Origin of the sequence: Marivivens niveibacter, assembly GCF_002150005.2 — a bacterium.
GTDB classification, from domain to species: domain Bacteria; phylum Pseudomonadota; class Alphaproteobacteria; order Rhodobacterales; family Rhodobacteraceae; genus Marivivens; species Marivivens niveibacter.
Genome location: NZ_MSPP01000002.1, coordinates 283928 through 399270 on the forward strand (window position 1 = coordinate 283928; position 115343 = coordinate 399270).

116 protein-coding genes and 1 tRNA gene (2 of these 117 running past the window's edge) are annotated in these 115343 nt (G+C 54.2%); 45 read left to right on the top strand and 72 right to left on the bottom strand.

Features of this window, described 5'->3' with window-relative positions; all coding sequences use genetic code 11:
- The 9 genes from BVC71_RS07280 to cysQ form a co-directional block, all read right to left on the bottom strand.
- Positions 1-511 carry the 5' portion of a sulfotransferase family 2 domain-containing protein gene (locus tag BVC71_RS07280; protein WP_086450975.1) on the bottom strand. Its footprint begins 908 nt before the window's first position, so the window shows 511 of its 1419 coding nt (coding positions 1-511); its start codon is at positions 509-511; its stop codon lies beyond the left edge, outside the window.
- 3 nt (positions 512-514) lie between these two features.
- Positions 515-2212, bottom strand: a complete 1698-nt coding sequence (locus BVC71_RS07285) for a DUF5927 domain-containing protein (RefSeq protein WP_240516805.1) — start codon at positions 2210-2212, stop codon at positions 515-517.
- A complete protein-coding gene (locus BVC71_RS07290) occupies positions 2209-3219 on the bottom strand; it encodes a glycosyltransferase family 2 protein (RefSeq protein ID WP_086450976.1) in 1011 nt (336 codons plus the stop codon). Before BVC71_RS07290 ends, BVC71_RS07285 begins: the two co-directional genes overlap by 4 nt.
- A gap of 34 nt (positions 3220-3253) precedes the next feature.
- Positions 3254-4384, bottom strand: a complete 1131-nt coding sequence (locus tag BVC71_RS07295) for a glycosyltransferase family 4 protein (protein ID WP_086450977.1) — start codon at positions 4382-4384, stop codon at positions 3254-3256.
- A 52-nt stretch (positions 4385-4436) separates the two neighbouring features.
- Positions 4437-5420 (bottom strand): UDP-glucose 4-epimerase GalE, encoded by a 984-nt coding sequence (galE, locus tag BVC71_RS07300; RefSeq protein ID WP_086450978.1) that lies wholly within the window; start codon positions 5418-5420, stop codon positions 4437-4439.
- A 10-nt stretch (positions 5421-5430) separates the two neighbouring features.
- Positions 5431-6324 carry a UTP--glucose-1-phosphate uridylyltransferase GalU gene (galU, locus tag BVC71_RS07305; protein WP_086450979.1) on the bottom strand — a complete coding sequence of 298 codons (894 nt, stop codon included), beginning with the start codon at positions 6322-6324 and terminating at the stop codon, positions 5431-5433.
- Positions 6325-6446: 122 nt separating this feature from the next.
- Complete coding sequence (locus BVC71_RS07310) at positions 6447-7691, bottom strand: glycosyltransferase family 2 protein (protein WP_165767743.1); 1245 nt, start codon at positions 7689-7691, stop codon at positions 6447-6449.
- Complete coding sequence (locus tag BVC71_RS07315) at positions 7688-8488, bottom strand: 3-deoxy-manno-octulosonate cytidylyltransferase (RefSeq protein ID WP_086450981.1); 801 nt, start codon at positions 8486-8488, stop codon at positions 7688-7690. The genes BVC71_RS07310 and BVC71_RS07315 overlap by 4 nt, the downstream gene beginning before the upstream one ends.
- Positions 8488-9285: a 3'(2'),5'-bisphosphate nucleotidase CysQ gene (gene cysQ / locus BVC71_RS07320; protein WP_086450982.1), complete on the bottom strand. Its 798-nt coding sequence runs from the start codon at positions 9283-9285 to the stop codon at positions 8488-8490. Before cysQ ends, BVC71_RS07315 begins: the two co-directional genes overlap by 1 nt.
- 140 nt (positions 9286-9425) lie before the next feature.
- Here cysQ and BVC71_RS07325 point away from each other — a divergent pair, with 140 nt between their 5' ends.
- A complete protein-coding gene (locus tag BVC71_RS07325) occupies positions 9426-10247 on the top strand; it encodes an ABC transporter permease (RefSeq protein WP_086450983.1) in 822 nt (273 codons plus the stop codon).
- Here the strand turns inward: BVC71_RS07325 and BVC71_RS07330 are convergent, their stop codons facing one another.
- Positions 10248-10871 carry an alpha-ketoglutarate-dependent dioxygenase AlkB family protein gene (locus BVC71_RS07330; protein WP_240516806.1) on the bottom strand — a complete coding sequence of 208 codons (624 nt, stop codon included), beginning with the start codon at positions 10869-10871 and terminating at the stop codon, positions 10248-10250.
- 180 nt (positions 10872-11051) lie between these two features.
- Here BVC71_RS07330 and dnaK point away from each other — a divergent pair, with 180 nt between their 5' ends.
- The 3 genes from dnaK to radC all read left to right on the top strand — a co-directional run bounded on the left by dnaK (position 11052) and on the right by radC (position 15057).
- Positions 11052-12965, top strand: a complete 1914-nt coding sequence (gene dnaK, locus BVC71_RS07335) for a molecular chaperone DnaK (RefSeq protein WP_086450984.1) — start codon at positions 11052-11054, stop codon at positions 12963-12965.
- An 81-nt stretch (positions 12966-13046) separates the two neighbouring features.
- Positions 13047-14195, top strand: coding sequence for a molecular chaperone DnaJ (gene dnaJ / locus BVC71_RS07340; RefSeq protein ID WP_086450985.1), 1149 nt, complete (start codon positions 13047-13049; stop codon positions 14193-14195).
- Positions 14196-14286: 91 nt separating this feature from the next.
- Positions 14287-15057, top strand: coding sequence for a RadC family protein (radC, locus tag BVC71_RS07345; protein WP_086450986.1), 771 nt, complete (start codon positions 14287-14289; stop codon positions 15055-15057).
- On the opposite strand, the gene BVC71_RS07350 is transcribed toward radC, so the two are convergent.
- The 3 genes from BVC71_RS07350 to secA form a co-directional block, all read right to left on the bottom strand.
- A complete protein-coding gene (locus BVC71_RS07350) occupies positions 15054-16622 on the bottom strand; it encodes a phosphate ABC transporter substrate-binding/OmpA family protein (protein WP_086450987.1) in 1569 nt (522 codons plus the stop codon). The genes radC and BVC71_RS07350 overlap by 4 nt on opposite strands.
- The gene (locus BVC71_RS07355) at positions 16619-17599 is read right to left on the bottom strand and encodes a hypothetical protein (protein ID WP_086450988.1); all 981 of its coding nucleotides are present in this window, start codon (positions 17597-17599) and stop codon (positions 16619-16621) included. The genes BVC71_RS07350 and BVC71_RS07355 overlap by 4 nt, the downstream gene beginning before the upstream one ends.
- A gap of 102 nt (positions 17600-17701) precedes the next feature.
- A complete protein-coding gene (secA, locus tag BVC71_RS07360) occupies positions 17702-20395 on the bottom strand; it encodes a preprotein translocase subunit SecA (RefSeq protein ID WP_086450989.1) in 2694 nt (897 codons plus the stop codon).
- 182 nt (positions 20396-20577) lie between these two features.
- Here secA and BVC71_RS07365 point away from each other — a divergent pair, with 182 nt between their 5' ends.
- From BVC71_RS07365 to BVC71_RS15600, 5 genes are all read left to right on the top strand, one after another.
- A complete protein-coding gene (locus BVC71_RS07365; RefSeq protein ID WP_086450990.1) occupies positions 20578-21420 on the top strand; it encodes a peptidylprolyl isomerase in 843 nt (280 codons plus the stop codon).
- Positions 21421-21426: 6 nt separating this feature from the next.
- On the top strand, positions 21427-22641 hold the full coding sequence (argJ, locus tag BVC71_RS07370; protein WP_086450991.1) for a bifunctional glutamate N-acetyltransferase/amino-acid acetyltransferase ArgJ: 1215 nt from the start codon (positions 21427-21429) through the stop codon (positions 22639-22641).
- A complete protein-coding gene (gene mutT / locus BVC71_RS07375; protein ID WP_086450992.1) occupies positions 22638-23042 on the top strand; it encodes an 8-oxo-dGTP diphosphatase MutT in 405 nt (134 codons plus the stop codon). The genes argJ and mutT overlap by 4 nt, the downstream gene beginning before the upstream one ends.
- Before the next feature lie 80 nt (positions 23043-23122).
- Positions 23123-23245: a hypothetical protein gene (locus BVC71_RS15595; RefSeq protein WP_086450993.1), complete on the top strand. Its 123-nt coding sequence runs from the start codon at positions 23123-23125 to the stop codon at positions 23243-23245.
- A 149-nt stretch (positions 23246-23394) separates the two neighbouring features.
- Positions 23395-23529, top strand: a complete 135-nt coding sequence (locus tag BVC71_RS15600; RefSeq protein ID WP_276267801.1) for a hypothetical protein — start codon at positions 23395-23397, stop codon at positions 23527-23529.
- A gap of 89 nt (positions 23530-23618) precedes the next feature.
- Here the strand turns inward: BVC71_RS15600 and infB are convergent, their stop codons facing one another.
- The 5 genes from infB to BVC71_RS07405 form a co-directional block, all read right to left on the bottom strand.
- Positions 23619-26147, bottom strand: coding sequence for a translation initiation factor IF-2 (gene infB, locus BVC71_RS07385; RefSeq protein ID WP_086450994.1), 2529 nt, complete (start codon positions 26145-26147; stop codon positions 23619-23621).
- A complete protein-coding gene (locus BVC71_RS07390; protein ID WP_086450995.1) occupies positions 26144-26779 on the bottom strand; it encodes an RNA-binding protein in 636 nt (211 codons plus the stop codon). The genes infB and BVC71_RS07390 overlap by 4 nt, the downstream gene beginning before the upstream one ends.
- 19 nt (positions 26780-26798) lie before the next feature.
- Positions 26799-28397, bottom strand: coding sequence for a transcription termination factor NusA (gene nusA / locus BVC71_RS07395; protein ID WP_086450996.1), 1599 nt, complete (start codon positions 28395-28397; stop codon positions 26799-26801).
- Between the two features lie 5 nt (positions 28398-28402).
- On the bottom strand, positions 28403-28990 hold the full coding sequence (gene rimP, locus BVC71_RS07400) for a ribosome maturation factor RimP (protein ID WP_086451275.1): 588 nt from the start codon (positions 28988-28990) through the stop codon (positions 28403-28405).
- A gap of 131 nt (positions 28991-29121) precedes the next feature.
- A complete protein-coding gene (locus BVC71_RS07405; protein WP_338036463.1) occupies positions 29122-30621 on the bottom strand; it encodes an ABC transporter substrate-binding protein in 1500 nt (499 codons plus the stop codon).
- A gap of 277 nt (positions 30622-30898) precedes the next feature.
- Between BVC71_RS07405 and BVC71_RS07410 the strand changes: the two genes are divergently transcribed.
- The 3 genes from BVC71_RS07410 to BVC71_RS07420 all read left to right on the top strand — a co-directional run bounded on the left by BVC71_RS07410 (position 30899) and on the right by BVC71_RS07420 (position 33899).
- A complete protein-coding gene (locus BVC71_RS07410) occupies positions 30899-31912 on the top strand; it encodes a glycine betaine ABC transporter substrate-binding protein (protein WP_338036464.1) in 1014 nt (337 codons plus the stop codon).
- A 92-nt stretch (positions 31913-32004) separates the two neighbouring features.
- On the top strand, positions 32005-32889 hold the full coding sequence (locus BVC71_RS07415; protein ID WP_086450998.1) for an ABC transporter permease: 885 nt from the start codon (positions 32005-32007) through the stop codon (positions 32887-32889).
- A complete protein-coding gene (locus BVC71_RS07420) occupies positions 32886-33899 on the top strand; it encodes a quaternary amine ABC transporter ATP-binding protein (RefSeq protein WP_086450999.1) in 1014 nt (337 codons plus the stop codon). Before BVC71_RS07415 ends, BVC71_RS07420 begins: the two co-directional genes overlap by 4 nt.
- 29 nt (positions 33900-33928) lie before the next feature.
- Here the strand turns inward: BVC71_RS07420 and pip are convergent, their stop codons facing one another.
- Positions 33929-34903 (bottom strand): prolyl aminopeptidase, encoded by a 975-nt coding sequence (gene pip / locus BVC71_RS07425; RefSeq protein ID WP_086451000.1) that lies wholly within the window; start codon positions 34901-34903, stop codon positions 33929-33931.
- A gap of 54 nt (positions 34904-34957) precedes the next feature.
- On the opposite strand from pip, the gene ubiG reads away from it, so the two are divergent.
- Complete coding sequence (gene ubiG, locus BVC71_RS07430) at positions 34958-35695, top strand: bifunctional 2-polyprenyl-6-hydroxyphenol methylase/3-demethylubiquinol 3-O-methyltransferase UbiG (RefSeq protein ID WP_086451001.1); 738 nt, start codon at positions 34958-34960, stop codon at positions 35693-35695.
- Here the strand turns inward: ubiG and BVC71_RS07435 are convergent.
- From BVC71_RS07435 to BVC71_RS07455, 5 genes are read right to left on the bottom strand one after another with little or no spacing between them, the layout of a single operon-like run.
- Positions 35692-36477, bottom strand: a complete 786-nt coding sequence (locus BVC71_RS07435) for a GNAT family N-acetyltransferase (protein WP_086451002.1) — start codon at positions 36475-36477, stop codon at positions 35692-35694. The genes ubiG and BVC71_RS07435 overlap by 4 nt on opposite strands.
- Positions 36474-36917 (bottom strand): MarR family winged helix-turn-helix transcriptional regulator, encoded by a 444-nt coding sequence (locus BVC71_RS07440; protein WP_086451003.1) that lies wholly within the window; start codon positions 36915-36917, stop codon positions 36474-36476. Before BVC71_RS07440 ends, BVC71_RS07435 begins: the two co-directional genes overlap by 4 nt.
- The gene (locus BVC71_RS07445) at positions 36898-37746 is read right to left on the bottom strand and encodes a carbon-nitrogen hydrolase family protein (RefSeq protein ID WP_086451004.1); all 849 of its coding nucleotides are present in this window, start codon (positions 37744-37746) and stop codon (positions 36898-36900) included. Before BVC71_RS07445 ends, BVC71_RS07440 begins: the two co-directional genes overlap by 20 nt.
- Complete coding sequence (gene grxC, locus BVC71_RS07450; RefSeq protein WP_086451005.1) at positions 37743-37997, bottom strand: glutaredoxin 3; 255 nt, start codon at positions 37995-37997, stop codon at positions 37743-37745. Before grxC ends, BVC71_RS07445 begins: the two co-directional genes overlap by 4 nt.
- 27 nt (positions 37998-38024) lie before the next feature.
- Positions 38025-38735, bottom strand: a complete 711-nt coding sequence (locus BVC71_RS07455; RefSeq protein ID WP_240516808.1) for a ComF family protein — start codon at positions 38733-38735, stop codon at positions 38025-38027.
- 82 nt (positions 38736-38817) lie between these two features.
- Here BVC71_RS07455 and BVC71_RS07460 point away from each other — a divergent pair, with 82 nt between their 5' ends.
- Together BVC71_RS07460 and hemH are read left to right on the top strand one after the other, a co-directional pair.
- The gene (locus BVC71_RS07460) at positions 38818-39582 is read left to right on the top strand and encodes a methyltransferase domain-containing protein (RefSeq protein WP_240516809.1); all 765 of its coding nucleotides are present in this window, start codon (positions 38818-38820) and stop codon (positions 39580-39582) included.
- 50 nt (positions 39583-39632) lie between these two features.
- Complete coding sequence (gene hemH, locus BVC71_RS07465; RefSeq protein ID WP_086451007.1) at positions 39633-40706, top strand: ferrochelatase; 1074 nt, start codon at positions 39633-39635, stop codon at positions 40704-40706.
- A 59-nt stretch (positions 40707-40765) separates the two neighbouring features.
- Here the strand turns inward: hemH and BVC71_RS07470 are convergent, their stop codons facing one another.
- Both BVC71_RS07470 and BVC71_RS07475 read right to left on the bottom strand, forming a co-directional pair.
- Positions 40766-40951, bottom strand: a complete 186-nt coding sequence (locus BVC71_RS07470; RefSeq protein WP_086451008.1) for a hypothetical protein — start codon at positions 40949-40951, stop codon at positions 40766-40768.
- A gap of 146 nt (positions 40952-41097) precedes the next feature.
- Entirely contained in the window at positions 41098-41682 is a 585-nt protein-coding gene (locus BVC71_RS07475) for a L,D-transpeptidase (RefSeq protein ID WP_086451009.1), read from the bottom strand.
- A gap of 161 nt (positions 41683-41843) precedes the next feature.
- Here BVC71_RS07475 and dalA point away from each other — a divergent pair, with 161 nt between their 5' ends.
- Positions 41844-42350, top strand: a complete 507-nt coding sequence (dalA, locus tag BVC71_RS07480) for a divisome-associated lipoprotein DalA (RefSeq protein WP_086451278.1) — start codon at positions 41844-41846, stop codon at positions 42348-42350.
- On the opposite strand, the gene BVC71_RS07485 is transcribed toward dalA, so the two are convergent.
- From BVC71_RS07485 to hslO, 6 genes are all read right to left on the bottom strand, one after another.
- Positions 42347-42838 (bottom strand): L,D-transpeptidase family protein, encoded by a 492-nt coding sequence (locus tag BVC71_RS07485; protein WP_086451010.1) that lies wholly within the window; start codon positions 42836-42838, stop codon positions 42347-42349. The two genes, dalA and BVC71_RS07485, sit on opposite strands and share 4 nt — an antisense overlap.
- Before the next feature lie 77 nt (positions 42839-42915).
- The gene (locus tag BVC71_RS07490) at positions 42916-44115 is read right to left on the bottom strand and encodes a class I SAM-dependent RNA methyltransferase (RefSeq protein ID WP_086451011.1); all 1200 of its coding nucleotides are present in this window, start codon (positions 44113-44115) and stop codon (positions 42916-42918) included.
- A 44-nt stretch (positions 44116-44159) separates the two neighbouring features.
- A complete protein-coding gene (locus BVC71_RS07495) occupies positions 44160-45995 on the bottom strand; it encodes an ABC transporter ATP-binding protein (protein ID WP_086451012.1) in 1836 nt (611 codons plus the stop codon).
- Between the two features lie 131 nt (positions 45996-46126).
- The gene (locus BVC71_RS07500) at positions 46127-47263 is read right to left on the bottom strand and encodes a CCA tRNA nucleotidyltransferase (protein ID WP_086451013.1); all 1137 of its coding nucleotides are present in this window, start codon (positions 47261-47263) and stop codon (positions 46127-46129) included.
- Positions 47254-47847, bottom strand: a complete 594-nt coding sequence (locus BVC71_RS07505; protein ID WP_086451014.1) for a CoA pyrophosphatase — start codon at positions 47845-47847, stop codon at positions 47254-47256. Before BVC71_RS07505 ends, BVC71_RS07500 begins: the two co-directional genes overlap by 10 nt.
- Positions 47834-48835, bottom strand: coding sequence for an Hsp33 family molecular chaperone HslO (gene hslO / locus BVC71_RS07510; RefSeq protein WP_086451015.1), 1002 nt, complete (start codon positions 48833-48835; stop codon positions 47834-47836). Before hslO ends, BVC71_RS07505 begins: the two co-directional genes overlap by 14 nt.
- Before the next feature lie 78 nt (positions 48836-48913).
- Between hslO and BVC71_RS07515 the strand changes: the two genes are divergently transcribed.
- Positions 48914-49345, top strand: a complete 432-nt coding sequence (locus tag BVC71_RS07515; protein WP_086451016.1) for an NUDIX hydrolase — start codon at positions 48914-48916, stop codon at positions 49343-49345.
- Here the strand turns inward: BVC71_RS07515 and BVC71_RS07520 are convergent.
- Positions 49342-50103: a hypothetical protein gene (locus BVC71_RS07520; RefSeq protein ID WP_133064504.1), complete on the bottom strand. Its 762-nt coding sequence runs from the start codon at positions 50101-50103 to the stop codon at positions 49342-49344. The two genes, BVC71_RS07515 and BVC71_RS07520, sit on opposite strands and share 4 nt — an antisense overlap.
- Positions 50104-50228: 125 nt before the next feature.
- Here BVC71_RS07520 and BVC71_RS07525 point away from each other — a divergent pair, with 125 nt between their 5' ends.
- Together BVC71_RS07525 and BVC71_RS07530 are read left to right on the top strand one after the other, a co-directional pair.
- On the top strand, positions 50229-51455 hold the full coding sequence (locus BVC71_RS07525; protein ID WP_086451279.1) for an argininosuccinate synthase: 1227 nt from the start codon (positions 50229-50231) through the stop codon (positions 51453-51455).
- A 65-nt stretch (positions 51456-51520) separates the two neighbouring features.
- Entirely contained in the window at positions 51521-51802 is a 282-nt protein-coding gene (locus BVC71_RS07530; protein ID WP_086451018.1) for an SCP2 sterol-binding domain-containing protein, read from the top strand.
- 138 nt (positions 51803-51940) lie between these two features.
- On the opposite strand, the gene BVC71_RS07535 is transcribed toward BVC71_RS07530, so the two are convergent.
- From BVC71_RS07535 to BVC71_RS07545, 3 genes are all read right to left on the bottom strand, one after another.
- On the bottom strand, positions 51941-52354 hold the full coding sequence (locus tag BVC71_RS07535) for a DUF7282 domain-containing protein (RefSeq protein ID WP_420845601.1): 414 nt from the start codon (positions 52352-52354) through the stop codon (positions 51941-51943).
- A gap of 103 nt (positions 52355-52457) precedes the next feature.
- Complete coding sequence (locus tag BVC71_RS07540; protein WP_086451020.1) at positions 52458-53324, bottom strand: ribokinase; 867 nt, start codon at positions 53322-53324, stop codon at positions 52458-52460.
- A 4-nt stretch (positions 53325-53328) separates the two neighbouring features.
- Positions 53329-55584 carry an NADP-dependent malic enzyme gene (locus BVC71_RS07545; protein WP_086451021.1) on the bottom strand — a complete coding sequence of 752 codons (2256 nt, stop codon included), beginning with the start codon at positions 55582-55584 and terminating at the stop codon, positions 53329-53331.
- A gap of 126 nt (positions 55585-55710) precedes the next feature.
- On the opposite strand from BVC71_RS07545, the gene mutS reads away from it, so the two are divergent.
- Entirely contained in the window at positions 55711-58329 is a 2619-nt protein-coding gene (gene mutS / locus BVC71_RS07550; protein ID WP_240516810.1) for a DNA mismatch repair protein MutS, read from the top strand.
- A gap of 40 nt (positions 58330-58369) precedes the next feature.
- On the opposite strand, the gene BVC71_RS07555 is transcribed toward mutS, so the two are convergent.
- Positions 58370-58930 (bottom strand): nucleotide exchange factor GrpE, encoded by a 561-nt coding sequence (locus BVC71_RS07555; RefSeq protein ID WP_086451022.1) that lies wholly within the window; start codon positions 58928-58930, stop codon positions 58370-58372.
- 10 nt (positions 58931-58940) lie between these two features.
- Positions 58941-59999 (bottom strand): heat-inducible transcriptional repressor HrcA, encoded by a 1059-nt coding sequence (gene hrcA / locus BVC71_RS07560; RefSeq protein ID WP_086451023.1) that lies wholly within the window; start codon positions 59997-59999, stop codon positions 58941-58943.
- A gap of 113 nt (positions 60000-60112) precedes the next feature.
- On the opposite strand from hrcA, the gene rph reads away from it, so the two are divergent.
- The 3 genes from rph to hemW are packed head-to-tail and all read left to right on the top strand — an operon-like array spanning position 60113 to position 62581.
- Positions 60113-60823, top strand: coding sequence for a ribonuclease PH (gene rph, locus BVC71_RS07565; RefSeq protein ID WP_086451024.1), 711 nt, complete (start codon positions 60113-60115; stop codon positions 60821-60823).
- Positions 60820-61431: an RdgB/HAM1 family non-canonical purine NTP pyrophosphatase gene (rdgB, locus tag BVC71_RS07570; protein WP_086451025.1), complete on the top strand. Its 612-nt coding sequence runs from the start codon at positions 60820-60822 to the stop codon at positions 61429-61431. The genes rph and rdgB overlap by 4 nt, the downstream gene beginning before the upstream one ends.
- The gene (hemW, locus tag BVC71_RS07575) at positions 61394-62581 is read left to right on the top strand and encodes a radical SAM family heme chaperone HemW (protein ID WP_086451026.1); all 1188 of its coding nucleotides are present in this window, start codon (positions 61394-61396) and stop codon (positions 62579-62581) included. Before rdgB ends, hemW begins: the two co-directional genes overlap by 38 nt.
- Here the strand turns inward: hemW and BVC71_RS07580 are convergent.
- The 7 genes from BVC71_RS07580 to BVC71_RS07610 all read right to left on the bottom strand — a co-directional run bounded on the left by BVC71_RS07580 (position 62578) and on the right by BVC71_RS07610 (position 69916).
- Complete coding sequence (locus BVC71_RS07580; RefSeq protein WP_086451027.1) at positions 62578-63477, bottom strand: ParB/RepB/Spo0J family partition protein; 900 nt, start codon at positions 63475-63477, stop codon at positions 62578-62580. The two genes, hemW and BVC71_RS07580, sit on opposite strands and share 4 nt — an antisense overlap.
- 12 nt (positions 63478-63489) lie before the next feature.
- Positions 63490-64290 (bottom strand): ParA family protein, encoded by an 801-nt coding sequence (locus BVC71_RS07585; protein WP_086451028.1) that lies wholly within the window; start codon positions 64288-64290, stop codon positions 63490-63492.
- Positions 64283-64888: a 16S rRNA (guanine(527)-N(7))-methyltransferase RsmG gene (rsmG, locus tag BVC71_RS07590; RefSeq protein WP_086451029.1), complete on the bottom strand. Its 606-nt coding sequence runs from the start codon at positions 64886-64888 to the stop codon at positions 64283-64285. Before rsmG ends, BVC71_RS07585 begins: the two co-directional genes overlap by 8 nt.
- On the bottom strand, positions 64885-66753 hold the full coding sequence (gene mnmG, locus BVC71_RS07595) for a tRNA uridine-5-carboxymethylaminomethyl(34) synthesis enzyme MnmG (protein WP_086451281.1): 1869 nt from the start codon (positions 66751-66753) through the stop codon (positions 64885-64887). Before mnmG ends, rsmG begins: the two co-directional genes overlap by 4 nt.
- A gap of 11 nt (positions 66754-66764) precedes the next feature.
- Positions 66765-68045, bottom strand: a complete 1281-nt coding sequence (mnmE, locus tag BVC71_RS07600; protein WP_086451030.1) for a tRNA uridine-5-carboxymethylaminomethyl(34) synthesis GTPase MnmE — start codon at positions 68043-68045, stop codon at positions 66765-66767.
- Between the two features lie 15 nt (positions 68046-68060).
- On the bottom strand, positions 68061-69332 hold the full coding sequence (gene rho, locus BVC71_RS07605) for a transcription termination factor Rho (RefSeq protein ID WP_086451031.1): 1272 nt from the start codon (positions 69330-69332) through the stop codon (positions 68061-68063).
- A gap of 116 nt (positions 69333-69448) precedes the next feature.
- Positions 69449-69916 (bottom strand): CopD family protein, encoded by a 468-nt coding sequence (locus BVC71_RS07610; RefSeq protein ID WP_086451032.1) that lies wholly within the window; start codon positions 69914-69916, stop codon positions 69449-69451.
- A 399-nt stretch (positions 69917-70315) separates the two neighbouring features.
- Between BVC71_RS07610 and BVC71_RS07615 the strand changes: the two genes are divergently transcribed.
- Genes BVC71_RS07615 through dnaQ form a run of 4 tightly spaced genes read left to right on the top strand, consistent with a single transcriptional unit; the run spans position 70316 to position 73065 of the window.
- Complete coding sequence (locus BVC71_RS07615; RefSeq protein WP_086451033.1) at positions 70316-70915, top strand: Maf family protein; 600 nt, start codon at positions 70316-70318, stop codon at positions 70913-70915.
- Positions 70912-71745 (top strand): shikimate dehydrogenase, encoded by an 834-nt coding sequence (locus tag BVC71_RS07620; protein WP_086451034.1) that lies wholly within the window; start codon positions 70912-70914, stop codon positions 71743-71745. The genes BVC71_RS07615 and BVC71_RS07620 overlap by 4 nt, the downstream gene beginning before the upstream one ends.
- Positions 71745-72338 carry a dephospho-CoA kinase gene (gene coaE, locus BVC71_RS07625; RefSeq protein WP_420845600.1) on the top strand — a complete coding sequence of 198 codons (594 nt, stop codon included), beginning with the start codon at positions 71745-71747 and terminating at the stop codon, positions 72336-72338. Before BVC71_RS07620 ends, coaE begins: the two co-directional genes overlap by 1 nt.
- On the top strand, positions 72331-73065 hold the full coding sequence (dnaQ, locus tag BVC71_RS07630; protein WP_086451036.1) for a DNA polymerase III subunit epsilon: 735 nt from the start codon (positions 72331-72333) through the stop codon (positions 73063-73065). Before coaE ends, dnaQ begins: the two co-directional genes overlap by 8 nt.
- On the opposite strand, the gene secB is transcribed toward dnaQ, so the two are convergent.
- On the bottom strand, positions 73058-73555 hold the full coding sequence (gene secB / locus BVC71_RS07635) for a protein-export chaperone SecB (protein ID WP_086451037.1): 498 nt from the start codon (positions 73553-73555) through the stop codon (positions 73058-73060). The genes dnaQ and secB overlap by 8 nt on opposite strands.
- A gap of 60 nt (positions 73556-73615) precedes the next feature.
- Positions 73616-74092: an FxsA family protein gene (locus tag BVC71_RS07640; RefSeq protein ID WP_086451038.1), complete on the bottom strand. Its 477-nt coding sequence runs from the start codon at positions 74090-74092 to the stop codon at positions 73616-73618.
- Positions 74093-74194: 102 nt separating this feature from the next.
- Between BVC71_RS07640 and BVC71_RS07645 the strand changes: the two genes are divergently transcribed.
- The 3 genes from BVC71_RS07645 to BVC71_RS07655 are packed head-to-tail and all read left to right on the top strand — an operon-like array spanning position 74195 to position 76475.
- The gene (locus BVC71_RS07645) at positions 74195-74851 is read left to right on the top strand and encodes a Tim44/TimA family putative adaptor protein (protein WP_086451039.1); all 657 of its coding nucleotides are present in this window, start codon (positions 74195-74197) and stop codon (positions 74849-74851) included.
- A complete protein-coding gene (gene mltA, locus BVC71_RS07650; protein ID WP_086451040.1) occupies positions 74848-75879 on the top strand; it encodes a murein transglycosylase A in 1032 nt (343 codons plus the stop codon). Before BVC71_RS07645 ends, mltA begins: the two co-directional genes overlap by 4 nt.
- Complete coding sequence (locus tag BVC71_RS07655; RefSeq protein WP_086451041.1) at positions 75879-76475, top strand: Smr/MutS family protein; 597 nt, start codon at positions 75879-75881, stop codon at positions 76473-76475. Before mltA ends, BVC71_RS07655 begins: the two co-directional genes overlap by 1 nt.
- Here BVC71_RS07655 and hslU read toward each other — a convergent pair.
- The 10 genes from hslU to regB all read right to left on the bottom strand — a co-directional run bounded on the left by hslU (position 76472) and on the right by regB (position 90209).
- Positions 76472-77773, bottom strand: coding sequence for an ATP-dependent protease ATPase subunit HslU (hslU, locus tag BVC71_RS07660; RefSeq protein ID WP_086451042.1), 1302 nt, complete (start codon positions 77771-77773; stop codon positions 76472-76474). The two genes, BVC71_RS07655 and hslU, sit on opposite strands and share 4 nt — an antisense overlap.
- Before the next feature lie 9 nt (positions 77774-77782).
- Positions 77783-78340 (bottom strand): ATP-dependent protease subunit HslV, encoded by a 558-nt coding sequence (hslV, locus tag BVC71_RS07665; protein WP_086451043.1) that lies wholly within the window; start codon positions 78338-78340, stop codon positions 77783-77785.
- Between the two features lie 129 nt (positions 78341-78469).
- Positions 78470-78790, bottom strand: coding sequence for a thioredoxin (trxA, locus tag BVC71_RS07670; protein WP_086451044.1), 321 nt, complete (start codon positions 78788-78790; stop codon positions 78470-78472).
- A 55-nt stretch (positions 78791-78845) separates the two neighbouring features.
- Entirely contained in the window at positions 78846-82214 is a 3369-nt protein-coding gene (gene addA / locus BVC71_RS07675) for a double-strand break repair helicase AddA (protein WP_086451045.1), read from the bottom strand.
- Positions 82211-85186 (bottom strand): double-strand break repair protein AddB, encoded by a 2976-nt coding sequence (addB, locus tag BVC71_RS07680; RefSeq protein ID WP_086451046.1) that lies wholly within the window; start codon positions 85184-85186, stop codon positions 82211-82213. Before addB ends, addA begins: the two co-directional genes overlap by 4 nt.
- The gene (locus tag BVC71_RS07685) at positions 85179-85844 is read right to left on the bottom strand and encodes a nucleotidyltransferase family protein (RefSeq protein WP_086451047.1); all 666 of its coding nucleotides are present in this window, start codon (positions 85842-85844) and stop codon (positions 85179-85181) included. Before BVC71_RS07685 ends, addB begins: the two co-directional genes overlap by 8 nt.
- Entirely contained in the window at positions 85834-86733 is a 900-nt protein-coding gene (locus tag BVC71_RS07690; protein WP_086451048.1) for an aminoglycoside phosphotransferase family protein, read from the bottom strand. Before BVC71_RS07690 ends, BVC71_RS07685 begins: the two co-directional genes overlap by 11 nt.
- Positions 86726-87184 carry a tRNA (adenosine(37)-N6)-threonylcarbamoyltransferase complex ATPase subunit type 1 TsaE gene (gene tsaE / locus BVC71_RS07695; protein ID WP_086451049.1) on the bottom strand — a complete coding sequence of 153 codons (459 nt, stop codon included), beginning with the start codon at positions 87182-87184 and terminating at the stop codon, positions 86726-86728. The genes BVC71_RS07690 and tsaE overlap by 8 nt, the downstream gene beginning before the upstream one ends.
- A 41-nt stretch (positions 87185-87225) precedes the next feature.
- Positions 87226-88803, bottom strand: coding sequence for a PAS-domain containing protein (locus BVC71_RS07700; RefSeq protein ID WP_086451050.1), 1578 nt, complete (start codon positions 88801-88803; stop codon positions 87226-87228).
- Positions 88804-88859: 56 nt separating this feature from the next.
- Positions 88860-90209: a sensor histidine kinase RegB gene (gene regB, locus BVC71_RS07705; protein WP_086451051.1), complete on the bottom strand. Its 1350-nt coding sequence runs from the start codon at positions 90207-90209 to the stop codon at positions 88860-88862.
- A gap of 73 nt (positions 90210-90282) precedes the next feature.
- On the opposite strand from regB, the gene BVC71_RS07710 reads away from it, so the two are divergent.
- Together BVC71_RS07710 and BVC71_RS07715 are read left to right on the top strand one after the other, a co-directional pair.
- Positions 90283-90903 (top strand): SCO family protein, encoded by a 621-nt coding sequence (locus tag BVC71_RS07710; protein ID WP_086451052.1) that lies wholly within the window; start codon positions 90283-90285, stop codon positions 90901-90903.
- 57 nt (positions 90904-90960) lie between these two features.
- Complete coding sequence (locus BVC71_RS07715) at positions 90961-91512, top strand: ActR/PrrA/RegA family redox response regulator transcription factor (protein ID WP_086451053.1); 552 nt, start codon at positions 90961-90963, stop codon at positions 91510-91512.
- Here BVC71_RS07715 and BVC71_RS07720 read toward each other — a convergent pair.
- A complete protein-coding gene (locus BVC71_RS07720) occupies positions 91505-92380 on the bottom strand; it encodes a LysR substrate-binding domain-containing protein (RefSeq protein ID WP_086451054.1) in 876 nt (291 codons plus the stop codon). The genes BVC71_RS07715 and BVC71_RS07720 overlap by 8 nt on opposite strands.
- 95 nt (positions 92381-92475) lie before the next feature.
- Between BVC71_RS07720 and BVC71_RS15455 the strand changes: the two genes are divergently transcribed.
- Positions 92476-92643, top strand: coding sequence for a hypothetical protein (locus BVC71_RS15455; protein WP_165767744.1), 168 nt, complete (start codon positions 92476-92478; stop codon positions 92641-92643).
- Here the strand turns inward: BVC71_RS15455 and BVC71_RS07725 are convergent.
- On the bottom strand, positions 92640-93236 hold the full coding sequence (locus BVC71_RS07725; RefSeq protein WP_086451055.1) for a YfbR-like 5'-deoxynucleotidase: 597 nt from the start codon (positions 93234-93236) through the stop codon (positions 92640-92642). The genes BVC71_RS15455 and BVC71_RS07725 overlap by 4 nt on opposite strands.
- Before the next feature lie 79 nt (positions 93237-93315).
- Between BVC71_RS07725 and ahcY the strand changes: the two genes are divergently transcribed.
- Positions 93316-94704 (top strand): adenosylhomocysteinase, encoded by a 1389-nt coding sequence (gene ahcY, locus BVC71_RS07730; protein WP_086451056.1) that lies wholly within the window; start codon positions 93316-93318, stop codon positions 94702-94704.
- Positions 94705-94901: 197 nt separating this feature from the next.
- Positions 94902-95243, top strand: a complete 342-nt coding sequence (locus BVC71_RS07735; RefSeq protein WP_086451057.1) for a DUF2853 family protein — start codon at positions 94902-94904, stop codon at positions 95241-95243.
- Between the two features lie 138 nt (positions 95244-95381).
- Here BVC71_RS07735 and BVC71_RS07740 read toward each other — a convergent pair whose 3' ends face one another.
- From BVC71_RS07740 to tsaD, 5 genes are read right to left on the bottom strand one after another with little or no spacing between them, the layout of a single operon-like run.
- The gene (locus BVC71_RS07740; RefSeq protein WP_086451058.1) at positions 95382-95777 is read right to left on the bottom strand and encodes a DUF1761 domain-containing protein; all 396 of its coding nucleotides are present in this window, start codon (positions 95775-95777) and stop codon (positions 95382-95384) included.
- Between the two features lie 55 nt (positions 95778-95832).
- The gene (locus tag BVC71_RS07745) at positions 95833-96246 is read right to left on the bottom strand and encodes an EVE domain-containing protein (protein WP_086451059.1); all 414 of its coding nucleotides are present in this window, start codon (positions 96244-96246) and stop codon (positions 95833-95835) included.
- On the bottom strand, positions 96246-96518 hold the full coding sequence (locus BVC71_RS07750) for a YciI family protein (RefSeq protein ID WP_086451060.1): 273 nt from the start codon (positions 96516-96518) through the stop codon (positions 96246-96248). The genes BVC71_RS07745 and BVC71_RS07750 overlap by 1 nt, the downstream gene beginning before the upstream one ends.
- Position 96519: 1 nt before the next feature.
- Positions 96520-97479, bottom strand: a complete 960-nt coding sequence (locus BVC71_RS07755; RefSeq protein ID WP_086451061.1) for an NAD(P)H-dependent glycerol-3-phosphate dehydrogenase — start codon at positions 97477-97479, stop codon at positions 96520-96522.
- On the bottom strand, positions 97476-98567 hold the full coding sequence (tsaD, locus tag BVC71_RS07760) for a tRNA (adenosine(37)-N6)-threonylcarbamoyltransferase complex transferase subunit TsaD (protein ID WP_086451062.1): 1092 nt from the start codon (positions 98565-98567) through the stop codon (positions 97476-97478). Before tsaD ends, BVC71_RS07755 begins: the two co-directional genes overlap by 4 nt.
- Before the next feature lie 69 nt (positions 98568-98636).
- Here tsaD and BVC71_RS07765 point away from each other — a divergent pair, with 69 nt between their 5' ends.
- The 4 genes from BVC71_RS07765 (at position 98637) to BVC71_RS07780 (ending at position 102224) form a co-directional block, all read left to right on the top strand.
- Positions 98637-99317 (top strand): uroporphyrinogen-III synthase, encoded by a 681-nt coding sequence (locus tag BVC71_RS07765; RefSeq protein WP_086451063.1) that lies wholly within the window; start codon positions 98637-98639, stop codon positions 99315-99317.
- Between the two features lie 78 nt (positions 99318-99395).
- Entirely contained in the window at positions 99396-100643 is a 1248-nt protein-coding gene (locus BVC71_RS07770) for a COG4223 family protein (RefSeq protein WP_086451064.1), read from the top strand.
- Positions 100644-100654: 11 nt separating this feature from the next.
- A complete protein-coding gene (locus BVC71_RS07775) occupies positions 100655-102106 on the top strand; it encodes a heme biosynthesis protein HemY (RefSeq protein WP_086451282.1) in 1452 nt (483 codons plus the stop codon).
- A gap of 42 nt (positions 102107-102148) precedes the next feature.
- A tRNA-Thr gene (locus BVC71_RS07780) sits at positions 102149-102224 on the top strand.
- Between the two features lie 12 nt (positions 102225-102236).
- Here the strand turns inward: BVC71_RS07780 and BVC71_RS07785 are convergent.
- The gene (locus BVC71_RS07785) at positions 102237-102704 is read right to left on the bottom strand and encodes an RrF2 family transcriptional regulator (RefSeq protein WP_086451065.1); all 468 of its coding nucleotides are present in this window, start codon (positions 102702-102704) and stop codon (positions 102237-102239) included.
- A 121-nt stretch (positions 102705-102825) separates the two neighbouring features.
- Between BVC71_RS07785 and BVC71_RS07790 the strand changes: the two genes are divergently transcribed.
- From BVC71_RS07790 to cydX, 5 genes are all read left to right on the top strand, one after another.
- Positions 102826-104463, top strand: a complete 1638-nt coding sequence (locus tag BVC71_RS07790) for an ABC transporter ATP-binding protein/permease (protein ID WP_240516812.1) — start codon at positions 102826-102828, stop codon at positions 104461-104463.
- Positions 104460-106046, top strand: a complete 1587-nt coding sequence (locus BVC71_RS07795) for an amino acid ABC transporter ATP-binding/permease protein (protein ID WP_086451066.1) — start codon at positions 104460-104462, stop codon at positions 106044-106046. The genes BVC71_RS07790 and BVC71_RS07795 overlap by 4 nt, the downstream gene beginning before the upstream one ends.
- 101 nt (positions 106047-106147) lie before the next feature.
- Positions 106148-107752, top strand: coding sequence for a cytochrome ubiquinol oxidase subunit I (locus tag BVC71_RS07800; RefSeq protein ID WP_086451067.1), 1605 nt, complete (start codon positions 106148-106150; stop codon positions 107750-107752).
- Positions 107753-107757: 5 nt separating this feature from the next.
- Positions 107758-108921, top strand: a complete 1164-nt coding sequence (gene cydB / locus BVC71_RS07805; protein ID WP_086451068.1) for a cytochrome d ubiquinol oxidase subunit II — start codon at positions 107758-107760, stop codon at positions 108919-108921.
- 15 nt (positions 108922-108936) lie between these two features.
- Positions 108937-109053: a cytochrome bd-I oxidase subunit CydX gene (gene cydX, locus BVC71_RS07810; protein WP_086451069.1), complete on the top strand. Its 117-nt coding sequence runs from the start codon at positions 108937-108939 to the stop codon at positions 109051-109053.
- Positions 109054-109056: 3 nt separating this feature from the next.
- On the opposite strand, the gene BVC71_RS07815 is transcribed toward cydX, so the two are convergent.
- From BVC71_RS07815 to BVC71_RS07845, 7 genes are read right to left on the bottom strand one after another with little or no spacing between them, the layout of a single operon-like run.
- A complete protein-coding gene (locus BVC71_RS07815) occupies positions 109057-110121 on the bottom strand; it encodes a DUF1513 domain-containing protein (RefSeq protein ID WP_086451070.1) in 1065 nt (354 codons plus the stop codon).
- Positions 110121-111104 carry an imelysin family protein gene (locus tag BVC71_RS07820; RefSeq protein WP_086451071.1) on the bottom strand — a complete coding sequence of 328 codons (984 nt, stop codon included), beginning with the start codon at positions 111102-111104 and terminating at the stop codon, positions 110121-110123. The genes BVC71_RS07815 and BVC71_RS07820 overlap by 1 nt, the downstream gene beginning before the upstream one ends.
- Positions 111101-112648 (bottom strand): di-heme oxidoreductase family protein, encoded by a 1548-nt coding sequence (locus BVC71_RS07825; protein ID WP_086451072.1) that lies wholly within the window; start codon positions 112646-112648, stop codon positions 111101-111103. Before BVC71_RS07825 ends, BVC71_RS07820 begins: the two co-directional genes overlap by 4 nt.
- On the bottom strand, positions 112620-113105 hold the full coding sequence (bfr, locus tag BVC71_RS07830; protein WP_086451073.1) for a bacterioferritin: 486 nt from the start codon (positions 113103-113105) through the stop codon (positions 112620-112622). The genes BVC71_RS07825 and bfr overlap by 29 nt, the downstream gene beginning before the upstream one ends.
- Positions 113080-113346, bottom strand: a complete 267-nt coding sequence (locus BVC71_RS07835) for a (2Fe-2S)-binding protein (protein WP_086451074.1) — start codon at positions 113344-113346, stop codon at positions 113080-113082. Before BVC71_RS07835 ends, bfr begins: the two co-directional genes overlap by 26 nt.
- A 12-nt stretch (positions 113347-113358) precedes the next feature.
- Positions 113359-114621 carry an imelysin family protein gene (locus BVC71_RS07840; RefSeq protein ID WP_086451075.1) on the bottom strand — a complete coding sequence of 421 codons (1263 nt, stop codon included), beginning with the start codon at positions 114619-114621 and terminating at the stop codon, positions 113359-113361.
- Positions 114622-114631: 10 nt separating this feature from the next.
- Positions 114632-115105, bottom strand: coding sequence for a hypothetical protein (locus BVC71_RS07845; protein ID WP_086451076.1), 474 nt, complete (start codon positions 115103-115105; stop codon positions 114632-114634).
- 172 nt (positions 115106-115277) lie between these two features.
- On the opposite strand from BVC71_RS07845, the gene BVC71_RS07850 reads away from it, so the two are divergent.
- On the top strand, positions 115278-115343 hold the 5' portion of the coding sequence (locus BVC71_RS07850; protein ID WP_086451077.1) for a CDP-alcohol phosphatidyltransferase family protein. The gene runs 543 nt beyond the window's last position; 66 of the gene's 609 nt are visible here — the first part of the coding sequence; it begins with the start codon at positions 115278-115280; the stop codon falls past the right edge of the window.

A 115343-nucleotide genomic window follows, 5' to 3' on the forward strand; every position in this document is an offset into this window, starting at 1 on the left:
AAAATGCCGTTTGCCCCGATTTTTGCAGCGCATTCAGCAAATAGACCTGAAAATCCTGCAGGGCTGTCAAATGTGTTTCAAATTCTTGCGGATCGAATGTGACAACTTCAGAGCGGCGATTTTTAACGTTGGTTAGTTTCCACTGCCCGGTCGCCTGCGCAATTTTCCAGCTGACGAAACTATCAACTGGATTGCGTGTCAGAATAATTTTGGCGCAACGCGGATCGGGCAAAGCAATGTCCAAAACCCGAGAATCGTGGTCGTGAAAAAACCGAAAGCCGCCCAGACCTTCGGATTGCGTTTTAATCGTATTGATGAGCGCGCCCGCGTCAGCATCGCGTTCGGCCTGCGTCACGCCCAGAATATTGTCTTTGTTCGGGTAGCCGATAAAGAATGGATTGAACGCCTCGCCGTGACATTGCAGCCCGCTGAACGCATTCAGGTTGGTTTCTAAAAAATTCGAACCGGTGCGCATTTCTGCAAACACCACAAAGTAGTCAAATTTCGACATTCATTATCTAACCAAATAAGGTTTGCGCGTGTTGCGCTGTTCGTTTGTCGGCACAGGATCAACAGGAAAATCACCCATCAAATAGGGGTGCATACCTTGGTTTTTCAGGTTTTGTAGGAATTGACCAAACCCAGCCAAGTCGACCATGCGCGGGGCTTCGGTAAGGCCACGAACAGATTTACCCGTAATTTCATCCACGACGGTCTGCAATGCTTCCATCGGGGATTCGATAAATTCTGCCAGTGTCCAAATGCGAATGCGCGCTTTGGAGTAAATGGACCGCAACGCATCCAGATGTTCGGCCTCGATCTTTTGCAAACGAGCGGCTTCGTCACGAAGATCAGCAAAATTGCGGTTGGACTGATACAACGGCACGGCCCAAGCACCCGAAATCACGCTAATCTGCGCATTTGGATCCTTGGCAATATCCCAACTAATTGTCTGATTGTCGTGCGGACCAAATTGGAAACACTGGCGTTCGCCGCGCGTATTCCAAACCAAACTGCGAATAAAGCTACGCGAATTATAGTCGCGCAGCGCCGCACAATCCGACAAGGCTCCAACAAAGGTTGATTGCCCACCTGCAAATTCTGCACGCTCTGGCGCGAACAAATGCCCATGCACACGTGCGCCTGTCGCTTTAGACAGCCATTCATCGAAATCTTCGAACAGTTCGCTGAAACCTTCGAAAATTGAATAAGGCGCACAAGTAACCCCATTTTCCCAATCTTCGTTTGGAAAACGGCTTTGCATATACAAACCGGGGCGGCCACGGGTACGGCGATCGACGGCGCGTGCAAAAATCCGGTCGATTTTTCCCGGATTCGGTTCGGCCGCTTTGATCGTGCCGGATTTACCTAGGAACGTATCGTACAGGCGGTTTGCGTGCGGCCAAATTTTACGCGCCACAAAACAGTCAGACCGCCGCAGCAGCTGTAGATGGTCGTCATAGAAAATATGTGGTTTGCCTTGGAAGTCGAATTTCGACAAGGTCAACGACCGGCTTTCGACCTTGGGCGAATATAGACGCACAAGTGTCTGAAAATAGCTTTCGTCCGGGATCCAGACACGTTTGAAGTAGCGGTCATAAGTAGCGCGGTCAGGGTCTTGCAAAATTGCCGACAGAGTTTGACGCGTTAGGCACCACCACTGTGATCCCATGTGCGGTACGATACCTTCGGGAATTTTGCGGCGCAGTTTTAGTTTCCGCTGCAGCGACACATATCCATCAAACAATCTGCGGTTCTTTTTCCACGAAAATGGAAACCGCATCGTAAACCGTTCTTCGTCCAAACCGCCAACGGTCCACGGCACATCCGCCGTTGTCGCGCTTTCGATAAAGTCGACACGCGGGCGGCCCGCCAGATAGTCGTGCAACTCATCAACCGACCGCAAAGGTAGGCATGAACCAGATGCCAGATAGACATGCGTGACATCAGGATTGTCGCGCAACATGATTTCAGAGGCTTCCTGAGTCGCGGCCACAATCCCCCACGTACCCCATTCGCACCGATGGCGTGGTGAAAACTGAACCGTCGGCAAATCACTGACAGAGGATTTGAACCGATCAAATTCTTCGGATTTCACATTGGCATCGACGTGCACGAGCACAGGACAATCGCCTGCAACCCAGTGGCGGATGACTTGTTCCGCGCGGTGCAATGCTGTGTGCACCAGCATGACGACACCAACCCGCGTCATGCCCAGTTTCCTTTGGACATCAGCCCCAAAATCTCTAGCTGGCGCCAGTTAATATATTTTTCAGACCACTTGCACCACAGATCCGTGTCATCCTGCAGCCCCGCAACATAGGCTTTGTATTCGTGGCTGGCGGCGTAATGTTGTTTACGCAGCAATTCTTCGTGCGCTTTGACGGTCAAGGTATCTAGGAATTTGGTGTGCAGCAAAATGCCAGACGCTTTTTCGCCGCCCCATTCATCGTAGACCAGATTCAAACCACGTGGCAGCAACATATGCGTGCTGCTGACATAGGCGTAACGGCGGTTCCATTTCACCAATGGCACTTTGTTCAACGCTGGCGAGCGTTCAGGATTGTCCTGAAAAAATTCTCGCGCCCGCGGGCCACCTTGGATCCACAGGTTGCCAAATGCAGGGTTCCGTTGGATTGTATAGTTTCCACTATCGAACCAATTGGCGATCTCTAAGGGGTCATCCCCGCGGCGATACGGGATCGCAGAAATCGGACCTTTGGGATACATATCCAGCAACATCGCTGAAAAAGATTTGATCGACGACGCGTCCAGCCAATCTGTCAGCGCGCGCAAAGGGCGCGTGTCGCAGAATGGATAGACAAATAATTCATCAGGATCGACGGTCAAAACCCAGTGTCCATGCGCGTAGCGCATCAATAGCCAGTTAACCCAATCAATCCCGAAACGGGACCGTTTATAACTTTTCCCTGTGCGCCAGACGGACACATCGGGCTGATCGGCCAGATATTCACGCCCGCCATCATCGCTATCGTTATCAATGATCAGGAAATGGTTGACGCCTAAGTCGCGATAATACTTAAGGAAAAACGGCAAACGCACATCTTCGTTGCGCATTGTCGCAACAAGAAGAATGTCGCGCCCCCGGATCTGAGAGGTGCGATCGGCAACAACTTTCAAATCGCGCCGTTTACGAACAGCACGAACCAGCCAGCGACGACGCTGGATCCTTAGTCGATAAGAACGCCAAAGACCCAAGCTTTCCTCTCTTTCCTCCAGAATACGGGTTTAGCTATTGATCTAAAACCGTATCGAAATGACTGCTCCACGTTGGTGGAACCACATAGGGTTCTCTTTCACCATCGTCTTCTGCCATCAATTGTTTAATTGTTTCCCGCCAAGAATAATTATCCTGTGGGTCTAGGTAAACACCAGTGTCACCCAGAGTTTCGCGATAGACGGGTAAATCTGCACAAACAACTGGCACACCCAGCGCCGCCGCCTCGACCGGAGGCAGCCCGAAACCCTCGGCCACAGACGGAAACAGCAACCCTTTGGCCCCATGAACAACCGCGGCTAGCGCATCATCGGATAGGTCAGGCAGCTCGACCACACGGTCCACACCGCGGTCCAATTGTTCAAAGACCGAATGGTTCAACCACCCACGCCGCCCGCAAATCAGCAGCTTGGGTTTGCTGTCATCGGGCATCGCCTGCCAAAGTTCCAACAAAAGCGCGTGGTATTTGCGAGGCTCAATCGTGCCTACGGTTACGAAATATGGCTCCGAAAGATCCAGATATTCAGGAATTTCGGCATACCGGGGGACCGGAACCGTAACGCCCAAATGCGCAACTGTAATAGGCGGTAGACGCCCAAACCGTCTAAACGGGCCAATCATACTGTCCGCTGCCGCATCAGAGATCGCAATGACACGGTCAGCGAATTCCGAGACGGATCGCATTAGGTCTTCGAACCGTTTGATCGTACGCGGTTCTTGCATTTCCGGCAGTTCAAGCGGGATCACATCATGCACCATGATGGTGATCCGAATATCAGCAACCTGTCGCAACGCGACAAAATAGGCTGTCGTCAAATTCGTATGACCGACATTGTAGAAATCGACAGCTTCGGGCAAATGTTCGGCCAACATAAGCGCCAAACGACCGTTTCCGCATCGAGCGATTCTAAAGTGCCGCGCCAAAGTTTGGGCCGACTGCACCGCAACAGGCATTTTACGCCGCAAACGGGACAATAGATCGGGCCGGCCCCAATCCCCAGTTTCGCAAGCCTGCTTGATCAATTGGCCGCCTTCGCGGTCCAGTAACACATAGCCATATGCCGTCCGGACCAAGAAAAAGCAGTCTGTGTCGTCTTCTAAAAAACGACACAGATACGCGAATTCAACGCGATCGACGCCCGTCATAACTTGCCCAGCCCGAGACAACAGTCGAGTTAGATCAAGCAGTCTGGTGCGTTTATTTTTCGTAGTGTCCACTCTGATGCCAGCGCCATGCGTCCGTTATCATCAACTTTAGCGATGATCGCTTCGGCGTCCAGCCCAACTCTCGTATAGCGCGTGAACTTCCCGACACTAGTTTCGTGGCGTCACCAGGGCGGCGTTCGCCTTCGACGATGGGAACAACCTTGTTTGTCACCTCTGCCGAATAGGCCACGACTTCGCGTACAGAAAATCCATCCCCTGTGCCCAGATTGAACACGGTGCTGTCTTTGCCACCCTGCAACCATTCAACGCCTTTGACATGGGCATCGACCAAATCGCATACGTGCACATAGTCACGGATACATGTCCCATCGGGCGTATCGTAGTCCGTGCCAAAAATGGTCAGCGCAGGGCGTTTGCCGTCAATCGCATCCAACATCAGCGGAATTAGATGCGTTTCAGGTTGGTGGAATTCACCGATTTCACCCTCGGGATCACCGCCAGCGACGTTGAAATAGCGGAAGATAACGGACCGCAGGCCATGGCTCTGGCCGAAATTTTCCAGCATATCCTCGATTGCACGCTTTGACGCGCCATAGGCGTTAATCGGCTGCTGAACACAGGTTTCATCCAACGTGACACCATCCTGATCGCCATAGGTCGCACAGGTAGATGAAAACACAAACTGCAAACACCCGGCGTCAACTGCCGCCTCGATCAGGTTCAACGACCCAACAACGTTATTGCGCCAATACGCGCCCGGGTCTTTCATGCTTTCGCCGACCTGCGATAGCGCTGCAAAATGCATCACCGCCGCAGGTTGGTATTTCGCAAACACTTCGTCCAAACGCGCGCGGTCCAACAGATCGCCCTGTTCGAACGGACCGAATTTCACGGCATCCTGCCAACCCGTAATCAGGTTGTCATAGGTGACCGGCGTATAGCCCGCCGCTTTCAAAGCTTTACAGGCGTGGGAACCGATATAACCGGCCCCTCCTGTTACCAAAATATTCTTCATGTTTTTCTGGTTATTGGGCTGCGTTTTTAACCGCCATCAGGTCATCCAAGTATTCAGAGAATTCTTCGCGCAGTTCATCACGCGCAAGTCCGAATGACACGGTTGCCTGCAAGAAGCCAGCCTTTGAACCACAGTCGAAACGCTGACCGCGGAAACGATACCCGTAAACGCCGCGACCTTGCTGCATTTCAGCAGCAATTGCATCAGTCAGCTGCAGTTCACCGCCCGCGCCGCGATCAATGGTTTCTAGGTTTTTCATAACGTCAGGCGTCAGAATGTAACGACCAATAACCGCAAGGTTGGACGGAGCATCCTCTGGCTTTGGCTTTTCGACCATGCCTTTGACCTTGACCACCGAACCCATGTCCTCTTCGACATCCAACAGGCCATAAGCAGATGCTTTTTCTTGGGGTACTTCCATCGCAGCAACCATGCTGCCGCCAGTTTGCTCGTAGGCGTCCACCATCTGCTTCAGACACGGTGTTTCTGCAGCGATAACGTCATCAGGTAGCATCACGGCAAAGGGCTCATCACCAATCAAACGACGCGCACACCAAACAGCGTGACCCAAACCCAATGCTTTGTGCTGGCGAATATAGGCGATTGCGCCGCTTTCCATGTAGGTGCTTTTCAACACATCCAGCAGTTTATCTTTGCCCTTCGCTTTCAGGTCGGTTTCCAATTCAACAGACCGATCAAAATAATCTTCAAGCGCGGATTTACCCTTGGATGTGACAAAGATGAAATCGGTGATGCCTGCTTCACGTGCCTCGTCGATTGCGTATTGAATCAAAGGGCGGTCAACCAGTGTCATAATTTCTTTGGGGACAGACTTTGTCGCAGGCAAAAATCGCGTGCCCAAGCCAGCTACCGGAAAAATCGCCTTGGTAACTTTTTTTTGCATGGGATGGGGGCTCCAGAATAAAAACTAAAAATATCGGTACAGATGTAACACGTGAATTGTAACGGGTGAACGGCAGCCGATGTGATTTACGTTACAAACCCACCGATCCGTTGCATTTTCGCCTATTTTTTAGGCAATAGCTCGCGCAACCCGCGCAATCTGCTTAATTCACGGTCGGTACGCAGCTTTTTTCGGGTCAAACGAAACAGTGGATCGTTGCGATCGGACCGCCCGAACAACCCGCCGCTCTGAAGCCAGATTCCATCGTCTCGAAAACAGACACGATGGAAAACGGCTGTCAGTGAATAGCGAAAAATCGTGACCCGATGACCTGCGTTTCTCAAAGACATCGCGCGCGCCACAACTTTCTTGAAATTGTACCACCGTGCGACCAATGCAGTGTGGCCCAACTCCGCAGGATCAGCGTCAAATTTCAGGAATGGTAGGTTCGCAGATACAACGGGCGCTGGCTCTGTTAGCTTCGCAGCCATACCTTCGGCAACGCCCTGATCAAATGACTGCATTAACGAACGCACCTTTACCGGATCAATGCGCCCCGCCACCATATAATCCAGCACGCGCCGCCGCTGATGTTCGCGCTCTGCTCGGATGGTCATATCGTGTTGTTCGGTCGCACAATGTTTGCGTAGGTAGATGCACAGGCTGCGCCCCTCATGGAACAACGAACGCGGCGCGCGAAATGCCGTCCTACGGCTGCTTTGTGCAAATCCATGATGAACCTGCGCTAATGGCACTATCGCAGTGACTGCATGCTCATTCGCAAGCCGCATATTCACATCCGTCTCATCCAAATAAAATTGAAATGCCGGATCAAATCCGCCCATCGCCATTATTTTGGACCGACTAAACGCCATATTGGTGCCTTCGGTCTTTACGCCAAGCGCAGGCTCAGTCGTAACGCAAACAGGCTCGCTCCCTTCTATTAATAGGGGTTCTGACCACCCATTTGGGCGCACATCGCGTGCGCGCCATTGGAATGATATTCCATTCCGCCCCCGCACATACCCACCGGCGGCAACAGCGTGGCCCTTGGCAATCGGCTCGACCAAGTGGTTGAGCCAAGTTGGCTCTGCTGCGGAATCGTCGTCAATAAACGCAACGATATCACCCGAAGCGACAGACAGCCCCATGTTGCGCGCAACCGAAATATTCGCAGTGTCGTATTCGGCTATCTTTAGACGATCCTTGTATCCGGCTGCTCTGAGCTCTTCTCCGGAATCTGGATCGCAAACGACAATGATTTCGAAATTCGGATAATACTGTTGCGCTAATGATTTAACACAGCGCCGCAGTAGCCGCGGACGATCGCGGCTGACGACGATTACACTGACGGGTGCCGCTGTCACGCGGCTCCCATTTTGGCTAGCATCGCTTCGATACGTGGGACGTCTTCGGGGTTGTTCAGTTCCCAGAATTGACGACCGCGGGCTTCAACCTCGACGCACAGAACATGCACGCCGCGTTCTAGGAAACGCAGCTGTTCCAGACCTTCAAGCTTTTCCAAGGGACCAGCGGACCAGCGCGGATATGCCGCCAATGCGGACGGACGGTACGCATAGCACCCCACGTGGTGATATACTGGCGTCACTTCATCATCCGCATAGGTTTTTCCGGTGTAGGGGATCACCTCTTTGGAAAAATAAAGGGCGTTTTTATCGACGCCGAACACGGCAGTCGTACCGCCCACGCGGCCTGCGCGGCGATCCTCTAGGAACCCATTCAGGGCTTCGCCTTCGGTGACCAGAACGGGGGTCGCGACTTCGGCAACGGGGCTGCCTTTGAGCCCCGCAACCAGATCTTCGACGAACCACGCAGGGGTCAGCGGCGCATCGCCCTGCAAGTTCACCACCACGTCAAACCCACCGCCCAGCGCGTCAAATGCCTCGGCGCAACGTTCGGTGCCGTTTTGGCACGACTCCGAGGTCATAACGACTTCGGCACCAAAGGCCTCGGCAGCTTCGCGAATGCGGTCATCATCAGTGGCGACGACAACACGGTCGGCGCCTTTGACGGCCATCGCGGCCTCCCAACTGCGTTGGATCAGGCTTTTGGATTCGCCGCTTGCGCCTTTCAGTTCGACCAGCGGTTTGCCGGGATAACGGGTGGACGCATAGCGGGCGGGAATGACGATTAGGGTGGGCATTAGGCTTCTTTCAGGTCAACGCCAGGGGCATAAGCAATAAAGAACGGGTTCGCGAAACCGTCTTTGCCATAGCGCAGTGGCTGATGGTCATCGAAACGGATTACATCGCCACCAGCGCCCGCCAAAACAGCGTGGCCGGCAGCGGTATCCCATTCCATGGTGCGGCCAACGCGCGGGTACAAATCCGCCTCGCCCGTAGCAACAAGGCAGAATTTCAACGACGAACCTGCCGATTTCATATCCTTGGCATTGTATTTCGCCAGATAGTCATCGGTGGCTTGGTCGCGGTGCGATTTAGATGCGACTATATACAGGCCATCGTTGTCAGGTTTGGAAACGCGGATCGGGTTCAGGGTGCCGATGGTGTTTTTGTCGAATGGTGCGACCTCTTCAACCGCATTGCCGCCAGCATCGGTAAAGAACAGGCGATCTTTGGCCGGTGCGTAAACAACACCGCGCACTGGGCTGCCATCAACGACATAGGCAATATTTACAGTGAAATCGCCGCGGCGGTGAACGAATTCTTTGGTGCCGTCCAGCGGATCAACGATCAGGAATGTCGACACAGATTGATCGTGGCTGTCGGACTGTTCTTCGGTGACCAGCGCAACATCAGGGAATTCAGCACGCAAACCGGCCGAGATCAGCGCATCGGCTGCTTCGTCAGCTGCGGTTACAGGGCTGTCATCGGATTTGCTTTTAACTTCGAAATCTGGGCCATTATAGATTTCCATGATCTTGTCACCGGCCTCTAGTGCCAAACGACGCATCACAAGTGTCAGCTTTTCAAAATCCATAATAAAATAACTCCAGTTTTCGGCCGTAATGTCGAATTATTGAACAGTTCATATCCGCCCCTTATGGTATGGCCTAAGACGGACAGCAAGAAATTCGTGCACGAATAGGCGAATCCCGATCAGACAGGTGAAAACAGGACATGTTCCAAGTCAGCAAACCAACCACGATGACCGGCTCAGCCTGGAACATCCTCCAGCTGATTTTTCATTCGACCGTCCGTGAAATTCGCAAAAGCCACCGCAACGCAGTTGTTGGGCTGCTCCTAAGCATGTTGCAAGCCGTGATCTTTGTCGGTGCGTTTTATTTCATGTTTCAAGTTCTAGGGATGCGCAACGCAAAGCTGCGCGGCGATTTCCTACTGTATATCATGTCGGGCGTGTTCCTATTCCTGACACATAACAAAGCGATGAGCGCGGTTTTTGGATCAGAAGGGTCAACCTCTGCGCTGTTGAAACATGCACCGTTGAATTCATTCATTCTGATTTCGTCGGCAGCATTGGGGTCGCTTTACACTCAGACCTTAGCGTTGTTGACCATTCTGTTTTTATATCACGCCATTGGCAATCCGGTAGAAATCCACGACCCAGTTGGCGCCTTTGCCATGCTGCTGCTTGCTTGGTTTTCTGGTGTATCTATCGGCATGCTATTTTTGGCAGCAAAACCGTGGTTCCCAACAGCAACCGGCGTTGTTCAGACCCTCTATTCACGGGCCAATATGATTGCGTCGGGAAAAATGTTCGTCGCGAATGCAACGCCTGGTTACATCTTACGCTTGTTTGACTGGAATCCGCTATTTCACACGATCGACCAAGAACGCGGATACGTGTTTGTAAACTATTTCCCGCATCACAGCAGTATTACGTATCCGCTGGTCCTAAGCTTGATCTTTATCAGCATCGGTTTGCTGGGCGAATTCTTTACCCGCCGTCACGTTTCTATGAGCTGGGGTGCAACGCGATAATCAGGTCACAACCCGCAGCGTGACGTTGATCCGGCCGCCTTTGCCCAAAAGCGTAGAGCTGTTTGGTTTTACACGGTCAATTCCATGAAACCGTAATCTGGATGGACCCGACAAAACACAGACATCCCCACTGTCTAACCAAACGCTTTCTGTTTTGCCGCCGCGTTCGTGATTACCCACGCGAAACAGCGCGCTATCGCCTAAAGAAATGGATACAACAGGCGCATCAAAATCTGCCTCATCGCGGTCCTGATGCATCCCCATTTTTGCGTCTTCATCATAAAAGTTGATCAGGCAGCTTTCGGGGCGACGGGCCGAACCAGAAACAGCGTCCCAAACATTCATCACGCTTTGCGGGATCGCGGGCCAATCGACGCCAGATGGATGGCGCGGTTCATATCGGTACCCTTTGCGGTCAGTGACCCAGCCGAATTTGCCGGCTGATGTCATGCGCACAGACATTTCTTTGCCGCGCATCGTTACAGGCCGAAACAATGGCGCAGCCGCGACGACCGCACGTAAATCCTGAACCATCGCAGCCTGCATTTCCGTATTCAAAAACGCTTTAAAGACGGGGACATCTCGCAAGATCACAGTGGGTGTCGGCAAAGAATTCATTTTCATCGGCCTTCTTATGCTATTTTCGCACATTTCCACGCGTTGAACCCGTTGCAGGGGACAAAACGCACCCTTATATACCCCGTGTTCATTGGTTCGGACCAGTTTCCGACCAAATTCAACCACGAGGTTCAGGTGCCACCACCGGGCCTGAGCTGCTCAAACCGCCTAAGAGGGATTTGAAAAATGGGAAAAGTCATTGGTATTGACCTTGGTACCACCAACTCTTGCGTAGCTATCCTTGATGGCTCCAAGCCTCGCGTTATCGAAAACGCCGAAGGCGCACGCACCACACCATCCATCGTTGGTTTCACCGAAGACGAACGTCTGGTCGGCCAGCCTGCAAAACGTCAGGCCGTTACCAACCCTGAAAACACTGTTTTCGCAGTAAAACGCCTGATCGGCCGTCGCACCACCGACGCAGAAGTCGAAAAAGATAAGGATCTGGTTCCTTACAAAATCATCGACGGCGGCAATGGCGATGCATGGGTAGAAATCCGTGGCGACAAATATTCGCCATCGCAGATTTCCGCATTCATCCTGCAGAAAATGAAAGAAACCGCCGAGAGCTATCTGGGCGAAGAAGTCACTCAGGCGGTCATCACCGTTCCTGCGTACTTTAACGACGCACAGCGTCAGGCAACCAAAGACGCCGGTAAAATCGCTGGCCTAGAGGTTCTGCGTATCATCAACGAACCTACCTCGGCTGCTCTGGCTTATGGTCTGGACAAAGAAGACACCAAAACCATCGCGGTTTATGACCTTGGTGGTGGTACCTTCGACGTAACCATTCTGGAAATCGACGACGGCCTGTTCGAAGTGAAATCCACCAACGGTGACACGTTCCTGGGTGGTGAAGACTTTGACATGCGTATCGTCAACTATTTGGCTGACGAGTTCAAAAAAGAACACGGCGTTGACCTGAAAACCGACAAAATGGCTCTGCAGCGTCTGAAAGAAGCCGCTGAGAAAGCTAAAATTGAACTGTCGTCGTCGCAGCAGACCGAAATCAACCAACCGTTCATCTCGATGGGTTCGAACGGCCAGCCACTGCACATGGTCATGAAACTGACCCGCGCAAAGCTGGAATCGCTGGTTGCTGACCTGATCAAAAATTCGATCAAACCATGTCAGGCTGCACTGAAAGACGCAGGTCTGACCACCGGCGACATCGACGAAGTCGTTCTGGTTGGCGGTATGACCCGTATGCCTAAAGTGATCGAAGAAGTGACCAAATTCTTCGGCAAAGAGCCACACAAAGGCGTAAACCCTGACGAAGTTGTTGCCATGGGTGCAGCAATTCAGGCAGGCGTTCTGCAAGGCGACCTGAAAGATCTGGTTCTGCTGGACGTGACCCCTCTGTCGCTGGGTATCGAAACCCTGGGCGGCGTGTTCACCCGTCTGATCGACCGCAACACCACGATCCCAACCAAAAAATCGCAGGTGTTCTCGACCGCAGAAGACAACCAAAACGCAGTGACCCTGCGCGTCTTCCAAGGCGAACGCGAAATGGCAGCCGACAACAAAATGCTGGGCCAGTTCAATCTGGAAGACATCCCACCAGCACCACGCGGTATGCCTCAGATCGAAGTGACCTTTGACATCGACGCAAACGGCATCGTGTCCGTTGCTGCTAAAGACAAAGGCACCGGCAAGGAACAGTCGATCACGATCCAAGCATCGGGCGGTCTGTCGGACGCTGACATCGAACAGATGGTCAAAGACGCCGAAGCCAACGCCGAAGCCGATAAGGCACGCAAAGATCTGGTCGAAGCCAAAAACCAAGCTGAAAGCCTGATCCACTCGACCGAGAAATCGATCGAAGATCACGGTGACAAGGTTGACCCATCGACCGTCGAAGCGATCGAACTGGCGCTGGCTGCGTTGAAAGACGAGCTGGAAAACGAAAACGCGGATAAAATCCGTTCGGGTATCCAGAACGTTACCGAAGCAGCAATGCGTCTGGGCGAAGCGATCTACAAATCGCAGCAAGAAGCAGCTGAAGGCGGCGACGCAGGTTCCGCAGACGAAGGCCCAGAGTCGGATGACGACATTCTGGATGCCGACTTCGAGGACCTAGGCGACGACAAGCGTGGCTAAGTCCAAGGCGTAGCCAAGGAAACAATGAAGACCGGTCTGGGCTAACCGGGCCGGTCTTTTCCTTTCCCAAAGGGGGAACGTATGTCAAAACGCGATTACTATGATGTATTGGGGGCTTCGAAGGGCGCTTCTGCGGACGAATTGAAAAAGGCGTACCGCAAAAAAGCCAAGGAACTGCACCCAGACCGCAACGCAGACAATCCCAACGCCGAAAGCCAGTTCAAAGAAGTGAACGAAGCTTACGACGTTCTAAAAGACCCCGATAAAAAAGCTGCCTATGACCGCTATGGTCATGCGGCTTTTGAAAACGGTGGCGGTGGCCATGGCAGCGGCGGTTTCCGCGGTCAGGGTGATTTCGGATCTGCCTTTTCGGATGTCTTTGACGATCTGTTCGGCGATTTCATGGGCGGCGGCCGTGGTGGCGGCGGCGGTCGTACCCGCGCACAGCGCGGCAATGACCTGCGCTATAACCTCGGGATCACGTTGGAAGAGGCCTATAACGGCCTGCAAAAAACGCTGAACGTCCCGACGTCGATCGCTTGTGATGGATGTAAAGGCACAGGTGCCGAAGGCGGCAGCGAACCTGTGACATGCCCAACCTGTGCTGGCATGGGCAAAGTCCGCGCGCAGCAAGGTTTCTTTACCGTTGAACGCACCTGTCCAACCTGTAACGGCATGGGTCAGACGATCAAAAACCCATGTAAAAAATGCCACGGTGCTGGCCGCGTAGAGACTGAAAAATCTCTATCGGTTAACATTCCTGCGGGCGTTGAAACGGGGACTCGCATCCGTCTTGCCGGCGAAGGCGAAGCAGGCATGCGCGGCGGGCCAACGGGCGATCTGTACATCTTTATTCAGGTGGCAGATCACGAAATCTTTGAACGCGATGGAACGACACTGTTCTGCCGCGTGCCGGTTTCGATGGTCGATGCGGCCTTGGGCGGCGACGTAGAGGTGCCAACACTGGATGGTGGACGCGCACGCGTCAAAATCCCCGAAGGCAGCCAATCGGGCCGTCAAATGCGTCTACGCGGCAAGGGGATGCCTGCCCTGCGTGGTGGCGGAACGGGTGACATGCTGATCGAATTGAATGTCGAAACGCCTGTCAAACTAACGTCCCAACAAAAAGAGCTGCTGCGCGAGTTCCAAGAGCTAAGCACAGACAACAACCCGCATTCGTCGAAATTCTTTTCGGCGGTAAAAGGGTTCTGGGATTCGATGAAGGGATAACTCCCTAACGTACCCACATCAAAGGCGGCCCCTATCGGGTCGCCTTTTTTCGTTTACGGGTCTTTAACCACGTTTAACGCACTCTACCCCTATGAGTCGCATTAATCACATGGCCGAAGCGCCACTGCCATTTTTCGACGCGGGTGACGAAACGCCCGTCATCGCGTCGCCCAAAGGCGCGGCCCCTACTCCGTCATACCTAAAGGATCACCGCGCACGTCTACGCGAACGGTTCATGGCAGGTGGCGCATCGCCTATGCCAGACTATGAGCTGCTGGAACTGGTTCTGTTCCGCGCGATCCCCCGTCAGGATGTGAAACCACTGGCGCGGCGTCTGATCGAAACCTTTGGCGATTTTGGACGCGTGTTGACCGCCAACCCATCGAAATTGAAAGAGGTCAAAGGCGTCGGAGATGCCGTTGTCATCGAATTAAAAGTCGTTGAGGCCGCAGCAGGTAGATTGGCCCGCGCAAAGGTCATCCAACGACACGTTATCAGCAGTTGGGACGCGGTTTTGGACTATTGCCATACGGTCATGGCCCACCGCGAAACCGAACAATTCAGGGTCCTGTTTCTAGATCGCAAAAACGTGGTTATCGCAGACGAAGAGCAGGCCAAAGGCACGGTCGATCATGTTCCCGTCTACCCGCGCGAGGTCGTCAAACGCGCGCTGGAACTAAACGCATCTGCGTTGATTTTGGTCCACAACCACCCATCCGGCGACCCGACTCCATCAGAGGCAGACATCGCCATCACAAGGCAGATTGAAGACGCAGCAACCGTGTTGGGACTGACCCTGCATGATCACCTGATAATCGGGAAATCAACAGAGCTTAGTTTTCGCGCCGAAGGATTGATCTAGCCGTCGATCCACAATTCCACGCGCCGATTCATGCGGCGCCCCCAATGGGTTTCATCGCAGCCCATCGGTAATGCTTCGCCAAAGCCCAAGGTATCGATCACAACGCCCTCTGGTATGTCGCCACCCAAAAGCGTGCGCAATTCTGCCAGTACGCTGTCCGCACGGGTCAGCGACAGCGTTCTATTTGCGTCAGCAGGACCATTACCATCGCTAAATCCGACCAATGCCAAATGGCGACCATTGTACAAACCATCGCGGATGGCTTTGGCCAGATAAACCAAATTGGATTTAGAAACGGGGGTCAGCGCTGTTGATCCTTCGGCAAAACGGAATGTTGGCGACAGGCGTGCATGGCCATCCAGCTGGCGCAACATATCCTGCAAATCAGACAACGGTACGGACTGCCCAGCCAGCATGATTGCATTGGCCAACCGTTCGCCCTGAACATCCAGACCAATGGGCACCGCGCCTTGATCCACGAAACCTGCGCGGCGAATAACCGCTTGGGCCTGATGGCTTTGTAGCCAATTTACGAACTCGCGCGCCTCGGGTGCAATGCGATATCCTGGCAAATACAGATACAGCGGCAAGGTCAGTGGATAGTCGCCCGTTTTCAGCGCAGTAAGGCGCGGGACCGACCGCAGACCGCAAACGTCCTGCAGAACCAACGGCGTTGCATTGCCGAATGCCCCCATCGGCGAGACACCCAAACCGCCAATGTCATCCGTAACAGTGGTCGCTAAATCAGTCATCGACGGCACACGCGTGATATCCGCGCGCTTAGCGCTGTCGGACAGTAATAATTCCTCGAACCCGCGAATTTGGCCACTAGAGGCATCAGGCAACATAGGATGAATAGGAATATCTTCGCCACCCAATTGGTCCCAATTGACGATATCACCCCGAAACACCGCTGCTAAATCATCCAGAGAAATCGTGTGCACAGATTGCGCAGGCGATGCGACAGGCACCAATGCGTCCAAGGCAATGATGCGCGATCGCCCACTACTCGTTGGCGCACCAAAACCCGCTTGAATAGATTGCGCAACTTCATCGGGGGATGCGGGGCGATCAGACATTACAATGTCGATCTTGCCCTCTATCTGCTGTGTAAATGCCGATTGCGGGTCTGACAGGATGAAATCGACCTTTAGGATCGGCGCGCCCACTGGGCCGACCAAATATTGCAAAGCGGTCGTTTGGTCTGTGGCCTGAACATTCCATCCCTTTGCGCGACCAAACGCTTCGACCAGGGCAGGTAATAACACCTCTCCAATACGTGTCGAGCCTGCAAAACGCAGCTCTGCCGGACCGTTTTCGATCGGGCAGCGCAGACCTTCGCAAATCGTCCCTGCATAAGAAAGCGTCAGGATACCAAATTCGGGCGTATCAAGACGCAGATAGGTGCCGTCGTAGCCCAGCACCTCTCCGAAAAGGTCAAGACCGGTGGGCGTTGTGATCCGCACAGGTTCTGCATGGGCTGGTACAGAAATACAAAACAACGCAGCCATAAAGGCCGCGCTGATGCTGTTCAGTTTTGGTCTGAATTTAAATCGTCGCTTCATTTGGCGGCGATCTTCAGGTCCTCGAACATATTTTTCAACACTAGATAGTCACCAACCGCATCGCAATCTGGCATCCGTAACTGCAAATCAACAGCTTCGGCATCATGGAGCGGTCCGATCTGGATGCTTTGGGCGGCAACATCGCGCCCGCAGTTGGCAATCGTAATCTCTGCCTCGACGCTTAGGGCGACCTGTTGGTCTGTGGTCGCGGTACCCGCAGGAAACGTGTACACTTCGGCCAGCATTGGATCGGTCAATGAACGATCCCCCAATTCGATCAGAAAACCATCCCCGTTTTCTGGCGATCCTAACCATACATGACCCAATTCACCAAACGCTGCGCTGCCTTCGAATGCGTGAATACTCACGGCGGCATCGCCCTGCCATTGCAGAACAGCTCGTTCCAAATTGGCGACTTCAGGCACTTGGGCGGTGGCAACGGCGCCCATGCCTTGATCAAAAGACGCGATGAACATAGCGTTTTCGGATAGGGCTGGAACGGTGAGGTTCAATTGCCCTTGGCTATCGGTGGCAGCCGCAAACATCATGCCCTGATGGTGGATTGTGACCCGTGCATTAGAAAAACACGCACCACTAACCATCAAATCAACCAAACCGTTCCCTTGGGCGGTGGCGAACATTTCAGGCACGCACGCCGCATCAATGGGATCCGCCGCAACATCCAGTTCCTGTTCGGGAATGACTGCCGCAACCAATGTGGGGGTGATATCGGAGATGTTCGGCATATCCATGACAGGCAGCGACAGTTCAGCAACCTGATAGGATGTATCGGGTGCTGACATCGAAGGTGCGTTATATGCCAACCCTAGATCCTGCGCAGGCAGAACAGCCACGTTATGTTGATCGTCAGCACCAAATCGCGCGGCCCATGCGCCGCCGTTCTGCATCACGAATCCGATGGCCAGCGCAGCCGAAAACGTCGCGCCCGCTGTCAGTAATTTCCGAGTCGGCAACATATTTAAGCCTCCACCAATCTATCGAGTTGGAGGCAAGCTACGATTCAAAGGTGTTCTAAGGTCGGCCCGAAATGGGATTCATTCGGGCCGAAATAAGGCAGATTACAGTTTGCCATGGCAATGTTTGAATTTCTGACCAGAACCACAAGGGCACAGATCATTACGGCCCGGGTTGCCCCAAGTCGATGGATCATCCTCAACAAACCCAGGAGCTGCCTCGCCCGATGGTTCAGCAGGGGTCACAGGCGCAGCGGCCATTTGTGCGCGGCGCTGTTGCTCGACCATCTGACGCACCATCTGTTCCTGCTGCTCTTTGGTCATCGGCTGAATACGTGACAGTTTTTGGGTCACGTCCTCGCGCAGGCTTTCCAACATACCTTCGAACAGTTGGAAGGATTCGTTTTTGTATTCATCCAGCGGGTTACGCTGCGCGTGGCTACGCAGACCCACAACCGAACGCAGGTGTTCAAGCGTCAGAAGGTGTTCGCGCCATTTTGCATCAATGGTCGTCAGCAGAAGCTGCTTTTCGACCTGACGCATGGTTTCAGGGCCGAACGCCTCTAGCTTTTCTTCCATCAGCTTGTCGCTGGCTTCGATCAGGCGGCTACGCAGATCGTCGTCGTCAACGCCATCTTCTTTCGCCCAATCAATGATCGGCACATCCAAATTCAGCTTTTCAATGGATGCGGCATACAAACCTTCGGCGTCCCATTGATCCGCATAACTGCGTTCGGGGATGAATTGATCCACCAGATCGTCGATCGCATCGTGACGCATATCGGTAACGATTTCAGATTGATCATCCGCTTCAAGGATTTCACGGCGCTGTTTGAAAATCACTTTGCGCTGTTCGTTCATCACATCGTCGAACTGCAACAGCTGTTTACGGATATCAAAGTTGCGGCCTTCGACCTTAGCTTGCGCACGTTCTAGCGACTTGTTAACCCATGGGTGAACGATCGCTTCGCCTTCTTTCATGCCCAGACCGGACAGAACCTTTTCCAGTCGTTCCGAACCGAAAATGCGCATCAGGTCATCGTCCAGCGACAAATAGAACGACGAACGGCCAGGGTCACCCTGACGGCCCGAACGACCGCGCAGCTGGTTATCGATACGGCGGGATTCGTGACGTTCAGTTGCAAGAACATACAGACCGCCAGCAGCTTTTACCGCCTCTTCATCCGCTTTGTGCGCTTCTTCGATGCGGGTGCGGATGGCTTCGGGATCTGCGTCTGGTTCTGCGGTGATTGCCTCTAGAACCTTGTGTTCGACGTTACCGCCCAATTTGATGTCAGTACCGCGGCCCGCCATGTTGGTCGCAATGGTCACAGCGCCCAGTTTACCTGCGTCTGCAACGATCTGCGCCTCTTGTTCGTGCTGGCGCGCGTTCAGGACGTTGTGTTTCACGCCCGCAGCAGTCAGCAGTTGCGACAGATATTCAGATTTTTCGATCGAGGTCGTACCCACAAGGATCGGCTGGCCTGTTTCGTGGACCTTTTGGATCTCTTTGGTGATCGCCGCGTATTTTTCCTGTGCCGAACGATAAATCTGGTCGTGTTCGTCCACACGCGCCACAGGGCGGTTGGTTGGAACAGCGACAACGCCCAAATTATAGATGGTGCGGAATTCGGTTTCTTCGGTCATGGCCGTACCGGTCATGCCGCCCAGTTTGTCGTACAGACGGAAATAGTTCTGGAACGTAACCGAAGCCATCGTGACGTTCTCAGGCTGAATTTTGCAGCCTTCTTTTGCCTCGATCGCCTGATGCAGACCATCAGACAAACGACGACCAGCCATCATACGGCCAGTGAATTCGTCGATCAGAACGATGCCACCATCGCGTACGATGTAGTCTTTGTCTTTGGTGAACATCTTGTGCGCACGCAACGCTTGGTTCACGTGGTGGACCAATGTGGTGCTTTCGGGATCGTATAGCGAATGTTCGGCGTCCAACAGGCCTGCCGCTTTTAGCTGTGCTTCCAGATAATCGTTGCCTTCGTCGGTGAATGTCACCTGACGGGATTTTTCATCCAACGTGTAATGTTCGTCTTGGATGCCAGGAATAACTTTATCAATCGTGACATACATTTCGGAACGGTCTTGTGCAGGGCCCGAAATAACCAATGGCGTACGCGCTTCGTCGATCAGGATCGAATCCACCTCGTCCACAATCGCAAAGTAGTGATCGCGCTGCATCATCTGCGCCAGATCGGTCGCCATATTGTCGCGCAGGTAATCAAAACCCAGTTCGTTGTTGGTCGAATAGGTGATGTCGCAGGCGTATGCCTCGCGTTTTTGATCTTTGGGCTGGTTCGGGATCACAACACCAGTGGTCAGACCCAATGCGCCATAGACCTTGCTCATCCATTCGGCGTCGCGTGCGGCCAGATAGTCGTTCACGGTCACAACATGCACGCCGCGGCCTGTCAGCGCATTCAGATAGGCCGCAAAGGTGGACATCAGCGTTTTACCTTCGCCGGTCTTCATCTCTGCGATGTTGCCTTGGTGCAGGAAAATACCGCCCATCAGCTGCACATCAAACGCACGCAGACCCAGCGCGCGTTTCGCGCCTTCGCGGCAGTTTGCAAATGCTTCGGGCAGCAGCTGATCCAGCGTTTCGCCTTTGGACAGGCGCTCTTTGAACTCTGCGGTTTTTTCGATCAGCTGCGCGTCCGTCAGCTTTTCAAATTCCGGCTCGAGGGCGTTGATCTTTGCAACGATAGGTTTGGTTGCCTTGATCTTGCGATCGTTCGCGGTGCCAAACACCTTTTTGGCCAGCGTTCCGAATCCGAGCATGTTCTCTCCGCGCCCGTTCACGGGCATTATAACATCGATATGATGAGAGGCTCCTTGTCGGTTGTCCTGCCAAGGCCTAAACAAATGGCAATTCGGCCTCTCTCAGCCTTGAACGCATGTAAGGTGGGGGCCATAAAGTGTCAACGCCGCAGCCCTTTTGCGGCCCTTTAGAGAAAAGATTGATGAAATATTTGACCAAATTGGCAGCAGTGTCTGCATTCGCACTGTCCGCCGTTGCTGCAAACGCCCAAGACGTTGACCCGAACACTGTTGTTGCAACTGTAAACGGCACAGAGATCACTCTGGGCCATATGATCATCACCCGCGCCCAACTGCCACAGCAGTACGCGCAGCTGCCAGCTGATGTTCTGTATGACGGCATTCTGGAACAGCTGATCCAGCAGCAACTCCTAGCTGATGAATTGACCGACGTGCCTGCCCGTGCCCTGATCGCGCTGGAAAACGAAGAGCGTTCCATCAAAGCAGGCGAACGCATCGCTGCAATCTCTGCTGACCTTGTAACCGACGAAGCGATCCAAGCCGCATACGACGAAATGTTCGCCGATGTGACACCTGCACAGGAATACAACGCATCGCACATTCTAGTTGAAACCGAAGAAGAGGCAGTCGCTGTTCAAGACCGCGCCAATGCTGGCGAAGATTTCGCAGAACTGGCGATGGAACTGTCCACTGGCCCATCCGGCCCGAACGGTGGTTCGCTGGGGTGGTTCGGCCAAGGCATGATGGTTCAGCCATTCGAAGCTGCGGTTATGGAAATGGAAGCTGGCGAAGTATCGGGCCCAGTACAAACTCAATTCGGCTGGCACATCATTAAACTGAACGAAGTGCGTGATCAGGCTCTGCCATCGTTAGAAGAACTGCGCCCAGAAATCGCAGGCCAGATTGAAGAAACCGTTGTGACCGAATATCTGACATCGCTGGAAGAAGGCGCCGATATCACCCGCATCGAAGCAGGCACCATCGACCCAGAAGCTTTGTCCAATATTGACCTGCTGGAGCAGTAATTAATCATGCCCGTCTCGCCTCTTGCCCCTGCGGCATTTCCTGACCTACCGGTCATTGATGGTGTTCGTTTTGCAACCGCTATGGCGGGTGTGAAATACAAAAACCGCACCGACGTTATGCTGGCCGAACTGGCCGAAGGGTCGACCATTGCTGGCGTGTTCACACGTTCAGCAACCCGTTCGGCTAACGTGCTAGATTGTCAGGCCAAGAACGGCAAAACACAGGCGGGTCGGGCTGCGATTATCGTAAACTCGGGCAACTCCAACGCCTTTACAGGTGGTCGCGGCGTCGAAGCCGTGGACGCTCTATGCGCTGGTGTTGCCGAACAAATGGGGATTGATGCGGATCGCGTGTTCACATCGTCCACAGGCGTCATTGGCGAACCCCTGCCCTATGAACGCATCACCGCGAAAATCGGCGAACTGGTGGACAACCTTGACCCTGTTGGTATCGCACCAGCGGCTAAGGCGATCATGACCACTGACACCTTCCCCAAAGGCGCCAGCACGACGATCACCGTCGATGGCAAACCCGTGAAAATCGCAGGCATCGCCAAAGGTTCGGGCATGATTGCGCCTGATATGGCGACCATGCTGGTATACATCTTTACGGATGCGAAAATCGGCTATGACGCGCTGCAACAGGCGCTTAGCCAGCTGACCGACCGTACGTTCAATTGCATCACGGTCGACAGCGATACGTCGACTTCTGACACCCTGCTGATCGGGGCAACGGGGGCGTCGGGCGTGGACGTCACAGGCAACGATGATTTCGTCGCCGCGCTACATGACGTCATGCTGGACCTATCACATCAGGTTGTCCGCGACGGCGAAGGTGCCTCCAAATTCGTTGAAATCACCGTCACCGGCGCCCAAGACGATCAGGATGCGTTCAAGGTGGCTATGGCGACCGCGAACAGCCCGCTGGTCAAAACCGCCATCGCAGGTGAGGACGCCAACTGGGGCCGCGTTGTGATGGCCGTGGGTAAATCGGGCGCCTATGCGGACCGCGATAAACTGTCGATCCGTTTTGGCGATATCGTCGTGGCCGAAAACGGCTGGCGCGCACCGAACTATTCCGAGGACGACGCCAGTGCCTACATGAAAAACCAGAACCTTGTGATCGGTGTCGATCTGGGTCTGGGCTCAGGCAAAGCCACGGTTTGGACCTGCGACCTGACCTATGAATACATCCGTATTAACGCGGATTACCGGTCATGACGAAAAAGGTGATCCTAGTTTCCGCGGTCGCGCTCATCGATGTTGATGGGCGCGTTCTGCTGGCCCAACGCCCCGAAGGCAAATCCATGGCTGGTCTATGGGAATTCCCGGGCGGCAAGATTGAGGCCGGCGAAACACCAGAGGCCGCATTGGTCCGCGAACTGCACGAAGAGTTGGGTATTGAAACATGGGACAGCTGCCTTGCGCCGCTGACCTTTGCGTCGCACAGCTATGGTGATTTTCATCTGCTGATGCCGCTGTTCGCCTGCCGCCGCTGGAACGGTACGCCGCAACCCAAAGAAGGCCAAACGCTGAAATGGGTCGGCAAACATCAACTGCGCGACTATCCGATGCCACCTGCGGACATCCCCTTGATACCGATACTATTCGACTGGCTATAACCAAGCTACCGATGCTTCCTGCCAATGATTTCGTGGATCATGTACCAAAGCCCTAGGAAACGAAAACCGAGGGTCCAATCATGCTCCGTACTATTACCATTGGCAGCTGCGTCGCAATCCAAGGCCTGTATGTGCGCGATTCGGAAAACGGTCGTGTTGTTGTACGCGTAGGCGATAAACACTACGTCGGTCGCCCTGTATAATCAGCGTTTTTGATTACACTTCGTGCAAGCGGTGAAAATTTCACCGCTCACGTATCGGTGTTTATGTCAAGTTTGTGACGGATTTTTAGTGATCGCGCATTCGTTGTGTGATAAATATTTATGCACGTCCTGAACACAAAGGTGACAAAATGCTCAAAACAATCACAGTTGGTAGCAGCGTTTCCGTGCAGGGCTTGTACGTACGCGATCTTGATAATGGCCGTATCATGGTCAACGTCGAGGGCAAGAATTACGCTGGCAAACCAGCAAACAAAGCGTCCTAAGCCACACTCACGCTGCCAAATACCCAAATACGAAAAAGGGACAGTCAACGGACTGTCCCTTTTTTGTTTTGTCGGTGTTGCGTAGCCTTTTACAGGCTACGCTCGATTTCTTCGCGTTCGAAAATCTCGATCACATCGCCTGGGCGAATATCATCGTAGTTTTCAAAGGCCATACCGCATTCCTGACCGGACTGAACTTCAGCCACTTCGTCTTTGAAACGCTTCAGGGTCTTCAGGGTGCCTTCGTGGATAACCACGTTGTCACGCAGCAGACGTACGCCAGCCGAACGACGTGCCACACCTTCGGTAACCAAACAGCCAGCAACCTTGCCGACGTTGGACACTTTGAACACTTCTTTGATGTTCGCATAACCGATGAAGTTTTCACGGATTTCTGCGGACAAAAGGCCAGATGCAGCGGCTTTGATGTCGTCAACCAGATCATAGATGACCGAATAGTAACGGATCTCTACGCCTTTTTGGTTGGCCGAGTTACGTGCTGGTGCGTTCGCACGGACGTTAAAGCCGATCACTGGGGTACCCGATGCTTCGGCCAGACCAACGTCGGTTTCGGTGATCGCACCTACGCCGTAGTGGATGACGCGCACGCGGACTTCGTCGTTGCCGACTTTTTCCAGCGCTTGAACGATCGCTTCTGCCGAACCTTGAACGTCCGCTTTCACAACAACTGGCAGCTCAGAGACGTTTTCGTCTTCTTTCGCTTTCGCCATCAGTTGTTCCAGCGTGGTTGCGGCGCCAGCTGCTGCGCGTTTTTCTTTCGCAGCGTGGGCACGGTATTCAGCAATCTCACGCGCTTGCGCTTCGGTCTCGGTTACGTTCAAAACGTCGCCTGCTTCTGGTGTGCCGTTCAGGCCCAGAACTTCGACAGGAACCGATGGGCCAGCTTCGTCAACGCGGTCACCTTGGTCGTTGATCAGCGCGCGGACTTTACCCCACTGTTCGCCCACAACAAAGATGTCACCACGTTTCAGCGTACCGTTCTGAACCAGAACAGTGGCCACAGGGCCGCGACCTACGTCCAGCTGAGCCTCGATAACAGCGCCTTGTGCAGCGCGGTTCGGGTTCGCTTTCAGCTCCAGAATTTCTGCTTGCAGCGCGATGGCTTCTAGCAGTTCATCCAGACCTTTGCCGGTTTTTGCCGAAACTTCGACGTCCTGCACATCACCCGACATTTTTTCGACGATCACTTCGTGCATCAGCAGGTCGGTGCGTACTTTGTCGATGTTTGCTTCAGGTTTATCGCATTTGTTGATCGCAACGATCATCGGAACGCCAGCCGCTTTTGCGTGGTGGATCGCTTCGATGGTCTGAGGCATCACAGCATCGTCCGCTGCTACAACCAGAACAACAATGTCGGTCACATGCGCACCGCGGGCACGCATCGACGTAAACGCCGCGTGGCCCGGAGTATCCAAGAACGACAGAACCGCGCCGGATTCAGTGGTCACCTGATACGCACCGATGTGCTGGGTAATGCCGCCCGCTTCGCCCGATACAACGTTCGCTTTGCGGATTGCGTCCAGCAGCGATGTTTTACCGTGGTCAACGTGACCCATGATGGTGATCACAGGTGGACGCGATTCCAGATCTTCGGCTTTGTCTTCGACCTGTTCGATCGCCTGTTCAACGTCGGCATCCGACACGCGCTGTACGCGGTGGCCGAATTCTTCGATGATCAGTTCTGCGGTGTCTTGGTCGATGGTTTGGTTCTGCGTCGCCATGATGCCGTTCTGCATCAGAGCTTTCACAACGTCAGCCACACGTTCGGCCATACGGTTGGCAAGCTCTGCCACCGTGATCGCCTCTGGCAACTGAACGTCGCGCACAACTTTTTCACGCTGCTGCTGGCCACCCATCGCTTTTTGACGGGCTTTTTCCTGCTTACGCTTCATCGACGCCATCGAACGCTGACGGCCATCGCCACCAGACAGAGCATCGTTCAGCGACAGTTTACCGGAACGGCGTCCGCCGTCACGACCAGCGCCTTTGCCTTTGCCGCCCTTGTTATCATCGCGGTTATCGTCGCGACGATTGTCGGTTTTGCGCGCACCAGATGGCGCAGGGCCAGCATTGCGTGCACCACCGCGATCGTCAGCTTGGGCTGGCGCGGCAGCAGGCGCGGCTTTGGCAGCAGCGGCTTTTTTCTTTTCTTCTGCGGCACGTTTGGCAGCTTCTTCGGCTTCACGCTTCTTGCGCTCTTCCTCTTCGGCTTTTGCCTTCAGTGCTTCTTCGCGCTCACGCTCTTCGCGCTCCTTGGCTTCTGCCTCGGCGCGGCGGCGTTCGCGTTCTTCTTCGCGGGCCTTTTCTTCGGCTGCGCGTTGCGCTGCCTCTTCGGCTTCGCGGGCTTTGGCCAGGGCCAAAGCTTTCATACGGCGTTCCAGTTCGGCATCCGAAATGCCTGCTGGACGCTTTTTCGGGTCACCCAACGCAGGGGAGGATGCACCGCCCGTTTTCGCTGCGCCTGGTTTTGGAACCACAACGCGTTTGCGTTTGGTCTCAACCACGACGTTCTTGGTACGCCCGTGACTAAAGCTCTGCTTTACGTTTCCAGAACCGCCACGCAGGCCAAGAGGTTTTTTTCCGTCGTTATCGCTCATCTAGCTTCTTTTTCCTTTCCGGTGGCCGAATTGCCGCCGTCAGTTACACGCATGCTTTTCAGCTTTGCGGCTTCCTCTACAACACGGTCGCTGAGTCCACCAGTAGAGAGCGCGCCATGTATCACACTTTGCCGTCCAAAAGCCAAACCCAATTCGTCGGCTGTCAGGCAATCGAAGTAACGGGCGCCTTGCGGCGTCCATAATTTTGCTTTGCCACGTTCTGATCCGTCGCATGCTTGCAGCAGAACGCGAACACGTGCGCTCCCTGCGAGCCAATCTTTGACCTTTTCAAATCCACAGACCGCCAGACCCGCCTTGCGGGCCAATGCGATCAGGTCAGTAACACGGCGAGCCAACTGGCGTTCGACTTCATTCGCCAGATTGTCAGGCACGGTAACTTGTGCCTTTGCGGATCGGGAAAACTGTCCCTTGCCGGCTTGGCTGATCGCATCGCGGGTAGCAGTCACCCACATGCCGCGACCGGGCAGTTTTTCCATGACATCAGGATAGACCGAATTATCAGGCCCAACCACAAACCGAACCAAACCAGCTGTTGGTTGGACTTCGCCGGTGACGATGCACCGACGTTCCGGGTCTGCGCCCCTGTCCTTATGTTGTCCGCCGCGCGTCAATTACAAGGCCCCCGAGGAATTACTCCTCGGCCTCCTCTTCTTCAACGTCCGCGGTCAGCTCTTCTGGATCGACCCAACCCAGCATAACACGAGCGGTCATGATCAGGTTCTGAGCTTCTTCAAGGCTCACATCGAATTTTTCCAGAACGCCGTCGTCTTTGACGCGTTCACCGTTCACGGTGGTCCAGCCACCAGCCAGTTCCCAGTCCGCGCAGGTTGCGAAATCTTCTAGCGATTTCACGCCGTCTTCGGCCAAGGCTTCGACCATTTGCGGTGTCAGACCATCAAACGTGATTAGGCTGTCTTCGACGCCCATAGCGCGTGCAGCTTCCAATGCTTTGGCAGCTTGCGCTTCTAGGTAGTCACGTGCACGTGCCTGCAGTTCGTTTGCGGTGTCTTCGTCAACACCGTCGATGACCAGCAGTTCGTCCAATTCAACATAGGCGACTTCTTCTAGGCTGGTGAAGCCTTCGGCAACCAGCAACTGAGCAAAGAATTCGTCCAAATCCAAGGTTTCGACGAACAGTTTCGTGCGCACCTCGAATTCGGCCTGACGGCGCTTGGATTCTTCTTCTTCGGTCATGATGTCGATGTCCAGACCGGTCAGCTGGGATGCCAGACGTACGTTCTGACCACGGCGACCAATCGCCAGCGACAGCTGCTCTTCTGGGACGACGACTTCGATTTTGCCGGCTTCTTCGTCCAGAACAACCTTGGAAACCTCTGCAGGCTGCAGCGCGTTCACAAGGAAGGTTGGCATATCTTCGTTCCACGGGATGATGTCGATCTTTTCACCCTGCAGTTCGTTCACAACGGCCTGAACGCGGCTACCGCGCATACCGACGCACGCGCCAACAGGATCGATCGAACCGTCGCTCGATAGTACAGCGATTTTCGCGCGCGAACCTGGGTCACGAGCCACCGCTTTGATCTCGATGATGCCTTCGTAGATTTCAGGCACTTCCATTTTGAACAGTTCGGCCATGAATTCCGGCGCGGTACGCGACAGGAAGATCTGAGGGCCACGCTGTTCGCGGCGCACGTCTTTGACGTAGGCACGAATACGGTCGCCAGGGCGGTATGCCTCGCGGCCAATTTTTTCGTTGCGGCGCAGGACAGCTTCGCCAGCGCCCACATCGACGATCACGTTGCCATATTCTTCGCGCTTCACAGCAGCGTTGATAATGGTGCCGTTCTTGTCTTTGAATTCTTCGTACTGCTTGTCACGCTCTGCTTCGCGGACTTTTTGCAGGATAACCTGTTTTGCAGACTGCGCAGCAATACGGCCCAGTTCAACTGGCGGCACTTCTTCGGAATAGATGTCGCCAACCTGTGGGTTATCCATGTACTGACGCGCCTGTTCGACGGTCATTTCAGCCTGATAGTTTTCCAGCTCTTCATCTTCGACGACGGTGCGCACGCGGGTGAATGTCGCGCGACCCGTTTTGCGGTCGATGGATACACGAATATCCATTTCCGAACCGTAGCGGGACTTCGCGGCGCGAGCCAGCGACTCTTCCATTGCTTCGACAACCAGACCTGGGTCGATCATCTTTTCGCGTGCAACAGCTTCGGCAGTTTGAAGCAGCTCTAGCTGGTTAGCAGAGGTAAATGCCATGTCTCTTACTCCTCGTCGCCATCAATGATGGTTTCAACTTCGTCATACTGGGCCTCGTCAATTTGGCCCTTGTCTTTGCGACCGCGCAGCACTTCGCGGATCAATTCGTCTGTCAGAACCAATTTGGCGTCCGATAGCCATTCGAATTTCAAACCGATGGTGACCTCTTCGGCTTGATCATCCAACGTGATCAGCACTTCGTCACCTTCGGTGCCAGCCAACGCGCCTTTGAAACGGCGGCGGCCATCAATCAATTCCGTGGTTTCGATTTTGGCCGTGTAACCAGCCCATTGGTCGAAATCCTTTAGACGGGTCAACGGACGGTCGATACCGGGCGAAGACACCTCTAGGCTATAGGCTTCGACCACGGGGTCTTCGACGTCCAGTACGGCGGAAATCGCAGTGCTAATGTTGCCGCAATCGTCCACTTCGATGGTGCCGTCAGGCTTTTGCGCCATAACCTGCAGGATTGTTTCCTTGGTGCTGGTCATTAGACGCACGCGTACGACTTCGAACCCCATGTCTTCGATGACTGGGGTGATAATGTCTGCAATGCGGCGGTCCATTGCCGCCTTGGCGATCAGATCGTTCATCTGTTCTCCGAACACAAAAAAACGGGCGCGCGGCCCGTCGATATTTCCCGGTGGAGCGTTAGGCAGTTGCCGTCGGCGCCGCTGTTGAAACGCCATATAGGACGATTACCGCGAATCTGCAAGGGAAACCGTCAGGCCACCCACCAACGTTCGGCAAAACGCGCATTATCCAGCGGCCAAAGGTTGCCAATTTCATGCGGAGTCGCAATCCGTGTGCTGGTCGCGCCAATCCAATTTGCAAAGGCAGGAATGACCATTCCGCCATCGTCGCGCAGCATTTTTTGCAAGTCGGCATAGATTTCGCGGCGCAGATCGCTGTCGAATTCCGCACGGCCCGCAATCAACAATTGTTCAAACCGACCATCCGCCCAGCGCGTTTCGTTCCAAGGGCTGCCCGCCTTGTAGGCCGTGGTCAGCATCCAATCTTCGGTGATGCGGCCCGACCAATAGGTCGCGGACAGTTGCGAATCCGCAGACAAAGCATCCAATGTCACATTGATCCCCGCAGCCGCCAGCGTTTCGCGATACCCGTCCGCCATAGGGCGCGGCATCACATCGGCGGAATAGCCCAGCGCCAGATCAACGCTATTCACACCCGCCTGACGCAAATGCCACTGCGCGCGGTCAGGATCAAATGGCGTCGGCGCAAGGTCGGCAAAATACGCATTCGCAGGGCCGATCGGACTATCGGCGGCGACTCGGCCATGGCCGTGCAGCACATTATCCACGATGCCCTGACGATTAATGCCGTGTTTCATCGCCAAACGCATGTGCGGATCGTCAAAGGGCGCCTGATCCATACGCATTGCAAACCCGAAATGCATATTTCCAGCGGTTTCCAAAATCCGCATCGTCGGGTGCGTCGACAAACGCGACACGTAAGACGGATCAACGCGATCCACCGCATCTACCTGCCCCGTGATCAGCGCATTCATCCGCGCGGCCCGATCGTTCATCGCGATGAATTCAACTCGGTCAAACCAACCCGCATCGCCATCTTTGTAATGGCGTTCGACACGACGTCCGACGAATTTCACACCGGGCTGAAACTGTTCAACGCGGTACAGTCCTGTACCAATGCCTTTGGCAATCGCGGCGTCCATATCTGACGAAGGATAGATGATCAGATGATAATCAGACAAAAGATACGGGAAGTCGGCATTGCCCGAGGTCAGCGTGAACTGAACACAGTGATCATTCACCGCTGTGATCTGCTGAATTTCATCCACGATAGGGCGCGCGCCAGACTGCGACCTGCGATGCAGATCAAAGGACGCAATCACATCCGCCGCAGTGAAGGTCGCGCCATTGTGAAACGTCACGCCCTGCCGCAAATCGACAGTCCAAATGCGCCCATCCGCAGACGATTCCCACGATTGCGCCAATTCGCCAATGATGGATCCATCCGCAGATACTTGGGTTAAACAGTCGAAAACTGCACCCTGCGCACAAGCAATCATAAAGCTGTCGGAAAAGGTACGCGCATCCCAACTATCGGATGCATGTGCCCCAGAAAGGCCGACCGACAAACGCCCACCTTGGCCACGCGCAAACGCTCCGGCGCCAGCCGCGGAAAACACCGCCGCCGCCATACCATACTGTAGCAATCGTCTACGTTTATAGGTCTGCAAAATGCACGATCCCTTTATCCGCCAAGTCCAAGAACGTTAGACAACCATACCATTACGGTCCACTCCTAAAAATCAACTTACCTCGTCTCAGACGGTTAGTTTCCGACATAAATTGGCGCAAAAGCGGTTGAATTGATTTACTTAAACCCAAGTTTATGTTCTGTTTGCGACATAATGTTATGGGAAGGTGTCGTTTTTACACAACTTCTCAGCATGTCATAGCGTGCAGGCTGATAAAAAAGCTGAACGCATAAAAAGATAGTCAGGGAGACTAAACGTGAAATTCAACAAACTTGGCGCTGTTGCCGCTATTGCAATGACCTCGGCATTTGCTGGTTCCGCCGCGATGGCTCAGGAATGTGGTTCGTATACCATGGCAGAATTCAACTGGGCCTCGGCCGAGCTGATGGCTAACGTCGACAAAATCGTACTTGAGGAAGGTTTCGGCTGTGACATCGAACTGATCCCAGGCGGCACCACCACCATCTTTGCGTCGATGAACGAAAAGGGCGAACCAGATATTGCTGGCGAACTATGGGTCAACGCCGTGCGCGATCCGCTGAACGCTGCAATCGAAGAAGGCCGCCTGCATTCGGTTCTGACCGGCCCGATCACTCAGCTGGGCGAAGGCTGGTGGGTGACCGCGCAATTCGCAGAAGAGCATCCAGAACTGAACACCGTTGAAAAAGTGCTAGAGCACCCAGAGCTGTTCCCATACGCCGAAGATGAATCGCTGGGCGCATTCATGGGCTGCCCTGCAGGTTGGGGCTGTCAGTTGTCCAACGCACAGCTGTTCCGCGCATTCGACATGGAAGAAAAAGGTTGGACCTTGGTTGATCCAGGTTCGGCAGCTGGTCTGGACGGCGCAATCGCCAAAGCATCCGAACGTGGCGAACCATGGTTCGGTTACTACTGGGCGCCAACAGCAATCATCGGCAAATACAACATGCAGCTGCTGGAATGGGAAACCGAATGGGCTGGTTCCGAAAACTGGGACGGCTGTATCGTGAAGCCTGAACAGGAATGTCTGGACCCACAGCCATCGTCCTACACCGAATCCGAAGTGCACACCGTTATCACCGATAACCTGATGCAGCAGGGCGGTATCGCAGTGGATTACCTGGAACAGCGCGTATTCCCAGGCGAAATCATGAACGCCATGCTGGTTTACATGACTGAAAACCAGGCAACCGGCGAAGACGCTGCTTATGTGTTCCTAGAAGAGCACGAAGACATCTGGACCCAGTGGGTAACACCAGAGGCAGCAGAAGCGATCAAATCGGCTCTGTAATCTTAGTCTGAACTTTTCGAACGGGGGGCTGCGGCTCCCCGTTTTCGCGTAAATGGTCCGCCCGTTTCAACGCATAATTACAAGGATACATAATGGAATTCCTGACTGAATTTCCTTCTATGGGGCGACGCGATTTAACGTCGCTTCGTCAGGCAATCGATGAAACCTTTCGCAGCTTTTCACGCGCTTATGGTGAATCGCTCGAAAACTTTTTCGACCCGCTGCTGCATTTTCTGATTTGGTTTGAAAAACTACTGCTGGGAATGCCTTGGCCGCTGTTCCTGATCATCATTGGTGGTCTAGCGTGGCTGGGATCGCGGTCATGGAAAATCACCGTTGCTTCTGTGCTGGCATTTGTCGCAATCGGCGTGCTGGGCATGTGGGAGGATACGATGGCAACCATGGCAATCATTTCGGTTGCCACGTTGGTCTGCATCGTTGTCGGAATTCCTTTGGGCATCCTCATGGCGCGGTCCGACCGCACCCAATCTGTCATCACGCCCGTTTTGGACGTGATGCAAACCATTCCATCATTCGTCTACCTGATCCCAGTTGTGATGTTGCTGGGCATTGGTAAGGTCCCTGGCCTATTGGCGGTCTGCATCTATGCTATCCCGCCGATCGTACGCCTGACCAATCTAGGTATCCGTCTGGTAGACAAAGACGTGCTAGAGGCCGCCGATGCGTTCGGCGCATCCCCAAAACAAAAACTGCTGGGTGTTCAGGTGCCTTTGGCCCTGCCGAACATTTTCGCAGGCATTAACCAAACCATCATGATGGCGCTGTCCATGGTCGTGATCGCATCGATGATCGGCGTAAAAGGTTTGGGTGTGCCCGTTCTGCGCGCAGTTTCGAACCAATATCTGGCACTGGGCCTGATGAACGGTCTGGCCATTGTTGCGCTGGCAATCATCTTTGACCGCGTCACACAAAGCTACGGCAAACGACTGCAAGCCTATCGGGGGCAAAGCAAATGACCCAGACCAAAGTCAGCATCAAAAACCTATACAAAATCTTTGGCAACAACCCCAAAAAGGTGCTGCCAGACGTTAAGGCCGGCATGACCAAACCAGAACTGCTGGACAAACATAACCATGTGCTGGGTATCCACGACGTATCGCTGGATATCCCTGAAAAGCAGATTCAGGTTGTCATGGGCCTGTCGGGGTCGGGTAAATCCACCTTGATCCGCCATATCAATCGCCTAATCGAACCCACCGATGGTGAAATCCTGATCGACGGCGAAAACGTTCTGGCCATGAACGACACTCAGCTGCGAGAAATGCGCCGCAAAAAGATGGCGATGGTGTTCCAGAAATTTGGCCTGCTACCGCATCGCCGGATTGCGGAAAATGTGGCTTACGGTCTGGAAATTCAGGGCGTGCCCGAGGCCGAGGCGCAAAAGCGCGCTCAGCATTGGATCGACCGCGTTGGTCTGACAGGTTACGAAGAGCATTACCCTGGTCAGCTATCGGGCGGCATGCAACAACGTGTGGGTCTGGCGCGTGCGCTGGCGAACGACGCCGACATCCTGCTCATGGACGAAGCGTTCAGCGCGTTGGACCCGCTGATCCGTTTCGACATGCAATCGATCCTGCTAGAGCTGCAAAAAGAGCTGCACAAAACGATCATCTTTATCACCCACGACTTGGACGAAGCGTTACGTCTGGGCGATAACATCGCGATTTTGCGTGATGGCGCGATGATCCAGCAGGGCGATGCGCAGGAAATTGTTCTGAAACCTGCCGATGATTACATCGCAGATTTCACCAAGGACATTAACCGCGCCAAGGTGATCCGCCTGACGGGTCTGAAATCGCCAGTTTCGGGTTATAACGGCCCGACCTTACCTGGATCCACGGTATTGGAAGAGGCGCTATCGCCTCTGGCCCAAGCCCCAGACCAGACCATCGGGGTGACGGATAAAACCGGCGCAGTCACAGGAACGGTCAACCTGACCCAAGCCATCGAGGCGCTACACGGTTAAAAAACAAACGGCCCCACGCGGGGCCGTTTTTATTGGTGGGCGGCAATATCATCCATGATCCGCACCAATTCGCGCGTAATCCCTGGTTCGGATAGCGCATGACCCGCATGGGGGATCATCCGCAAACGCGACCCGCTCCACGCTTTGTGCAGGCGATAAGCCGACTGCGGTGGGCAAATCATATCGTAGCGTCCTTGCACGATGAACCCGTCGATGCCGTGCAATTTATCCATGTTATTCAAGATGGCCGTGTCTTCGGTCAGGAACCCATTGTTGATAAAGTAATGGTTTTCCAAACGCGCGAACATGCGGGCGAAATAGGCGGGCACTTCGCCGCTAAATCCATTGGACTCCATCGACGCCAATGCGTTTTCCCACAACGTCCAAGCTCGTGCAAATTTCGCCTCAACCATAGAATCGGCGCCAAACAGACGCTTGTGATAGGCTGAAATCAGATCGTGACGCTCTTCTTCGGGGACCATACCGACAAATTTGTCCCATAGATCAGGCCAAAACGCGCCAACGCCGCCGCCATAGAACCAATCCAGTTCGGGTTGCGTCATCAGGAACACCCCGCGCAGGACAATGCCGCGCACATGTTCGGGATGCGTCTGCGCGTAAATCAACGACAGCGTTGCGCCCCAGCTGCCGCCAAAGGTGTACCAGCTGTCGATCTCTAAACGGTCGCGGATCACCTCCATATCGGCGACCAGATGCCATGTGGTGTTGTGTTCCACGCAGGCACTGGGGGTTGATCGGCCACATCCGCGCTGATCGAACAAAATGATACGGTACACTTCAGGATCGAAATAGCGGCGCATCGCGGGGCTGCATCCCCCACCGGGACCGCCATGCACGACGATCACGGGCACGCCATCTGGACGTCCGCATTGTTCGACATAAATGTGGTGCCCGTCCCCCACGTTCAGCATCTGCTGGTCAAATGGGTCAATCGGGGGGTAAAGGTGCGGCACAGCGCGTCTTTGACCTGAAGTTCTATCCATGGTCCACCTATATAGCACCTCGTGCGTTCAATCCATCACCGCAAAGGTTCACAAATGACACAAACCACCGTTGATCCCGCAGAAGTCGCAAAATTCGAAGCGATGGCCGCCGAATGGTGGGACCTAGAGGGTAAATTCAAACCCCTACATATGATGAATCCTGTGCGTTTGGGGTACATCACCGAACAAATCGCCGCCGAATTCGGCCGTGATCTGGATTCGGACCTGCCGTTCGAAGGGCTGCGCATTTTGGACATCGGCTGTGGCGGCGGATTGCTGTGTGAACCCATGGCGCGTTTGGGCGCGACGATCGTGGGCGTTGACGCTGCCGAACGGAACATTCCCGTGGCGCAGGCGCATGCCCGTCAGTCGGGTCTGGATATCGATTACCGTTTCACCACAGCCGAAGCGATGGCCGCAGCGGGCGAACAATTCGACGTCGTTTTGAATATGGAGGTCGTCGAACATGTCGCCGACCCTCTGGCCTATTTGACGGCCTGTCAGCAATTGCTGAAACTGGGCGGTCTGCACATTTGTTCGACCATCAACCGCAACCCGAAATCCTATGCCGTTGCTATTGTCGGGGCCGAGGTGATCATGCGCTGGCTGCCAAAAGGCACCCATGAATGGTCGAAATTCATCACGCCCGATGAACTGTTCGATCTGATCACCCGCGCGGGATTGGACCCTGTCGACCGCAAAGGGTTCGTATTCAATCCGATCCTGTGGACTTGGTCCGTCAGCGACCGCGATCTGTCGGTCAATTACGTCACCGCATCGATCAAGCGCTAATAGGCACGCCTCATCACACTCGTGATTACTTCGAACGGTTTGAATCCGACGCGTTCATAGACGCGGCGGGCACTGCCCGTGACGTCTGTCGCGATCAACACAGTCGCATCGGGCGCGCGCTTGATCGCCCATTCATGCGCAATACCCAACAGCGCCGCACAAATGCCGCGGCCTCGGTAATCGATATGGGTCGCAACCGCCTGATACCGCGCGACATCCTGATCGTGGAAAATGCCCATGTCAGCGACCAATAGATCACCGTCAAACGCGCCGAACCATTGGCCTTCGCCGCGTGCGATCTGATCACGGCGGCGGGCGTTGCGGGATTCCAGATAACTGCGGTGCGTCGCGTCCGCAAAGCCCAGTTCAACACCGATCGCTTGCTGCGCGTCGATCAACTGGCCCCAATCATCAGCCCCAATAGGTCGGGCTGTGATGCCGTCAGGCAGATCGAACCGATTGATATCGCGACCGCCCGACAGGAACACATCGCGTTCGACGCTGAAATCGCGTTCGCGGAACCAATCTGCGGTGCCTTCGGCCATTTGGAAATCGGGAATATCCCAACACATCACAGCATGTTTCGACGTCGGAAAATGCTGATCAAACCGCGCCAAAACCGCCGCTGGATCAATCGGAGGCATCTTTTCCACAATGCAGTTCCCGTACCAGAAATCAGGCTCATCCGGAGTGTGGAATTCGTAATAGTCTGGATGTTCGGTAACGCGGGTAAAGCCCCGCATCACCATCAGGTCGCTGCGTATGCCAGCGGACCGGATCATTCGTGTTCGCTTAGGACTTGGCGTAGTTCACGCAGCACAGGCAGGACCGACCGCACCTTTTCCGCGCCAACCCGTTCAACCAGCCCTGCAATAACGGGCGTCATCGCCGCCAGCGCCGCATCGCGTGCCTGCATACCTGCGGGCGAAATCGCCACCATTTTGCGGCGCGCATCGTCCCAATCGGGGCGAATATGCACCCAGCCTGCCCATTCCAATTTACCCAGCGTGTTGGTCATCGCGCCGCGCGTCAGATGAAATGTTTTCGCCAGCTGCGCTGGAGTCCGTTCCACACCCGAATGCGCCAGATGGTTCAGAACGGAAAAATGCGACAGCTCCATCCCTTTGGGCAGGACGCGCGCGACGTTGGCGCGGGCCAATTGGTCCACCGTCAGAATTTCACTGAACAAAGTCACCGCAAGGTTATTGGTCTGACTGTCCATCGGGGCCCTTAAACTGTTTGTCATGCGACAAAGACGGAATGCGCTGTCGTGCTTTTGCCACCTCTTCGGGGCAAAGATCAACGAAAACAATACCTTCGGACGTGCCAGCATCTGCAATAACCGCGCCCCAAGGTGAAATAGCCATACTATGCCCATAAGTTTGGCGGCTTTTGCCTGACCTTGCAGGATGCGTGCCCGTTTGCGCCGACGCCAACACATAGGCGCCGTTTTCAATCGCCCGCGCGCGCAACAAAGGTTCCCAATGATCCGCGCCCGTCACAGGGGAAAAGGCGGCAGGCACCAGAATGATCGACGCACCAGCATGAGCCAAAGCGCGGTAAAGATGTGAAAAACGCACATCATAACAGACCGATAGCCCCAATGTGCCAAAGGGCGTATCGCAGACCACAGCCCGATCGCCCGGCCGAAACCCAGCAGATTCGCGGTAGGTTTCGGTTTCCGACACGGTCACATCGAACATGTGGATTTTATCGTACCACGCGGCGATGTCACCCGATGGGTTGATCACAAACGACCGATTGGCAAACCTCCCGTCGGGATCATCCGTTTTTACAGCGATCGATCCAATCGACAGCCAAATCCCCAAACGCGCGGTCAGATCACGTAGCCCCGCCAAGATCGGGTCATCGTCTTGATGCCTTAGAACATCATTCTGATGCGCCCGATTTTGGGACACGATATTCGTCACTTCGGGCGTTAGGACAAACCCTGCGCCCTGATCCGCAGCGGATTCAATCATCGCGCTGATCCGCGCTAGATTGTCCGCCGGATCATCCGATCCACAAAACTGGATCAGAGCCGCCTTCATCCCAACATCGCGTCCAATTTGCCCGCGTGTTCCAGCGCATACAGGTCGTCACAGCCACCAACATGGTCTTCGCCGATCCAGATTTGCGGCACGGTGCGGCCACCGTTTGCGCGTTGGATCATTTCCTCGCGGCGTTCGGGTTCGTCGAACAGATCGACTTCGGTAAATTCGACGCCTTTGGATTTCAGCAGCATTTTCGCGCGGTGACAAAATCCGCAAATCGGGGTCGTGTAAATTTCAACAGGTTTCATAGCTCACCTTTTCGATATGCTATGTATCTAGGGGTCTTTGACCGCGCGCGCCAGTGTCAGCACACATACCCGCCGTGCGCCAGCGGCATGTACAGCCTGCGCTGCGGCTCCCAAAGTCGCCCCTGTGGTCATAACATCATCGATCAAAATGACGGGCCTGTTTGAAATGATCGCTGTCCTTTTGGGGTTCACCGCGATTGTTCCGTTTTGCGCGGCAATCCGTTCGTCGCGCGTCATGCCTTGGGTCGTTTTGGTTCTCACCGTGCGTAGCAACCCATCCTCGATCACTTGAACGGCGGATCGTTTTGCGATCCCCTGCGCCAACAGGGCCGACTGATTGTACCGCCGTTTCAAAAATCGGGTCCAATGCAGCGGAATGGGCAACAGAATAGTGTCTGGTTCCATCAAAGGAGCCGCAACGCGCGCCATTTGCCGTGACAGCATAGGCACCAGATCGTGCCTGTCCCCATGTTTCAGCCCCAGTACCATTTTGCGCCCAGCGCCGGAATATCCAAACACGGTGCGCCCCTGATCCCAATCGCGGGGGGTGGCCAGACAATCATCGCAATGCCCATCGCCTTCACCCACCAACATCACGCCGCAGCACGTGCAAATCGCACCAAAGGCATAGTCCGTATCCGCCCAACACGTGGGGCACAGGCCAGTGTCGGATTCCGTCAACGCATCACATAGGCCGCATTGACGTGGCATGACCATTCGCAGGATGCTTTGCAACATCGATAGTTTTCCTTACATACAGCCTATGAACAAACCGCCCCAAATCACTGATCGCGCCGCGCTGAATAAAAACCGAAGCCGGATGACCGAAACCTTTCTGTTCGATGCCGTCGCGGACGAAATTCAGGAAAGACTCGGCGAGGTTAACAGAACCTTTACGGATGTGGCTGTTGTGTCGGGGCAGCCCGATTATTGGGGCCAGTATTTCCCGAATGCCACACATGCTGCCGACACGGATTTGCTGGATCTGAAACCATTGCAGCACGATCTGGTCATCCATGCCATGTCGATGCATTGGGCCAATGACCCGATTGGACAGATCGTCCAATCTCGCAACGCGCTTCGCCCTGACGGGTTGTTCCTATGCGCGATGTTCGGCGGTCAAACTCTGCATGAACTGCGCACCTGTCTGGCCGAAGCCGAAAGCCGCGTGACAGGCGGCCTGTCCCCACGTATCGCGCCAATGGGCGAAATCCGCGATATGGGATCGCTGCTGCAACGATCATCGGTTGCGCTGCCTGTGGCGGATACGGCGGTCCTAAACGTGTCATACGCCGATATTTGGGCGCTGATGCGGGATGTGCGGGCGATGGGCGAATCCAACGCATTAGACGCGCGTCTACGCACCCCGACCCGCCGCGCTGTGTTTGAAACCGCGGGCGAGATTTACAAATCCCACTACGTTGACGATCAGGGACGCATCAACGCGACCTTTGAAATCATCTATCTGACCGGCTGGGCCCCTTCGGACGATCAGCAAAAACCACTGCGCCCTGGATCGGCTCAGGCGCGGCTTGCTGACGCGCTGGGTGCAAAAGAGCTGAAACTACCCGATACGAACAATTGACCAATGCGGCTGGCGGATTAACTCTGCCCCTAAAACGCGGAACGAGGAATATGACCCAGACCCAGAACACCGGCGGCATCGCCGTTTGTCCGGCCCACGCGCCAAAGGATCACCCCAAAGTCAAACCAGCGCGCGTTGGCGTTTTGCTGGCCAACCTAGGGACGCCAGACGGCACCGATTATTGGTCCATGCGCCGTTACCTAAGCGAATTCCTGTCAGACAAACGCGTGATCGATTACCCCGCGTGGAAATGGCAGCCGATCCTGCAGGGCATCATCCTGTCGATCCGTCCGCAAAAATCGGGCGCGGCCTATAAATCCATCTGGAACAATGAACGCGACGAAAGCCCGTTGCTGACGATCACGCGCGACCAGACTGATGCCATCCGCAAACAGATTGAGGCCACCTATGGCGATCAAGTCATCGTGGATTTCTGTATGCGTTACGGCAATCCATCGACCGCGTCCAAGGTCAGCGAAATGGTCGCTGCGGGCTGTGACAAAATCCTGTTCTTTCCTCTGTACCCGCAATACGCAGGCGCAACATCGGCGACCGCGAATGATCAGTTTTTCCGCGCCCTGATGGACGAAAAATGGCAGCCCGTGCCGCGCGTTGTTGCCCCGTATTTCGAACACGATAAATACATCGACGCGCTGGCTGAATCCGTTCAACGCGCCTATGACGCAGCCGAGGTAAAGCCAACCAAACTGGTCTGTTCCTACCACGGTCTGCCGAAACGCTATCTGACCGAAGGCGGCGATCCGTATCACTGCCAATGTACGAAAACGACCCGTTTGCTAAAGGAACGCTTGGGTTGGGCGGACGATCAGATCATCACGACCTTCCAGTCGAAATTCGGCCCCGAAGAATGGCTTCAGCCCTACACGGTAGAGGAAGTCGCGCGCCTAGCCGAACAAGGTCACACCAACATCGCCGTTTGCGCCCCAGCATTCAGCGCCGATTGCATCGAGACGCTGGAAGAGATCAACGAAGAAATCAAAGAAAGCTTTGAGCACGCAGGCGGTGAACATTTCACCTATATCCCGTGCCTGAATGATGATCCTGCGCATATCGATGCACTAACAGATATCATCAAAACCAACCTTGCGGGTTGGATCGACTAAAGCAAAAGGGCCGGCTGCAAACGCAACCGGCCCTTTTTAATTCGATTACAGAACAGAAATTAGTTCTGCGATGCTACTGCGATCAGTGCCAGTGCGATCATTGGGATGATCAGGCCGTTCGACGACGATGGTGCAGCAGCTTCTTCAACTACTACTGGTTCCATTACGACTACAGGAGCCATGCCACCTGCAGCAGCGGTCGATGCAACGCCAGCGAAAGCAGCGGCCAGAGCGATCTTTTTCATAATATTTCTCCAATTCTTGCCGACTAACCAAGGTTGAGGGCGGTAGCCGACAAATAAGACTTACCTCGTATATTCTGTAAACTAGAACTTTCTGAGGTTTGCCAAGCAATTTAGATGTTTTTCACACGATCACTTGGTCAAATTTGTCAAATTAGCAACACTTGTGTGCCGACTTTGGTCAAATCATACAAAACTGCGATATGTTCATTGTACAAACCTATGCAACCGTTTGATGATCGGCGGCCAATTTTTCGCGTATCGTGTGTGCCGTGGATTCGATAATAGGTCCACGACAGGTGCAACGCATGCGTCCCCAGCGGATTGTCTGGCCCCGGACCGATGTAGTCTGGCCAGTCGGGATTGCGTTCCAACATCGACGGAGTGGGGCGCCAATCGGGTCCAACAACCTTGCGAGTGATTTCTGTCCGGCCCAAGCGCGTTAGGTCAGCGGTCATTGGGACAGAGGTTGGGAACAATTTGTAGACCGATTGGTCTTCGGACCAGAAATGCAACGCGCGGCTTTGTGTATCGACCAGAACAGCGCCGTTATTCAGGTTCGTGAAATACGGCTGCCAGTCCAGCGACCGGAAACTGGAAATATTGCGCTGCAACGACTGCGACAGATCGCCTTCGATTTCGGTGGAATTCGTTGTTTGCGCGGCTGCAGTCGACCCAATGGTCGCAGCCGTCGCCGCAAGAAAAGCACGGCGGCTAAAAGTACTGGTGGTCATAACGATATCTCCTATCGGGATCGCCCGATTTCCCCGTAAAATAGGAGGTTGTACTGTGACAAGCAATTCACACCATCGGGAGAAGTCGCTTTCTTGCCTATGGTGGGTTTGAATTGCCACTGCGCTATGGATATGGATGGTCCATCAGAATGGAGTTCGCAATGAATCGTCGCAGTGTTGTGTTTGGTTTGGGTGCTTTGGGGTTATCGGCATGTGCAGCTGCCCCTGTCGCTACAACGCCAAACGGTGTCCGCATCTATATGATTGACCCTGCAGACGAAGGTGCCATTCAGTTCCGCGTTCTGGATGGCGTGAATGCATTGCGCCAAAGCGCAGGTTTACGACCCGTACAACTGAATGCACGATTGAACGCTGCCGCAGCCACCCATTCGCGCGACATGTCGTTGCAAAACCGCCCGTGGCATTTTGGATCCGACGGATCTTCGCCTTTGGATCGTGGTCGCCGCGTCGGATACGAAGGCCGTATTGTTGGCGAAGCGATTTCCGAAACATTTGAAACGGAACTGCAAACGCTGACAGCTTGGGTCAGCCAAACAGATACCCGTGCCGTGATCATGGACACCAAAGCAACCGATTTGGGTTTCGCATGGTTCCAAGAACCAAACGGCAAAATCTGGTGGACGATGGTGTTGGGTCAATCAGCCTAAGCGACAATCAAAATCGGCGTACCGGTTTTCACCATCGCAAAAATATCTTCGATCTCATGATTATGGACCGCAATACATCCCGCGGTCCAATCCGTGTTCGCATCAACGTGCGACGGCGTACCATGAATAAAGATATCTCCGCCGGGCGACCGCCCTTGTGACCTTGCAAATGCGCGGTCCTGTGCATTTGGATAGGAAATACCCAGCGACAGATGAAATGCGCTGTTCGGGTTTTGGCGGTCAATTACATACAATCCTTCGGGCGTGCGACCGTCGCCTTCGAATTGTTTGTGGCCTTCGGGCGCAAATCCCAACTTCATCGCATAATCAGCCAACACGGAATCGTTGTTCATCAGATACAAACGCCGTTGAGATTTACTGACGTAAATGCCGGTGACATCAGGCCCATCATAGGTCTTGAAGCGCGGTGTCGTGCACCCCGCCAATCCTGCGCCCAAGGCCAGAATAAAACTGCGCCGCGTAAACATTGCTCACTGCCTCTAGCTTTTCGCTATTTTATCCACAGCATAAACGATTTGTTTATGCGTCGCTAGAAGGCTGCTGATCACATTTTTGAACGAACAAAAGCTGCCACAACTTCGGTGTGGGGTGACCAGCGGAATTGATCAACCGTACGTAGCGCGCTGATCTCAAACCCTGCATCTATCAACGTTTTTGCATCCCGTGCGAACGTGACCGGATTGCACGATACCATCGCAACAATTTTCAGGGCAGAGGCCGCAATTTCCGCGATTTGCGCTTCGGCTCCGGCGCGCGGGGGGTCAATGATCGCAGCATCGAATTCATTCAGTTCGTCGGGCAACAACGGACGACGGAACAAATCACGCGCTTCGGTCGTGATGGTGTGCAAACCTTGGGTATCACGCCATGCACGATCCAAGGCCGCCATCATGACCTTGTCACCTTCGACGGCGTGAACGTTTGCCGTTTTGGCTGCTGGGAACGTAAACGTCCCTGACCCCGCAAACAGATCAACTACGCGCGCGGCATCACCGATGATCGCCTGAACAGCCGACTGCAACGCGGTCTCGCCTTCTTTTGTGGCCTGAAGAAATGCACCAGCAGGCGGCACGATCCGCGCATCACCGAATTTCTGGCGTGGCGGTCGCAATGTCACGACGGGTTCATCACCCCAGACCAGCCGTGCAATATCGTATTCATTCGCCCAAGCTGCCAAATCAACGCGCAACTGTTCGGTCAATTCAACCGAGGTTGAAATATGAACATCCGCGCCGTCGATGCTGTCGGTCACGGTCAGCCCGATCTCACCCTTGCGGCTCGCTGCCATGCGGGTCAATTCGACCAATGCAGGAACCGTTTTCAGAATTGCTGGCGTCAAAAGCTGGCAATCAGGAATTTCCACAATTGTATCCGACGCGCGTGCGTGAAACCCGACCAGAGCGCTTTTCTTGGTGCGGCGACCCGACAGTTTAGCCCGACGACGCGAATTTGCAGGCGACGTGTCAACGCCTTCGACCTGCGCATCGATTCCTTGCGCCGCCAAAGCGCGTTCGACAATGCCCGTTTTCCACTGTGCCACAAACGGTTCTGAAGCGTGCTGCATAGCGCAGCCCCCACACGCCTTGAAATGACGACAGACAGGAGCGATCCGATCTGAGGACGGGGATAAAACCCGCACGCCATCGTCTGTCAGCTCGACCTCTTCTCCGGGTAAAACACGCGGCACCAAAGTGCCATCGTCCGCGCGACCCAGACCCAAATGTGTGATGGATTCAATTTTCATGCAGCGGTGATTAGCAACTAGGCGCGATCAGTCAATGGGCGCGATCACTCTGCCCCTAAAAATCCACCCGATTGGCGCGCCCAAAATCCTGCGTAGATGCCTTGTTTCGCCAATAATTCAGAATGCGTTCCGATTTCTGCTATGCGGCCTTTTTCCATCACAATAATCCGATCCATCCGCGCAATCGTCGACAATCGGTGGGCAATCGCAATCACGGTCTTGCCCTCCATCACATGGTCCAGACTGGTTTGAATTTCGGCCTCTACCTCAGAATCCAATGCGGATGTGGCTTCGTCTAAGATCAAAATTGGCGCGTCTTTCAGGATGGCGCGTGCCAGCGCGATCCGTTGACGTTGACCACCCGACAATTTCACGCCTCGTTCCCCCAGATAGGCGTCATATCCTGTGCGGCCCCGGCCATCCCGAAGGTCGGCAATAAAATCGTCTGCCGCAGCCAGCTTTGCAGCTTCAATGACTTCTTCAATCGTTGCATCGGGTTTGCCATAGCGGATGTTGTCCAGCGCAGACCTGTTGAACATCGCCGTTTCCTGACGCACCACCGAAATTTGACGGCGCAGCGCTTCTTGGGTCACGTCGCGGATATCAGCGCCGTTGATCAAAATTCGCCCCTGTTCCACGTCATATAACCGCAAAAGCAACGACACAAAGGTCGATTTACCGGCACCCGACGCCCCGACCACGGCCAATTTTTCGCCCTGCCTGATGGTTAGATCTAGACCCTGGATGGCCGTAATATCGCTGCCATAGGAAAACCCGACGCGATCAAATTCAATGGGACCATGGGCATCCAGCATCGTCGCAGCATCGGGTCGGTCTACGACCTCGTGGGTTTTGGCTAGGGTTTGCATGCCATCCTCGACTTCGCCAATGCTGGAAAAGATAGAAATCGCAGTGAAACCCAAACGATTTGTCAGCATGCTCAGCCGCGACCCAATCATCGCGGTGACCGTGATATCGCCAACAGTCGCCTGCCCGATCGACCACAAATACAGGCTGCCCAAAATGGACATCACGGGCAAAATACCTCCCAATGTCATAAGGACCATGCGGAACCCTGCGGACAAATACCCGAATTCTAACGCACGATCCCGAAACGTACCCAGCGCGTCCAGCGCAGCGCGATCTTCGAATGAATTGTGCGCGAATAATTTGACCGTTGCGATATTTGACAGGGTATCTACCAGCTGCCCCGTTACAACGGTACGGGCGCCGGCCCGTGCCTTGGATTTCTGCATGACGCGGGGGATGAAATACCACAGGGCGCAACCGTACAGCAGACCCCAAACCGCAAATCCGATCAGCAATCGCCCATCAATACCGCCCATCAGGATCAAAGCGCCGATGAACATCATAAATGAAAAAATGACGACATCGACGGTTTCAATCACAATGTCCGTCAACGACCGAGCGGTCTGCATACATTTTTGACTGATCCGCCCAGCGAAATCATTTTCAAAATACCGCATGGAATGACCCAGCGCATAGCGGTTCAGCCGGCTGATGATCAATGGAAACAGATGCGGCCCCATAACGACCGAAGTTGTTGCGGCATCAACGGTCAGCGCAATGGGCCGCACGATCATATAAAACACCAACCCGAAAATAATCAGCGGTGCAAATTGATCCCAATAGGCACCGGGCACAGCATTCGCCGCACGGTCGACGACCCACCCCGCAAAAGCGGCTGACGTCAGTTCAACCATGCCTGCAAACGATACCGCGCATAGCGCCAACGCTATTGCCTTTTCCGAGCCAGATAATGACCAACGTGCGAATGGGATCAGCGATTTCGGGGGCGTTCCATTTGCAGGCGCAAAAGGATCAATCAGTTTTTCCAACCACTGTGTCACGAATGTCATGCGGTATTCCTTGCGTTTCTTGGGGCCAAGCAACGTCGGTGGCGGAATATTCTATGAATATCGGCTAAAAGGCGTTTGCCCAATCGGGCCTAATGAAATTGACTATAGGACCTTTAACGTAGTGGTAAACGCTAGCCGTCGCTTAATTGCGATTTCGAGAGCGAAAAGCCCGAATTGATCCACTTTTGCTCTAGCTCTTTCAGCTTTGCCCCTAACGCGGCACCGGAATAGGCAGGCATCAAATCAGCTGCGCGGACAGGAAATTCCTGACGGCTGGATTGCTTGATTAGGTCGATTTCGGATTGCACAACTGGCTGGCCCATCAGCGCCTGCCGCACAAGGTAGGTATCAATGCAGGTTTCTTTGAACCGATACCCCAGTTCTGCCAAATCAGTCTCTAACCCAGCGCGAATTGCATCATACTCTTTGCGTTCCGCATTTGAAAAACGTAGGCGACCAGCCACATCTTCGCCACCCATCACAGCCAGACGGCGGATCGGTTTCGCCGCTTCGTCCAATTCAATATGGACCAAAATGGGTAATGCCGCAGCAGACGCACCCGGCAACACAGCCGAAAGAACACCACTGGCCTGCATAGAGGCAACAGCCACTGACGGATCTGGCGCAGACAATAGCTTGCGCATCTCGGCGCCGATACGTTCAGCCGATATTTGCGACAACCCGTCTGAATGCATCGCACAGGCAGACAACCCATCGGCATCAATGCCCAGCGCATCATCGCCGTACCACGCAGTGAAGCGGAAAAACCGCAAAATACGCAGGTAATCCTCTTGGATGCGGGCATCGGGATCGCCAATGAATCGTACATGTCGACGTTTCAAATCAGGCAATCCACCCACGGGGTCGATGACCTGCCCTGACGCATCACAATAAAGCGCATTCATCGTAAAGTCGCGGCGCTCTGCGTCCTCTTCCAATGTATCGGAAAAGGCGACTTTGGCATGCCGGCCATCGGTTTCCACATCGCGGCGGAACGTGGTGACTTCGTATGGTATGCCATCGGCGATAATCGTGATTGTGCCGTGATCGATACCTGTCGGGATCGCCTTTAGACCTGCCAATTCCGCCTGTTTTAGGGTCTGTTCTGGCCGTGCGTCTGTGCAAATATCCAAATCCGACACTGGCGCATCAATCAGGGCATTGCGCACACAGCCGCCGACAAAATAGGCCTGATATCCGCCATCAGCCAAAGCACCGCACACAGCCTGAGACGCAGCACTGGTCAGCCAATCCGCCGTCAGTCGCATAGCCGCCCCGCTAGACCGCGCAGCATCCGTGCTGTTGCGCCCCAAATGTAGTACGGACCAAAAGGCGCGACATAATAGTACCGCTTACGCCCCTGCCAACGCCGTCCTTCGATCCTGAAATTCGATGGGTTTGATATGTGATCAAACGGGACTGTAAAGATCTCGGCGACTTCGCCTTCTTCTGCGCGATGATCAAAATCACCACGGATCATCGCAACAACTGGCGTTGCCGTATAGCTCGTGACCGTTTCATGGGGGGGCAATAGGCCTAGAATATCGACCTGATCAGGTGGCAGGCCCACCTCTTCGTGGGCTTCGCGCAGGGCGGCTTGTTCCAATGTTTCGCCCTGTTCCACCTTACCACCAGGAAAGGCGATCTGGCCGGGGTGATGTTTCAGCCGCGCGGACCGTTTGGTAAGTAACAACCGCCCGTCTTCGTGAAACGCTACTAGAACAGCAGCTGGTTTCAAAATGCGGTTTTCAGCCAGTTTAGTGTCTGGGTTCAGATCAAAATCCGAAGAATCTCCGCCCTTTTTCGCGAGGGCGGAGATCAATAATTGTTCTATCGAATTATTCAGCGTCATCCGGTTTTACCGATGCCTCAAACCCCAGCGTGTTGGGATCGAATTCGTAATGCGCGCCGCAGAATTGGCAGTCCGCTGTTACGATGCCTTCGTCCGTGGTCATATGCGCGATGTCTTTGGCCGAATAGATCGACAGGCTTTCGCGAACACGGTCTGCTGAACAGGAACAGCCGAACTTCACCGACTGCGGGTCGTAAACGCGCGGCTGTTCTTCGTGGAACAAGCGAACCAACAATTCGGTTGGCTGAACCGATGGGCCAATCAATTCCAGATCATCAACCGAATCCAGCAGGATGTTCGCACGGTTCCAGTTTTCGCCTTCGTCTTCGTCCAATAGATCGTTAGCGGCCAGCAAACCCTGTTCGCCAGAACCACCTTCGCCGGATGCAAAAGGCGATGCTTTGGGCATGTGTTGCAGCATCACGCCGCCCGCGCGCCAGCTTTCGCCCTGACCTGCCAATGTGGATTTACCAAAGGACAGTTCAAACCGCGTTGGCAACTGTTCGGACTGCGCGAAATAGGTTTCTGCGCATTTTGCCAGCGAACCGCCCGCGATTGGGGTGATGCCTTGGTACGGGGTCATACCTTGGCCTTGGTCGATTAGGATTGCGAAATAGCCTTTGCCGATCATGTCGAAGGCTGGTTTCGATGCATCCAGACGGGTGTCATCGAACGACGCATAGGCACGAATACGGGCGATATCGCCCTCTTTTTGCGGGGCGTAATAATCGGTCGCGATCAAACGTGCAGGACCATCACCGCGGACTTGCAGCGACAGTTTCCAGCGCAATTTCATGGTCTGACCAATCAGCGCGGTCAGAAGGGCCATTTCCGCAACCAACGCTTCGATCTGGGCGGGATAGTCGTGCTGCGATAGCACCTGATCCAGCACACCGTCCAAACGGGCCACGCGGCCGCGCACGTCCGATGCATCCAGCTGAAACGGGAGCACAGTGTCGTCCCATGCGATTTGACTGCCGAGGTTCATAGGCTTTCCTTACTTGGCGCGATTTGGCATATCGTGTCCATATAAGCGCATCAGTCGCAGGTCCAAGGGGTAATCGTTATGAAACGATATGGTGAACCAGTTCAAACAGGCATTCAATACACAGCACGCCCAGGCGTATACGTGATTTTGCCGCGCGGAAATCAGTTGTTGGTGACGCTTCAGGACGGCGAAAACCCCGAATTCCAGCTGCCGGGCGGCGGCATTGATGCGGGTGAACACCCCATTGCGGCCCTACACCGCGAAGTCATGGAAGAAACCGGTTGGACCATCGCCGCGCCGCGCAAATTGGGCGCCTACCGCCGGTTCTGTTACATGCCGGATTACGACAAATGGGCCGAAAAGATCTGTAACATGTATATGGCGCGGCCCATCATGCAGGTCAGCGACCCGCTAGAACCTGATCATACCCCAGTCTGGATGCCTGCCGATCAGGCGGCTGTCACGATCGCCAGCGTGGGCGACCGTGCGTTCGTACAAAGCCTGCTTTAGTCCGCGATTTCTCGGCCTTCGACCAAGTGGCCAAATAGCGTTGTCAAAACGCTGACGTTCAGCATGATAAACAGCCAGTTGGTCGCGATGTCCAAAACAAACGCGATAATTGTGGCAAATTCATAGAACATACCCACGATCAGCGTAGAGGCGAAATTCATCGCGATCAGGATGGTTGTCACGCCCAGAATCTGGCCCGAGGATTCTTTGGTTTTAGCCATGGATTCGCCAATCGACATATTTTGCCCAACGGCGGCGGCAGGCAGCATAAGACCGAAACGCAGGCCAAGGTAGTTGATCAGCAACAGCACGACCGACATGCCGATGGACAACAGGAATAATCCACCCATTGACAGCAGCATCATGACCACCATGCCTGCGGCCGCGCCGATCACAATCAAAATCAATGCGATAATCAAAGATTTCGCCACATATTGTCCGATCGGACGATCTGCCAATGTCGGCAACACACCTGGATATTCTTCAAGAAGGATAAATCGGTGCCACGCGACAGCGATCCACGCAAAAATGAAAATCGCTGCAGCACACAAGATCAAAACGGCGAAAAACATAGTGCCCGCAGTATCGGGTTGAACTGACCCCATGTCGTGGAACGACCCAGACGGCAAGTTCACGATCTGCCCCACAACAAGGGTTAAGACGACGAAAATCAACATTGGCCCAACTGACACTTTTAACGCGTCAACAATGTTACCGAAAATCATGCGAAACGCGTGAAGGACAATTTTCCAAGCCACGATGAAACTCCCAATCCAAATTTCCGCCAAAAGGCCATAAATACGGGCAAATGGTCAATGGGCTACCCTTGCTTGCCATTAGAAAAACAGGTATCGCGCCATGGATATTCACAAAGGAGCGCCAGATGTCTGCACCAAAGAAAGTGGTCCTTGCCTATTCGGGCGGACTGGATACCTCGATCATCCTGAAATGGCTGCAAACCGAATACGGTTGTGAGGTTGTCACTTTTACCGCTGACTTGGGCCAAGGCGAAGAGCTGGAACCAGCACGCGCCAAAGCAGAGATGCTGGGCATCAAATCGGAAAACATCTATATCGAAGACATCCGCGAAGAATTCGTTCGCGACTTCGTTTTCCCGATGTTCCGCGCAAACGCCGTATACGAAGGCCTGTACCTGCTGGGCACTTCGATCGCGCGTCCTTTGATTTCCAAACGTCTGGTGGAAATCGCACGTGAAACCGGCGCTGACGCTGTGGCACACGGCGCGACCGGCAAAGGCAACGATCAGGTTCGTTTCGAACTGGCGTGCTATGCCCTGAACCCAGACATCAAAGTGATTGCGCCTTGGCGTGAATGGGATCTGTCGTCGCGTACCAAACTGCTGGAATTCGCTGAACAGAACCAGATTCCAATCGCCAAAGACAAACGCGGCGAAGCGCCATTCTCGGTTGATGCGAACCTGCTGCACACGTCATCCGAAGGTAAAGTTTTGGAAGATCCGGCCGATATGGCACCGGATTACGTGTTCCAGCGCACCGTTCACCCAGAAGACGCGCCAGACACTCCTGAATTCATCGAAGTCACCTTTGAAAAAGGCGATGCAGTTGCAATCAACGGCGAAGACATGTCGCCAGCAACCATCCTGACTCAGCTGAACGAATACGGCCGCAAACACGGCATCGGTCGTTTGGATTTCGTTGAAAACCGTTTCGTCGGTATGAAATCGCGCGGCATCTACGAAACTCCAGGCGGCACCATCCTGCTAGAGGCGCACCGCGGTATCGAACAGATCACTCTGGATTCGGGTGCAGGTCATTTGAAAGACAGCCTGATGCCACGCTACGCCGAACTGATCTACAACGGTTTCTGGTATTCGCCAGAGCGTGAAATGCTGCAAGCCGCGATCGACAAATCCCAAGAGCACGTAACAGGCACCGTTCGCCTGAAACTGTACAAAGGTTCGGTGAACACCGTTGGCCGCTGGTCCGATCATTCCCTGTATTCCGAAGCGCACGTCACATTCGAAGACGACGCAGGTGCATACGACCAGAAAGATGCAGCAGGTTTCATTCAGCTGAACGCACTGCGCCTGAAATTGTTGGCTGCACGTAACGCCCGCGTCAAAGGCTGACGCAGCGTTTCAATTGATTGATTGATGGCCGTCCCCTAGCCGTAAGGCAGATATAGGGGGCGGCCATGACTTTTTCAGACATCGTAGATATGTTGAAACGCGGACTAGAGGGCAAAGAACTGTCCAATGTCCTGAAATTTGATTGCGGCGATGACGGCAGCGTTGCGATCGGGCCGAACGGTGTATCCACCGACAACCCAGATGCCGACTGCACTATCAAAATCACCACGGCCAATCTGGAAAAGCTGCTAAAGGGTAAATTGAACCCGATGACCGGCCTAGCCATGGGAAAACTGAAAATTTCGGGCAATCCCGCTGTTGCGATGCAACTGGCAAAACTGATTTAATTTCAGTTAGTTGAGCGGAAATCGCGCAGTTATCCACAGGATTTTCGATTCCGCCAACGTCCATGTCATCAGTTAGACAAAAGAAAAGGGCCGGCAGAGGCCGACCCTTAACATAATATTTTACACGTTTTGCGTGAATTACTGTGCGGTTACAACAGTCATCACCAAATTGCCGTCCACGCGGATCGGGCCGTCTTCGGACGCACCCAAAGTATATTCAAACCCGCCAGTGGTCATGCCGCCATCTTCGCCGTGGACCATCAGCATCAGCATTTCGCCTGCTGCTACGTCCTCTTGCAGGATCGCGGTCACATCCATGTTTTCACCGTGGCGCAGCGGCGCATAGCCAACAACTGGGCCCGGTTTCATTTCGGCGTCAGTGCGGTGCACAACCATCCAACCGTTTGCAGGTGCGATCACAGCGTCTGCAGTCACAGTGCCGCCCGATACGTCCTGATCCATTGCGGAAACGCTTGGCGCCATCGCGTGGCCTGCGGCCAGCGCAGCGGATGCAGTTGCGGTTAGGCCAATAGCAGCGATGATAGATTTGATAGTCATGTGAAACACTCCCTGTGTTTATGGTTACACAAAGGAGTACGTTTCATACTCAAAAGAGGTCACCGCGCCGCGATCACAAACGATCACGCATTCGGCATCAAGCAGAAAAGGCCTGAACCTCGGCCAGATCGGGGATCACATCTGCAGTCCCCTGACGGGTGACCATCAGCGCGCCTGCTTTGGTTGCGACCTGCATCGCCTGCTGAACGGGCATACCGCGATCAAGGCACGCCAGAACATAGCCCGTGAAGGTATCGCCCGCGCCCGTGGTATCCACAGGTTTCACGTTTATCGCTGGGATTTCGGTACGCGCGCCGTTTTCCACCAAAACCGACCCCTTGCCGCCCATGGTGATAATCACGGTTTCAATCCCCAAATCTTCGGCCTGTTTGCCCAGCGCATCGGTCAACTGCGCCATTTCGATTTCATTCAGGATCAAAAAATCAATGAACGGCAGCACCGCAGACACGGCATTTGCGTCGAACGGGGCAGCGGCATAGGCAACCTTGAGCCCCATGTCTTTGCCCAGCTTCAGCGCCTCTGCCTGACCATTGGTTTCGTTCTGCGTGACAATCCAATCGCCTACAGCGGCTTCGGACAATGCGGATTTGATTTGGTCGCTGGAAATCCGCGCATTGGCACCAGGCTGCAAAACAATGGCGTTTTCGCCGTCTTCGGCCACCATGATGAACGCTTGGGCTGGATCGCAGTCGATTTCAGCGATGTGGCGCGTATCGACGCCGTATTCCATCAAACGATCGCGGGTCCAGCGGGTGTCGGCGGTCACAGCGCCAATATGACGGACATGCACCCCTGCCCGCGCCGCAGCGACAGACATATTCGCGCCTTTGCCCCCCAAAAACACTTGGCGCCCAGTGGACGCCAAGGTTTCGCCAGGGGCGGGGATATGCGGTACGGAAACGATGATATCCGTGTTGATCGATCCCAGATTCCATACCGCCATAGTTTTATCCCACGTTACAGGCCGCCAAAACGGCCATGTTCATAATGTCGTTCACAGTCGACACGGTTGAACAGATCTGGATCGGTTTATCAACACCGGCCAAGATCGGGCCAATCACGGTCGCTCCGCCCATTTCCTGCATCAGTTTCACGGAAATAGAGGCCGAATGGCGGGCAGGTACAACCAAAACATTGGCTGGGCCAGTCAAACGGCTGAACGGATAATGTTCGGCGGCTTTGGGGTTCAGAGCCACGTCAACGGTCATTTCGCCTTCGTATTCGAAATCAACGCCACGTTTGTCCAAAACCTTTGGTGCGACATGCATTTTTTCTGCACGTTCCGAAATTGGATACCCAAAGGTCGAGAACGAAACGAATGCCACGCGTGGGTCCAGACCCAGATCTTTGGCAACGGCGGCACCGCGTTCTGCGATGTCTGCCAGATCCTCTTGATCCGGCCATTCGTGGACCAAAGTATCCGCGATCAAAACGATGCGGCCTTTGTTCAGCACGGCCGAGATACCGACAGCGCCCGATTTCGGGGATGCGTCAAACACATGGTTGATCGCCTCTAGCACGTGAGCCGATTTACGGGTCGCGCCTGTCACCAGACCATCACCGTGGCCGTGTGCCACCATCAACGCACCGAATACGTGACGGTCGCGCGATGCCAAACGGTTGATGTCGCTGCGGTCGAAACCTTTGCGCTGTAGGCGTTGGTATAGGAATTCTTTGTACTGGTCCAAATGCGCAGTGTTGCGGGCGTTGACGACTTCGATCTCTTCAACGGCGTCGGCCATGCCTTCTTGGGTCAGTAGATCGGCAACTTCGTTTTCGCGACCGATGACCAAGGCTTTGCCCAGACCGCTGCGCTGATATTGAACCGCAGCGCGCAGAACGCGTGGATCGTCGCCTTCGGCAAAGACGATGGTCGCTTGGGCCGCGCGGGCACGGTTGAACAGGCCGCGCAGAATGTTCGCGGTCGGGTCCATGCGGGATTTCAGCGATACCTCGTAGGCATCCATATCCACGATTGGACGGCGCGCAACGCCAGTGTCCATGCCTGCTTTCGCCACCGCTGGCGGGATCGTGTAAATCAGGCGTGGGTCAAACGGCGTTGGAATGATGTAATCACGACCGAACGACAGTTTTTTGCCGTAGGCCATGGCGACTTCGTCTGGAACGTCTTCGCGGGCCAATTCGGCCAGCGCGTTCGCACAGGCGATTTTCATCTCGTCATTGATTGCACGGGCGTTGATGTCCAGCGCGCCGCGGAACAGATATGGGAAGCCCAGAACGTTGTTCACCTGGTTCGGGTAATCCGAACGACCCGTGGCGACGATGGCGTCTTCGCGGACAGCGTGCGCCTCTTCTGGGGTGATTTCGGGATCAGGGTTCGCCATTGCAAAGATCACAGGGTTTGGCGCCATGGATGCGACCATGTCCTGCGTAACTGCGCCTTTGGCCGATACACCCAGGAATACGTCGGCGTCTTTCATCGCCTCGGCCAACGTGCGGGCGTCAGTCACCGCCGCATGGGCCGATTTCCATTGGTTCATACCTTCGGTACGACCCTGATAGATCACGCCTTTGGTATCGCACATGATGCAGTTGTCGTGCTGAGCGCCCATTGCCTTGACCAATTCCAGACAGGCGATACCGGCAGCGCCAGCGCCGTTCAGAACGATTTTACAGTCTTCGATCTTTTTGCCGGAAATATGCAGCGCGTTGATCAGACCCGCCGCGCAGATAACCGCGGTGCCGTGCTGATCGTCGTGAAAGACGGGGATATCCATCTCTTCTTTTAGGCGCTGTTCGATGATGAAACATTCGGGCGCTTTGATGTCTTCTAGGTTGATGCCACCAAATGTCGGGCCCATCAGACGCACAGCGTTGCAGAATGCATCGGGGTCTTCGGTATCCAATTCGATATCGATCGAGTTAACGTCGGCAAAGCGTTTGAACAGAACCGATTTACCTTCCATCACAGGCTTGGACGCGAGCGCACCCAGATTGCCCAGACCCAGAACAGCCGTGCCGTTCGAAATAACGGCCACAAGGTTGCCCTTGGTCGTGTAGTCATATGCGGTTTCTGGTTTTGCTGCGATTTCTTCGCACGGAACCGCCACACCTGGCGAATAGGCCAGCGACAAATCACGCTGGGTTGTCATCGGGACGGTCGCGGTGATCTCGAACTTCCCGGGGTTTGGTTCCATGTGGAATGCCAACGCGTCTTCGCGTGTGACCTTTGCCTTTGACATATTATTTCTCCGTTAGCGCCCGAACCATCTACAGTTCTATGCCATAAGGCCGCAACGGGATATCTTTCTACTTTCGTCGCTAACATTGGCTGGTTAGGTATATCTGGACCGAAAATGGGGGACCAAATGGCAAACGTCACGCCGATGATGGCGCAATATCTCGAAATCAAGGCAGCACACCCAGACGCGATGCTGTTCTACCGCATGGGCGATTTCTACGAGATGTTCTTTGACGATGCCGTCGCCGCGGCCGAAGCGCTGGATATCGCGCTGACCAAACGCGGCAAACACGATGACCAAGACATCCCCATGTGCGGCGTCCCAGTTCACGCCGCCGAAGGGTACCTGCTGACCCTAATCCGCAAAGGGTTCCGCGTCGCAGTCTGCGAACAGATGGAGAGCCCCGCCGAAGCCAAGAAACGTGGCTACAAGGCCGTCGTAAAACGCGATGTCGTGCGTCTGGTCACCCCCGGCACCCTGACCGAAGACAGCCTGCTGGACGCTCGCCGCCACAACTTCCTAGCCGCCTTTGCCGAGGTGCGTGACGAATCCGCCCTGGCGTGGGTCGACATTTCCACAGGCGCGTTTCACGTCATGCCTTGCGCGGTGATCCGCATGGCCCCTGAATTGGCCCGCCTTACCCCCAAAGAGGTCCTGCTGATCGACGAAAGCCCCTATCGCAATACGGTTGAGGACGGCGGCGCGGCAGTCACTGAATTGGGCAAATCGGCGTTCGACAGTACCTTGGGCGAAAAACGTTTGTGCGATCTGTACAATGTGTCGTCGTTGGATGCCTTCGGGTCGTTCACCCGCGCCCAAGTGTCCGCCATGGCTGCAGTCGTCGAGTACCTAGAGATCACGCAAAAGGGCAACCTGCCCCTGCTGCGCCCCCCCGTGATCGAAGGCGAAGCCGCCAACATGCAGATCGACGCCGCAACCCGTAAATCGCTCGAACTAACCCACGCGATGGGCGGCGGGCGTGCGGGATCGCTATTGGCCACCATCGACCAGACCGTCACCGCTGCTGGCGCCCGTTTGTTGGAACGTCGGCTGGCGTCGCCTTCGCGTTTGTTAGACACGATTTTGGCACGGCAAGAGGCCGTATCCTATTTTGCCGAAAACAGCCGTTTGCGCGATGATATGCGTGACACTTTGCGCGGCGTTCACGACATCGACCGCGCCCTGTCCCGCCTGGCGTTGGACCGCGCTGGCCCCCGCGACATGACCGCGATCCGCAACACGTTGGTTCAGGCCGAACAAATTGCTACGCTTTTGCCCAGCGACCTGCCCCCGTTCCTATCCGACAGCACCCGTGCGCTGATTGGGCATGACGAATTGCTGGATCTGTTGGATCACGCGCTGGTTGCTGAACCGCCCCTATTGGCGCGGGACGGCGGGTTTATCGCCCCCGGCTATGACGGCGAATTGGACGAATGCCGCACCCTGCGCGACGAAGGCCGCAGCGTGATCGCCGCGATGCAGGCGGAATATGCCGAACTGGCCGGCGTTCAGTCGCTGAAGATTAAACACAACAACGTGCTGGGCTATTTCATCGAAACCACTGCGACCCACGCAGAAAAGATGATGGCACCGCCGCTGAACGAAACCTTTATCCATCGCCAGACAACTGCGAACCAGATCCGTTTCACGACCGTAAAGCTTAGCGAGATTGAGACGAAAATCCTGAATGCGGGTGGCCGTGCGCTAGAGATTGAAAAGCAGCTGTTCGATAGCCTGCGCCGCACCATCGTGCAGAAGGCGGGCCCCATTGGTGTTCTGGCCCGCGCTTTGGCTGAATTTGATGTGGCGGCTGGGCTGGCGCATTTGGCAGTGACTGAAAACTGGGTCTGCCCAACGGTCGACAATTCCCGTGCATTCGATATTTCGGGGGGCCGTCACCCTGTCGTGGAACAATCCCTGAAAAAATCGGGCGAACCATTTGTCGCGAATGACTGCGCGCTGACTGACAGTAACATCTGGCTGCTGACCGGTCCGAACATGGCGGGTAAATCGACGTTCCTACGTCAGAACGCGTTGATCGCCGTGCTTGCGCAAATGGGGGCTTGGGTTCCTGCCCGCGCGGCGCGGATCGGTCTGGTCAGCCAGATTTTCAGCCGCGTTGGCGCGTCCGACGATCTGGCACGCGGGCGTTCGACGTTCATGGTCGAAATGGTGGAAACCGCAGCGATCCTGAATCAGGCAGACGACCGCGCGCTGGTCATCCTAGACGAAATCGGGCGCGGCACGGCGACCTATGACGGCCTATCGATCGCTTGGGCCACGCTGGAACATTTGCACGACGTGAACCGTTGTCGCGCGTTGTTCGCGACCCACTACCACGAAATGTGCCAATTGGCCGACAAACTGGGCGGCGTCAATAACGCCACGGTTTCGGTCAAAGAATGGGAAGGCGACGTTATTTTCCTGCACGAGGTCAAACGCGGCACCGCAGATCGTTCCTACGGCGTTCAGGTCGCGCGACTGGCTGGCCTGCCTGCCGCCGTTGTCGAACGGGCCAAGGTCGTATTGGAAGCGCTAGAAAAAGGCGAACGCGAAGGCGGCACTACGCAAAAAGCGCTGATCGACGATCTACCGCTGTTCGCATCAATGGCAGCGGCACCAGCCCCCGCCAAAGTTGCAGAACCATCCAAGGTCGAAACGCGTCTGAACGACGTATTCCCTGATGATCTAACACCCAAAGAGGCGCTGGCCCTGCTGTATGAACTAAAAGAGCTGGCCCGATAATATCGGACCAGCCCTAAAACAGTGACGATGTTGGGGCGAATTAGCCCTGCATCGACGACACGCCGACCTGCGCCGCACGCAGCAGACGGTCGTGCAACATGAAACCATGTGCCGAAACCTGAATAATGTCGCCAGCTTTGGTGCCTGGCAGCGGGGCTTCGAACATGGCTTCGTGCATTTTCGGATCGAACTTATCACCAACCTCTGGCGCGATGGTGGTGATGCCGTGCTTTTCAAACACGTTGGTCAATTCGCGCATAGTCAGTTCGATGCCTTCGATCAGCGCGGCTTGGGCTTCGCGTTGGTCTTCGGAAATGGCATCGATCGCGCGCTGCATGTTGTCATAGACGGGCAGCAGGTCGCGCGCCAATTTCGAACCACCATAGTTTTCGGCTTCGCGGCGGTCACGTTCGGCACGTTTGCGCATGTTTTCTGCATCAGCCACGGCGCGCATGAAACGGTCTTTGAATTCGTCACGTTCCGCGGTCAGTGCGGCAATCGCATCGCCGTCCAATTCAACTTCGGGCGCTACGCCGTCTTCGGTGTCGAATTCGTCAGCCTCTGCTGCCAGTTCGTCCAGGCTTTTTGGTTCGTCGCTCATTTTCTTTCCCTCAACTCTGGCCGGACAGGACGCGTCCAACCAGCTGCGCTGTATAATCTACGATCGGAACGATGCGCCCGTAATTCAGACGCGTCGGACCGATGACGCCCACGGCGCCAATAATCTTTCGGTCGGCGTTCATATAAGGAGAAACCACCAAAGAGGAACCCGAAAGTGAAAAAAGCTTGTTCTCGGACCCAATAAAAATGCGCACGCCGTCGCCATCTTCGGTCAGGTCCAGAAATTCCGCGATGTCGCGTTTGCGTTCAAGGTCGTCAAACAGCACGCGGATGCGATCCAGATCCTCGGCATTTTCAGAATCGGTCAGCAAATTGCCACGGCCGCGCACAATCAAACGTTCGGTGGATTCGCCTTTGTTTTCCCAAACCGCAATACCGCTGGCGACCATATCGGCAGCCAGCCGATCAATTTCATTTCGGCGCGCTTCAACCTCGCGCTGCATCACCGTCGACAGCTCGGACAGCGTGCGGCCTTGGGCAAAGGCGTTCACGAAATTCGCCGCCTCGCGCATTGAACTCGGCGTCTGACCCGCTGGCGGTGTGAACAACCGGTTCTCCACCTGACCATCAGCAAAGACCAAAACGACCAGCGCTTTGTCCGCTGACAAAGACACGAATTCGATATGTTTGATCGGTGCCTCGTGCTTTGGCGTCATAACCAAAGACGCGCCACGCGTAACGCCAGATAACGCAGACCCGACGCGATCAAGCAGCGTGTTTACATCATCACGCCCTTCGCCAAATGTTTTGTCGATCTGATCGCGGTCTTCGCCGTTCATGTTGACCTCTAACAGGCCATCTACAAACATCCGCAATCCCGTCTGCGTTGGAATACGTCCTGCGGACACATGGGGGCTGCCTAACAGACCCATATATTCCAGATCCTGCATCACGTTACGCACGGTCGCGGCGCTGACCTTTTCGGTCATGTCGCGGGTCAATGTGCGGGATCCAACAGGCGCACCGGTGTTCAAATACCCCTCGACCACAAGGCGGAACACCTCGCGAGAGCGGTCATTCATTTCACTTAGTAGTGCTTTGTCTGGCATAATCGGTTCCCATGCAGGCGACACAATTAAAACCCTGACGCGTGCGGCGTCAATCGGGGTTGGTTTTCATCTAAGCACGGCGTATCCAAATCCCAACAATTTAGGAGATCACAATGCGCCCATCTGGCCGTCAAACCGACGAACTTCGCCCAATTTCGATCGAAACCAACGTCACCAAACACGCCGAAGGGTCGTGCCTGATCAAAATCGGCGATACGCATGTTCTGTGCACAGCATCGCTGGAACCACGCGTGCCGCCATTTATTAAAGGTTCCGGTCTAGGCTGGGTCACTGCAGAATACGGCATGCTGCCACGTTCGACAGGTTCGCGTATGCGCCGCGAATCCGCGATGGGCAAACAAGGCGGCCGCACGGTTGAAATCCAACGCCTGATTGGCCGTTCCTTGCGCGCTGGCGTTGACCGCGTTGCATTAGGCGAACGTCAGATCACCATCGACTGTGACGTTCTACAAGCAGACGGCGGCACCCGCTGCGCGTCGATCACCGGCGGCTGGGTTGCGTTGAAACTGGCGGTTCAGAAACTGATGAAGGCCGGCGATGTCGTTTCCGACCCGCTGATCGACCCTGTTGCAGCTGTATCCTGCGGCATCTACGCGGGTCAGCCTGTGCTGGATCTGGACTACCCAGAAGATTCTGAGGCAGGCGTTGATGGCAATTTCGTCATGACAGGAAACCGCCTGATCGAAGTACAAATGAGCGCAGAAGGCTCTACCTTTACCCGCGAACAAATGTCCCAACTGATGGACCTTGCGGAAAAAGGAAACACAGAATTGATGAAAGCACAGCTAGAGGCCGTGAAATGACCCGCCGCTTCGAAGGCAAAGAACTGGTCATCGCGACACATAACAACGGCAAGCTGGTAGAGATTCAGGCTCTACTGGCGCCGTTTGGTGTCTCTTTGACCTCGGCTGCGGACTATAATCTGGACGAACCCGAAGAAACCGAAAACACATTCATCGGCAACGCACGGATCAAAGCGCACTACGCGGCTAAGGCTACGGGCCTACCCGCGCTGGCGGACGATTCAGGCATCCAGATCGACGGTCTGGACGGCGCACCGGGCGTTTACACTGCAGACTGGGCCGAAACCCCCAATGGCCGTGATTTCAAAATGGCGATGGAAAAAACTTGGGCCAAGCTGGAAGAAGCCAACGCGCCCTACCCGCGTACTGCGCGTTTCTGCTGTACCTTGGTTCTGGCGTGGCCAGACGGTCATGACGAAGTGTTCCCAGGCGTGATGGAAGGCGAAGTCGTATGGCCAATGCGTGGCGACCAAGGCCACGGATACGATCCGATTTTCCAACCAGCGGGCTATGACATCACTTTTGGTGAAATGGACCCTGAAATCAAAAACCGCATCAGCCACCGCGCGGATGCCTTTGGTAAATTGGTACAGGGCTGCTTTGCCTGAGGATTGGCAGAACGGGGGCTTTGGCCTGTATATCCACTGGCCATTTTGTCAGGCCAAATGCCCCTATTGCGATTTCAACAGCCACGTGGTTTCGTCCATCGATCAAACCCGATGGGCGGACGCCTATGTCGCCGAACTGGACCGCGTCGGCGCACAGACCCAAGGCCGCATTCTGAAATCAGTATTCTTTGGCGGCGGCACGCCCAGCATGATGGCACCAGAAACAGTGCATCGCATCATGGAAAAAGTCCGCGCAACTTGGCCCATGACCAATTCAGCCGAGGTCACATTAGAGGCCAACCCCACATCGGTCGAGGCTGGCCGTTTCCGCGGATACCGTCAGGCTGGCGTAAACCGTGTATCGATGGGGATTCAGGCCCTAAATAACCACGATCTACGTGCTTTGGGGCGTCTTCATTCTGTCGAAGAAGCCTACGCTGCCTTTGACATTGCGCGGTCAGAATTCGAACGGGTTAGCTTTGATCTGATCTATGCGCGGCAGGAACAGACACTAAAAGAATGGGAAACAGAGCTCAAACAGGCTCTGTCCATGGCGATTGATCACCTGTCGCTATACCAATTGACGATCGAAGACGGCACGGCCTTTGGCGATCGATATGCGATCGGCAAATTGCGGGGTCTCCCAGACGATGACACCGCCGCTGATATGTACGACCTGACCCAAGATATCTGTGGCGAAATGGGTTTTCCTGCCTACGAAGTGTCGAACCATGCGAAACCAGATGCTGAAAGCCAACATAACCAAATCTATTGGCGCTATGGCGATTACGTAGGCATCGGCCCTGGTGCACATGGTCGTTTGACGTTTGACGGCACCCGTTATGCCACCGAATGTCCGAAGGCACCGCAGCTATGGCTGCAATCGGTTGAGAAAAATGGACATGGCGAATTGCCACGCGAAGCATTGAATCGCGACGACGAAATCACTGAATTCCTATTGATGGGAATGCGCCTGACCGAAGGCGTGGACCTGTCCCGTTTGGCAAACCTAGCAGGTCAAAGGTTTGATCCAGCCATTCGAAGACTACAAGATGGTGGGATGATCACCAAAGAAAATGGCCGCCTTTGTGTTACCCCACAAGGACGGCCAATTCTAAACGCAGTACTACGAGATCTGCTATCAGATTAACTCGATGACAGAATGCGCATCAGATCATCCAGTTGATCCAGCGATTCATAACTAATGGTCACCTTGCCACCTTCGGTACCGGCAAGGTGATCAATAGACACTTTCATCTTCAATCCTGCCGATAGTTCCTGTTCGATCTGAACGGTATCAGGATCCTTCGCTGCTGCACGGACACGATTGTTTTGCGCCGCTTTCTGTTTCTGTGGATCAGCCTTCGCTAATTTTTCCGCATCGCGAACCGACAAACCCTGCGCGATGATCTTTCGCGCAATATCGGATGCCTGATCATTTCCTACCAAGGTACGGGCATGACCTGCGCTCAACTTACCTTCGATAATCGACGTTTGAACGTCCTCTGGCAGGTTTAACAGACGCAGAAGGTTTGCAATATGGCTACGGCTTTTCCCAAGAGCTTGGCTCAGTTGGTCTTGAGTATGGCCAAAGCGTTGCATCAGCTGTTTGTACCCAGCAGCTTCGTCGATGGCGTTCAGATCTGCGCGCTGGATGTTTTCGATGATCGCGACTTCCAATACCTCGGTATCGGTGAATTCGCGCAGAATAACTGGAACCTGATGCAGCTTTGCGATTTGCGACGCACGCCAGCGACGTTCCCCCGCGACGATTTCAAACTTTTCCTCGTCACGCGGCGATTTACGAACGATCAAAGGTTGGATGATACCCTTTTCTTTGATCGATGAAGCAAGCTCTTGTAGGGCCTCGTCGCTGAAATAACGACGCGGCTGATCTGGGTTCGGTTCAATACGTTCGATCGCAACCGTCAGATCCGGTGCGATCGGCGCGCCCGTTTCAGCGGCTGGAACCGGCGCGGTTACATCTGACATAAGGGCCGACAGTCCACGGCCTAATCCGCGGTTACGATTTGGTTTATCTGCCATTTGTTTTCTCCCTTATTTACCCGACCGCGCCAAAAGCTCGGTTGCTAATTCCCTATACGCCTGGCTACCACGCGAATTTGGATCGTATTCCAAAATTGTCATCGCATATGAGGGCGCTTCGCTTAGGCGAACGTTACGCGGAATAACCGTGTTAAATACTAAGTCGCGCAGATTTTCCCGCGCGTCATCTTCGACCTGCTGTGATAGATTGTTACGTCGATCATACATCGTCAAAACAACGCCCTCGATCGCTAACTTTGGGTTAGCGGTCTGGCGCACCTCACGAACCGTCAACATCAGCTGCGACAGACCTTCAAGCGCATAGAATTCAGATTGCAGCGGCACGATGACTGAATCGGCTGCCACCATCGCGTTGATCGTCAAAAGGTTCAGTGATGGCGGGCAGTCGATAATGATATAATCAAGCGCAAAGGCATCTATAGCCGGCTGACGCAGCGCGTCATGAAGCAGGAAACTACGCTTTTCATTTGCGATTAGTTCAATATCGGCAGAGCTGAGGTCCGTGGTCGCAGGGATAACGACAAGGTTTTCGACCTGCGTTTCGTAAATAGCGTCAAACAGAGTTTCATCACCGACCAGTAAATCATAAGTCGTCACATCACGATTTTCGGGTTCAATTCCCAATCCAGTTGATGCGTTACCCTGTGGATCCAAATCTACCAGCAAAATCTTTTGCCCCAACGCAGCCAAAGCTGCTGAAAGATTAATTGCTGTGGTCGTTTTCCCTACACCGCCCTTTTGGTTCGCAATCGCAATGATTTTTGGGGCTGTCGTGCGGCTTAGGTCAGACACGTTTGAATCCTTTGATTGAAATTAGGCTGGCTTCTGGATCGGTGATACTAGGCGTAGAGTTGTAGTCAAACACCCAATCCGTTTTTGCGTCGGAAATTTCCTGATTGGCATTTTTTCCCTTTTGAAACAGGCAAATTCCCGCAGGTGAAAGATGCCGTTCCGCAAATCCCAATAGATCCGTCAGTGATGCCAGCGCTCGCGCGCTGAGTACATCTGCATTTTGCGGATCAGCCTTTTCTATTCGATCGCTAATAACTTTGACATTCAAATCCAATTCACGCGCCGCAGTTCGCAGAAAGGCGCCCTTCCTCTGATCACTTTCAATCAGGGTAAAGCGGCCATCGCGTACTTTTTCAGACGCAATACAGGCGATTGGGATTGCGGGGAATCCACCGCCGCTGCCAATATCCACCCAGTGCAGCCAATTTTCAGGCGCCGTTTCCCAAATTTGAACTGAATCGAGGATATGGCGGTCCCAAACGTCGTCGACCGTTCCTTTGGCGATCAGGTTAATCTTAGACGTCCACTTAATAACCAGGGATTCAAAGTGTTTTAACTTGTCCAATGTTTCACGTGAAACATCCAATCCCTCAATCATGCGATCTTTGCCTTTTCCAACTTGCGAATTTGGGCCAACAGCAGAACCAAGGCCGCTGGTGTCATGCCTTCGATCCGTGATGCCTGACCAATGGTCGTTGGGCGCGCCGCCTGCAATTTCAACCGCAGTTCGTTCGATAGCCCAGAAATCCCATCATAGCTAAAGTCGTTCGGGATCACGACAGCCTCATCCCTTTTCAGGCTTTCAATGTCCTTTTGTTGGCGCGTGATGTAATGGGCGTACAACGCATCGCATTTCACCTGAGTACGGATTGCTGGATCAATGTCCTTCGCTTCTGGATATAGCAACAGAAGCTGCTCGTCAGTGAATTCAGCCAACGACAATGCATCCATCGCAGTGCGCGTAGGTCCGTCAGCGTTTAGCTTCGCGCCAGCAGCTGCAATCTCTCTGGACGTAAAAGAAACGCTCGACAGATTTTGAACTGCTGCTTCAATCGCTTTTTTCTTTTCGGAATAGACCGCCCAACGATCATCACCAACGCAACCGGCGTTTCGACCCATTTCGGTTAAGCGCTGATCGGCATTATCAGCCCGCAGCGCCAGTCGGAATTCAGCCCGTGACGTAAACATGCGATAGGGCTCGGATACGCCGCGTGTTATCAGATCGTCGACCATCACACCGATATAGCTGTTCATTCGGCTAAAGATAATCTCATCCCCGCCCTGCACCAATCGCGCAGCGTTCAAGCCCGCTACAACACCTTGAGCTGCGGCTTCTTCGTAGCCAGTTGTACCATTGATCTGACCAGCTAGGAAAAGACCAGGCACATCGCGCAATTGCAGCGTTGGAAGCAACGAACGCGGATCGACGTAATCATATTCAATCGCATAACCTGGTTGCAGGATCTTAACGTCCTCCAACCCCTTCATCGACCGAACATAGGCATCCTGAACTTCTACTGGCAAAGATGTCGAAATACCGTTGGGATAAACAGTCGGATCATCAATTCCCTCAGGCTCCAAAAACACCTGATGAGAGGTTTTTTCCGCAAAACGAACAACCTTATCTTCAATCGACGGGCAATACCGTGGACCAACACCATCAATATGGCCCCCATACATTGCGGACCGAGACAGGTTTTCGCGGATAATGTCGTGGGTTTGTTCGTTCGTATGCGTGATCCCACAAGAAATTTGCGGCGCAACAACGGTTTTGTTCATGAACGAAAACAGCGCTGGTTCATCATCACCAGGCTGTTCATCCAAAATATCCCATTTGATCGTACGACCGTCTAACCGTGGCGGCGTTCCTGTCTTCAAACGCCCCATACGTAAGCCAAAGCTATCCATACGTTCGGCCAATTTGACCGACGGTTTATCCCCCATGCGACCGCCAGGTTTTTGAACGTCACCGATGTGAATGATCCCGCGCAGGAACGTGCCCGTGGTCAAAACAACGGCGCCGCATTTAATTTGTGATCCATCATCCAGAACCACTCCGCAGACGCGATCACCATCCATGATCAGATCGGTCGCTTCGCCAATAACAACATCCAAATTATGTTGATCGGTAATCAGGTTTTGCATTGCGGATTTATACCGCGCCCGGTCAGCCTGCGCGCGGGGCCCCTGCACCGCTGGACCTTTTTTCCGATTCAGCAATCTAAATTGGATACCAGCGTAGTCAGCCGCCAAGCCCATAACGCCGTCCAACGCATCAACTTCGCGGACCAAATGGCCTTTGCCCAGACCGCCAATCGCGGGGTTACAGGACATCACGCCAATGGAATCCATCGACAGCGTGACCAATGCAGTGCGCGCACCCATACGTGCGGCTGCAGCAGCAGCATCGCAACCCGCATGGCCGGATCCAATTACAATAACATCAAAGTCCAAATGTTTCACGTGAAACACTCCTATTTCCCGATGCAAAAGCTGGAGAAGATAACATCCAACAAATCTTCGACGTCAACGCGGCCGGTCAACGATTCAGTCGCCCGCACTGCGGTTCGAATCTCTTCTGCGATAATGTCGGACATTCCAATGCCCGAGTCCATCATCCCAATAGCGGTATGCAGCGCATCACAGCCCTGGAGCAATGCGATCCGATGACGTTCGCGCATCGCCACACCAACCCGCGCGCTTTTGTTGCGTAGATCAGTTTCAATATGGGCGATCAACATGTCGATCCCCGCCCCGGTCTTACCCGAAACGCCGAAAATACCTTCTTGTGGCTCATCAACTTTAGACCGCACAATAATGGTATCGGACCCAAATTGCTGAGATGGCTCTTCACCCATCTCCAACATATAGATTACGATATCGGCGGCCTCGGCGCGTTTACGGGCCAATTCGATGCCTAAACCTTCGACAACGTCGTCCGTTTCGCGAATACCGGCCGTATCCAGAACGGTAACAGGCAAGCCACCCAGATCCATGCGGACCTCGATCACGTCACGGGTTGTTCCTGCGATATCTGATGTAATCGCGGCGTCACGGCCAGCTAAACGGTTCAACAGCGTGGATTTACCGACATTCGGCGCGCCAACGATTGCGACCTCGAAACCTTCGCGCACTCGTTCTGCAATCCGAACGCCTTCGGCCTCAGCCATCATTTCGGATTGAACGCCAGCCAATAGCTCGGACACTTCAGGCGTCACATCAACGGGCACTTCCTCGTCGGCGAAATCGATGGTTGCTTCAATCAATGCAGCGGCGCGGATCAAATTTTCGCGCCATTTGATGACTTTGTCGCCTAAAGCGCCCTGAAACACACGAAGCGCTTGTTTGCGCTGCGCTTCGGTTTCGGCATCAATTAGATCGGCCAAACCTTCGACTTGAGCCAAATCCAGACGCCCATTTTCCAACGCACGGCGGGTGAATTCGCCCGCTTCGGCCGGTCTTAGACCCTGAATATGGGAAAGTTCGGCCAAAACTGCCGCTGTAATCGCTGGCGATCCGTGCAATTGAAATTCAACGACTTCTTCACCAGTAAAGCTGCGCCCCTGATCGAATGTCAGGATCAACGCTTCGTCGATCAATTCACCCGCGCGGTCGCGTACCGGACGCAATCCGCGCCCATTCGGAACCGACCCACACAAAAGCTTGCACGCGCCAAAGGCCGAAGGGCCTGAGACGCGCACAACAGAAACACCAGCTTTGCCTGGCGCGGTGGCCAAGGCATAAATCGTGTCCATGAAAGCCTCCGCGGCTTAGCTGTTCATCGAGTCGAAGAATTCGCTGTTCGATTTGGTCTGTTTCAACTTGGAAATCAGGAATTCGATCGCGTCCGTTGTACCCATTGGGTTCAGGATACGACGCAGAACATAGGTTTTCTGTAGATCGATCTTATCCACCAGCAGGTCCTCTTTGCGGGTGCCGGATTTCAGGATGTCCATCGCAGGGAAGACGCGTTTATCCGCAACCTTACGATCCAGAACGATTTCAGAGTTACCCGTACCTTTGAATTCTTCAAAGATAACTTCGTCCATGCGGGAACCGGTATCGATCAGAGCCGTCGCGATGATGGTCAGCGAACCGCCCTCTTCGATGTTACGCGCCGCACCAAAGAAACGTTTCGGGCGTTGCAGCGCGTTTGCGTCCACACCACCTGTCAAAACTTTACCTGACGATGGCACGGTCGTGTTGAACGCGCGGCCCAAACGAGTGATCGAATCCAGAAGGATGACAACGTCGCGTTTGTGTTCGACCAGACGTTTCGCCTTTTCGATGACCATTTCGGAAACGGCGACGTGGCGCGATGCGGGTTCATCAAAGGTCGAGGACACGACCTCGCCTTTTACGCTGCGCTGCATGTCAGTCACCTCTTCTGGGCGTTCATCGATAAGCAGAACGATCAGATAGCACTCTGGGTGGTTCTTTTCGATGCTGTGGGCGATGTTTTGCAGCAGAACAGTCTTACCAGTACGCGGAGGCGCCACGATCAGCGAACGTTGACCTTTACCGATTGGGGACACCAGATCGATGATGCGGGCCGAACGATCCTTCACGGTCGGATCTTCGATCTCCATTTTCAGGCGCTCATCTGGGTACAGAGGCGTCAGGTTATCGAATGCGACCTTGTGACGGGCTTTCTCTGGTTCTTCAAAGTTTATTTTTTCAACCGTGACCAGCGCGAAATAGCGTTCGTTGTCGTTTGGTTCTTTGATCACGCCTTCGACGGTGTCACCGGTGCGCAGCGCGTGCTGGCGGATCATGTCCGGGGATACGTAAATGTCATCAGGGCCGGGCAGATAGTTTGCCTCTGGCGAACGCAGGAAACCGAAACCGTCCTGCATAACCTCTAGAACACCGTCACCGCCGATAATCCATTCTTCGTCCGCACGTTCGCGCAGAATGGCGAACATCATATCGCCTTTGCGCATCGTGGATGCGTTTTCGATCTCCAACTCTTCGGCCATAGCCAAAAGGTCTTTGGGGCTTTTTGCCTTTAGATCGGCAAGGTTCAGGCGGTCTTGCGACATTGCAAACCCTTTCACGCACAACGCGACGCGTCGGCAAACAGTGATGATGTTAGACAGAGTCCTTCTCCGGACGGAGAGGCGCCTCTATTAAGCGCGACTCAGGCCACGAGTCAAATTCAGAATTTGAAAATGACCGAGAAGACGATGATCAGCATCAGAACGGTCGGTACTTCGTTCATGAGCCGATACTGGCGACCAGTTAGGGCATTGTTGTTTGCCATGAAATCCTTGCGCCGTTTTCCAAGCCAATGATGGAACCACGTCATCGCGATCACGCTTGCGCCTTTGGTGTAGGGCCAGATCATTCCCCAGCCGACAACGCCAGGGGTAAAGACCAACATCAAACCAAAAATCCATGTCGCGATCATCGCTGGGTTCATGATCGCACGTAAAAGCAATCTTTCCTGATGTTGGAATAGCAGATCCATTTCACTGCCGTGCTCTACCCCACGTTTTTTCAGACCTTCGACGTGATAAACGAAAAGCCGTGGAAGATAGAACAATCCTGCCATCCAAGACATGACCGAAACGATATGAAGGCTCTTGGTCCAGAAATATGCGCTGCTCAGAAAATCTTGGATCATGTCAGGTCTCGGTTTGGTTCCCCCCTAATAAATATAATATTTAAAAGAAAAGAATTTGGTTGTTGTACTGTGGATAACCACGTCATTCACAGTTTTCCCCAATGTTATCCAGTTTTACACATTCGTCCACAAGGCTGATTTTTCTGTGGAATGATTCAGAAAAACCATAAATTTCAGTGCTTTATTTTTGACATCTGAAAATTGACTCTGAAACGGGTCTGAGTCCTGTGTCGATTCCCACCGATCTGTCCACATGTGGCAGTTATCCCATCCCCATGCTGAAAACCTGTGCTGGAATCGAGAATAGTTTGATCGGAAATTGCGACTTGGCGAGTCAACCTCTAAGACTCCCCCAACCTGCCCTCAGATTATACGGAAGTTTTCCTGCCAGTTATCCACATGTCTGATCCACTTGTTCTTGCCTCTACATCCGAAATTCGTGCCACTTTGCTGCGTAATGCAAATGTGCCTTTTGAAACCGTTCCCGCCCGCGTGGATGAAGAGGCAATTCGCGATGCCCTATTGGCCGAAGAAACCGCGCCCCGCGATATTGCCGATGCTTTAGCCGAAGCGAAAGCCCGCAAAGTGTCCATGAAACTGCCATCCGCAATGGTTTTGGGCTGCGATCAGGTGCTAGAGGCGGACGGAAAGATGTTTTCGAAACCGTCTGGTATCGATGACGCCCGTGATCAGCTGAAAACTCTGCGCGGCAAAACGCACCGTCTGCTTTCTGCGGCGGTTGTGTATAAGGACATGGAGCCGATTTGGCGTCACGTTGGCGTTGTCCGCCTGACGATGCGCCATTTTTCGGACGAATATCTGGACGACTATCTGGAACGTAATTGGGACAGCATCAAATGGTCGGTTGGTGCGTATAAGTTAGAAGAAGAAGGATCGCGACTAATGGCGCGTATCGAAGGCGACTATTTCAATGTACTTGGCCTGCCTTTGTTAGAGCTGCTGAACTATCTGACGATCCGGGGGGACCTGAAATCATGAGCGAACATAAAATTCCTTTGGCTGGTGTTATCGGTTGTCCGATTTCGCATTCCAAATCTCCACGTCTGCACGGTCATTGGCTGAAAACCTATGGGATCGCAGGTCATTATGTTCATTTGCACATCGAAAAAGAAGATTTCCCCGACGCGCTGCGCAACATGCCGAAATTGGGTTTTGTTGGATGCAATGTCACGATCCCGTACAAAATTGCGGCGCTGGAAATTGCGGATGTGATTACGGATCGCGCATCCATGATTGGTGCCGCGAATACTCTGACTTTCCGTGATGGTAAAATTTACGCTGATAATACAGACGGTTACGGGTTTACTGCAAATGTCTGGCAGGGCGAACCTGACTGGAAACCAGACCTAGGCCCAGCCTTGGTATTGGGCGCCGGGGGTGCCGCGCGCGCAATTATCGTTGCGCTTCTCGATAGCGGCGTACCCGAAATTATCCTGACAAACCGCACCCGCGCCAATGCCGAAGCTTTGCGAAGCGATTTCGGCGCTAAAGTCCGCGTTGTTGAATGGGTGAATGCTGGTGACGCAATCGCGGATGCGCATACGATCGTGAATACCACGTCGCTGGGCATGAAAGGCGGGCCAGAGTTCAAAGTGAATTTGGATAAACTGCGCGCCGACCAATTGGTGACCGACATTGTTTACACGCCGCTGCGGACCCATTTGTTGAATGAGGCCGAAAAGGCAGGCTGTCGCACGGTCGACGGTTTGGGGATGTTGCTGCATCAGGCTGTTCCTGGATTTGAACGCTGGTTCGGCAAACGGCCAGAGGTCACCGAGGAATTGCGCCAACTGATGCTGGCAGGCTGATGATCAAACTTGGTCTCACAGGATCGATCGGTATGGGAAAATCGACAACTGCGTCGATGTTTCGTGATGCTGACATTCCTGTCTGGGACGCAGATGCCGCTGTACACGAATTATACAGCGCTGGCGGCGCAGCAGTTGGGCCTATTCAGAGCCTGTTTTCTGGCGCAATCGTCGATAACGCTGTCAGCCGCGATGCGCTAAAACAGATCATCCAATCGGACCCAAACGCCCTGCCCGCAATTGAAAAAATTGTGCACCCTTTGGTGGCCGATCACCGCGCCAATTTTATCGCGGCGCATGCTGATGCGGAATTGGTCGTGTTTGATATCCCCCTGCTGTTCGAAACGGGCGCGGACGCGTGGCTGGACAAGGTACTGGTGGTGTCCTGCCCGCCCGAGGTTCAGGCAGAACGGGTGTTGTCACGTGGAACAATGACGCCCGAACAGTTCGACATGATCCGGTCGCGTCAAATGCCTGATGCTGAAAAACGGGCACGTGCGGATTATATCATCGAAACGCTGACCCTAGACGGCACCGCCGCGGATGTGCGACACCTGATTTCCGATCTGACAAACGGGGCAAATCATGCGTGAAATCGTTCTGGATACCGAAACCACAGGGTTTGAACCCGAAAGCGGCGACCGCATTGTCGAAATTGGTTGTCTAGAGCTGCACAACCACATGCCCACGGGCAAAACTTATCATGTTTACATTAATCCCGAACGTTCCATGCCCGCCGAAGCCTTTGGCGTGCACGGCATTGGCCCCGATATTTTGGAACCGCCCCGCCCTGCCGAAAAAGGCGAGGTGACTTTGTTGGATAAACCAAAATTTGCCGAGGTTGGTCAGGGATTTCTGGATTTTATCGGCACAGACAGCCGTCTGGTGATCCACAACGCGACGTTCGATATGAAATTCCTGAACGCCGAATTGCGGTGGATGGGATTGCCGCAGATTCCGAACGAACGGGCGCTAGATACGCTAGCGATTGCGCGTAAAAAATTCCCAGGTTCGCCTGCATCCTTGGATGCGCTATGCCGCCGTTTTGGCATCGACAACTCGAACCGTACTTTGCACGGCGCGTTGCTCGACTCTGAAATTCTGGCGGATGTGTATCTGGAATTGATCGGGGGCCGTCAGCCTGACTTTGCCCTGTCGGCGCAATCGACGTCAACGTCTGCTGCGGGAACCCAGTCAAACTGGCGTCCCAGCCCGCGGCCAACGCCGCTGCCTTCGCGGATCACCGACGAAGAAACCGCCGCCCACAACGCATTCGTTGAAAAACTGGGCGACGGCGCTTTGTGGAAAAAGCTTAGTTAGCAGGTGTTTCCGCTGCTTCTTTCTGAGCCTGAACGCGGCGCATGATTTCCTGCTGATAGATCGACGCGAAATCGATCTGGTCCAGGTTCACTGGTGGGAAACCGCCGTCGCGGGTGATGTCGGATACGACGCGACGCAGGAACGGGAAGGTCAGGCGTGGACATTCGATCATCAGATATGGGTGCATCTGGTTTTCAGGCACGCCTTCGATCTGGAAAATACCGGCGTAGTCGATTTCCAGAAGGAACAAAGGCTCTTTGCCTTCTTTGGTGTTCGATGTGACGGTCAGTTTGGTCATCACTTCATATTGGTTGTCCGCACGTTTGCGGGCATCCAGCGCAACTTTGATCGACATTTCTGGGGCTGGATCGCCTTTTACGCCTTTTTGCGCCAGAATGTTTTCGAACGACATGTCGCGGATGTATTGCGCGACGATACGGTTTTTGATCTGGGCCGGTTGGGCCGCGTTTTGGGACTGCTCTTCAGCCATCAGACTTCTCCAAAAATAAAGTTCGGCCTTGTTTATCAGTCCTGAACGCTAGCCTCAATGCTAATGGCGGGTCCAGCCCGACGGATGGGTTGGACGTTTATCCCCGTCAACATGTTCGAATTCACCGTCTATCACGTCTTCATGCGTTGGATGCTGGGACTGAGGTGACTGGCCGTAGCTAAACGACTGCACTTTGATACGTGATTTCGCGAACTTAAACACAGCGGCACGCACTTGCGGCACCAAAAGCGCGAAACCAACGGTATCTGTGAAAAAACCGGGTGTTAGCAGCAATGCGCCCGCGAATAGGATCATCGCGCCAGAGGCCAAAGGCTCGCTCGGATCCTGCATCGTCTGAAAACTTTTACGTAGCTTGATCATCTCTTGGGAACCTTGGCTGCGCACCAGATTTGCACCGATCATTGCGGTTGCCAGAACGATCAATAGGGTCCAACCCAATCCGATGGCGCCGCCAACTGTGATGAACAGGGCGATTTCGATCATCGGAACTGCGACAAAAGCTAACAAAAGCCACATAAGATATCCTTTCTGGCCGACAGTGGACTTGATCGGGCCTGTAACCTACATAGGTGCGGTAGGATAAATTTTGAATGCCTGTCGCAAGAAAGAGGTTCACGAATGAACGGTGCCCTAATCCAACTGCTGGTCCTAGCCGGGGTCGCGATTTTCCTAATCCTGCGTTTGCGCAGTGTTTTGGGCACTCGAGAGGGATTTGAAAAACCTCCAATTCAACGTGACGAAACCGAAAGCCGTCGCCCGAACCTAGAGGTGATCGAAGGCGGTCCAGATCACGACATTATCGACCACGTTCCAGAAAACAGCCCAGCCGCTGTTGCGTTTGCTGATATGAAACGCGTGGATCAAACATTTAACGTGGGCGAATTCTTGGGCGGTGCCAAAGGCGCATATGAAATGATCCTGATGGCCTACGAAACTGGAAATCTGTCGTCGGTACAGCCGTTTATTTCCGAAGATATTTACGATGCATTCGCAGCAGGTATCGAAGCGCGGGAAAAAAATGGCATCACCGTCGAAGCATCGTTTATCGGTGTGTCTGAAACAGCCGTTCAAGATGCTGAATTTGATACCACAAGCCGCGAAGCCGAAATTACCATCCGTTTCATGGGTGAATTTAACTACACAGTACGCGACAAAGCAGGCGACATCATCGAAGGTGGCCCAACAACTGTGAAACGTCAGCGTGATGTGTGGACCTTTGCGCGGACCATGGGCACAGATGATCCAAACTGGACGCTTGTGGCAACGGGCGAATGATTGGTGGGTTTGGCCGTGCGCTGACCCTAGGATTATCCCTGATCTGCGGGGCTGCGATGGCGGAAACGAAATACACGTTACTGGATTTTGCCGATCTAGATGGCTGGGCCGAGGATGATCATTCCGCGGCCTTTGCTGCATTCAAGGAAACCTGCCGCGATCTAGACGGCCCTGAGTGGGAAAAACTGTGTAAAGTCGCGTTGGAAACCGACGATGCGCGTGGTTTTTTTGAACTGTTTTTCAAACCCGTGATGATCGAAGACGGCGAACCCATGCTGTTTACGGGGTATTTTGAACCCGAACTGGCCGGTAGCCCGACGCGCACTGAAACCTACCGTTATCCGCTGTATCGTTTGCCATCTGCCCTGCCCCGCACGGGCCCGTGGCTCACGCGCCGTGAGATTGAACAGGGCGCGTTGTCTGGCCAAGGGTTGGAAATTGCGTGGTTGTCGGATCCCGTTGATCGGTTTTTCCTTCAGGTTCAGGGATCCGGCCGTGTGCGTTTGACGAATGGCGATGTGATCCGCGTCGGGTATGCTGGCAACAACCGCCATCCCTATTCATCCATCGGTCAGGAACTCATCCGCCGCGGTATTTATTCCGAACATCAGGTCAGCGCGGCGGTCATCCGTAATTGGGTGCGCAATAACCCTGATGAGGGGCGCGAATTGCTGTGGACCAATGACAGCTATGTTTTCTTTCGCACGGTGAACGAAGTCCCTGCGGAAAAAGGACCGCTGGGTGCAATGAACCGTTCGATCACGGCAGGCCGTTCGATTGCTATTGATCCTGCATTCACGCCACTAGGTGCGCCTGTGTGGATTGAACGGCAAGGGTCGGAAAATATGCACCGCCTGATGATCGCGCAGGACACGGGTTCCGCCATCAAAGGTGCGCAGCGCGCGGATATTTTCATCGGCACGGGCGATGAGGCTGGCCGAACCGCAGGCGAGATCAAAGACACTGGCCGTATGGTCGTTCTGATGCCTATTCAAACCGCGTTTTCATTGGTGCCAGAGGTTCTGTAATGCCTCGTCGTCGTCGCCATTTGTCGCCCGAAGAAAAAGCCCTGTGGGAACAGGTGGCGAAGACGACTGAACGGATGCATCCCAATAGGGTGCCAGAACCTGATGCCGCGCCCCTGCCCCAACCCAAAACTGCGCCCGCAGCGTTGGTTCAGCCGCCAATCCCGAATTTTCGCGTAGGTGCTAAATCGTCGGCAAAACGTCCCCATGATATCGCGCCGTCTATCGCAGATGGTCTGCGCAAAGCCCCACTAATTATGGATCACAAGACCCATAAAAAGATGACGGGTGGCAAGCTAAAACCAGATGCTAGGATCGACCTGCACGGCATGACCGTCGCCGAGGCACATTCTGAACTGATCGCATTTCTGCTGACCGCCCACGACATCGGGCACCGTCTGGTTTTGGTGATTACGGGCAAAGGCAAAGATCGCGATGACGGCGGCCCGATCCCTACGCGGATGGGTGTTTTGCGCCATCAGGTCCCACAATGGATGCGTTTGCCGCCGCTAAACCATGTGGTGATGCAGGTGACCCCTGCCCACCTCAAACACGGCGGGCACGGGGCATATTACGTGTATCTGCGCAGACGCGGTTAAAGAACGTAGCGGCTTAGATCCGCGGAACGCGACAGTTCGCCGATATTCTGTTCAACGAAATCTGCGTTCACGGTGATTGTTTCACCGCTGCGATCTGGCGCGCTGAAAGACAATTCTTCGAACACGCGTTCGATCACTGTGTAAAGGCGGCGTGCGCCGATGTTTTCGACCGATTTGTTGACCTCTGCCGCGATACGGGCCAATGCGGCGATGCCGTCATCGGTGAATTCAACGGTGACCTCTTCGGTGCCCATCAGCGCCGAATATTGCAAGGTCAGCGCGTTATCGGTTTCGGTCAGGATGCGGACGAAATCGCCTTCGGTCAGGTCTTTCAATTCAACACGGATCGGCAGACGGCCCTGCAATTCGGGCAGCAGGTCCGATGGTTTCGCCACATGGAACGCACCCGACGCGATAAACAGTATGTGGTCGGTTTTCACAGGGCCATGTTTCGTGGACACGGTTGTGCCTTCGATCAGGGGCAGCAGATCGCGCTGCACACCTTCGCGGCTGACGTCGGCGCCGCGTGCATCGGCGCGGGCGCAAACTTTGTCGATTTCGTCCAAGAAAACGATGCCCGCCTGTTCGACCGATTCAATCGCATTGCGTTTGACGGTTTCATCGTCGAGCAGTTTGTCGGCCTCTTCGCCGATCAGAATGTCATAGCTTTCTGCGACGGTGACTTTCTTTTTCACGGTGCGCTGGAACGCTTTGCCGAACAGATCGCCAAGGTTCATCATGCCGCCCATTTGCGGCTGACCTGGGATTTCAAACCCGCCCATTGGGTTCGACGTGTCCTGAACCTCTAGTTCGATGATATGCCCGTCCAATTCGCCCGAACGCAGCTTTTTGCGGAACGCTTCGCGGGTGCCCTCGCGGGCGTCGACACCTGCGATAGCTTCGATCACGCGGTCTTCGGCAGCGGCTTGTGCGTTGGCTTTGACGTCTTCGCGCATGTATTCGCGGGTCTGCATGATCGCGACATCCACCAGATCGCGGACGATTTGTTCAACGTCTCGGCCAACATAGCCGACTTCGGTGAATTTGGTCGCTTCGACTTTGATGAATGGCGCGCGTGCCAATTTCGCCAAACGGCGGCTGATTTCGGTTTTACCAACGCCGGTTGGGCCGATCATCAGAATATTTTTGGGATAAACTTCATCGCGCAAGTCCGCGCCCAGCTGTTTGCGGCGCCATCGGTTGCGCAGGGCAACGGCGACAGCGCGTTTCGCGTCAGATTGGCCGATGATGAAACGATCCAGTTCGGATACGATTTCGCGGGGGGTAAGATCAGTCATTCTATCCTCTTAGCCTGCGATCTTTTCGACCGTCAGCTTGCCGTTTGTGTAAACGCAAATGTCAGCAGCAATCGCCATCGCGCGGCGGGCAATGGTTTCGGCGTCATAGTCGCTGTCCATCATGCCGCGGGCTGCAGCCAGTGCGAAATTGCCGCCCGATCCAATCGCGGTCACGTCGTGTTCGGGTTCCAGAACGTCCCCTGCCCCTGTGATAACAAACAGGTCGCGGCCATCGGTGACGATCAACATCGCCTCTAGCTTTTGCAGGTATTTGTCGGTGCGCCAATCTTTGGCCAGTTCGATACTGGCGCGCATCAGTTGGCCGGGGGTGGCCTCTAGTTTCTTTTCCAGACGTTCCAGCAGGGTAAAGGCATCAGCGGTTGATCCGGCAAAACCGCAGACCACATCGCGCCCACCTGGGGACAGACGGCGCACCTTGCGGGCGGTGCCTTTGATCACGGTTTGGCCCAGGCTGACCTGACCGTCACCGGCGATCACGACCTCGCCGCCTTTGCGGACGCCGATAATGGTGGTGCCGTGCCAACCGGGGAATTCGTTATCTGCCATAGATGCCTCCTGTTCTTTGGACCTATATGGATGCGGGCCATTGGGGGAACAACCCTACGTCATCCCCAAAATGACAAAAGCCCGACCGTTTGGAACGATCGGGCTTTTGAAAACAAGGTAAGTCAGCAATTAAATGCTGTCTTGGATCCATGCTTGCAGCGCGGCTTTGGGTGCTGCGCCTGCTTTGTTCGCGACGACTTCGCCGTCTTTGAATACGAACAGGGCTGGAATACCGCGCACACCCAACTGAGCTGGCGAATTCGGGTTTTCGTCAACGTTCACTTTGACGATCTTTACTTTGCCTTCCATTTCGTCGGACAGCTCTTCCAAAGCTGGGCCGATCATGCGGCAAGGGCCACACCATTCTGCCCAGAAATCGACGACAACTGGAATGTTGGACTGACGCACTTCGGCGTCAAAGGTATCATCACTGACAGCTACGGTAGCCATTTCATCTCTCCTAACTGGATGTCGAATTGGAACGTATGTCCGCCCCCCTGAATGGTCAAGCGCCCGAAGCCCATTCCAGACCCAAGGTGGCAGGAGGCAATTCCATGAGCGTTGCGGTTGCCGTCCACAAAATCGCGCAATCAATACGGTGGTCGGGATAAATTTCCGCCAAAGCAGCCCGATAGGCGGCCATCTGTCTTAAAATCCCATCGGGGGTTTGTTCAGGCGTTTCTGGAACAGCGCGGTTTGATTTGAAATCAATGCACAAAACGCGGGTGTCATCGACCACAAGCCGGTCTATTGCGCCAAAGATGCGCCCGCCCAATGCTGGGATTTCGGCGGTGATTTCGACTTCTGCCAATGTGGAGGGATCAAAAATGACTGATAATTGCGGATTTTCGATCATTGCGATCACATCATCCAAAATCACATCACAATCGTCTACCAAAGCCGCGTCTGGATTTGCATCGATCAAAGATTGTCCGATGTCGTATCGTTCTGCGGCCGCGTAGTTAGGCAAATGTTCCAACAACTGGTGAATGATTGACCCGCGTATCATAGCCACTTCGGTATCATAGGCGCCAAATTCGCCGGCTAGGGCTTTTGCTCCGCCTAAATCGCTGGGCGCGATTGTCTTTGGCCGTTCGGGCACATCTTCGGCGATGCCGAAATCGGGCAGGGCGGGCGTTGGTTTTTCAACCTCTTTGATGGAATGAAATTCTAGGCCGTTCCAATCGTTGACGCTAAACCGTTTGAATTCCAGATCATCGATTTTTTCATCGGTTGCACCAATGCCATCCATTGCGGCGCGGATCACGTCGTACCAGCTTTGTTTGCCTTCTTCGGCGGTATTTGCACCCGCAATAATCAGCCATTTTTCTGCACGGGTCAGCGCCACATAAAGTAGGCGGCGCCGTTCGCGCGTTTGGCTGTCTGCTATGTGATCCACAAACGGTTGGATGGTTTCAGGCATGTCACCGCTGGTTGGTTTCCAGATCGGACCCGAGTCTGTTTTGATGATGCCATCACTGACGTTGTTTCTACGATCTTGGGTTTCGGGCAGAATGACGATCGGCGCCTCTAGGCCTTTGGACCCGTGAACTGTCATCACGCGGATCAGATTACCCGCGCTGTCCATCTGGCGTTTTACTTTGACCTCTTCGGTCTCCATCCAGTGTAGAAAACCTGTGAGCCCCGGAACGGATGACCGTTCATAGGCCAGTGCCTGAGATAGCAGCGCATCGATTGCGTCCTCTGCCTCGGCCCCTAATTGATAAACCAGTTTTTTGCGGCCGCCATGGCGGGTGAGCATACGTTCAATCAAATCATAGGGCCGCAGGAAATCGGCCTGCTTACGCATGTCATTCAAAACGACCATAGTTTCGGGAAACTCGTCCGCATGATCGCGTAAAGACGCCCATAGATACCCTTTGCGACCCTGAGCGATGTGGAACAATTGCTGTTCGGTCCAACCGAATAGCGGGGATTTTAGGACTTCGGCCAATGCAAGGTCATCTTCGGCCAACGACAGAAATTTCAACAAAGACAGGATGTCTTGGACGGCTAACTGATGACTAAGCGTCAATACGTCCGCCCCTGCAATCGGCAGGTTCATGTTTTTACAGGCGCGGATGATTTCGTTGAACAGTTTGCTGCGGCGTTGAACAAGTATCAGAAAGTCACGCGGTTGAACCGGGCGTCGGTGATAGGTGCCCGAATGACCGTTTTCCTCGGGGATCGTTTCGGTTCGGATCATGCGGTCGATCTGCGCTGCGATCTGTTTGGCCAGCTTTACTTCAGCGCTGGATTCTTGGATCAGGTCGACTGGATCGTACCAATGTTCCTTTTCAACCTCGGGTGTTTTTTCAATAAAGGGCCACAGGTCGACACGCCCGGGCATGTCTTTCTTGAACGCGATATGGGTGACCTTTTGTTCCAAGCCTTCGGCCATTTCGCCGGTGAATGTGCCATCCACAAAGGACAGGATCGCCTGAGACGACCTGAACGAATACTGCAATTCTGTAGATACCAGCGGCGCGTCCGTTCCTTTCAACGCTTTGTCGAAATAACTGCGCATACGATCGAATTCTTCGGGGTCCGCGCCCTGAAAGCTATAGATCGACTGCTTTTTGTCGCCGACCACAAAAATGGTGCGTTTCTGGTCGGCGCGGGCTCCTTCGCCAGCTGCAAATTCTCGGGACAGTGCATCAACGACGGCCCATTGCGCTGGGCTGGTATCTTGGGCCTCATCCACCAGAATGTGATCGATACCGCCGTCCAGTTTGAACAAAACCCAGTTTGCCACGACTTCATCAGTTAACAGATCGCGCGTTTTGTCGATCAGGTCATCGAAATCTAGCAACCCGCGGGCAAGTTTGCGTTCTTCATAGGCTGGAATGAACACGCGGGCGAAATCATACAGGACCATCGTGCGATCCAGCGCTTCGACCCCTAAACGGCGTTGACGGGCATCTTGAACCCGTTCCATCAAATCATTCAGGTCTTCGATCAGGGCGGGATCTTTGGCTTGCGTAGCTTTGGTCGGGAAACTCCCAATTTTCGCAGAAAATGGGGATTTGGCACCCGAACCTGTCAAAAACACATTTTCGCAAATCCGCAGGTCACCCATGGTAAAGGGATTGCCAGTAATGCCCGATAGTGCAGCACCGTTTTTCTGGTCGGTAGAGCTACCTTTTAGGCATAGGTCACGCACGGCGGTAATGGTTTGCAGGTCACGCGGATCAAACACGTCATCCAACAAAGTCTGGGCGGTTTCATCTGGACTGATACCAAACTCTGCAGCCAAATCAGCACGTGTTGTGGGCGCTAGGAACTCGCGTTTGAAACGGATGGTTTCAGCGGCAAGTTTCGGGAACGTCATATCGCTGACGAGCCGCGCAATATTGTCGATCACGTGGGCCTGCGGGCCTTCTGCGATGGTTTCCAAAACTTCCTCGCGCAGCATTTCAGCGGCGCGATCCTCCATTTCAGTAAAGGCGGGTGATACACCAGCCTCTAATGGAAAACGGCGCAGAATAGATGAACAGAACGAATGGATCGTTTGAATACGCAACCCGCCCGGCACCTCGATTGCGGTGGCAAACAATCGGCGCGCTACTGATAAATCAGGGACGGTGTGGTCCGGCTCTGCGCCCATGTCGTACAGTTCTTTTCGCAGGTCATCATCGGGCATCATGGCCCATGCACCCAGACGGCGGAAAAGCCGGTTCTGCATTTCTGATGCAGCTGCTTTGGTGTAGGTCAGGCACAGGATGTTTGACGGGTCGACGCCCGCCAACAGAAGCCGCGCCACACGGTCGGTCAAAACGCGCGTTTTACCTGAACCCGCGTTTGCAGATACCCAAGTCGATGCCATGGGATCAGCCGCCTGAATCTGGCGGCGTGTCGCGTCATCTTTGATCATGTGACATCCTCTGGCTCGGGGTCTTGGCTTAGGTCCCATTCGCCGTAGCGGGACAGGTGATCATAGTCACCGCCATAGGCTGCGGTTTGCGCGGCCATCATTGCCGTATAGCCCCGTTTGGGATTACCCCACGCGCGGATCAATTTGACGAAATTGTCCCATTCGTCGTCGACTGACAAATCTGGCAATTGATCTTTGCGTTTCTTGTCTGGCGCGCCACTGGTGGCGATGGGGGCACGCACCGGTTTTGCACCCGCTTTGATCTGGATGAATTCCGCATCATGTGCGGGTTTTGGTCCAATGGCGGCAAAGGCACCGCGCGCGACCATTGCGGCTTCGATAATCAGCTGTTTATCAAAGTAGTACTGCATTTTTTCATTGGGCGGCGTGCCTGTTTTGTAATCGTACAGGATGACTTCGCCATTGTCGGTTTCGTCGATGCGGTCCGCCTTGCCTTTGATCTTAAATTCAAGACCTGGGATCATCATTTCACCCCATGCCTCGATATATGTTGGGGTGCCGCGTTTTTGGCGTTCGATCTCTGTCTGTAGGAACCAATCCGCAGCTTTTTCCAAGGCAGATAGCCACAAACGCCGCGTGACGACCCATGGACACATGGTATCCAGTTTTTCGACAGCGATTTGCATCAGGCGGTCCCGCGCATCCGGCGCAGTAGGGTCATTTTTTTCGCCAATGAACTGTTCCAAAACCGCATGAATGATCGTGCCTTTCAGGGGGGCATCAGCCGTCGGAACCAAAGGGTCGAGCGGTTGAAGGTCCAGAACCTTGCGTGCATAAATCGCATAAGGATCGCGAATGAGGGTCGCGATTTGCGTTATCGACAGATCTTTGGGACGAGCAGACACTGGCGGACGCGGCGAGGGGCGTTTTGCCGGAGTTCCACGTCCATGGGGCGCAGCCAGTGCGATTGCCTTTTCAACCCATTCGCTGCCGCGTTGTTTCATCGCCTCTAATGCGATCTGACCATTCTGATCAGGAAGGCCGTTCAACAGGTTGGTCAGGCGGTTGATCCAGCGCGACGGGACGGTTTCGGCCTCTTCGGATCTGACGGCACGTGTGATCCAGACCTCTTTGGCGGACACGGCTTGTTGATAGTCATGCGCCGACAAACCAATACGGCGTTCGGGTAACAAAAGACCTGCTTTGGCGCGCATATCGCGGTTGAGCCATGGATCGGGCGTTGGAGTTTCTGGCCAAACGCCATCGTTCATCCCGCCAAGGATGACCAAATCGGCACTTTGGACGCGGGCTTCTAGCGTTCCCCAGAACAGCACATTGGGATGGCCATTATCGGGGTTACGGACAACGCCCGCCGATAAAATGGATGATACCATCGACGCGTAGTCATGCAGTGACAACTCGCCCGCAGCATCGGCATGGGTTCGCAATTCGGCGATTGTTTTGGTTGCTTCGCGGCCTGCGGCCTCTTTCCAGAGTTCGCTTTCACCTGAGGTGGGACCGGCCGCGGCCAATTCGGTTAATGCGATGTGATGGTTTAGATGGTCGATCAAAGCGCCATGTTTCGGGCCAGATAGCGCCAGATCCAAAATTTGCGCGACCCAATCAGCCCATTCGCGATGATCGTCGTCTTTTGTCGACAAATCGCGCATGGTTTCGCCCGTCGGGTAGGGCGGACCAAATCTGCGAATGTGCAATTCCAATTCGCGCGTCCACCGCAAATGCGGCCCGCGGTCAGATCCGGTTGCAGCCAATGGATGTTTTAACACAGACAGCAGTGTTTCACCGGTAGGGCGATCAAAAATCAGCGATCCACACAGTCGAATAAACCGACCCGGAGGGGACAGATGCAATGGTTGGCCAGCGGAATCGTCTGCGACGATATTCCATTTATCAAGAGCTGCCGAAACCTGACGCGTCAGCATTCGGTCGGGCGTGATCAGGGCGGCGGTCACACCATCGCTGACGGCTTGACGCAAACGCAGTGCGATTGTTTCGGCTTCAGTTCTGGGCGTCGGCGCTTCGACCAGTGTCACGTTATCCATCGCATGTGTCAGATCGCCCAACGATGGACCATCGGTTAGCCATTGATCTGTGACAGGCGCGGGGCGCAAAGACAGCGATATCACCTGATTGCGAAGGGTATCGACCGAGGTTTCATCGCCCCATTTGGTCATTTGTGACACGTCCATCCCCATTTTATCCAAAAACAATTTGAACCGATATTGGGGGTGATCTTCGAATTTGCGGCGGTCTGTCATGGCGTCCCAAATATCGGGGCTCATGTCAAAATCGACACCAGGTAGGATGACCGCGCCCTGGGGCAGGCGGGCAACGGCCTCCATGAATAGGGATGTTGCGCCGCGCGACCCTGTCGATCCCGCGACGATAATTGGATGATCGGGTGCAGTTTCAGCCCACGACGCGACCAACTGTTCAATCACCATCCGTTGGCGCGATTCTTTGTCCGGTGCGGCCAAGGCGCTGTCAAAAAACGGCTGCACGATACCGATAAATTTTTGCGCGTTTTCCCAATGTCCCGATCGATCCGATACGTCCAAGTCTAGAACAGATTGCAGCGGGACGCCTTCGCCATGCATTTCGTCCATCAGATTGGCAAGGCTGTTGGACAGGTCAAACAACGCGGAACGGGGTGCGAGATAGGGTTCCTTGTCTAGCAGAGCGGACACGAATTGCGACAATTCCAGACGTCGACGCAGAGGCGCGACGGGCTGCGGCAGTTTCGCCGAAATCGGATCTGACGCGAGATCAGTCACCAGTCGCAACCGCGGCAACAACATCGCACCGCGTTTCATGAAAACTTCGGCCACGCGACGTTTCATGCGCTGTGTGTTTAGATAAATTTCGACGCGCGCGAGTTCGGTCGGAGACTGGTTAGACATGCGTGTCAGAACACCGTCCACCAAAGACTGAGCAGCGTCCACGCCTAACGGCTGACCAAAGACGCGGGGAGTATCGATTGGATCAAACATCGGCGATCATCCTTTGGGCGATTTCAATGCAATCGGGACGGCCAACATCGCACCAAAGGCCATCATATTCCGTACCAAACAGCGTGCCTTTATCCAGCATTCGGTTCCATAATTCCCACATGGAAAACGCGCTCTGATCAATGTCACTCAATAGGTCGGTCCGGATTATCTGACATCCCGTGTAGATAGCGCCCGGGCCTTTGCGAATTCGCCCTTCATCGTCGGTTAGAAAATCGCCCTTGCCGGTGTGGCCATGTGCCTGTGATTGAGGAACCAGTAACAGCAGTCCATCCATGTCTTCGTGCCATTCAGATAGCAGCACATCAAAAGGATTTGGGCCTTTCCATACGGCGTCGGTATTCATCGTGAATACTGGGTTCGATGACAGATGGGGCAGGGCGCGTTTTAATCCGCCACCCGTTTCTAAAATGGCGTTTGTTTCATCTGAAATGGCTACGTCGTCTGGGACGGCATCGACAATTTGTTCTGCCAGATAGTGAACATTCACAACTCGCGTAAATTGTGGCGCAAGGTCCAGCGCATGAAACAAAAGAGGTTTGCCCGCAACATCGACCATCGGTTTGGGCCGAGTGTTTGTTAGCGGGGCCATACGTGTGCCAAATCCAGCGGCGAAAAATAGAACAGAATTAGGGTACATCAGGTAAAATCAACGGCGCCAAATCGGCCAGAATTGGGTGAGAGAGGTCTTGTTTTACATAGGCCTGCACACGCGGCACAAATGCACGGTATTTTTCTTTTCCATCTTGATAGATCAGGCGCGCAAAAATACCCAAGATGCGCAAGTTGCGCTGAACGGATATTACAGCAAATGCCGCGGGGTCGATGTTTTGGGTTAATGCCTCGACTGTTTCGGGGCTCACGTCGCGGCGGGCATCGCGCAACAGTGATACCAAATCGTAAACAGGATGCGCTAGCAATGCGTCTTGAAAATCCAACAACCCAACACGATCCAAACCCGTTTGGGATGGGCGCCAGATCAGATTTTCAGCGTGAAAATCACGTAGTGACAACGCAAGCGGCGCATCGACTGTCACGAGCGCGGCGTGCATGCGTTCTGAAATTGCGGATGCATTGGCGTGGGGCGCATAAAATTGGGTGTAAAGCCCCATAAGATCGGTCGCGACGCGGGGCGTCATTTCATGCAGGCCGTCGGGTAGAGGGCCAGCCGCATAAACATCGATGGTTTGTTTTGCCAACTGATACAGCGTCAATTCATCTGCGCTGTGGTCTGACAACCATTTGGCATAATGGTCTGGTCCCAAATCGCTGATCACGGCCAATCCGTTTGGAATATCGGAAGCAAGAATTTCAGGTGTCGTCAGCCCAAAACCACGCAGATGATCGGCCATTTTGATAAAAGGGCGTAAATCTTCGCCAAGTTCCGGCGGAGCAATCATCAAAATGGCCGTTTGCCCTGATAGGCCTGTCATGCGCCGATAGCTGCGCCGTGACGCATCCCCTGCGATTGGGGTTTGGGCCCAATCGGCCCATTCTGTTTCGGTTAAAAAGCGATTGATGTCAGACACCGGCGGCCTCTAACCGTGGTTTCCAATGGTCGGGACCTGACAGGGTTGCGGTATGCGGATCGCCCGCTGACAACTTGAGAACCAAAGCGTCCTGCGGGGCAAGGTCGCCCAAACGATCTGGCCATTCGATTAGACAGATCGCCGTCTCGAATGCTTCGTCTATACCTAGCTCGATTGCTTCGTCTGGGTGCGACAGTCGATACAGATCAAAATGCCAGATGTCGGGGTCATCTTCGTAGGTTTGCACCAACGTAAATGTTGGAGAGGGAACATCCTCTTCGTATCCCAGTCTTGCGCGGATGACAGCGCGGGAAAATGCGGTTTTGCCGGCGCCGATATCGCCCTCTAACAAAATTGTTTCACCCGCGCCGAGAATAGACGCGATTTTCTGAGCGAAAATAACGGTATCGGTTTCTGTGGTTAGGGAAATTGGGCCGAGTTCAAATGACATGGGCCCAAACTACGCGATGCCACTAAACAGGCAAGCCAGAATTAACCATGCGCGGCCCAAAGCGTAGGCTGTTCATAGGTGCCTTGAGACAGCGGCACATCTGGCCTGAATTCCACCAAGGTGTCACCATTGGGCAAAGGTTTGACACAGCAAACGATTTCTCTGCCGTTGTTCAGTCTGATGCTGTCATTCCACGCTGAACGAGGCGACATTGAACAAAGTTCTTCGCGGAGGCGCGACCAAACTGGTGTTGGTACTGTGGATTTCTGCCAAATCCGCGATTCTTCTAACAGGGACGTTCCAACAAATTGGGCCATTGGTTGATGGTGCCATAATTTTTCATAGGCCGAATTGTGAATGGTAAGCGTGCCAGCGGATGAAAACACAGCGACAGCCGTATCAAAATTGTCTAGCACTGCTTGGCTGCTGTCGATCTGGTTGCGGAACCGGCGGGTCAAAGAAATCTCGGCGCTGATGTCTTCGAACAAAAAGGCAAGCGCACCATCGGGATGGGGCCGGCCTGTTACCCGAAAGGTTTGCCCGTTCGGTAGGTCCCATTTTTCGCAATATGTTCCATCCTTGGCACGTGTTTCCATATCGATAATGGTTTCGCGCCAATTGGTGTAGTTCTTGGGTTCTGGGATCATTCGCGCCTCGCGCATGCGATCCAGAAATGTGTGAATACCGGGGCGAGACGCCAAAAATTCGGGGCGAATACCCGTCAGATCCATCAGGGCCGGATTGAAGATCATCAAACGGCGTTCTCGATCAAAAATCGCCAGACCAATGGACAGTTGCGCAAAGGTTTTGACCAAGGTTTGCACATAGCTTCGCTGGGTTTCCTCGGCCTGAACAACTTTGGTTATGTTTGTTGCAAAGAATAATGTTTCGGTTGGGCGTGGGACGCAGGAAACATCGAACCAAGTCTCATCCGGATCGCCAGAAATATGGATATTTTGTCGTGAAATGGCGCTGTCCAGCAGCGTGCCGCCTTCGCTGGGGGTGTTGAACAAATTCAGTGGTGGCCAAGTTTGAATGTCCGTAGGGGCGCAGCCAGAATGTTGCGAGGCAAGATCCAAGTACGCTCTGTTTGCCCAAGTGATCGTGCCATTAATGTCTTGTTTCCAGATCAGTTGAGGTGAATCTTCGGCGATATTACGCAGCGCTTGCAATTCGTCGTTCAGCGATGCTGCTGCGGCGCGGTCGATGGTTTCGCCGCGATGGGAACCATCGTCATAGCTGATCCGTGATAGACCGTTCCAATATTCTGCGATCACTTGCAAATCAGGATTATCAGGCGAGGTTAAAACCCGCCTCCCGTCTTGAGACAGGGTTTCCAGATGTGACCGAAGATGCGGAAAATGCGGTGCGAAAAGCGCGACAAATCGATCCCAGTCCGTGGTTTCGGTCGTGCGGTTTTTGATCAACGCACGGGCCGCAGGGGTTGCATCAATCAAGTTATGGTCATCAAACAGAAAAACAATTTTCTCTTCGGCTTCGCGCAACAGGGCGCGCGCAGTTTGCCGTTTCTGATCGAAATGCCGCATGATGGCGTAGATGAATGTCCCACTTAATCCCACGCCCAAAAGGCAGGTTAAAACCAATCCTTGGATCGTCATGATCGAAACTCCATCATCGTTTTGATGAAGCTAAATCAACGAAGGTTAATTCAGGGTTAAATATCGATTGGCACGTTTTCTCCAAGAGCCGCGCGTTCGCCGTGGTCTGGATCAACCTTGGAGCGGATCCAACTGACAGTCACAATTGCGCCACCCAGATCACCGCCATTGGCAAAGGCCAATTTCGCACCCGACCGTTCCAGCAAGGTTTTGGCGATGAACAGGCCTAGACCCATTCCGTCATAGCCAGGCCGTTGCGGCAAATTGCGTTGCCTGACAAAGGGATCGCCGATACGTGAAATAACGTTCTGGCTGTACCCAGCGCCATCATCACAGATGCGCACCAAAACTGTGTCCTTTGACCAATGCATTTCGACGTCGACGGTCGTTGCAGCAAAATCCACTGCGTTTTGAATAAGGTTCCGTAGGCCGTGAATGATTTCAGGACGGCGGCTGATGATTGGCTGTGTGTCGGGTGCGATTGTGTCTTTGGCGATATGGAACCTGATTTCTTTGCCTCGGGTTAGGTGCGGCTCGGCCGCTTCGCGCAAAATCCCTTCGATTGGGACATTGCGTAGGTGCAAATCGTCTTTGCCCGCGCGGCCCATAGACCGCAGAATATCACGGCACCTATCCGCCTGATCGCCAATCAAACGCAAGTCTTCGACAAGGTCGTCGTTATCCCCTGCTTCGTCCAATAGTTCGGCTGAAACCAATTTGATCGTCGCCAATGGCGTACCCAGTTCATGCGCGGCCGCAGCGACGACACCGCCCAAATCCGTAAGCTTTTGTTCGCGTGCCAAAGCCATCTGAGTGGCAAGAAGGGCATCAGACATATCGTGCATTTCGGTGGTAATCTGGCGTGCATAAGCGCCTAGAAACAAAACGCCGACAACGAGCGAGATCCAGAAGCCAAAGCGAAAAATCGCAGGAAGTTCTAGCAACTCGCCAGTGCTGGTGATCAGTGGGAAATGCCACAGCGCCAATGCCGTGATGATAGCGATTGCGACACCGCCCAACATAGCGGTGTTCCGCAACCGCAAAAATGTTGCAGCGATCGTGACGGGGGCAAGCACGAGCAAGGCAAAGGGATTGTTCAGACCGCCCGTCAGATACAGCAGCAAACACAATTGCAGCAGATCAAATAGCAGCATCAACATCGCCTCTAATTCCGTGAGGCGTTTGGTTTCTGGATATAAAAATGATGAAAATAAGTTGGCGATGATAGATGCGCCAATCGCCATGGCGGCCAATCCTACCTCCAATTCCAGTTGGAATAGATAGACTGTGACAATTAGCGCGATGATCTGACCTACGATGGCGATCCAACGCAGGATAACCAATGTACGCAGGCGGACCCATCGGCTGCGTTCGCGGTCGTACAAAGAAGTTGTCGGAATTGTCATAGCTGGTGGCCTTTGCAGGGCTTGTTATTCAGGGACTTTAGGGCAATCAATGCGCCAAACAAAGGAGAGCGTCATGGAAAAGAAAATCGCCATTGCTGCCACATCCGTTGCTGCATTGTTTATCGGCGGGACTATTGCAGTCGTTCAATTGAACAAAGCGCCGCAGGATTTTGCACAATGCGGGGCAACCGCAGTTGCGGGCAGCGCAATTGGCGGACCGTTCGAATTGGTCGATTCCGATGGCGAAACTGTTACTGACGCAGATGTAATTACTGGCCCGTCAGTGATTTATTTCGGCTATACGTTCTGCCCTGATGTGTGTCCTCTGGACGCGATGCGCAACGCCCAAGCAACTTATATTTTGGATGAAAAAGGGATCGAGGTTACGCCGATCTTTATTTCGATCGACCCCGAACGCGATACACCAGAGGTCGTCGGAGAGTTCGCCAGCAATTTTCATGAACGTATGATTGGCCTGACAGGATCGCTCGAACAAACCGATGCGGCATCCAAGGCATATCGCACGTATTATAAGAAAGAAGAAAACGGCGATCCTGAATATTACCTCGTGGATCATAGCATTCAGTCGTATTTCAACATTCCCGGTTATGGCGTAATTGATGTGTTCGGGCACACTGAAACGCCCGAAAATGTGGCCCAGCGTATGGAATGTCTGATTGATATGACTGGCTGATTTGACGAAACTGTTTGTCAGGGCTACCTGTAGGGTACGCGAAAAGAGGCAGATCGTATGGACGTAAAAGCTCTGGATCTGGGAGAGGACAATTCGCTTCTTCTGGTTGATGATGACGAACCGTTTCTGAAACGGCTGGCAAAAGCTATGGAAAAGCGCGGATTTTCTGTCGAAACGGCAGGGTCTGTCGTGGCTGGCAAAGCGATTTCAACTGCCCGTCCGCCAGCCTATGCGGTGATCGACCTGCGGCTAGAGGATGGAAATGGTCTGGACGTCGTGGAAACCCTGCGCGAACGCCGCCCTGACAGCCGCATCGTTGTGTTGACGGGATACGGTGCGATCGCGACGGCTGTTGCTGCGGTAAAAATCGGTGCGACTGATTATTTGTCGAAACCAGCTGATGCGAATGACATTATCAACGCCTTGTTGCAGACGGGCGATGAACTGCCGCCGCCCCCAGAAAACCCGATGAGCGCGGACCGCGTCCGTTGGGAACATATCCAGCGCATCTACGAATTGTGTGATCGCAACGTGTCGGAAACCGCGCGTCGCCTGAACATGCATCGCCGCACGTTGCAGCGCATTCTGGCGAAACGCAGCCCTAAATAACGGCCTCGCTGCGCAGCCATTTGATGAACGTGGCGCGTTTAGATGACACAGACTCTTTGCGAGTTACGATGTAATATCCCACACCGCGCGGTTTCGTGCGGGCGATGGGAATGATCGTTCCTGCGTCCAGCTCTGCCTTGACCAGTGGTTCCATCAATACCGCAATGCCTGATCCTGTTGCCAATGCGGCGCGGACGCTGCCCATTGTGGGCAGACTGCGAATGGTTGATTGATCGTCTAGCCACCCTTCCTCTTTCGCCCATTCGATCGGCTCCAGATGGTTTTCATCGAAAAGCCAATCCATTTTGCTTAGATCGCCGTCCATCAGGCGGGGGATATCGCGCACAATCTGGGCAGAGCCGCAAATGACAAATCGCGCTTCGGTTAGCAATTGATTGTCCGTCCCTGCCCAATTGCCCCGTCCGTAGCGAATGGCCAGATCAACGCCGTCAGATTGGAAATTAACCAGATCATGCGACGTTCGGATCGCGAGTGGAATATCGGGGTGTTTGGACCAAAACCGCGGTAGCCGAGGCATCAGCCAGTTCTCAGCGAAATTCGACGTTGTCGATATAACCAGCGGCGCATCAGTTTTGTCCGCCGTTAAATCACGAACCGCAGAAATAATCGTACCAAACCCAAGGTTCAGTTCAGCGGACAGTTTTTGACCAGCTGCAGTCGGGACCATGCGGTTGCCCTGACGTTTGATCAATGGCTCTCCGAAATAGTCATGAAGAGCGCGGATATGTTGGGCAATCGCCGCGTGGGTGACGTTTAATTCAGTCGCTGCTGCCGTCAGATTGCCAGTCCGACAAGCCGATTCAAACGCGCGCAGCGCAGCCAATGATGGGATGTTGTGCCAGTCCATATTGTAAGTTTGGCTTACATCATGACATTTTTCAAGATTCGCGAATTTGGGCAGGCACGCTGTAAAGGTTAACCACCCAATCAGGAGGTTTACCCATGTTATGCGTATTTAATTCGATGTTTTCCGCAGCAACACGCCGCCAAACCCGTTCAGGGTATTCGCATTTCGAACGGGAGCTTCGCCGTGTTCAGGACGATAAAAATCTAACACCTTCCGAACGCGAAGATTTTCGCCGCGCATTGCTGCGCAGCTATATGCGTTAAAGCTGCGCCAGTAATTCGTTGTGCCGTGCGGTGTAGTCATTCCGCGCGTGGACAGGCGGGCGCAGTTTCAATTCAAATTGCGCGGCAAAGCTGCGGTCGATTTTACCAAAGAATTTGTCGGCCTCGGCTTCGGTGAAACCTGCGATGCGGGTTGCCTCTAACCATGCGCTGACCAGGTCTGCCTTTTTGATCTGGCGTTTGACGGTTGCAGGCAATTTGGCGGGCAGGCCGAATTTAATGTGAATGGCCGCGGTCAGCCGTTCATCCAGATCTTTGTAGCTGGGGCCAACGGATGCTTTGACGGGGCTGATCATATCGCCAATGACGTATTCGGGCGCATCATGCAGCAACGCGGCCAATTGCCATTTCGCGGGTGCCTTGGGATTTTGGGCGGTGAAAATCTGTTCAACCAGCACGGAATGTTCGGCAACAGAATAGGGCCAATCGCCCATGGTTTGCCCATTCCAGCGCGCAACAAAAGCCAGCCCGTGGGCGATATCTTCGATTTCGATATCCATTGGGGTTGGGTCCAACAGGTCCAAACGACGCCCCGAAAGCATACGTTGCCATGCGCGTGGTTGTTTAGCTGCCATGTTTTCACCCGTTCGTTCCGTTGCCCGATAGGGATTACAGTGCTATCTGTCCCGCGACAATTGAATTGGAGATGCGCTCATGGCCGCAGATTATGTAGTTAAGGATATCGCTCTTGCCGCGTTTGGCCGCAAAGAGCTGGATATTGCTGAAACCGAAATGCCTGGCCTGATGGCCACCCGCGAAGAATATGGCGACGCGAAACCACTGGCTGGTGCACGCATCGTTGGATCGCTGCATATGACGATCCAGACCGCTGTTTTGATCGAAACCTTGGTCGCGCTGGGCGCTGATGTGCGCTGGGCGTCGTGCAACATTTTTTCGACCCAAGACCACGCAGCGGCAGCCATCGCCGAAGCAGGCGTTCCTGTGTTCGCGATCAAAGGCCAAAGCTTGGAAGAGCACTGGGACTACTTGGACAAATCTTTCCAGTTTGAAGACGGTCCAAACATGATCCTGGACGATGGCGGGGACGCAACGCTGTACGTTCTGCTGGGTGCACGTGCCGAAGCTGGCGAAGACATTATTCCGGTGCCTCAGTCCGAAGAAGAAGCCGTGATCAAAGCGCAGATCAAAAAGCGTATGGAGCAATCCCCAGGCTGGTTCACCAAAGTCCGCGACCAGATCAAAGGCGTGTCCGAAGAAACCACCACAGGCGTTCACCGTCTGTATGATCTGCACAAAAACGGCCAGCTGCCGTTCCCTGCGATCAACGTGAACGATTCCGTCACCAAATCGAAATTTGACAACAAATACGGCTGTAAAGAATCGCTGGTTGACGGCATTCGCCGTGCGACAGACGTAATGATGGCTGGTAAAGTGGCTGTTGTTTGCGGTTATGGCGACGTTGGCAAAGGCTCGGCTGCTTCGCTCGCTGGCGCTGGTGCCCGCGTAAAAGTAACCGAAGCCGACCCGATCTGCGCCCTGCAGGCCGCGATGGACGGTTTCGAAGTCGTCCTGTTGGAAGACGTTGTTGCTGACGCTGACATCTTCATCACCACCACCGGCAACAAAGACGTCATTCGCATCGAACACATGCGCGAAATGAAGGACATGGCGATCGTTGGTAACATCGGTCACTTTGACAACGAAATTCAGGTCGCCTCTTTGAAAAACCACAAATGGACCAACATCAAAGAACAGGTCGACATGATCGAAATGCCTTCGGGCAGCCGTCTGATCCTGTTGTCCGAAGGTCGTTTGCTGAACCTTGGCAACGCAACGGGTCACCCATCGTTCGTGATGTCGGCATCCTTTACCAACCAGGTTCTGGCGCAGATCGAACTGTGGCAAAACGGCGATGACTACCAGCCGGGCGTTTTCATCCTGCCAAAGCATCTGGATGAAAAAGTGGCGCGTCTGCATTTGGCGCGTGTTGGCGCGAAACTGACCACCCTGTCCCCTGATCAGGCGGCATATATCGGTGTGACCCCAGAAGGTCCGTTCAAGCCCGAACACTATCGCTACTGATCTAATGTGATCCATAAACCGCCGGTTCAGGATGCTGAGCCGGCGGTTTTTCTATGCTCTAAGGGGGAAAAATTCGCCCGAACGTGCGAATTCTGACGAATGCTCGGATTTTGTCTTTACCCAACAATCTTTCACGAATTAGGCTCTTGGCATCCAGACACGAAATGGGCGTGTGAATTTATTGAAGGGGCACAGAAATGGGCAAGCGTGACGACCTGATCGCAAAATATGCGGAAGATCTGAAAGAAAAATGTGGCATGACACCAGATATGGATCTGCTGACAAAAGTAACCATTGGTTGCGGTCCAGCTATCTATAACGCGGATGCGTCGACCGTTGCGGGCAGCCAGCCAGCTGAACTAGAAACCGTGAAAAACAATTTCCTGATTAAAAAATTGGGCCTGTCCGATGGTCCAGAGCTGATGGAAGCAATCAACTCGGTTATCGAAACTTACGGTAAATCCGAGCGCAACAAATACCGCGCGGTGATTTACTACATGCTGACCAAACATTTCGGCAAAGAGTCGATCTACAGCTAATCGATCGATATCGATGAAAATGCGAAAGGCTTTTCCTTTGTGGAAAAGCCTTTTTTGTTTTTACATACCCCCACGGTCCAACGTGTGGGAGCGTCGGGTGACACAGCGGGGCGGTGCATGTGCGCGGCCCCGTTTTGATTAGAACAGGTTCAAAACCGCGCCGATCACGGCGCAGCCAAACACCGCATAGCCAGCATCAATCAATGTTAATTTGAACGGCCGGCCACCGTAGGCGTTGTTGATCATGATCCAAGGGCTGATAAAAAACGCGCCGATCCCCAATCCAGAAATCAGGCCTCCGCCAATCGTCATAACGCCGGATGATGCAAATACGTGGCGCATCATGCCAGCGACGAAAATCATCGCGACCATTGCCATGATATAGGGTTTTGGATCGCTGCTGTTTTTGGGTTTGCCGTCCGCGCCTTTTTCGATTTGCGCAGCGGCCATCCATGGTTCAGCCAAAAGCATGTACCACACCGCGCCAAAGGCAAATCCCGCGATCGCGGCCACAATTACGTTTAAAAATTCCATATCAAAGCCCCCGTTAATTGGGTTTAGTATCGGGGGCTTTGTTTTGTTTGGCTATCTAAATTCCGCCAAGGTCGCAGATGATTTTCCATTCATCTGCGGTCACAGGCTGAACCGATAGGCGAGAATTTTTCAACAGAACCATGTCTTTCAGGCGGTCGTCTTGTTTGATCTGTTCCAGCGTGACAGCGCGTTTTAGCGGTTTGACGGCGCGCACATCCACGCAGTCCCAACGTTCATCATCCGTCGTGCTGTCAGGGTGGGATTCAGCGCAGATCTCAACAATCCCCACGATTTCCAGCCCGCTGCGCGAATGGTAGAAAAACCCCTGATCGCCCAGTTTCATGGCGCGCATGTTGTTGCGCGCCTGATAATTTCGAACGCCGTTCCATTCTTCGCCTTTGTCCCCTTTGGCGACCTGATGATCCCAGCCCCAAACGTCGGGTTCGGATTTAAACAGCCAATAGGCCATTAGCCGATCACCTTTTTCCATTCTTCGATGCGGACTTTTTCGAACAGGTCTGCCTTGGCGTATGGATCGTTTTCAGCCCAAGCAATCGCGGCAGCGCGGTCGGCAACGTCCAGAATGATCATCGATCCGTGCATTTCGCCCGCCTCGTTAATGAACGGGCCCGCCATTTCGACAACGCCGGTGTCTTTGATGTAGGCCAGATGCGCCTCGCGGGTGTCTAGTCGGATTTGCAGAGCGCCGTCTTTGTCTTTGGTGATGATGGCAAAACGCATGTTATTCCTCTTTCAATGGGCGGCGCAGCAATACGGCGATGGCTTCGGCGACGCTGCAATCGGTTGTTAATATGTCTTGAAGCATGGACACAATCGGCATGTCGATGCCTTTTTCAGCGGCCAGTTTCGCAACTGCGTGGGTCGTGGCGACGCCTTCGACGGTGGTGTTTTCGGTGAATTTATCCGTCCGCCCAATCGACAGGCCATAGCGATAGTTTCGCGACAATTCCGACGTGCAGGTCAGAACCAGATCGCCAAATCCCGACAAGCCCATTAGCGTTTCGGGTTTCGCGCCCAATGACGCGGCCAGACGCATGGTTTCGGCCATGCCGCGGGTCATTAATGCCGCGCGGGCGCTATCGCCGATGCCTTCGCCGATGCAGGCGCCGCAGGCAATCGCGTAGACATTTTTCAGCGACCCGCCCAGTTCCGCGCCAATCACATCCGTGGTGCGATAGAACCGCAGATTACCAACAGAAAGCGCGTTCTGCATCAGCTCGCCCGCCTCCATATCGGCACAAGCCAAAGTCAGCGCGGTTGGTAACCCTTTGGCGATGTCAGCGGCAAAGCTGGGCCCAGTTAGCAGGCCAACGGTCGCAGATGGAACGCTGTCTTGGATAGTCGAGGCCGTCCCGCGCATAGTTTCCGTATCGATGCCTTTGGCGCAGGAAACGACCATTTTGCCCGCCAGTTTTTCGCGATGTTCGGCGACAAATCTGCGGAATTGCTGCGCAGGGATTGCCAACAGAATGATGTTGGCCGCGAAAACATCGTCCAGATCATGGGTCGCGGTCAAATTGTCGGGCAGGGTGACGTCAGGTAGGCGTGGGTTCGCACGACCTTTGTTGATCTGGTTCACCGTATCCGCGTTGCGTGCCCAGATCGTAATCGGCTGGCTAGAGCAAAAAGAGACCGCTAGTGCGGTTCCGAACGCGCCGGCACCTGCGATTGCGATCTTCATGCTTTGGCCCCCTTTTTCCCTGACCCTAGCATTGCTGCCGCGCGGTCGTCCAATGGCCAACGTGGGCGGGCCTTGAACGTCATGTCGTCAACGTCGCCATTCATCAGACGTTCTGCACCAGCATAGGCAATCATCGCCGCGTTATCTGTACACAGGGCCATAGGCGGCGCAGTGAATTCAGTCTCTAATTTGGCGCAAAGGTCCATTAATGCCGCGCGGATTGGCCCGTTTGCTGCCACGCCGCCTGCGATCGCAAACACGGAATTTACGGGGTTTAGTTCGCGGTATTCCAGCAATGCGCGGCGCGTTTTTTCGACCAGAATATCGGTGACCGACGCCTGAAACGCCGCGGCCAAATCCGCGCGATCTTGTACTGTTAATCCGCCTTTTTCATCAACCACAGCATCGCGAGCCCGCAACAAAGCGGTCTTTAGACCCGAAAACGACATATCGCAGCCGGGGCGGTCCAGCAGTGGGCGGGGCAGTTTGAACCGTTTCGGATCGCCATTCGCGGCTGATTTTTCCACATGCGGGCCACCAGGTTGCGGTAGACCCAAAAGACGCGCGGTTTTATCAAATGCTTCGCCCGGCGCATCGTCGATGGTGCCGCCAATGCGGCGGAAACGATCTGGGCCTTCGGCAATCAGGAATTGGCAGTGGCCGCCCGACACCAGCAACATCAGATAGGGAAAGGTCACATTGTCCGTTAGGCGCGGGGTCAGTGCGTGACCAGCCAAATGGTTCACGCCCACGATGGGCAGACCCGTGGCCGCCGCGATCCCCTTGGCGCACATGACGCCCGATAAAACGCCCCCGATCAAACCTGGGCCAGAGGTCACGGCAATACCGTCCAAATCGGTCAACGCCAGCCCTGTTTCGGCCAGCGCGGCCTCTACACATAAATCGACGCGTTCGGCGTGGGCACGGGCGGCGATTTCAGGCACGACGCCACCGAAATCGGCGTGCAGGTCGTTTTGGCCTTTTACAACTGATGAAAGAACAGTCGCTTCGCTGCCAACGCGCACAATAGCGGCGGCTGTATCGTCGCAACTGCTCTCAATTCCTAGGATGGTGATCGTTTTGGTCATCGGGTCCGCTTGCGCCTGTTTAGATGGCAGGTAACATCTGACGCGTAACTGAACAATGGTAAGGCGGCTATGACCATCCTTCTGCTAACGCGTCCACGGCTGGATTCCGAAAGATTTCTGGATGCGGTGACCAATGATTATGGCCCCATTAAATCTGTTATTTCGCCTGTCATGGAAATTATTCCGTTAGAGGTCTCGTTGCCGGATTGTGACGAGGTCATTCTGACCTCTGCGAATGGCGCACGCCAAGCCGCACGGTTGGGCGTTCCGCATGGGACACGGGCATGGTGTGTGGGCAACCGTACTGCACAGGTCGCAAAACAAGCCGGATTAGACCCTATTTCAGCTGGAAAAGATGCAGATGCACTGGTTAACTTGATTTCGTCCGAACAAACCAGACGCCTGTGCCATCTGCGCGGAACGCACGCACGCGGTGATGTCGCACAACGGTTGACGCAACTGGGTAAAAATTGTGCCGAAGCAATTTGTTACGATCAAAGGGCCTGTCCGCCAGATCCCGACGCACTAGATGCAGTTTCGGGGACCGATCCTGTGGTGCTCCCCTTGTTTTCGCCCCGCAGTGCTGTGTTGATACCAGCAATTGTTAATGCTCCGGTTCATGCGATTGCGATGAGCCATGCAGTTGCCGCCGAATTGGCAGATTTGGGGGTCGATACGGTGGTTGTCGCGGATCGGCCAGATTTTGATTCGATGGTTGCGGCGACCTGTCGCCGATTGTTTGCGCTATAGCTGGTGTAGTTAGCTTGAGACCATATTATGCAGCCATTAGGTTGCGCCTAAGTAGTATTCGTTCGCGAGGATTCGACATTGGAAGACGATAAAAACAAAAAGGTCGAAGACCAGACTGAAGCATCAGTCGAAGACGACGAAAAAATTGAAGACGCAGAAATTATTTCAGAAACCGCAGGTGATACCGACGCGGACGACACGTCTGAAAATGAACCAGACGCAGTAGATGCAGAGGTCGACGATGCCGCGCCAGAGGCTGATCAGGACACTGTAGAGGAAGAGCCAGAAGTTACGTCTGCACCTCCCGAACCTGTCGCCGCTCCAGTGATCGTTGAAAAACGACGCGGTGGATTTTTCCCTGCTATTTTGGGCGGGTTGATTGCGGGCGGTTTGGGCTACGGCGCTGCATATCTGACGCTGCCGCAGCTAAACGCAGAGACCGAAGCCGCGCAAACCAGCGAGATTCAGGACATCAAAACGGGCATTTCGGATTTACGGTCTATCTTTGCTGAATTTGATCCTGAAACCATGGTTGATGCTGCTGTTGGCGGCCGATTGGATGCAATCGAACGCGATATTACTGGCCAGTTTGCGATATTGACCGACAAAGTTAACAACTTTGAAGCGCGGGTTGCCCAGATCGAAGCCCTGCCCGTTGGCGAAGGTGAAACGGTTTCGACGATTATTGATGCGGTTGCGGCACAAACTTCAGAATTGCGCGCTGAACTTGCGACCCAGCAGGCCCGTATCCAAGAAATTGCAGATGCAGCCGCAGGACAATTGCAATCTGTTCGTGATGCAGCCGCAGCCGAAGAGGCCGCAGCCCGCGAAGCAGAGGAAACAGCCGCAAGCCGCGTTGCGTTGTCACGGGTGCAAACCGCGCTAGAGGCTGGAACGCCGTTTTCTGACGCGCTGGCCGATTTGCAAGATATCGCGGGCTCCGTCCCTCAGGCCATTTCGGATGTCGCTGCCAGCGGCGTTGAAACGCTAGCTGCCCTGCAAGATCAATTCGCTCCTGCAGCTCGGGACGCATTGGCAACAGCCCGCCGCGAAGGTGTTGCTGGCGAAACCGGTGCCGTTGGCGGATTTTTGGGCAATTTGTTCAACGTCCGTTCGGTCGAACCGCGCGAAGGCGATGATGCGGATGCGATTTTGTCCCGTGTCGGTGCCGCGGTCCGCGATGGCCGTTTGGCGGATGCGATTGCGGAAATCGAAACGCTCCCTCAAGTCGCGCAAGACGCTTTGTCCACTTGGACGGAGGCTGCCAAAGCGCGCGTCGATGCGGTTTCGGCTGCAAACGATCTTTCTGTTAACCTTAATCAGTGAGGCACGCCATGATGCTCTGGTCCCTACTTAAGATTCTGGCCTTTGTCCTTGGCGTGACCGCGCTGACCTATGGCGCGTTAGAACTTAGCCGTCTGCAAGGCGAAATGTTCATCACATTCGCAGGCGTCGAACTGCGTCTCGGCCCGCTAGAGGTCGTGTTTGCACTGCTAGGTCTGATTGTTCTGACCTGGTTGATGTTCAAACTTATTGGTCTGACAATTGCGTTCTTGAAATTCCTGAACGGCGATGAAACCGCTGTGTCACGTTATTTCGCGCGCAACCGCATTGAACGGGGATACCAAGCCCTGTCCGAAGGCATGATGGCCGCAGCTTCTGGTGAAGGGCATTTGGCATTGGCCAAAGCAGCCAAAGCAGAACGTCTGTTGGATAAACCTGAACTAACAACCCTTTTGACCGCGCAAGCCGCCGAGGTCGCGGGCGATCGCCGCAAAGCGGAGCAAGCGTATAAGAAACTGGTTTCAGATGACCGTACCCGTTTCGTTGGCATTCGCGGGCTGATGCACCAAAAATTGTCGGATGGTGATACAGATACGGCGATGAAACTGGCTGAAAAAGCATTTGCGCTAAAGCCGAAACATTCCGACACTCAAGATACGCTGCTGAAACTACAGGCAGAAAAAGGGGATTGGAAAGGCGCGCGTCAAACGCTTGCTGCGAAGTTGAAGTCTGGCGATTTGCCCAAGGACGTACATCGCCGCCGTGATGCTGTTTTAGCATTGTCTGAACTGTCCGAACTAACAGACGAAAGCACCGGTATCGAAACGCAAGAAGCCGCGATTGCCGCCAATAAACAGTCGCCTGATCTGATCCCCGCTGCCGTCATGGCAGCCAAGGCGCACATCAAAGCCGGTAAGCCAAAATTGGCTGCGCGGGTACTGACCAAGGCGTGGGGCGTTGGGCCGCATCCAGATTTGGCGGCAGCCTTTGCTGCGATTGCGCCCGATGAAACGTCGGCTGAACGTCTGAAACGGTTCCGTGCGTTGACTAAGCTGAAACCAAATCATCCTGAAACGCGGATGCTTTTGTCAGAATTGCACATAGCTAACGGCGATTTCCCCGAAGCCAAACGCGCGTTGGGTACGTTAGTTGAAGAAGACCCAACAGCGCGCGTTCTGACGCTTATGGCGGCAATTGAACGTGGCAGCGGTGCGGACGATCAAGTCGTTCGTGGCTGGTTAGCAAAGGCACTGGTGGCACCGCGAGGCCCGCAATGGATCTGTGACAAATGTCACCACATTCACGCAGAATGGGCGCCGGTTTGCAGCCATTGCGCGGGTTTTGACACCTTATCTTGGAAAAACCCGCCCAAAGGCGACGTTACCATGCCTGCTGGTGTTGAAATGTTACCGCTGATTGTTGGTCCTGAACCAGTGACGGAAATGGACGATGTTGAAATCGTCCCAGACGCACCAGAAGTTTTGGAAGCTCAAAGCGAAAAATAACACTTTTCGGGGCGGCTTAGCAGTGCTAATAGCCGCTCCAGTGCCGGTGTAGCTCAGCTGGTAGAGCACGTCATTCGTAATGATGGGGTCGTAGGTTCGAGTCCTATCACCGGCACCATTTACCAGACATTCAGCCCGCAATTTGACCTTGGCAGGATATTGTTGGGGGGGCCGCGAATAGTTCGGTTAGGCCGCAGTTGCCACGTACCAGATCATCCAGTGTTAACATGTCCAGTTCGCGAAAAAACGCGTCCAACGCTCGCCCAATCGCAGATTTTAAACGGCACGCTGACACCAAAGGGCAGGTGTTCGTTTCTGGCGAAAAGCATTCGGTAAAGGGGACTTCGGATTCGAAGGCCCGAAATACGTCGCCAATGTTGATGTCGTTTGCTGTACGGGCCAGTTTGACGCCGCCAGTGCGTCCGCGGCTGGCTTCGATAAACCCATATTGGTTCAGTGCGTGAACAACTTGCGCCAGATGGTTGGCCGATGCGTTGCAGGCCTGCGCAATAACAGGCGAAGGGGTGATCTGATCGGGGTTGGTTCCGCAGAACATCAAGACCCGCAATGCAAGATTGGTGCGCGTGGTAAGCCGCATTTTATTCCCTTTACACTCAGCATTTTTGCCACATTCACCCGAATTGCGCTGTCCTGTAACTGATCCAGATCATATGAAAGCCGAAATTTCGGTATTTTTGATGTGAGATAGAGGAAATCCGTTGGCCAATTTACGCGACACCGCATTGGATAGCTTGCTTAGTCCGATTGATGCTGACATTCGGACGGCATCGCGGTTTGCGATTTTGGCTAATCTGATTTGGCTGCCGCAAACGGCTATAATCGCTTTGGTCTTAGCGCGACTGTTGCAAGGTGATCGGCCCTACATCGGTTACATGGTCATCTGTTTTGTTGGGCTCGCCATCATTAGAACGGTATTCGCCGCGATGTCAGAGGCGAGGTCAAGCGCCGCAGGTGATAGCCTTATTGCGCAATGCCGTCGGATCATCGTTGAAAAAGAAGCTCGGTTTTTTAGTGCTGAGATCGGGGCGGGGGCAACGGCAGCGCTGAGTTTCGAAAAGCTGGATATGATCGTACCCTACGTCGGCCGCTATCGTCAGGCGATGGCGCGGGTTCGTATTGTGCCCATAATTATTATCGTCATCGCGGCATACTACAGCTGGGTGGCTGCGTTGATTTTCATGATTACGGGGCCGCTCATTCCCGTTTTCATGGCTTTGATTGGTTGGGCTGCGAAAGACGCCAGTGAAAACCAGATGGCCGAAATGGGCACGATGAATGACATGATCGTTGATCGGCTGCCTGCGATTTTGGATATGCGGCTGCTGAATACATCGGAGCGGTTTGTAAAAGGATTTACTCAGGCAGCAGACAGATTGCGTACCCGAACGATGGCGGTCCTGAAAATCGCCTTTTTGACATCTACGGTGCTTGAACTCTTTGCCGCGATTGGTGTCGCTCTTATGGCGATTTATTTGGGTTTTTCGCTATTGGGCGCTATTGGTTTTGGCCAATCATGGGGTGGTTTGACACCTTTTTCGGTGATCTGGATTCTGCTGATTGCACCGGAATTTTATCAATCATTGCGCGATCTATCCGCTGCTTGGCATGATAAGGCTGCGGCAAGCGCTGTCGCTGACGATTGGCAAAAATGGTTTGATCAGGTTCGACCACCGGTCATTGGGGCAGGGCAAAGCGCGTTTTTGGGTGAAACATTTGGTGTGAAAACTATTGGGGCTGTGGCGCAGGTGGGGCAGCAGCGTATCCAAATTCCTGATTTCGAAGTTAAATCCGGTCAAGGTATCGCAATCACTGGGCCGTCGGGGGCCGGTAAATCAACGGCGCTCAATGCATTAGCGGGTTTGGTGCCAATTGTGGACGGTGCCGTACATGTGAATGGGCAGGTTTTGGATGACGACAAAGTAGCAGCGTGGCGTGACGAAATTGGGTGGATGCCGCAGGCGCCGCATTTTTTTGATGATACGCTACAGTTCAATCTAGATTTTGGAACGGGCGCGGATATCTGGCCGGCGTTGAAATCCGTAGACATGGCAGACGTTGTGGATCGATTGCCCAATGGTGCACAAACAAAGCTTGGCGAAACGGGTGGTGGTTTGTCAGGAGGAGAAGCGCGCCGACTGACTCTGTGTCGGGCTATTCTGGCGAACCCTAAACTGATTATTGCAGATGAACCAACGGCAGATTTAGACCCTAAAACGGCTGAAATAGTTACAAATGCCTTGTTGAACCTAAAGTCAAAGGGTGTTGCGCTGATCGTATCAACGCATGATGCGCGATTGGCCGAACGGATGGATCAAGTGATCGAGGTATCGGCATGAAACCCATGTTTAACATCATGCGCGCAATGATGCGCGACCACGGCACATCCGTTTACATCGGCGCAGTTCTATCATTCGTCGTGTTGCTTATGGGGGCAGCATTGATCGGATTGTCCGGCTGGTTCATCACGGCGGCGTCCGTTGCGGGGCTAGCGGGACTGGGCGCTGTTTTTGACGTGTTCCGCCCGTCTGCGGGGGTGCGTTTCTTGGCATTGGGGCGCACCGCAGCGCGGTATTTCGAACGTCTATCTACGCATGATGCGACTTTGCGGTTTTTGGCAATGGTGCGGGTGCAAATCCTAACTGGTATGGCGCGCGCGCCTTTTCGCGAGCAAATCCAGCTTCGTAGTTCCAAAGCCTCTAACCAAATTGTGGCTGACGTAGATGCCTTGGATACGATCCCACTTCGGTTGGTTTTCCCGATTGTTGGTGCCGTAGCGACATTGGTTTTTGCGGCGATCCTGTTGGGACTGTTGGTCGGCTGGGGCATTTCCCTGTTTATCACGCTAAGTTATTTCATATGTGGCGTGATCATCTTTGGTGTCGGCGCACGGTTAAGTGCGCGTTCAGCGGTCCGCATTGAAACCTTTTCGCAGGTCACTCGATCGGGTTTAATTGACCTTATCCGTGGCCGATCAGACCTAACAGTTTACGGCCGCATCGATCATGAAACTGCCAAATTGCACGCGGGCATCGATACGGTTCTGGCTGAACGCCATAGGCTCGCGTTTATGGATCGTGTAATCGGGGCTGCTATTGGCCTTTCAACGCAGATTATTATTGCGGGTGCGCTGGTGATCGGGGTTCTATCGTATGAACGTGGCGGTCTTTCGATACCTATGGTCGCGTTGTCAGTCTTTGCTGCGCTGGGATTGTCAGAGGTTTTACCGCCACTACGCCGTGCAGCGATTGAATTTGGCCGGGTCCGTTTGGCCGCGTTACGGGTAGAACCAAGCCGAACATCAGCGGTCGCACCAGAAAAAATGCAGATCGAAACGACAAGTTTTGACGTTGATTTTGGTTTCGGCGAACCTGCTAAGGCTGGCGATACCATTGTTTTGACCGGCCCTAGCGGCGCTGGGAAATCTACGCTGCTGCATCAAATTGCCGGTCTTATGGATGGTGATGTAAGGATTGGAAATCGACCCGTCTGTGATTGGCCAGAATGGCAGTTACGTGACCACCTGACATTGCTTCCGCAGCGGTCGGCGCTGGTGTCTGGCAGTTTGCGCGACAATTTTCGACTAATCGACCCAGACATCGACGATGATGCGATTTATTCCATACTGAACAAGGTGTTGTTGGCGGACATCATCCGCGACCGTGGTGGTTTGGATTTTCAAATCGGCCCAAAAGGCGAAGGGCTGTCAGGTGGTCAATTGCGCCGTGTTGCTTTGGCGCGTGCTCTGGTCCGCAATCCTGATATTCTGCTGCTGGATGAACCAACCGAAGGGTTGGATGACCCAACAGCACGTCAAGTTTTGGCAAACATCAGAGCCGCTTTGCCGAATTCTATTTTTATCATCGCGGCGCATCGTCAGGCTGAGATCGACCTTGCTACGCGCATTTTGCATATCGGGTAATGCGACATCACAAATGTGACTTTTTGATACATGTCAAAGTTACATCAAAGAATCATGATAAGTAGTCGTTGAATTAATCCGTATTTTCAGGAGCCCATACTATGGAACTGGATATTGTCGAACTGTCACGGTTACAGTTCGCGCTGACCGCCATGTACCACTTTTTGTTCGTGCCTCTTACTTTGGGGCTGTCGATCATCGTGGCAATCATGGAAACCGTCTATGTGATGACCAACCGCCCCATCTGGCGTCAGATGACCAAATTTTGGGGCACGCTGTTCGGCATCAACTTTGTTTTGGGGGTGGCGACAGGCATCACCATGGAATTCCAGTTCGGCATGAACTGGAGCTACTATAGCCACTACGTCGGCGATATCTTTGGCGCTCCGTTGGCCATCGAAGGCATGATGGCGTTTTTCCTAGAGGCAACATTCGTCGGCCTGTTCTTTTTCGGCTGGGATAAACTGTCAAAGGTGGGCCATTTGGTCACCGCATGGTTGGTCGCGCTGGGGTCGAACTTTTCGGCGTTGTGGATCCTGATCGCGAATGGCTGGATGCAGAACCCAGTGGGCGCTGAATTCAACCCTGTGACGATGCGCATGGAAATGACATCGTTCAAAGAGGTGCTGTTCAACGAAGTCGCCCAAGCCAAATTCGTTCACACGGTTTCCGCGGGCTACGTCACTGCGGCGGTGTTCGTTCTGGGCGTTTCGGCATGGTATCTGCTAAAGGGTCGTCACATCGAATTGGCCCGCCGTTCGATCGCGGTTGCAGCGTCGTTCGGTCTTGCCTCGGCCCTATCCGTGGTCGTTCTGGGCGATGAATCGGGTTATTCGGCCAGCCACACACAGAAAATGAAACTCGCCTCAATCGAAGCGATGTGGGAAACGCACGAGGCGCCTGCACCGTTCACTTTGGTCGGTATTCCGGACCAAGAGGCGCGTGAAACCCATTACGCTATTGAAATCCCGTGGGTCATGGGCCTGATTGGCACTCGTTCGCTGAATACGGAAATCGCAGGTATCGATCAGTTGGTTGAAACCGCAGAACAGCGCGTTCGGTCCGGTATTTTGGCCTATGACGCGTTGATGGATATTCGCGCGGACCTGAACAACATTCAGCCTGACGATCAGTTGCGATTTGAACAGCATTCTGACGATCTAGGGTTTGCCATGTTGCTGAAACGCTATGTGGACGATCCGCGCGATGCGACCGAAGAACAAATTCAAATGGCCGCGAACGATACAGTTCCAACCGTTTGGCCATTGTTCTGGTCGTTCCGTATCATGGTCGGGCTTGGCTTTAGCTTTATCGCGTTGATGGGGTATTTCTTTTTCATGTCGTCCTTCCGCGGAATGCGGTTCCCCAAACTGGCTTTGCAGGCTGCAGTGATCATGATCCCCGCGCCTTGGATCGCCGCCGAAATGGGATGGTTCGTGTCTGAATTCGGGCGTCAGCCGTGGACTGTTGATGGCGTTCTGCCAACTGCGATGTCGGTCAGTGCGCTATCGGTTGGTGAGCTTCTGTTCACACTGGCTGGGTTCATCATTTTCTACACGGTTCTGTTCGTGGTCGAGATGGGCCTGATGATCAAATACATCCGCAAAGGTCCGTATATGGACGTCGACACCACCGATGCGTGGATGACCAAACACAACAACCGACTGGCCACTACGCCAGCCTCTGAACTGGCACCAGCGGAGTAAGAGCTATGATTTTACATGAATTGATCGGTTTCGCTGAACTGCGAATGATCTGGTGGGGCCTTATGGGCGTTTTGCTGATCGGCTTTGCCCTGACGGACGGGTTTGACATGGGCGTTGGCGCGCTGCTGCCGTTCGTTGCGAAAAATGACACCGAACGCCGTATGGTGATCAACACCGTTGGTCCCGTTTGGGAAGGGAACCAGGTTTGGTTCATCCTAGGTGGCGGCGCGATTTTCGCCGCTTGGCCGCCGTTATATGCGGTTAGCTTCTCGGGCTTTTATCTGGCGATGTTTGTGGTGCTGGCCGCGCTGATCGTGCGTCCTGTTGCGTTCAAATATCGGTCCAAACGCGATGACGTGCGTTGGCGTACAACATGGGACTGGGCGCTGTTTGCGGGTGGTTTCGTACCTGCGCTGATCTTCGGCGTGGCTGTGGGCAACGTGCTGCAAGGTGTGCCATTCCACCTGACGCCTGAACTGCTGTCGATCTACGAAGGCGGCGCATTCGGCAAATTCTTTGGTCTGCTGAACCCATTTGCCCTGCTGACCGGCGTTGTATCTGTTGCGATGCTGGTGATGCACGGGTCGGCGTGGCTAGGCCTGAAATCCGAAGGCGACATCGTCGTGCGTGCCCGTAAATATGGATCAATCGCAGCCATCGTGGCAGGCGTCGGTTATGCGCTGGCTGGTGTTTGGCTGATGACAGGCGTTGATGGTTATGCCTTCGTGAACGAGGCCGTAAAGGACGGCCCATCTAACCCGCTGATGTCTGAAATCGCCAAAGGCGGCAGCTGGATCACGTCCTACGCCGACCGTCCGTGGATCGCAATTGCGCCGATCATGGGTTTTGCCGGTGTTGCACTGGTTCTGGTGTCGATACGCCTGAAACTAGAGGTGATCACCCTGCTGTTTTCCAAAATGGCGATCCTTGGCATGGTGGCCAGCGTCGGCCTGACGATGTTCCCGTTCATCCTGCCATCGTCGACCGATCCGAATTCGTCGCTGACGGTTTGGGACGCGTCTTCGTCGCATCTGACGCTGTTTATCATGCTGTTTGTCGCCGCGATCTTTATGCCGATCATCCTGTCCTACACCGCGTGGGTTTATAAGGTGCTGTGGGGCAAGGTCACGGAAAACGACATCAACGAAAACAGCCATTCTCTGTACTAAGAAAGGAAAGATCCCATGTGGTATTTTGCTTGGATCCTTGGACTTCCTCTGGCGGCTATTTTTGCGGTGATGAACGCAATGTGGCTGGAGCTGCGCGAAGATCAGCGTATCGCCGAAGAGGCCGAACAGTAATAATCACAGCGCAATGATGTGATTATCCCAATTGACGGGGTGTTCTGCCAAATGGCGGAGCGCCCCGTTTTCCATTGCAGCGATATGGCCGTACCCATCGCTGGTCATGTATCCACGCGGCAGTGTCACCAGACCGCAAACATCCGTCTGCATGGTGGCGCCAATGAATTCGCCTGTATCAGTAAAACGGTGGAGGCGCCCGCCCTTGGGCGAAGAAATCGCAATTTCGTGGCCATCGCCGCTGAACGCGATGGAGCCTGCATAGCCTTGCATCGCAAAGGCTTCGTTCAGCGGCGCTTCGGCCAGAATGACGTCCGAACCGCGTTTGTGCAGGCCCAGAATGGGGGGCAAAAACGATGGGTCTGCTTGCCACTGCATCGCAAAGCCGACCAATCCATCAGGGCGTACGGCCAAATGGCGGATCGAATTTTTCGACAGCTCTGGGTCCAGTTCAACCATGTCCAGCAGGCCATCAATCGACAGATAGGCCAAGTTCGGGCGCATGGTTTCGATGTTCAGTTTCGTGCGGCCAAAGGCATCGGTGTGGATCCCGCCGTTTGCCACGACCAGCGTGGCACCGTCGTCCAGCAGTTTGACGTCATGCGGGCCCAACCCATGGGTCGGGATCGCGCCGATACGTTTGAAATTGTCCGATGCGTCCCACAGGCCCAGAAAACCTTCGCTCGTTTCGGCGATTTGTTCGGTGGTCAGAAGCAGATTGCCGTCATCCAAAAACATGCCGTGGCCGGAAAAACTGCGTCCCGTAGGCGCGGTGAGGTCCTGCATCACAGCGCCCGTCAGACAGTCGATCACTAGCGCAAAGGTACCGGGACGGCGGGCAAAGGCGACGGCGATGGGTTTCGTGGGATGCCCTGCGCCGGCATGACCGCGCGCGGGTAGAGGCACCTGAAACGCGATTTGACCCGTATCCGTGATGCCGCACAGCGCGTAATCGTCACCAACCTTTGCTGCGGCGATAAACGACGGGTTGCCGACCGACGCCCAGCTGATCGTTGGCGCAGCAGAGGCCGCCAAGAGCGATGTCAGAAATTGGCGGCGGTTTGCCATCAGTCACCATCCGATGCGTTAAACCCAGCCGAGATTCCCATCACCAGCCCGATTTCATTGCTGACGCCCGCGCCGATGGCATCCACGTTTTGTCCCATAATTTGCAGCAGCAGCCAGGCTTGGGTATCGGTTTCGATATTAGCAAAGCTGGGGTCGGTCACCCGATCCGCTGTTTTATGCAATTCGCCCAGCGCGGCGGTTGTGGCGGGCAGGTCCGCGCCCATCAACAGGTGCGCTTGTTCAACCATCGCATCCGCCGATAAAACGATATTGCGCAGCGCCCGATCTGACCGCCACGCATTCGCACGGGTTTCGCGGGGGCGATCAAAGGTGCCTAGCGGGCGGTTCACATTCTGGATCGTCAGGTTTTCCAGCCCCGACACGATCTGGGTATAGAACGTGGCAAAGGCGTGCTCTTCGTCGATCACTGGCGTACTCACGCCATCGCCTTCGCCCAACATGATCGGCGCATAATCGTTTGCCCAGCCGTTCGATTGGCGGGCAACCTCGGCGCTGAAATCGGCGGTGATTTGTTTCAGCAGGTCGCAGGTGTAATCATCAGCGCCATATCCGTTGAAACGATCATCAAACACCAGCATTTCGATCGACATCAGGCCGCGCGCAGCAATCGACATCGTCGCGTATTCGTCCGCATCGTAGGCGATCGGGTCCTGATCCGCGATCAAATCGGCCAAGGTGCGGGGGATAAACCCGCGATCATCAGGCCAAAATTCGATATTCAGCGTGCCGTTTTCTGTGGGGCCTAATTTCAGGTTCCGCACGTTCAACCAATGATCAAAGGCATCGTTGTAATAGGGTGCGACGTTTTCGGGCGAACAATCAGCAGCCGTTGCATCGGCCATAGTCGCGGCGGATGCGGCAAAGGTATCCCACGACGGCAGGATGTAGTCATTCAGCAAGCTATCAACATTTGCTGCCGCAGGGGTGGCGAAGGCGATGGTGAATAGGGTGGCGCGGATCATAGGCTCTCCAAAAATGCGATAAGAGCATCGCGGTCGGTTTTTGGCATGTCGATAACGGCGTCACGATGCGGCGCAGCTTCGCCGCCGTGCCATAGGACAGCCTCTAGGATCGAACGGGCGCGGCCGTCATGCAATAGATTAACGGCGCCGCTGACTTGTTCGGTCATGCCAATACCCCACAGGGGCGCGGTGCGCCATTCGGTGCCTGTGGCGCGGGCTTCGGGGCGGTGGTCGGCCAATCCTTCGCCCATGTCGTGCAATAGAAAATCAGAATAGGGCCAGATCAACTGGAACGACTGTTCTGGGCGATCCTCTAGCCGCGAGGTCACGAATTTCGGCATGTGGCAGGATGCGCAGCCGGTGTCATAGAACACCTCTTTGCCGGCCAAAACTTGCGGGTCGTCCAGATCGCGGCGGGCAGGGACGGCCAAGTTGCGTGAATAGAAAGTGACTAGATCTAGGCCGATCTCATCAACCTCGAACCCGTCTTGGGCATCGTCATTACCGTGGCGCGCGTTGATGCAATCAGCCTGACCCACCGTGCATTCGCCCCAAGGGTTCGGGCTAAGAGGGCTGGAAATGCCGATATCACCGGCAAAAGCATCCGCCGACTGTTGTTTGATCGTCGGATTACCCGCCTTGAGCCCGAAACGGCCCAGCATGGGTTGGTCGAATTCCGTCGACCAGACGATATTTGGGCGGCCTGAAATGCCGTCGCCATCCGCATCATTTTCATCAGCGTTTGCCAGAATATCGGCAGCTGGGATCGCTTCGATCAGGCCAAGGCCGATCATTTGCGGCGCAATACGGGGGGACAGCATCGCGTCGGGATGCAAGTCGCCATATCCCAGATCAGCCGCCGTATAGGTTGGGCTGCGCAAGGTCGCGGTTTCCCCATCGCTTAGTTCGATTTCGATGTCTTCGTACTGGATATCCAGACGGTATTCAGCGTTGTGCCCCGCGACTGCAAAATCTTGCAGCTGGAACCCATAGTTCGGATCGGCAGCCGTTGGGTGGAACCCTTCGATGGCTTCGATCTGTTCGTCATAGCTGCCCGGGATCGAAATCCGTAGGAACAGGGAAACGGCGTTATCATCGGGGCCTTCTGGAGTGTGACCACGGCCATCTTTGATATGGCAGTTTTGGCAGCCGCGCGCGTTATACAGCGGGCCTAAACCATCGGAGGCCAAGGTAGACGAAGGCGACGATACCCAGATTTTGCGGAATAACCCGTTGCCGACCTTGAAATCTAATTCGCCTTCGAAGCCGATGTTCGCTGACGGCTGCGAAAAGGCATCGGCATTGGTGCGGGCGCGTACGGTCGCGGCGCCAGCGGGATTTTCTTCGAACCGTTCTGGGGCTGAGAAATCTGTGGTCGGCGCAGTGACCGCCGCGATCCGCGCGGCTTCGTCGCTGGTGCGTGGAATAACATTTAGATGAATATCTTGCAGATCGTCGTATGTGACAGTCTGAGCAAAAGTTGCGCTGCCCGTAAGGGCAACGCAAAGCGCAAGTTTATTCGGCTTGGTCCATCGTGGACGCATTGAGCAGGGCATACCCTTCGGCTCCCAATCGGTCGTGTAGGTCAAGTTGAGTCTCAAGAAAGTCGATATGCCCTTCTTCGTCGGTCAGCAATTCCTCGAACAACTTCATCGACACATAATCGCCAACGGTTTGGCAGTACGTGCGTGCCTCAGCGTACAAAGCGCGGGCTTCTTTTTCCGCAGCCAAATCCGCCTCTAGCGTTTCTTTGGGTGTTTCGCCGATACGCAGTGCATCCAATTTCTGTAGATTTGGGTGCCCACCCAAGAACAGAATGCGTGCGATCAGTTTGTCCGCGTGATGCATTTCTTCAATGCTTTCTTCGCGGCTTTTGGCGGCCATTTTTCCTAGCCCCCAGTCTTCTTGTAGTCGGTAATGCAGCCAATACTGGTTAACGGCTGTTAGTTCGGACCGAAGTGCGGTGTTGAGAAACTCAACGACTTTTGCGTCGCCCTTCATTGTTGTGCTCCTGTGCTGGTGCGGATCTTAGTCCGCGTAGATGGCTGGGTACACCTAGGTTATCATTGGATCGCATTGTGGAAAGGAAAAGCGACATGCAATTTCCGCAATCTGCCGCTTTGCCTAAGGCGCGATATACTTTTCCCGGAGTGATGATCGTCCGTTCATCCGATGCACGCATCCAGTCGATGGCGGCATGGATGTCGCGGTCCGAAATATTCTGACAGCTACAGACGATCATCGTAATTACTCCTTATTGGAAAACAGCGTCTGGGTTGTCCAAGCTGTCCGAACCTTCGAACGCGATTGCGTCCAGGCCTAGCGCTGCAACAACTTTTTCAATGCTGCGGGTTTGGTCGATCAGGCCGTTTACGGCGCCCATGACCAGTGCTTCGCCTTCGGCGTTGCCGCGTTCCAGCATCATATCGTACGAGAATCCGTTTTCTGCGGCCTCAACAATGTCGCCCAGCGCAGCAACGGTAGTGTTCAGTTTCGCAGTCAGTTCAGCGTCCAATTCAGGGTTCGCTGCTGCAACCAGTTCGGACAGGGACGGGCCAGACACAACGGTGCCGTCTACGCGGGTGTAGGAGCCCAGATATACGTTCTGAACGCCCAGACCGTCGTAGTAGTGCGAATTATGCGTGTTGTCGGAAAAACAATCGTGCTCTTCTTCTGGGTCATTGAGCATCAGGCCCAGACGCATACGTTCACCAGCCTGTTCACCGTAGGACAGCGAACCCATACCGGTCAGGATCGCGATGATGCCTGCGTTTTCGTCAGCGGTCAGCTCTGCGCGGGCTTCGCCTTCGGCGGCCCAAGCGGCGGTGATGAATTCCAGATCGGATACCAGTAGATCGGTTGCTGCGATTAGGTAATCGCCGCGGCGGTCACAGTTGCCGTTGGTGCAATCGTCGCCATCTGCGTAGTCGGTGTATGGACGGTCGCCAGCGCCAGCGTCGGTGCCGTTCAAATCTTGGCCCCACAGCAGGAATTCAATCGCGTGGTAGCCACGTGCGACGTTGGTTTCGATACCGTCAGCTTCGTTCAGGCTGTCGGCGATCAGTTCGGGGGTGATGTTGGTCGCGTCGATATCAACGCCTGCAACGGTAAAGGTCGGGTTCGCAATAACGTTCAGCGCTGCGAATTCGTTTTCGTCGGTTGGGCCGCCATAGGACGCATCCACATAGTCGATCAGGCCTTCGTCCAGCGGCCAAGCGTTTACCAGGCCTTCCCAGTCGTCAACAATCGCGTTGCCGAAACGGAAAACTTCGGTCTGTTGGTAAGGAACGCGCGCGTCCAGCCATGCCGAACGTGCAGCCGCCAGCGTGTCTTCGGATGGGTTTGCGACCAGTTCGTTTACGGCAGCTTGCAAAACTTTCGCGGTTGCAAGGCTGTCAGCATAGCCTGCTTCGGCGATGTTCGCATAGGTGTCCAGAACGGCAGCGTTGTCAGCTGCGACCGATGCGGTCGCTGAAATTGCCAAAACAGCCGAGGTGGCCAAAAGTGTACGGTACATGTTGTCCCTTTCAATGCAGCGTAGGAGGGGTATTCAGATCAGCGGACATCATCATCCGCCGGAATGCGATGCCGACCTGTTGTGCCAGGTCAGCCATGGGCAGGGCCAAATCAGCCCGCACAATAAGGGATGCAATCAATGCTGCGTCTTCGCGGGCACCTTCGCCAGCAAGCGCAACCAGATTTGCAAAACAAGATTCATCAGCGCCAAGGCAGCTGCAGGTCAATGAATGACGCATTAAAGGGCGGCGGCCATAAGTGGTGCAGCTTTGGCATAGTTCGTTAAATGCGCCTAAAGCGGCTTCGCCTTGGTCAATGCCCAGGGTCGACAAGAAATCCATGCGCAGGCGATCAGCACCATTTGCACCGTCGCACCACATACGAAAATACAGCACGGCGGCCGCCTCGACCGGATCTAGGTCGGCCATTTTGCCAACGGGAGCGCCGCCACGGGGCGTATGGGGTGTATTCGACAGGTCGGACATAATCGCCTCTTCGAGTCAGGTTGCGGGTTTTCTGACTAATTTTGTCGGCAATGTCAATTCCGACAATTTTACTTTGGTAAATCTTAATTGTGTCAACGGGTCAAAAACGCGTCAGCACAATTGCGAAGCACCGGAAGTTCAGCCACTAATCGGCAACTCAAAAGGAATAACCATGCTCGATCGTGTTGCGAGACGATTAATCGACCCACCTCTTAACGTGCTAGGTGCGCGTATGGCT

Coding starts and splice junctions, on each gene's coding strand:
- BVC71_RS07795 (WP_086451066.1), top strand. CDS start 104,460: ATGAAACCCATGTTTAACATCATGCGCGCAATGATGCGCGACCACGGC.
- radC (WP_086450986.1), top strand. CDS start 14,287: ATGAGTCGCATTAATCACATGGCCGAAGCGCCACTGCCATTTTTCGAC.
- cydX (WP_086451069.1), top strand. CDS start 108,937: ATGTGGTATTTTGCTTGGATCCTTGGACTTCCTCTGGCGGCTATTTTT.
- cysQ (WP_086450982.1), bottom strand. CDS start 9,285: ATGGATTTTGAAAAGCTGACACTTGTGATGCGTCGTTTGGCACTAGAG.
- BVC71_RS07655 (WP_086451041.1), top strand. CDS start 75,879: ATGCCTCGTCGTCGTCGCCATTTGTCGCCCGAAGAAAAAGCCCTGTGG.
- rsmG (WP_086451029.1), bottom strand. CDS start 64,888: ATGATTGAGGGATTGGATGTTTCACGTGAAACATTGGACAAGTTAAAA.
- ahcY (WP_086451056.1), top strand. CDS start 93,316: ATGGCCGCAGATTATGTAGTTAAGGATATCGCTCTTGCCGCGTTTGGC.
- mnmE (WP_086451030.1), bottom strand. CDS start 68,045: ATGGACACGATTTATGCCTTGGCCACCGCGCCAGGCAAAGCTGGTGTT.
- BVC71_RS07720 (WP_086451054.1), bottom strand. CDS start 92,380: ATGGACTGGCACAACATCCCATCATTGGCTGCGCTGCGCGCGTTTGAA.
- coaE (WP_420845600.1), top strand. CDS start 71,745: ATGATCAAACTTGGTCTCACAGGATCGATCGGTATGGGAAAATCGACA.
- BVC71_RS07825 (WP_086451072.1), bottom strand. CDS start 112,648: ATGCGTCCACGATGGACCAAGCCGAATAAACTTGCGCTTTGCGTTGCC.
- dnaK (WP_086450984.1), top strand. CDS start 11,052: ATGGGAAAAGTCATTGGTATTGACCTTGGTACCACCAACTCTTGCGTA.
- BVC71_RS07640 (WP_086451038.1), bottom strand. CDS start 74,092: ATGTGGCTTTTGTTAGCTTTTGTCGCAGTTCCGATGATCGAAATCGCC.
- BVC71_RS07785 (WP_086451065.1), bottom strand. CDS start 102,704: ATGCGGCTTACCACGCGCACCAATCTTGCATTGCGGGTCTTGATGTTC.
- BVC71_RS07700 (WP_086451050.1), bottom strand. CDS start 88,803: ATGACGATCCAAGGATTGGTTTTAACCTGCCTTTTGGGCGTGGGATTA.
- nusA (WP_086450996.1), bottom strand. CDS start 28,397: ATGGCATTTACCTCTGCTAACCAGCTAGAGCTGCTTCAAACTGCCGAA.
- BVC71_RS07505 (WP_086451014.1), bottom strand. CDS start 47,847: ATGACGCTGAATAATTCGATAGAACAATTATTGATCTCCGCCCTCGCG.
- galU (WP_086450979.1), bottom strand. CDS start 6,324: ATGCAAAAAAAAGTTACCAAGGCGATTTTTCCGGTAGCTGGCTTGGGC.
- grxC (WP_086451005.1), bottom strand. CDS start 37,997: ATGAAACCTGTTGAAATTTACACGACCCCGATTTGCGGATTTTGTCAC.
- rimP (WP_086451275.1), bottom strand. CDS start 28,990: ATGAACGATCTGATCGCCAAGGCGGCAATGGACCGCCGCATTGCAGAC.
- dalA (WP_086451278.1), top strand. CDS start 41,844: ATGAATCGTCGCAGTGTTGTGTTTGGTTTGGGTGCTTTGGGGTTATCG.
- BVC71_RS07315 (WP_086450981.1), bottom strand. CDS start 8,488: ATGCCCACCCTAATCGTCATTCCCGCCCGCTATGCGTCCACCCGTTAT.
- galE (WP_086450978.1), bottom strand. CDS start 5,420: ATGAAGAATATTTTGGTAACAGGAGGGGCCGGTTATATCGGTTCCCAC.
- mltA (WP_086451040.1), top strand. CDS start 74,848: ATGATTGGTGGGTTTGGCCGTGCGCTGACCCTAGGATTATCCCTGATC.
- BVC71_RS07540 (WP_086451020.1), bottom strand. CDS start 53,324: ATGGCGGTATGGAATCTGGGATCGATCAACACGGATATCATCGTTTCC.
- BVC71_RS07685 (WP_086451047.1), bottom strand. CDS start 85,844: ATGTACCCTAATTCTGTTCTATTTTTCGCCGCTGGATTTGGCACACGT.
- BVC71_RS07460 (WP_240516809.1), top strand. CDS start 38,818: ATGACCGAAACCTTTCTGTTCGATGCCGTCGCGGACGAAATTCAGGAA.
- tsaD (WP_086451062.1), bottom strand. CDS start 98,567: ATGACCAAAACGATCACCATCCTAGGAATTGAGAGCAGTTGCGACGAT.
- BVC71_RS07840 (WP_086451075.1), bottom strand. CDS start 114,621: ATGTACCGTACACTTTTGGCCACCTCGGCTGTTTTGGCAATTTCAGCG.
- BVC71_RS07710 (WP_086451052.1), top strand. CDS start 90,283: ATGGAAAAGAAAATCGCCATTGCTGCCACATCCGTTGCTGCATTGTTT.
- BVC71_RS07515 (WP_086451016.1), top strand. CDS start 48,914: ATGAAACGATATGGTGAACCAGTTCAAACAGGCATTCAATACACAGCA.
- BVC71_RS07500 (WP_086451013.1), bottom strand. CDS start 47,263: ATGCGACTGACGGCGGATTGGCTGACCAGTGCTGCGTCTCAGGCTGTG.
- dnaQ (WP_086451036.1), top strand. CDS start 72,331: ATGCGTGAAATCGTTCTGGATACCGAAACCACAGGGTTTGAACCCGAA.
- rho (WP_086451031.1), bottom strand. CDS start 69,332: ATGTCGCAAGACCGCCTGAACCTTGCCGATCTAAAGGCAAAAAGCCCC.
- BVC71_RS07745 (WP_086451059.1), bottom strand. CDS start 96,246: ATGGCCTATTGGCTGTTTAAATCCGAACCCGACGTTTGGGGCTGGGAT.
- BVC71_RS07735 (WP_086451057.1), top strand. CDS start 94,902: ATGGGCAAGCGTGACGACCTGATCGCAAAATATGCGGAAGATCTGAAA.
- trxA (WP_086451044.1), bottom strand. CDS start 78,790: ATGGCTACCGTAGCTGTCAGTGATGATACCTTTGACGCCGAAGTGCGT.
- BVC71_RS07580 (WP_086451027.1), bottom strand. CDS start 63,477: ATGGCAGATAAACCAAATCGTAACCGCGGATTAGGCCGTGGACTGTCG.
- BVC71_RS15600 (WP_276267801.1), top strand. CDS start 23,395: ATGCTCAAAACAATCACAGTTGGTAGCAGCGTTTCCGTGCAGGGCTTG.
- BVC71_RS15595 (WP_086450993.1), top strand. CDS start 23,123: ATGCTCCGTACTATTACCATTGGCAGCTGCGTCGCAATCCAAGGCCTG.
- BVC71_RS07475 (WP_086451009.1), bottom strand. CDS start 41,682: ATGACCACCAGTACTTTTAGCCGCCGTGCTTTTCTTGCGGCGACGGCT.
- BVC71_RS07295 (WP_086450977.1), bottom strand. CDS start 4,384: ATGACGGGCGTCGATCGCGTTGAATTCGCGTATCTGTGTCGTTTTTTA.
- addB (WP_086451046.1), bottom strand. CDS start 85,186: ATGTTTGATCCAATCGATACTCCCCGCGTCTTTGGTCAGCCGTTAGGC.
- BVC71_RS07490 (WP_086451011.1), bottom strand. CDS start 44,115: ATGAAAATTGAATCCATCACACATTTGGGTCTGGGTCGCGCGGACGAT.
- argJ (WP_086450991.1), top strand. CDS start 21,427: ATGCCCGTCTCGCCTCTTGCCCCTGCGGCATTTCCTGACCTACCGGTC.
- BVC71_RS07835 (WP_086451074.1), bottom strand. CDS start 113,346: ATGATCGTCTGTAGCTGTCAGAATATTTCGGACCGCGACATCCATGCC.
- BVC71_RS07775 (WP_086451282.1), top strand. CDS start 100,655: ATGCTCTGGTCCCTACTTAAGATTCTGGCCTTTGTCCTTGGCGTGACC.
- BVC71_RS07725 (WP_086451055.1), bottom strand. CDS start 93,236: ATGGCAGCTAAACAACCACGCGCATGGCAACGTATGCTTTCGGGGCGT.
- BVC71_RS07445 (WP_086451004.1), bottom strand. CDS start 37,746: ATGAAGGCGGCTCTGATCCAGTTTTGTGGATCGGATGATCCGGCGGAC.
- BVC71_RS07420 (WP_086450999.1), top strand. CDS start 32,886: ATGACCCAGACCAAAGTCAGCATCAAAAACCTATACAAAATCTTTGGC.
- BVC71_RS07355 (WP_086450988.1), bottom strand. CDS start 17,599: ATGTTGCCGACTCGGAAATTACTGACAGCGGGCGCGACGTTTTCGGCT.
- BVC71_RS07365 (WP_086450990.1), top strand. CDS start 20,578: ATGAAATATTTGACCAAATTGGCAGCAGTGTCTGCATTCGCACTGTCC.
- BVC71_RS07455 (WP_240516808.1), bottom strand. CDS start 38,735: ATGTTGCAAAGCATCCTGCGAATGGTCATGCCACGTCAATGCGGCCTA.
- hslO (WP_086451015.1), bottom strand. CDS start 48,835: ATGAACCTCGGCAGTCAAATCGCATGGGACGACACTGTGCTCCCGTTT.
- BVC71_RS07800 (WP_086451067.1), top strand. CDS start 106,148: ATGGAACTGGATATTGTCGAACTGTCACGGTTACAGTTCGCGCTGACC.
- BVC71_RS07325 (WP_086450983.1), top strand. CDS start 9,426: ATGTTCCAAGTCAGCAAACCAACCACGATGACCGGCTCAGCCTGGAAC.
- BVC71_RS07285 (WP_240516805.1), bottom strand. CDS start 2,212: ATGACGCGGGTTGGTGTCGTCATGCTGGTGCACACAGCATTGCACCGC.
- rph (WP_086451024.1), top strand. CDS start 60,113: ATGCGCCCATCTGGCCGTCAAACCGACGAACTTCGCCCAATTTCGATC.
- BVC71_RS07555 (WP_086451022.1), bottom strand. CDS start 58,930: ATGAGCGACGAACCAAAAAGCCTGGACGAACTGGCAGCAGAGGCTGAC.
- BVC71_RS07815 (WP_086451070.1), bottom strand. CDS start 110,121: ATGGCAAACCGCCGCCAATTTCTGACATCGCTCTTGGCGGCCTCTGCT.
- tsaE (WP_086451049.1), bottom strand. CDS start 87,184: ATGTCATTTGAACTCGGCCCAATTTCCCTAACCACAGAAACCGATACC.
- hslV (WP_086451043.1), bottom strand. CDS start 78,340: ATGGCAGATAACGAATTCCCCGGTTGGCACGGCACCACCATTATCGGC.
- cydB (WP_086451068.1), top strand. CDS start 107,758: ATGATTTTACATGAATTGATCGGTTTCGCTGAACTGCGAATGATCTGG.
- addA (WP_086451045.1), bottom strand. CDS start 82,214: ATGATCAAAGATGACGCGACACGCCGCCAGATTCAGGCGGCTGATCCC.
- mutT (WP_086450992.1), top strand. CDS start 22,638: ATGACGAAAAAGGTGATCCTAGTTTCCGCGGTCGCGCTCATCGATGTT.
- BVC71_RS07765 (WP_086451063.1), top strand. CDS start 98,637: ATGACCATCCTTCTGCTAACGCGTCCACGGCTGGATTCCGAAAGATTT.
- hrcA (WP_086451023.1), bottom strand. CDS start 59,999: ATGCCAGACAAAGCACTACTAAGTGAAATGAATGACCGCTCTCGCGAG.
- BVC71_RS07750 (WP_086451060.1), bottom strand. CDS start 96,518: ATGCGTTTTGCCATCATCACCAAAGACAAAGACGGCGCTCTGCAAATC.
- BVC71_RS07350 (WP_086450987.1), bottom strand. CDS start 16,622: ATGAAGCGACGATTTAAATTCAGACCAAAACTGAACAGCATCAGCGCG.
- BVC71_RS07755 (WP_086451061.1), bottom strand. CDS start 97,479: ATGAAGATCGCAATCGCAGGTGCCGGCGCGTTCGGAACCGCACTAGCG.
- BVC71_RS07545 (WP_086451021.1), bottom strand. CDS start 55,584: ATGTCAAAGGCAAAGGTCACACGCGAAGACGCGTTGGCATTCCACATG.
- hslU (WP_086451042.1), bottom strand. CDS start 77,773: ATGACTGATCTTACCCCCCGCGAAATCGTATCCGAACTGGATCGTTTC.
- BVC71_RS07440 (WP_086451003.1), bottom strand. CDS start 36,917: ATGGACAGTCAGACCAATAACCTTGCGGTGACTTTGTTCAGTGAAATT.
- BVC71_RS07525 (WP_086451279.1), top strand. CDS start 50,229: ATGTCTGCACCAAAGAAAGTGGTCCTTGCCTATTCGGGCGGACTGGAT.
- secA (WP_086450989.1), bottom strand. CDS start 20,395: ATGCTCGGATTCGGAACGCTGGCCAAAAAGGTGTTTGGCACCGCGAAC.
- BVC71_RS07845 (WP_086451076.1), bottom strand. CDS start 115,105: ATGTCCGACCTGTCGAATACACCCCATACGCCCCGTGGCGGCGCTCCC.
- rdgB (WP_086451025.1), top strand. CDS start 60,820: ATGACCCGCCGCTTCGAAGGCAAAGAACTGGTCATCGCGACACATAAC.
- mutS (WP_240516810.1), top strand. CDS start 55,711: ATGGCAAACGTCACGCCGATGATGGCGCAATATCTCGAAATCAAGGCA.
- BVC71_RS07530 (WP_086451018.1), top strand. CDS start 51,521: ATGACTTTTTCAGACATCGTAGATATGTTGAAACGCGGACTAGAGGGC.
- BVC71_RS07820 (WP_086451071.1), bottom strand. CDS start 111,104: ATGATCCGCGCCACCCTATTCACCATCGCCTTCGCCACCCCTGCGGCA.
- BVC71_RS07645 (WP_086451039.1), top strand. CDS start 74,195: ATGAACGGTGCCCTAATCCAACTGCTGGTCCTAGCCGGGGTCGCGATT.
- dnaJ (WP_086450985.1), top strand. CDS start 13,047: ATGTCAAAACGCGATTACTATGATGTATTGGGGGCTTCGAAGGGCGCT.
- BVC71_RS07330 (WP_240516806.1), bottom strand. CDS start 10,871: ATGAAAATGAATTCTTTGCCGACACCCACTGTGATCTTGCGAGATGTC.
- BVC71_RS15455 (WP_165767744.1), top strand. CDS start 92,476: ATGTTATGCGTATTTAATTCGATGTTTTCCGCAGCAACACGCCGCCAA.
- BVC71_RS07620 (WP_086451034.1), top strand. CDS start 70,912: ATGAGCGAACATAAAATTCCTTTGGCTGGTGTTATCGGTTGTCCGATT.
- BVC71_RS07470 (WP_086451008.1), bottom strand. CDS start 40,951: ATGAAAAAGATCGCTCTGGCCGCTGCTTTCGCTGGCGTTGCATCGACC.
- BVC71_RS07435 (WP_086451002.1), bottom strand. CDS start 36,477: ATGATCCGGTCCGCTGGCATACGCAGCGACCTGATGGTGATGCGGGGC.
- BVC71_RS07485 (WP_086451010.1), bottom strand. CDS start 42,838: ATGTTTACGCGGCGCAGTTTTATTCTGGCCTTGGGCGCAGGATTGGCG.
- hemW (WP_086451026.1), top strand. CDS start 61,394: ATGCCTTTGGTAAATTGGTACAGGGCTGCTTTGCCTGAGGATTGGCAG.
- bfr (WP_086451073.1), bottom strand. CDS start 113,105: ATGAAGGGCGACGCAAAAGTCGTTGAGTTTCTCAACACCGCACTTCGG.
- BVC71_RS07715 (WP_086451053.1), top strand. CDS start 90,961: ATGGACGTAAAAGCTCTGGATCTGGGAGAGGACAATTCGCTTCTTCTG.
- secB (WP_086451037.1), bottom strand. CDS start 73,555: ATGGCTGAAGAGCAGTCCCAAAACGCGGCCCAACCGGCCCAGATCAAA.
- BVC71_RS07615 (WP_086451033.1), top strand. CDS start 70,316: ATGTCTGATCCACTTGTTCTTGCCTCTACATCCGAAATTCGTGCCACT.
- pip (WP_086451000.1), bottom strand. CDS start 34,903: ATGGATAGAACTTCAGGTCAAAGACGCGCTGTGCCGCACCTTTACCCC.
- hemH (WP_086451007.1), top strand. CDS start 39,633: ATGACCCAGACCCAGAACACCGGCGGCATCGCCGTTTGTCCGGCCCAC.
- infB (WP_086450994.1), bottom strand. CDS start 26,147: ATGAGCGATAACGACGGAAAAAAACCTCTTGGCCTGCGTGGCGGTTCT.
- BVC71_RS07415 (WP_086450998.1), top strand. CDS start 32,005: ATGGAATTCCTGACTGAATTTCCTTCTATGGGGCGACGCGATTTAACG.
- BVC71_RS07610 (WP_086451032.1), bottom strand. CDS start 69,916: ATGATCCAAGATTTTCTGAGCAGCGCATATTTCTGGACCAAGAGCCTT.
- BVC71_RS07495 (WP_086451012.1), bottom strand. CDS start 45,995: ATGACATTCGTGACACAGTGGTTGGAAAAACTGATTGATCCTTTTGCG.
- ubiG (WP_086451001.1), top strand. CDS start 34,958: ATGACACAAACCACCGTTGATCCCGCAGAAGTCGCAAAATTCGAAGCG.
- BVC71_RS07740 (WP_086451058.1), bottom strand. CDS start 95,777: ATGGAATTTTTAAACGTAATTGTGGCCGCGATCGCGGGATTTGCCTTT.
- regB (WP_086451051.1), bottom strand. CDS start 90,209: ATGACAATTCCGACAACTTCTTTGTACGACCGCGAACGCAGCCGATGG.